General features: G+C 45.2%; 106 protein-coding genes, 10 tRNA genes, 1 rRNA gene and 3 pseudogenes (1 of these 120 running past the window's edge). 50 read left to right on the forward strand and 70 right to left on the reverse strand.

Annotated elements, in window-relative coordinates; all coding sequences use genetic code 11:
* Positions 1–40: 40 nt before the first annotated feature.
* Positions 41–157 (forward strand): 5S ribosomal RNA (gene rrf / locus BS19_RS04320).
* Between the two features lie 73 nt (positions 158–230).
* Positions 231–307, forward strand: a tRNA-Asp gene (locus BS19_RS04325).
* A gap of 422 nt (positions 308–729) precedes the next feature.
* On the opposite strand, the gene BS19_RS04335 is transcribed toward BS19_RS04325, so the two are convergent.
* Complete coding sequence (locus BS19_RS04335; protein ID WP_038173599.1) at positions 730–1,878, reverse strand: GGDEF domain-containing protein; 1,149 nt, start codon at positions 1,876–1,878, stop codon at positions 730–732.
* A 155-nt stretch (positions 1,879–2,033) separates the two neighbouring features.
* A complete protein-coding gene (locus tag BS19_RS04340) occupies positions 2,034–3,314 on the reverse strand; it encodes a cation:proton antiporter (RefSeq protein ID WP_038173967.1) in 1,281 nt (426 codons plus the stop codon).
* 169 nt (positions 3,315–3,483) lie between these two features.
* Here BS19_RS04340 and metH point away from each other — a divergent pair, with 169 nt between their 5' ends.
* Complete coding sequence (gene metH, locus BS19_RS04345) at positions 3,484–7,161, forward strand: methionine synthase (RefSeq protein WP_038173600.1); 3,678 nt, start codon at positions 3,484–3,486, stop codon at positions 7,159–7,161.
* Between the two features lie 69 nt (positions 7,162–7,230).
* On the opposite strand, the gene mgtE is transcribed toward metH, so the two are convergent.
* The 12 genes from mgtE to BS19_RS04405 all read right to left on the reverse strand — a co-directional run bounded on the left by mgtE (position 7,231) and on the right by BS19_RS04405 (position 16,402).
* Positions 7,231–8,586 carry a magnesium transporter gene (mgtE, locus tag BS19_RS04350; protein WP_038173601.1) on the reverse strand — a complete coding sequence of 452 codons (1,356 nt, stop codon included), beginning with the start codon at positions 8,584–8,586 and terminating at the stop codon, positions 7,231–7,233.
* 112 nt (positions 8,587–8,698) lie between these two features.
* On the reverse strand, positions 8,699–8,974 hold the full coding sequence (locus tag BS19_RS04355; protein ID WP_038173602.1) for an HPr family phosphocarrier protein: 276 nt from the start codon (positions 8,972–8,974) through the stop codon (positions 8,699–8,701).
* Between the two features lie 4 nt (positions 8,975–8,978).
* Positions 8,979–9,842, reverse strand: a complete 864-nt coding sequence (gene rapZ, locus BS19_RS04360) for an RNase adapter RapZ (RefSeq protein WP_038173603.1) — start codon at positions 9,840–9,842, stop codon at positions 8,979–8,981.
* Positions 9,842–10,288, reverse strand: a complete 447-nt coding sequence (gene ptsN, locus BS19_RS04365) for a PTS IIA-like nitrogen regulatory protein PtsN (protein ID WP_038173604.1) — start codon at positions 10,286–10,288, stop codon at positions 9,842–9,844. The genes rapZ and ptsN overlap by 1 nt, the downstream gene beginning before the upstream one ends.
* A 5-nt stretch (positions 10,289–10,293) precedes the next feature.
* The gene (hpf, locus tag BS19_RS04370) at positions 10,294–10,581 is read right to left on the reverse strand and encodes a ribosome hibernation promoting factor (RefSeq protein ID WP_038173605.1); all 288 of its coding nucleotides are present in this window, start codon (positions 10,579–10,581) and stop codon (positions 10,294–10,296) included.
* A gap of 24 nt (positions 10,582–10,605) precedes the next feature.
* The gene (locus BS19_RS04375; RefSeq protein WP_038173606.1) at positions 10,606–12,072 is read right to left on the reverse strand and encodes an RNA polymerase factor sigma-54; all 1,467 of its coding nucleotides are present in this window, start codon (positions 12,070–12,072) and stop codon (positions 10,606–10,608) included.
* A gap of 50 nt (positions 12,073–12,122) precedes the next feature.
* Positions 12,123–12,848: an LPS export ABC transporter ATP-binding protein gene (gene lptB / locus BS19_RS04380; protein WP_038173607.1), complete on the reverse strand. Its 726-nt coding sequence runs from the start codon at positions 12,846–12,848 to the stop codon at positions 12,123–12,125.
* Positions 12,849–12,850: 2 nt separating this feature from the next.
* On the reverse strand, positions 12,851–13,348 hold the full coding sequence (gene lptA, locus BS19_RS04385) for a lipopolysaccharide transport periplasmic protein LptA (RefSeq protein ID WP_038173609.1): 498 nt from the start codon (positions 13,346–13,348) through the stop codon (positions 12,851–12,853).
* Positions 13,329–13,892 (reverse strand): LPS export ABC transporter periplasmic protein LptC, encoded by a 564-nt coding sequence (gene lptC / locus BS19_RS04390; RefSeq protein ID WP_038173610.1) that lies wholly within the window; start codon positions 13,890–13,892, stop codon positions 13,329–13,331. Before lptC ends, lptA begins: the two co-directional genes overlap by 20 nt.
* Positions 13,889–14,446, reverse strand: a complete 558-nt coding sequence (kdsC, locus tag BS19_RS04395) for a 3-deoxy-manno-octulosonate-8-phosphatase KdsC (protein WP_038173611.1) — start codon at positions 14,444–14,446, stop codon at positions 13,889–13,891. The genes lptC and kdsC overlap by 4 nt, the downstream gene beginning before the upstream one ends.
* On the reverse strand, positions 14,446–15,411 hold the full coding sequence (locus BS19_RS04400; protein WP_038173612.1) for a KpsF/GutQ family sugar-phosphate isomerase: 966 nt from the start codon (positions 15,409–15,411) through the stop codon (positions 14,446–14,448). Before BS19_RS04400 ends, kdsC begins: the two co-directional genes overlap by 1 nt.
* Before the next feature lie 19 nt (positions 15,412–15,430).
* On the reverse strand, positions 15,431–16,402 hold the full coding sequence (locus tag BS19_RS04405; protein ID WP_038173613.1) for a calcium/sodium antiporter: 972 nt from the start codon (positions 16,400–16,402) through the stop codon (positions 15,431–15,433).
* 242 nt (positions 16,403–16,644) lie between these two features.
* Here BS19_RS04405 and mlaF point away from each other — a divergent pair, with 242 nt between their 5' ends.
* From mlaF to BS19_RS04445, 8 genes are all read left to right on the forward strand, one after another.
* Positions 16,645–17,442 (forward strand): phospholipid ABC transporter ATP-binding protein MlaF, encoded by a 798-nt coding sequence (gene mlaF, locus BS19_RS04410; protein WP_038173614.1) that lies wholly within the window; start codon positions 16,645–16,647, stop codon positions 17,440–17,442.
* Positions 17,442–18,230: a lipid asymmetry maintenance ABC transporter permease subunit MlaE gene (gene mlaE / locus BS19_RS04415; RefSeq protein ID WP_038173615.1), complete on the forward strand. Its 789-nt coding sequence runs from the start codon at positions 17,442–17,444 to the stop codon at positions 18,228–18,230. The genes mlaF and mlaE overlap by 1 nt, the downstream gene beginning before the upstream one ends.
* A 2-nt stretch (positions 18,231–18,232) precedes the next feature.
* The gene (gene mlaD, locus BS19_RS04420) at positions 18,233–18,712 is read left to right on the forward strand and encodes an outer membrane lipid asymmetry maintenance protein MlaD (protein WP_038173616.1); all 480 of its coding nucleotides are present in this window, start codon (positions 18,233–18,235) and stop codon (positions 18,710–18,712) included.
* Between the two features lie 10 nt (positions 18,713–18,722).
* The gene (mlaC, locus tag BS19_RS04425; protein WP_038173618.1) at positions 18,723–19,367 is read left to right on the forward strand and encodes a phospholipid-binding protein MlaC; all 645 of its coding nucleotides are present in this window, start codon (positions 18,723–18,725) and stop codon (positions 19,365–19,367) included.
* A complete protein-coding gene (locus BS19_RS04430; RefSeq protein WP_038173620.1) occupies positions 19,360–19,689 on the forward strand; it encodes an STAS domain-containing protein in 330 nt (109 codons plus the stop codon). The genes mlaC and BS19_RS04430 overlap by 8 nt, the downstream gene beginning before the upstream one ends.
* Positions 19,682–19,936, forward strand: a complete 255-nt coding sequence (gene ibaG, locus BS19_RS04435) for a BolA family iron metabolism protein IbaG (protein ID WP_038173622.1) — start codon at positions 19,682–19,684, stop codon at positions 19,934–19,936. Before BS19_RS04430 ends, ibaG begins: the two co-directional genes overlap by 8 nt.
* A 9-nt stretch (positions 19,937–19,945) precedes the next feature.
* Complete coding sequence (murA, locus tag BS19_RS04440) at positions 19,946–21,205, forward strand: UDP-N-acetylglucosamine 1-carboxyvinyltransferase (protein WP_038173623.1); 1,260 nt, start codon at positions 19,946–19,948, stop codon at positions 21,203–21,205.
* Positions 21,206–21,319: 114 nt separating this feature from the next.
* Entirely contained in the window at positions 21,320–22,060 is a 741-nt protein-coding gene (locus tag BS19_RS04445) for a 1-acylglycerol-3-phosphate O-acyltransferase (RefSeq protein ID WP_038173625.1), read from the forward strand.
* A gap of 273 nt (positions 22,061–22,333) precedes the next feature.
* Here the strand turns inward: BS19_RS04445 and BS19_RS04450 are convergent.
* From BS19_RS04450 to mutY, 13 genes are all read right to left on the reverse strand, one after another.
* Positions 22,334–22,409 (reverse strand) — tRNA-Asn (locus BS19_RS04450).
* Positions 22,410–22,446: 37 nt separating this feature from the next.
* Positions 22,447–22,522: transfer RNA gene (locus BS19_RS04455), tRNA-Thr, on the reverse strand.
* 10 nt (positions 22,523–22,532) lie between these two features.
* Positions 22,533–22,608, reverse strand: a tRNA-Asn gene (locus BS19_RS04460).
* An 18-nt stretch (positions 22,609–22,626) separates the two neighbouring features.
* Positions 22,627–22,702 (reverse strand) — tRNA-Thr (locus BS19_RS04465).
* Positions 22,703–22,755: 53 nt separating this feature from the next.
* Positions 22,756–22,831: transfer RNA gene (locus BS19_RS04470), tRNA-Phe, on the reverse strand.
* A gap of 221 nt (positions 22,832–23,052) precedes the next feature.
* The gene (locus BS19_RS04475; RefSeq protein ID WP_038173626.1) at positions 23,053–24,678 is read right to left on the reverse strand and encodes a methyl-accepting chemotaxis protein; all 1,626 of its coding nucleotides are present in this window, start codon (positions 24,676–24,678) and stop codon (positions 23,053–23,055) included.
* 292 nt (positions 24,679–24,970) lie between these two features.
* Positions 24,971–25,046: transfer RNA gene (locus tag BS19_RS04480), tRNA-Asn, on the reverse strand.
* 12 nt (positions 25,047–25,058) lie between these two features.
* Positions 25,059–25,134: transfer RNA gene (locus BS19_RS04485), tRNA-Phe, on the reverse strand.
* A gap of 7 nt (positions 25,135–25,141) precedes the next feature.
* Positions 25,142–25,217: transfer RNA gene (locus BS19_RS04490), tRNA-Thr, on the reverse strand.
* 56 nt (positions 25,218–25,273) lie between these two features.
* Positions 25,274–25,349, reverse strand: a tRNA-Phe gene (locus BS19_RS04495).
* Between the two features lie 106 nt (positions 25,350–25,455).
* Positions 25,456–26,589 (reverse strand): membrane-bound lytic murein transglycosylase MltC, encoded by a 1,134-nt coding sequence (gene mltC / locus BS19_RS04500; RefSeq protein ID WP_038173627.1) that lies wholly within the window; start codon positions 26,587–26,589, stop codon positions 25,456–25,458.
* Between the two features lie 71 nt (positions 26,590–26,660).
* Positions 26,661–26,933: an oxidative damage protection protein gene (locus BS19_RS04505; protein WP_038173630.1), complete on the reverse strand. Its 273-nt coding sequence runs from the start codon at positions 26,931–26,933 to the stop codon at positions 26,661–26,663.
* 18 nt (positions 26,934–26,951) lie between these two features.
* On the reverse strand, positions 26,952–28,007 hold the full coding sequence (gene mutY / locus BS19_RS04510; protein WP_038173632.1) for an A/G-specific adenine glycosylase: 1,056 nt from the start codon (positions 28,005–28,007) through the stop codon (positions 26,952–26,954).
* Between the two features lie 212 nt (positions 28,008–28,219).
* On the opposite strand from mutY, the gene trmB reads away from it, so the two are divergent.
* Together trmB and glsB are read left to right on the forward strand one after the other, a co-directional pair.
* On the forward strand, positions 28,220–28,939 hold the full coding sequence (gene trmB, locus BS19_RS04515; protein ID WP_038173633.1) for a tRNA (guanosine(46)-N7)-methyltransferase TrmB: 720 nt from the start codon (positions 28,220–28,222) through the stop codon (positions 28,937–28,939).
* Between the two features lie 139 nt (positions 28,940–29,078).
* Positions 29,079–29,999 (forward strand): glutaminase B, encoded by a 921-nt coding sequence (gene glsB, locus BS19_RS04520; protein ID WP_038173634.1) that lies wholly within the window; start codon positions 29,079–29,081, stop codon positions 29,997–29,999.
* Positions 30,000–30,056: 57 nt separating this feature from the next.
* Here the strand turns inward: glsB and hemW are convergent, their stop codons facing one another.
* From hemW to BS19_RS04555, 7 genes are all read right to left on the reverse strand, one after another.
* Positions 30,057–31,235 (reverse strand): radical SAM family heme chaperone HemW, encoded by a 1,179-nt coding sequence (gene hemW, locus BS19_RS04525; protein WP_038173636.1) that lies wholly within the window; start codon positions 31,233–31,235, stop codon positions 30,057–30,059.
* Complete coding sequence (locus tag BS19_RS04530; RefSeq protein ID WP_038173638.1) at positions 31,235–31,831, reverse strand: XTP/dITP diphosphatase; 597 nt, start codon at positions 31,829–31,831, stop codon at positions 31,235–31,237. The genes hemW and BS19_RS04530 overlap by 1 nt, the downstream gene beginning before the upstream one ends.
* A 28-nt stretch (positions 31,832–31,859) precedes the next feature.
* The gene (locus tag BS19_RS04535; protein WP_038173639.1) at positions 31,860–32,291 is read right to left on the reverse strand and encodes a DUF4426 domain-containing protein; all 432 of its coding nucleotides are present in this window, start codon (positions 32,289–32,291) and stop codon (positions 31,860–31,862) included.
* A gap of 49 nt (positions 32,292–32,340) precedes the next feature.
* Positions 32,341–32,631, reverse strand: a complete 291-nt coding sequence (gene yggU / locus BS19_RS04540; protein WP_038173640.1) for a DUF167 family protein YggU — start codon at positions 32,629–32,631, stop codon at positions 32,341–32,343.
* Positions 32,631–33,188 carry a YggT family protein gene (locus tag BS19_RS04545; protein WP_038173643.1) on the reverse strand — a complete coding sequence of 186 codons (558 nt, stop codon included), beginning with the start codon at positions 33,186–33,188 and terminating at the stop codon, positions 32,631–32,633. Before BS19_RS04545 ends, yggU begins: the two co-directional genes overlap by 1 nt.
* A gap of 38 nt (positions 33,189–33,226) precedes the next feature.
* Entirely contained in the window at positions 33,227–34,045 is an 819-nt protein-coding gene (proC, locus tag BS19_RS04550; protein ID WP_038173644.1) for a pyrroline-5-carboxylate reductase, read from the reverse strand.
* 61 nt (positions 34,046–34,106) lie between these two features.
* Positions 34,107–34,823: a YggS family pyridoxal phosphate-dependent enzyme gene (locus BS19_RS04555; protein ID WP_038173645.1), complete on the reverse strand. Its 717-nt coding sequence runs from the start codon at positions 34,821–34,823 to the stop codon at positions 34,107–34,109.
* A gap of 25 nt (positions 34,824–34,848) precedes the next feature.
* On the opposite strand from BS19_RS04555, the gene BS19_RS04560 reads away from it, so the two are divergent.
* Both BS19_RS04560 and BS19_RS04565 read left to right on the forward strand, forming a co-directional pair.
* Complete coding sequence (locus tag BS19_RS04560) at positions 34,849–35,886, forward strand: type IV pilus twitching motility protein PilT (RefSeq protein WP_038173646.1); 1,038 nt, start codon at positions 34,849–34,851, stop codon at positions 35,884–35,886.
* A gap of 11 nt (positions 35,887–35,897) precedes the next feature.
* A complete protein-coding gene (locus tag BS19_RS04565; protein ID WP_038173648.1) occupies positions 35,898–37,004 on the forward strand; it encodes a PilT/PilU family type 4a pilus ATPase in 1,107 nt (368 codons plus the stop codon).
* 88 nt (positions 37,005–37,092) lie between these two features.
* Here BS19_RS04565 and ruvX read toward each other — a convergent pair whose 3' ends face one another.
* From ruvX to metK, 7 genes are all read right to left on the reverse strand, one after another.
* A complete protein-coding gene (gene ruvX, locus BS19_RS04570; RefSeq protein ID WP_038173649.1) occupies positions 37,093–37,515 on the reverse strand; it encodes a Holliday junction resolvase RuvX in 423 nt (140 codons plus the stop codon).
* Between the two features lie 33 nt (positions 37,516–37,548).
* Positions 37,549–38,112, reverse strand: coding sequence for a YqgE/AlgH family protein (locus BS19_RS04575; protein ID WP_038173650.1), 564 nt, complete (start codon positions 38,110–38,112; stop codon positions 37,549–37,551).
* A gap of 48 nt (positions 38,113–38,160) precedes the next feature.
* Positions 38,161–39,111, reverse strand: a complete 951-nt coding sequence (gene gshB / locus BS19_RS04580; RefSeq protein ID WP_038173651.1) for a glutathione synthase — start codon at positions 39,109–39,111, stop codon at positions 38,161–38,163.
* A 16-nt stretch (positions 39,112–39,127) separates the two neighbouring features.
* Positions 39,128–39,859, reverse strand: a complete 732-nt coding sequence (rsmE, locus tag BS19_RS04585) for a 16S rRNA (uracil(1498)-N(3))-methyltransferase (RefSeq protein ID WP_038173653.1) — start codon at positions 39,857–39,859, stop codon at positions 39,128–39,130.
* A 236-nt stretch (positions 39,860–40,095) separates the two neighbouring features.
* Positions 40,096–40,593, reverse strand: coding sequence for a SprT family zinc-dependent metalloprotease (locus BS19_RS04590; RefSeq protein WP_038173969.1), 498 nt, complete (start codon positions 40,591–40,593; stop codon positions 40,096–40,098).
* Positions 40,594–40,670: 77 nt separating this feature from the next.
* Positions 40,671–41,468: a DUF2189 domain-containing protein gene (locus BS19_RS04595; RefSeq protein WP_038173655.1), complete on the reverse strand. Its 798-nt coding sequence runs from the start codon at positions 41,466–41,468 to the stop codon at positions 40,671–40,673.
* A 273-nt stretch (positions 41,469–41,741) separates the two neighbouring features.
* Positions 41,742–42,896 carry a methionine adenosyltransferase gene (gene metK / locus BS19_RS04600; protein WP_038173656.1) on the reverse strand — a complete coding sequence of 385 codons (1,155 nt, stop codon included), beginning with the start codon at positions 42,894–42,896 and terminating at the stop codon, positions 41,742–41,744.
* Between the two features lie 318 nt (positions 42,897–43,214).
* On the opposite strand from metK, the gene tkt reads away from it, so the two are divergent.
* The 5 genes from tkt to mscS all read left to right on the forward strand — a co-directional run bounded on the left by tkt (position 43,215) and on the right by mscS (position 50,099).
* The gene (tkt, locus tag BS19_RS04605) at positions 43,215–45,209 is read left to right on the forward strand and encodes a transketolase (RefSeq protein WP_038173657.1); all 1,995 of its coding nucleotides are present in this window, start codon (positions 43,215–43,217) and stop codon (positions 45,207–45,209) included.
* 121 nt (positions 45,210–45,330) lie between these two features.
* Positions 45,331–46,371 (forward strand): erythrose-4-phosphate dehydrogenase, encoded by a 1,041-nt coding sequence (gene epd, locus BS19_RS04610; protein ID WP_038173659.1) that lies wholly within the window; start codon positions 45,331–45,333, stop codon positions 46,369–46,371.
* Positions 46,372–46,525: 154 nt separating this feature from the next.
* Positions 46,526–47,686 (forward strand): phosphoglycerate kinase, encoded by a 1,161-nt coding sequence (locus tag BS19_RS04615; RefSeq protein WP_038173660.1) that lies wholly within the window; start codon positions 46,526–46,528, stop codon positions 47,684–47,686.
* A 169-nt stretch (positions 47,687–47,855) separates the two neighbouring features.
* Positions 47,856–48,932: a class II fructose-bisphosphate aldolase gene (gene fbaA / locus BS19_RS04620; protein ID WP_038173661.1), complete on the forward strand. Its 1,077-nt coding sequence runs from the start codon at positions 47,856–47,858 to the stop codon at positions 48,930–48,932.
* A gap of 303 nt (positions 48,933–49,235) precedes the next feature.
* Positions 49,236–50,099: a small-conductance mechanosensitive channel MscS gene (gene mscS / locus BS19_RS04625; RefSeq protein ID WP_038173663.1), complete on the forward strand. Its 864-nt coding sequence runs from the start codon at positions 49,236–49,238 to the stop codon at positions 50,097–50,099.
* 63 nt (positions 50,100–50,162) lie between these two features.
* On the opposite strand, the gene BS19_RS04630 is transcribed toward mscS, so the two are convergent.
* Positions 50,163–50,657: a YbaK/EbsC family protein gene (locus BS19_RS04630; protein ID WP_038173665.1), complete on the reverse strand. Its 495-nt coding sequence runs from the start codon at positions 50,655–50,657 to the stop codon at positions 50,163–50,165.
* 7 nt (positions 50,658–50,664) lie between these two features.
* On the reverse strand, positions 50,665–51,291 hold the full coding sequence (locus tag BS19_RS04635; protein WP_038173666.1) for a LysE/ArgO family amino acid transporter: 627 nt from the start codon (positions 51,289–51,291) through the stop codon (positions 50,665–50,667).
* Positions 51,292–51,405: 114 nt separating this feature from the next.
* On the opposite strand from BS19_RS04635, the gene BS19_RS04640 reads away from it, so the two are divergent.
* Positions 51,406–52,302, forward strand: coding sequence for a LysR family transcriptional regulator ArgP (locus BS19_RS04640; protein WP_038173667.1), 897 nt, complete (start codon positions 51,406–51,408; stop codon positions 52,300–52,302).
* A 109-nt stretch (positions 52,303–52,411) separates the two neighbouring features.
* The gene (locus BS19_RS04645; RefSeq protein ID WP_038173669.1) at positions 52,412–53,107 is read left to right on the forward strand and encodes an oxidative stress defense protein; all 696 of its coding nucleotides are present in this window, start codon (positions 52,412–52,414) and stop codon (positions 53,105–53,107) included.
* A 74-nt stretch (positions 53,108–53,181) separates the two neighbouring features.
* On the opposite strand, the gene pykF is transcribed toward BS19_RS04645, so the two are convergent.
* Positions 53,182–54,594, reverse strand: coding sequence for a pyruvate kinase PykF (gene pykF, locus BS19_RS04650; RefSeq protein ID WP_038173670.1), 1,413 nt, complete (start codon positions 54,592–54,594; stop codon positions 53,182–53,184).
* A 431-nt stretch (positions 54,595–55,025) separates the two neighbouring features.
* Here pykF and BS19_RS04655 point away from each other — a divergent pair, with 431 nt between their 5' ends.
* Together BS19_RS04655 and glmS are read left to right on the forward strand one after the other, a co-directional pair.
* The gene (locus BS19_RS04655) at positions 55,026–55,787 is read left to right on the forward strand and encodes a DeoR/GlpR family DNA-binding transcription regulator (RefSeq protein ID WP_038173671.1); all 762 of its coding nucleotides are present in this window, start codon (positions 55,026–55,028) and stop codon (positions 55,785–55,787) included.
* A gap of 82 nt (positions 55,788–55,869) precedes the next feature.
* A complete protein-coding gene (gene glmS / locus BS19_RS04660) occupies positions 55,870–57,702 on the forward strand; it encodes a glutamine--fructose-6-phosphate transaminase (isomerizing) (protein WP_038173672.1) in 1,833 nt (610 codons plus the stop codon).
* A 194-nt stretch (positions 57,703–57,896) separates the two neighbouring features.
* Here glmS and BS19_RS04665 read toward each other — a convergent pair.
* The 9 genes and pseudogenes from BS19_RS04665 to BS19_RS04705 form a co-directional block, all read right to left on the reverse strand.
* Positions 57,897–58,313, reverse strand: a pseudogene (locus BS19_RS04665) (DDE-type integrase/transposase/recombinase); the annotation flags it as partial.
* 222 nt (positions 58,314–58,535) lie between these two features.
* A complete protein-coding gene (locus BS19_RS04670; RefSeq protein ID WP_038173673.1) occupies positions 58,536–60,230 on the reverse strand; it encodes a sigma 54-interacting transcriptional regulator in 1,695 nt (564 codons plus the stop codon).
* A gap of 13 nt (positions 60,231–60,243) precedes the next feature.
* On the reverse strand, positions 60,244–62,049 hold the full coding sequence (locus BS19_RS04675; protein ID WP_038173675.1) for an AAA-type ATPase lid domain-containing protein: 1,806 nt from the start codon (positions 62,047–62,049) through the stop codon (positions 60,244–60,246).
* 174 nt (positions 62,050–62,223) lie between these two features.
* A complete protein-coding gene (locus tag BS19_RS04680; RefSeq protein ID WP_038173677.1) occupies positions 62,224–63,306 on the reverse strand; it encodes a glycerol dehydrogenase in 1,083 nt (360 codons plus the stop codon).
* Between the two features lie 24 nt (positions 63,307–63,330).
* The gene (locus tag BS19_RS04685; protein ID WP_038173678.1) at positions 63,331–64,968 is read right to left on the reverse strand and encodes a dihydroxyacetone kinase subunit DhaK; all 1,638 of its coding nucleotides are present in this window, start codon (positions 64,966–64,968) and stop codon (positions 63,331–63,333) included.
* Between the two features lie 2 nt (positions 64,969–64,970).
* Positions 64,971–65,150, reverse strand: a complete 180-nt coding sequence (locus tag BS19_RS04690) for a hypothetical protein (protein WP_038173679.1) — start codon at positions 65,148–65,150, stop codon at positions 64,971–64,973.
* A 100-nt stretch (positions 65,151–65,250) separates the two neighbouring features.
* Positions 65,251–66,831: an acyl CoA:acetate/3-ketoacid CoA transferase gene (locus BS19_RS04695; RefSeq protein ID WP_038173681.1), complete on the reverse strand. Its 1,581-nt coding sequence runs from the start codon at positions 66,829–66,831 to the stop codon at positions 65,251–65,253.
* A 110-nt stretch (positions 66,832–66,941) separates the two neighbouring features.
* Positions 66,942–68,090, reverse strand: coding sequence for an acyl-CoA dehydrogenase family protein (locus BS19_RS04700; RefSeq protein ID WP_038173682.1), 1,149 nt, complete (start codon positions 68,088–68,090; stop codon positions 66,942–66,944).
* A 38-nt stretch (positions 68,091–68,128) separates the two neighbouring features.
* Complete coding sequence (locus tag BS19_RS04705) at positions 68,129–69,379, reverse strand: MFS transporter (RefSeq protein ID WP_038173683.1); 1,251 nt, start codon at positions 69,377–69,379, stop codon at positions 68,129–68,131.
* Positions 69,380–69,694: 315 nt separating this feature from the next.
* On the opposite strand from BS19_RS04705, the gene BS19_RS04710 reads away from it, so the two are divergent.
* Together BS19_RS04710 and BS19_RS04715 are read left to right on the forward strand one after the other, a co-directional pair.
* Entirely contained in the window at positions 69,695–70,378 is a 684-nt protein-coding gene (locus BS19_RS04710; RefSeq protein ID WP_038173684.1) for a nitroreductase family protein, read from the forward strand.
* A gap of 249 nt (positions 70,379–70,627) precedes the next feature.
* Positions 70,628–71,554 (forward strand): DMT family transporter, encoded by a 927-nt coding sequence (locus tag BS19_RS04715; RefSeq protein WP_051686496.1) that lies wholly within the window; start codon positions 70,628–70,630, stop codon positions 71,552–71,554.
* A 236-nt stretch (positions 71,555–71,790) separates the two neighbouring features.
* Here BS19_RS04715 and BS19_RS04720 read toward each other — a convergent pair whose 3' ends face one another.
* The 5 genes from BS19_RS04720 to ispB all read right to left on the reverse strand — a co-directional run bounded on the left by BS19_RS04720 (position 71,791) and on the right by ispB (position 78,862).
* Positions 71,791–72,321, reverse strand: coding sequence for an MltR family transcriptional regulator (locus tag BS19_RS04720; RefSeq protein WP_038173688.1), 531 nt, complete (start codon positions 72,319–72,321; stop codon positions 71,791–71,793).
* Positions 72,322–72,378: 57 nt separating this feature from the next.
* The gene (locus tag BS19_RS04725; protein WP_038173689.1) at positions 72,379–73,527 is read right to left on the reverse strand and encodes a mannitol-1-phosphate 5-dehydrogenase; all 1,149 of its coding nucleotides are present in this window, start codon (positions 73,525–73,527) and stop codon (positions 72,379–72,381) included.
* A gap of 94 nt (positions 73,528–73,621) precedes the next feature.
* Positions 73,622–75,571: a PTS mannitol transporter subunit IICBA gene (locus BS19_RS04730; RefSeq protein ID WP_038173691.1), complete on the reverse strand. Its 1,950-nt coding sequence runs from the start codon at positions 75,569–75,571 to the stop codon at positions 73,622–73,624.
* A 495-nt stretch (positions 75,572–76,066) separates the two neighbouring features.
* Positions 76,067–77,143 (reverse strand): TRAP transporter substrate-binding protein, encoded by a 1,077-nt coding sequence (locus BS19_RS04735; RefSeq protein ID WP_038173692.1) that lies wholly within the window; start codon positions 77,141–77,143, stop codon positions 76,067–76,069.
* Positions 77,144–77,890: 747 nt separating this feature from the next.
* Positions 77,891–78,862, reverse strand: coding sequence for an octaprenyl diphosphate synthase (gene ispB, locus BS19_RS04740; RefSeq protein ID WP_038173695.1), 972 nt, complete (start codon positions 78,860–78,862; stop codon positions 77,891–77,893).
* Between the two features lie 268 nt (positions 78,863–79,130).
* On the opposite strand from ispB, the gene rplU reads away from it, so the two are divergent.
* The 7 genes from rplU (at position 79,131) to folA (ending at position 84,206) form a co-directional block, all read left to right on the forward strand.
* Positions 79,131–79,442: a 50S ribosomal protein L21 gene (rplU, locus tag BS19_RS04745; protein WP_038173696.1), complete on the forward strand. Its 312-nt coding sequence runs from the start codon at positions 79,131–79,133 to the stop codon at positions 79,440–79,442.
* A 20-nt stretch (positions 79,443–79,462) separates the two neighbouring features.
* Positions 79,463–79,720, forward strand: a complete 258-nt coding sequence (gene rpmA / locus BS19_RS04750; protein WP_004409945.1) for a 50S ribosomal protein L27 — start codon at positions 79,463–79,465, stop codon at positions 79,718–79,720.
* Between the two features lie 279 nt (positions 79,721–79,999).
* Positions 80,000–81,172: an Obg family GTPase CgtA gene (gene cgtA, locus BS19_RS04755; RefSeq protein ID WP_038173698.1), complete on the forward strand. Its 1,173-nt coding sequence runs from the start codon at positions 80,000–80,002 to the stop codon at positions 81,170–81,172.
* Between the two features lie 111 nt (positions 81,173–81,283).
* Entirely contained in the window at positions 81,284–82,351 is a 1,068-nt protein-coding gene (locus BS19_RS04760; protein WP_038173699.1) for an FUSC family protein, read from the forward strand.
* A 107-nt stretch (positions 82,352–82,458) separates the two neighbouring features.
* Positions 82,459–83,226, forward strand: a complete 768-nt coding sequence (locus tag BS19_RS04765) for a threonine/serine exporter family protein (protein ID WP_038173700.1) — start codon at positions 82,459–82,461, stop codon at positions 83,224–83,226.
* Positions 83,223–83,696, forward strand: coding sequence for a threonine/serine exporter family protein (locus BS19_RS04770; RefSeq protein ID WP_038173701.1), 474 nt, complete (start codon positions 83,223–83,225; stop codon positions 83,694–83,696). Before BS19_RS04765 ends, BS19_RS04770 begins: the two co-directional genes overlap by 4 nt.
* An 18-nt stretch (positions 83,697–83,714) precedes the next feature.
* Positions 83,715–84,206, forward strand: a complete 492-nt coding sequence (gene folA / locus BS19_RS04775) for a type 3 dihydrofolate reductase (protein ID WP_038173702.1) — start codon at positions 83,715–83,717, stop codon at positions 84,204–84,206.
* Positions 84,207–84,300: 94 nt separating this feature from the next.
* Here the strand turns inward: folA and apaH are convergent, their stop codons facing one another.
* From apaH to lptD, 6 genes are read right to left on the reverse strand one after another with little or no spacing between them, the layout of a single operon-like run.
* On the reverse strand, positions 84,301–85,107 hold the full coding sequence (gene apaH / locus BS19_RS04780) for a bis(5'-nucleosyl)-tetraphosphatase (symmetrical) ApaH (RefSeq protein WP_038173704.1): 807 nt from the start codon (positions 85,105–85,107) through the stop codon (positions 84,301–84,303).
* Positions 85,108–85,116: 9 nt separating this feature from the next.
* Complete coding sequence (apaG, locus tag BS19_RS04785) at positions 85,117–85,494, reverse strand: Co2+/Mg2+ efflux protein ApaG (RefSeq protein ID WP_038173705.1); 378 nt, start codon at positions 85,492–85,494, stop codon at positions 85,117–85,119.
* A 58-nt stretch (positions 85,495–85,552) separates the two neighbouring features.
* Positions 85,553–86,356, reverse strand: a complete 804-nt coding sequence (gene rsmA / locus BS19_RS04790; RefSeq protein WP_038173706.1) for a 16S rRNA (adenine(1518)-N(6)/adenine(1519)-N(6))-dimethyltransferase RsmA — start codon at positions 86,354–86,356, stop codon at positions 85,553–85,555.
* Between the two features lie 12 nt (positions 86,357–86,368).
* A complete protein-coding gene (gene pdxA, locus BS19_RS04795; RefSeq protein WP_038173708.1) occupies positions 86,369–87,361 on the reverse strand; it encodes a 4-hydroxythreonine-4-phosphate dehydrogenase PdxA in 993 nt (330 codons plus the stop codon).
* Entirely contained in the window at positions 87,351–88,643 is a 1,293-nt protein-coding gene (surA, locus tag BS19_RS04800) for a peptidylprolyl isomerase SurA (RefSeq protein ID WP_038173709.1), read from the reverse strand. The genes pdxA and surA overlap by 11 nt, the downstream gene beginning before the upstream one ends.
* 53 nt (positions 88,644–88,696) lie before the next feature.
* Complete coding sequence (gene lptD, locus BS19_RS04805) at positions 88,697–91,069, reverse strand: LPS assembly protein LptD (RefSeq protein ID WP_038173711.1); 2,373 nt, start codon at positions 91,067–91,069, stop codon at positions 88,697–88,699.
* A gap of 147 nt (positions 91,070–91,216) precedes the next feature.
* Here lptD and djlA point away from each other — a divergent pair, with 147 nt between their 5' ends.
* Entirely contained in the window at positions 91,217–92,068 is an 852-nt protein-coding gene (gene djlA / locus BS19_RS04810) for a co-chaperone DjlA (protein WP_038173712.1), read from the forward strand.
* A gap of 366 nt (positions 92,069–92,434) precedes the next feature.
* Here djlA and BS19_RS04815 read toward each other — a convergent pair whose 3' ends face one another.
* A complete protein-coding gene (locus BS19_RS04815) occupies positions 92,435–93,613 on the reverse strand; it encodes a hypothetical protein (RefSeq protein ID WP_038173714.1) in 1,179 nt (392 codons plus the stop codon).
* A gap of 639 nt (positions 93,614–94,252) precedes the next feature.
* On the opposite strand from BS19_RS04815, the gene BS19_RS20540 reads away from it, so the two are divergent.
* The 6 genes from BS19_RS20540 to BS19_RS04840 all read left to right on the forward strand — a co-directional run bounded on the left by BS19_RS20540 (position 94,253) and on the right by BS19_RS04840 (position 97,724).
* Entirely contained in the window at positions 94,253–94,378 is a 126-nt protein-coding gene (locus BS19_RS20540) for an inovirus Gp2 family protein (RefSeq protein WP_245609254.1), read from the forward strand.
* A gap of 476 nt (positions 94,379–94,854) precedes the next feature.
* Complete coding sequence (locus BS19_RS04820) at positions 94,855–95,532, forward strand: inovirus Gp2 family protein (RefSeq protein WP_038173715.1); 678 nt, start codon at positions 94,855–94,857, stop codon at positions 95,530–95,532.
* Positions 95,533–95,592: 60 nt separating this feature from the next.
* Complete coding sequence (locus BS19_RS04825) at positions 95,593–96,285, forward strand: inovirus Gp2 family protein (RefSeq protein WP_038173717.1); 693 nt, start codon at positions 95,593–95,595, stop codon at positions 96,283–96,285.
* A gap of 53 nt (positions 96,286–96,338) precedes the next feature.
* Positions 96,339–96,938 (forward strand): inovirus Gp2 family protein, encoded by a 600-nt coding sequence (locus tag BS19_RS04830; protein WP_038173718.1) that lies wholly within the window; start codon positions 96,339–96,341, stop codon positions 96,936–96,938.
* Positions 96,939–97,011: 73 nt separating this feature from the next.
* Positions 97,012–97,209, forward strand: a complete 198-nt coding sequence (locus tag BS19_RS04835) for a helix-turn-helix transcriptional regulator (protein WP_038173971.1) — start codon at positions 97,012–97,014, stop codon at positions 97,207–97,209.
* A 68-nt stretch (positions 97,210–97,277) separates the two neighbouring features.
* Entirely contained in the window at positions 97,278–97,724 is a 447-nt protein-coding gene (locus BS19_RS04840; protein ID WP_038173719.1) for a ribonuclease HI, read from the forward strand.
* A gap of 434 nt (positions 97,725–98,158) precedes the next feature.
* Here BS19_RS04840 and BS19_RS04845 read toward each other — a convergent pair whose 3' ends face one another.
* The 3 genes from BS19_RS04845 to BS19_RS04855 form a co-directional block, all read right to left on the reverse strand.
* Complete coding sequence (locus BS19_RS04845) at positions 98,159–98,863, reverse strand: cytochrome b (RefSeq protein ID WP_038173721.1); 705 nt, start codon at positions 98,861–98,863, stop codon at positions 98,159–98,161.
* Positions 98,864–99,040: 177 nt separating this feature from the next.
* Complete coding sequence (locus BS19_RS04850) at positions 99,041–101,752, reverse strand: heavy metal translocating P-type ATPase (protein ID WP_038173722.1); 2,712 nt, start codon at positions 101,750–101,752, stop codon at positions 99,041–99,043.
* Positions 101,742–102,188 carry a MerR family transcriptional regulator gene (locus tag BS19_RS04855; RefSeq protein ID WP_038173723.1) on the reverse strand — a complete coding sequence of 149 codons (447 nt, stop codon included), beginning with the start codon at positions 102,186–102,188 and terminating at the stop codon, positions 101,742–101,744. The genes BS19_RS04850 and BS19_RS04855 overlap by 11 nt, the downstream gene beginning before the upstream one ends.
* 432 nt (positions 102,189–102,620) lie before the next feature.
* On the opposite strand from BS19_RS04855, the pseudogene BS19_RS19745 reads away from it, so the two are divergent.
* Positions 102,621–102,917: pseudogene (locus BS19_RS19745) on the forward strand (helix-turn-helix domain-containing protein); the annotation flags it as partial.
* Positions 102,918–102,955: 38 nt separating this feature from the next.
* On the opposite strand, the pseudogene BS19_RS19750 reads toward BS19_RS19745, so the two are convergent.
* A pseudogene (locus BS19_RS19750) lies at positions 102,956–103,303 on the reverse strand (integrase core domain-containing protein); the annotation flags it as partial.
* 207 nt (positions 103,304–103,510) lie between these two features.
* Between BS19_RS19750 and BS19_RS04860 the strand changes: the two are divergent.
* Positions 103,511–104,479, forward strand: a complete 969-nt coding sequence (locus BS19_RS04860; protein ID WP_038173724.1) for an AraC family transcriptional regulator — start codon at positions 103,511–103,513, stop codon at positions 104,477–104,479.
* A gap of 93 nt (positions 104,480–104,572) precedes the next feature.
* Here the strand turns inward: BS19_RS04860 and BS19_RS04865 are convergent, their stop codons facing one another.
* A complete protein-coding gene (locus BS19_RS04865; protein WP_038173725.1) occupies positions 104,573–105,400 on the reverse strand; it encodes an NmrA family NAD(P)-binding protein in 828 nt (275 codons plus the stop codon).
* 465 nt (positions 105,401–105,865) lie between these two features.
* On the opposite strand from BS19_RS04865, the gene BS19_RS04870 reads away from it, so the two are divergent.
* The 8 genes from BS19_RS04870 to BS19_RS04905 all read left to right on the forward strand — a co-directional run.
* Positions 105,866–106,321: a GNAT family N-acetyltransferase gene (locus BS19_RS04870; protein ID WP_038173726.1), complete on the forward strand. Its 456-nt coding sequence runs from the start codon at positions 105,866–105,868 to the stop codon at positions 106,319–106,321.
* A 108-nt stretch (positions 106,322–106,429) separates the two neighbouring features.
* Complete coding sequence (locus BS19_RS04875; protein ID WP_038173727.1) at positions 106,430–107,512, forward strand: AarF/UbiB family protein; 1,083 nt, start codon at positions 106,430–106,432, stop codon at positions 107,510–107,512.
* A gap of 333 nt (positions 107,513–107,845) precedes the next feature.
* Positions 107,846–109,690: a methyl-accepting chemotaxis protein gene (locus tag BS19_RS04880; protein WP_281170122.1), complete on the forward strand. Its 1,845-nt coding sequence runs from the start codon at positions 107,846–107,848 to the stop codon at positions 109,688–109,690.
* 144 nt (positions 109,691–109,834) lie between these two features.
* The gene (locus BS19_RS04885; RefSeq protein ID WP_157631134.1) at positions 109,835–110,719 is read left to right on the forward strand and encodes a chemotaxis protein; all 885 of its coding nucleotides are present in this window, start codon (positions 109,835–109,837) and stop codon (positions 110,717–110,719) included.
* On the forward strand, positions 110,700–112,004 hold the full coding sequence (locus tag BS19_RS04890) for an HDOD domain-containing protein (RefSeq protein WP_245609255.1): 1,305 nt from the start codon (positions 110,700–110,702) through the stop codon (positions 112,002–112,004). The genes BS19_RS04885 and BS19_RS04890 overlap by 20 nt, the downstream gene beginning before the upstream one ends.
* A 33-nt stretch (positions 112,005–112,037) precedes the next feature.
* Complete coding sequence (locus BS19_RS04895) at positions 112,038–113,681, forward strand: EAL domain-containing protein (RefSeq protein ID WP_084185938.1); 1,644 nt, start codon at positions 112,038–112,040, stop codon at positions 113,679–113,681.
* On the forward strand, positions 113,678–113,983 hold the full coding sequence (locus tag BS19_RS04900; RefSeq protein WP_038173733.1) for a DUF2913 family protein: 306 nt from the start codon (positions 113,678–113,680) through the stop codon (positions 113,981–113,983). The genes BS19_RS04895 and BS19_RS04900 overlap by 4 nt, the downstream gene beginning before the upstream one ends.
* Positions 113,984–114,050: 67 nt before the next feature.
* On the forward strand, positions 114,051–115,343 hold the 5' portion of the coding sequence (locus BS19_RS04905; RefSeq protein ID WP_038173736.1) for a methyl-accepting chemotaxis protein. The gene runs 369 nt beyond the window's last position; only the first 1,293 of its 1,662 coding nucleotides appear in the window; it begins with the start codon at positions 114,051–114,053; its stop codon lies off the right edge, out of view.

Raw genomic sequence — 115,343 nt, forward strand, 5'->3', positions numbered from 1 at the left:
TGTGACGAACTTTTACAGCTTTCCGAATTTTAAGAATTTGCTTGGCGACCATAGCGATTTGGACCCACCTGATTTCCATGCCGAACTCAGAAGTGAAACGAATTAGCGCCGATGGTAGTGTGGGGTCTCCCCATGTGAGAGTAGGACATCGCCAGGCTTTAATTTAGTGTTTGCCTTTTATAAAGGTGAAGACAAAAAATGGACACTTGCGAATGCGAGTACGCCACTGCGGAGTGGTAGTTCAGTTGGTTAGAATACCGGCCTGTCACGCCGGGGGTCGCGGGTTCGAGTCCCGTCCACTCCGCCATTATACTAAGCCCAAGTCGAAAGACTTGGGCTTTTTTACGTCGGTATAAAATATACGGAAATGACTTAAACCATTACTTAATGGATTAAGTGCTCTGCACTCTAAGGAATCTTCTACCGAACGCTTCTGTAGGAAGTTTCTTAGCTGTATAAGTTGTGTTTTAGTAATAGTCACTTCGGACCAATCAATAATAGGTATTGCTAAAGATACCCGAAGTTTACTCTCGTAAGTATGCGGTTCAAAAACGTTGTCAGCCTGTCGACAAATCGTGGAGATGATATCAATGTCTTTAGCAATAGACATTTACTGATTTATCTTACAGTACCCTTGTGGCGATCAGTCTTTCAATCTCATGCCATCAGGTCAAAAAAAAGATTGATGCGTTCACATCAACCCTCCTTCTATTAATCACATCTGTTTATTTAGGCCATTACGACTTGGTTTCTACCACGATGCTTGGCTTGGTAGAGAGCGGCGTCCGCGTTAGTTAGGGCGTCGTCTAAGTTACCGTTAGTCAACTCTGCAATACCAAAACTCATGGTGCACCTATGGTCACTAAGGTTTTCTGCAACGCTTGATCTGAGCATTTCTGCTTCTAAGTACGCACTGTTCGGATCGCTATCGAGCAGTAGAATCATAAATTCATCGCCACCAAAGCGCACCAAAAAAACATTGTCTGACTGAGGAAGTGTGTTGATGAGGACCTGCGCTACTCGTTCTATTGTTTCATCACCGATAATATGGCCAAGTTCGTCATTAATCTGCTTAAAGTTATCAATGTCAGTCATTATCAGGCTCACTGGCTTGGCTTGAGCACTAGCCTTTAAAACAAGGTCTGGAATGACAGAGTCAAGCACTCGGCGGTTATACAAGCCTGTCAATGGGTCTTTGAGCGACAATTGATGAATGGAGCGCAGCAAACGCGCGTTATTTAGCCATAACATACTTAAGCTGAGAGTGATCAGCAGAATGAGACTAAATAGATACGTTAAGGCATGGATGAATCCTGCGTGCATGTAGTCGGTTATACGTGGTTCAGAAAGACCAACAATAGCTCGCACAAACATAAACAGCCCATAAGCCACAAATGGTATCGCCATCAACAGTAGTGGGAATTGTGCGTCATCACGTTTGCCTTTTATCAAGGCCCAAGCACTAGTGAGGCAGGTGGCGCAGATAAAGGCGCTGAGTACAATGACTCGTGCATTAATCGATGGCTCGAGATAGGTGAAGTAATAGAACAGGACACAACAGCCCACCAATGCAATAGCGAGAAGATGCAATAAACGACTAGAGTAGTCTCTTACATAGCTAATGCCGTAGAGTAAATAGAGGAAGCCGAGCATGATCAGGCTGTTCGCAATAACGATAGTTAACCAATCTGGGGCTTTACCGCGAAAGCCAAGTAATGCTGGCCCGAGCCCAATCAGAAATACACCAATTGCGAGTGTTTTTAGGCCTTCTAACTCTTTCTGTTTTGTTTGATAAAGAAAAAGCCCAACAGAATAAATGAAGGAAAAAATGATAACGGTAAAGTTAAGTGTTCTTATATCTAGGGTTAGCTCATCCATTGATATGCCTAGTCAGTACTACAACGAGTGTTGACAAAATAGTAGTTTGCTGATTGTGACTGAGGTTAGGCTGTAGGGGTATCGAAAAAATATAAAAATGCTAATAGCGTCATAACAATGGGAAATATTCGGCGTATTAGCATTAGTATCGTTGATTATAGGCGACTTGCTTCCTCTTTCTTGGCCTTTTCAATCATCGGGGTAATCGTTGAACCTTGTACTAAAATCGAGAATACCACCACTGAATAGGTCATCACCAAAATAATTTCTTTTACATCGATGAGCTTATCTTGGATTACCCAGATTCCGGAAGGAATCGAAAGTGCCATGGCTAAGGCTAAACCGCCGCGTAATCCACCCCAAGTTAATATTTTTACTGACCACGAGTTGTAACTACGGAAGCGTTTAAAACCGATGTAGGCGATAAATACGCTGAGATACCGGGCTGCGAGGACTAAGGGTACCGAGAAAGCCATTACAATCCAGTCTTCTTCGTGAAATTTAAATAGCAGCATCGACATACCGATCAAAAGAAACAGAACGCCGTTGAGAAACTCATCGACTAACTCCCAAAAATGATCGAGATGGTCTTCGCTCTCTTTCGAAAAGCCGATAAAGCGTGTCCAGTTTCCGATCATAATCCCTGAGACCACCATGGCAAGAGGCCCAGAAACATGCAACACCTCAGCGAAAGCATAACCAGCGGTTGGAATTCCTATGGTAAGTAATAATTCCATTGAGTGGTCGTCAGTTGAACTGATTAAAAAGTGAAAGAGTAAGCCAAGTGCGAATCCATAAACTATCCCCCCGAGCGCTTCCTGAATGAAGAGTAACGTCACGCTGGTAAACGTAGGTGCTTCATGACCAAAGGCAATGGTAAATAGAGTCACGAAGATCACCAGACCAAAACCATCATTAAACAGTGATTCGCCTTCAATTTGAGTTGAAATCCGTTTTGGAGCGTCGAGTTTTTTTACAATCGCAAGTACTGCGATTGGGTCGGTTGGAGAAATTAGAGCACCAAACAGTAAGCAGTAAACCAAATCAAAGTGAATGCCTACTAACTGACAAAAGCCATACAGAACAAAGCCGATGAAGAAGGTCGAGAAAAGTGTCGCTGCTAAGGCGAGTACAGTGATTTCCCACTTTTGATCCTTGAGGTTAGGCAATTTAATGCCTAGTCCGCCAGCAAAAAGTAAAAAGCCTAAGATGCCTTTTAAGAGAAAATCTTCAAAGTTAATACTGGAGACAGTCTTAGAAGCAATCTCTGTTAAATGAAACCAGTCGTTTTGACCCGCAATGAGAATCAATAGAGAGAGCATCATTGATCCTGCAGTAATCGCGATGGTGGTTTGCATTTTACCTATCTTGCTGTTTACAAAAGCAATCAGCATGGCCGCTGCGGATAAAAAGCACAGTGTGTAATAGACCGACATTAGAATCTCAGGTTGTAACAAATTGTGAATAAGGATTTTCGGATCACTATGCTCAAATAGCAAACACTTTTTTGTTATTGATTGGTCATTAATTTCATTGTTTAGACGTCTAGACTCCTGAATGAACTGTGATAGGATGGAGAGATAGTTAAAGGAATGAGGCTGTACCGTGGGAATTAATGTAAGGCAACAGATTGAAGCTCAGTTAAAGCAACGCATTTTGTTGATTGATGGTGGTATGGGCACCATGATCCAAGGATATAAATTAGAAGAGCAAGATTATCGAGGCGAACGTTTTGCAGATTGGCAGTGTGATGTCAAAGGCAACAATGACTTACTTGTTCTAACTCAGCCGCAGTTGATTAAAGATATTCATCTCGAATACTTAGCGGCAGGTGCAGATATTCTTGAGACCAACACCTTCAACTCAACCCCAATCGCTATGGCTGACTATGAAATGGAAAGCTTGAGTGAAGAGATTAACTTCGCCGCCGCCAAGCTTGCCAGAGAAGCCGCTGATGAATGGACAGCAAAGACGCCCGATAAACCACGTTTTGTTGCTGGGGTACTTGGTCCGACAAACCGAACATGTTCCATCTCACCCGACGTCAACGATCCTGGTTACCGCAACGTTAGCTTTGACGAGTTAGTGATTGCTTACTCTGAGTCAACTCGCGCTTTAATCAAAGGCGGCAGTGATTTAATTCTTATTGAAACCATTTTCGACACCTTAAACGCCAAAGCATGTGCGTTCGCGGTTGATCTCGTTTTTGAGCAGCTAGGTGTCACATTACCAGTCATGATCTCCGGTACGATTACCGATGCGTCAGGTAGAACATTATCGGGTCAGACGACAGAAGCCTTCTATAACTCTTTACGTCACGTCAAACCGATCTCTTTCGGTCTTAACTGTGCGCTTGGCCCTGATGAATTGCGTCCGTATGTAGAAGAGTTGTCACGCATCTCAGATACTTTTGTCTCTGCTCACCCCAATGCGGGCCTACCGAATGCCTTTGGTGAATATGATCTCGGTGCAGAAGAGATGGCTGATCATGTCAAAGAGTGGGCCGAAAGTGGCTTCCTTAATTTGATTGGTGGTTGTTGTGGTACTACCCCGGAACATATCCGTCAGATGGCAAATGTCGTTGAGGGCGTAAAGCCACGCGCTATCCCCGAACTTGTTGTAGCGTGTCGTCTATCTGGTCTAGAACCATTAACCATCGAAAAAGACACGTTATTTGTCAATGTGGGTGAACGAACTAATGTCACTGGCTCTGCACGTTTTAAGCGTTTAATCAAAGAAGAGCTTTACGATGAGGCGTTAGACGTTGCACGTCAGCAGGTCGAAAATGGCGCTCAGATCATCGATATCAACATGGATGAGGGGATGCTTGATGCCGAAGCGTGTATGGTCCGTTTCCTTAATCTTTGTGCATCAGAACCTGAAATATCCAAAGTGCCGATCATGGTCGACTCCTCTAAATGGGACGTGATTGAAGCGGGTCTGAAATGTATTCAAGGTAAAGGCATTGTTAACTCGATCTCTCTCAAAGAGGGTAAAGAGATCTTTGTTAACCAAGCTCAACTGATTCGTCGCTATGGCGCAGCAGTGATCGTGATGGCCTTTGACGAAATTGGCCAAGCCGATACGCGTGAGCGCAAGATCGAAATTTGTACCAAGGCTTACCGTATTTTGGTCGATGAAGTCGGCTTTCCGCCTGAAGACATTATTTTTGACCCGAATATCTTTGCGGTCGCAACGGGTATTGATGAACACAATAACTATGCCGTCGACTTTATTGACGCTGTGGCCGATATTAAGCGTGACTTACCGCACGCGATGATCTCTGGTGGTGTGTCGAATGTTTCCTTCTCGTTCCGTGGTAATAATTATGTTCGTGAAGCGATTCATGCCGTGTTCCTTTACCACTGTTTCCGCAACGGAATGGACATGGGCATTGTTAATGCGGGGCAACTAGAAATCTATGACAACGTGCCTGAAAAGCTGCGTGAGGCGGTAGAAGATGTCGTGCTCAACCGACGAGATGATGGCACAGAGCGATTGCTTGATATTGCCGCTGAATATGCCAGCAAAGGCGTGGGCAAAGAAGAGGACCCTAGTCTACTTGAGTGGCGAACTTGGCCAGTTGAAAAGCGCCTAGAGCACGCTTTGGTCAAAGGTATTACAGAGTTTATTGTTGAGGATACCGAAGAGGCTCGACTTAATGCGAGCAAACCACTAGAGGTGATTGAAGGCCCTCTTATGGATGGTATGAACGTGGTTGGTGATCTGTTTGGTGAAGGTAAGATGTTCTTGCCTCAAGTGGTCAAGTCCGCTCGAGTCATGAAACAGGCCGTTGCGCATTTAGAGCCTTATATCAACGCGCTGAAACAAGCAGGTTCAACCAATGGTAAAATTTTACTCGCGACAGTGAAAGGCGATGTGCACGATATTGGTAAGAACATTGTCGGTGTGGTACTCCAGTGCAACAACTATGAAATCATCGATCTTGGCGTCATGGTGCCGTGCGAGAAAATTCTCAAAGTCGCCAAAGAAGAGAACGTCGACATTATTGGCTTGTCGGGTCTGATTACGCCGTCATTGGACGAAATGGTCCATGTTGCTAAAGAGATGCAACGTCTCGATTTCGATTTACCTCTTTTAATTGGTGGGGCAACCACATCGAAAGCGCATACCGCGGTTAAAATTGAACAAAACTATCAACACCCAGTGGTGTATGTAAATAATGCTTCACGTGCAGTTGGCGTTTGTTCGGCGCTGCTGTCTGAGAGGCAAAAGCCTGGCTTTGTTGAGAAGCTTCAAGCTGATTATGATGTAGTACGTGATCAGCATGCCCGTAAACGTCCGCGCACTAAGCCTGTGACGTTAGAGAAAGCGCGCGCCAACAAAGTCGCGATTGATTGGGACAACTACACCCCGCCTGTGCCAGCTAAGCCAGGTGTGCATGTTTTTGATGATTTTGATGTCGCAACGCTGCGTAAATACATCGACTGGACGCCTTTCTTTATGACTTGGTCGCTGGTTGGCAAGTACCCTGCCATCTTTAAGCATGAAGAGGTCGGTGAAGAGGCACAGTCTTTATTTAAAGATGCCAATGAGTTACTTGATCGTGTTGAGCGTGAAGGCTTGCTAAAGGCGCGTGGTATTTGCGGCCTGTTTCCTGCTGCGAGTATTGGTGATGACATTGAAGTTTATACTGATGAGTCACGCAGCCAAGTTGCTCATGTATTGCATAACTTACGCCAACAAACCGAGAAACCAAAAGGATTTAACTACTGTATTTCTGACTATATTGCCCCTAAAGAATCAGGCAAGAAAGATTGGATTGGTGCCTTTGCCGTCACTGGCGGTATTGGCGAGCGCGAATTGGCGGATGCGTACAAAGCGGCTGGGGATGATTACAATGCGATCATGATACAAGCCGTTGCAGACCGCCTTGCCGAAGCATTTGCTGAATACTTACATGAGCAGGTAAGAAAAGAGATTTGGGGATATTCGGCCGACGAAGACTTGTCAAATGATGATCTTATTCGTGAGAAATACCAAGGCATACGACCTGCACCCGGTTATCCGGCGTGTCCTGAGCATACTGAGAAAGGCACGTTATGGCAGATGCTGAACGTCGAACAAGCGATCGATATGTCACTGACTTCAAGTTATGCAATGTGGCCAGGTGCTTCAGTTTCGGGGTGGTATTTCTCTCATCCTGATTCTCGCTACTTCGCCATCGCCCAGATCCAACGCGATCAAGCTGAAAGTTACGCAAAGCGTAAAGGCTGGGATAGTTTGCAAGCGGAAAAATGGTTAGGGCCAAATCTTAACTAGGCTCCCGCTCTAAATAGCAAAAAGCGCCGCTTGGTAAAAAGTGGCGCTTTTTTTGTTTTGAATTGATCGCTAAATCATGATGGTCGCAAGACCTAAAAAGACCGATAGACCAATTACATCGGTTACTGTCGTCAGGGCCATGCCTCCCGCCAGAGCAGGGTCGATATTCAATTTTTTTAAGAAGATAGGGATAGTTACCCCGGCGATACCTGCGACAAGTAAATTGGTCAGCATCGCTGCTGAAATAATCCCACCAAGCATCCAGTTGCCTTTCCAAGCGACAACAATACCACCAATGATGAAAGCCCACATAACGCCATTGACTAAGCCGATCGCGGCCTCTTTCATCAATAGCTCTCTTTTGTTTGAGTCACCAATATGACCGAGCGCTAAGCCACGGATCACCAAAGCAACGGTCTGGTTACCTGCTACGCCGCCCATCGACGGGACAATCGTCATCAACACCGCGATGGCTGCCATTTGATCAAGTGTCGCTTCAAACATGTTGGAGACCGAGGCTGCCGCTAATGCTGCTAGTACGTTGGCGCCAAGCCAGATACTCCGTTTGCGTGCTGATTTGACTACAGGTGCGAAGGTGTCCTCGTCGTCATCCATACCAGCCATGCTCATCATTGAGTGCTCGGCGTCTTCACGGATAACATCGACCACGTCATCGATGGTGATGCGACCAACAAGGTGTTGATTCTCGTCGATAACTGGTGCAGAAACCCAGTTACGACGCTCAAACAGACTAGCGATGTCAGAGTCACTCATGGTGACATCAATTGCTTCATCCGCATCTTCCATCACATCAGCGATTCTGACATCAGGCTGTGTGGTGATAAGGGTTGTGATCGGTAGCTCACCAATCAGGCGGTCTTGTTCATCAATCACATACAGTGCATCGGTTGCATCGGGAAGTTCACCTTTCATACGTAGGTAACGCAACACAACATCAACATCAACATCACCACGAATCGTAATGACGTCGGTGTTCATTAAACTACCGGCGGTGTCTTCAGGGTAAGAGAGAGCGGCCTCGACCAATAAACGCTCAGCGGAGTCCATCTGCGCCAATACTTCACGCGATATGTCATCTGGCAAGCTTCGCAGAACGTAGGCGACGTCATCGGTTTCCATGCCTTCGGTCGCTTCAGCCAACATCTCTGGTGCCATTTTTGACACTAAGGCGTCTTTGACATCCTCATTGAGTTCATCAAGGATTTCACCATAATCTTCTGGATCGGTGAGTTGCCAAAGTACTTCACGGCTTTTACGGGGTGAGGCTTCGAGTAGATGAGCAATATCTTCCGGTTCCATGTCCTGCAATTGGCGTCGGACATGAACGAAACGGCCATTCTCGAGGGCTTCAGTCACTTCTTGGAGGGCCTGGTGAGCTTGATCGAACTCTATTTGCTCTGCCATTAATTCCTCCTAACTCATCGTGGTTACAATGCTAAGCATAGTAACTTAATTTAAGAATGGATTTAATAAGTTAATGTGGCTGATGTACATTTAGTTGTGGCTAGTAAGACGATCACTCTTCTTCGTCGAATTTATCTTCAATCAGATGACAGGCGGCGTCGAGTGCTGGTTCTGCATCGCTTCCTTCTGCACTAATGGTCACGTATTCACCTTGCGCGGATTCGAGCATCAATAAGCCCATCACACTATCTGCGGTTGCTTCTTTGCCTTCATGATTTTGGATGGTGAGGATAGCTTGGAAGGATTGTGCCAGTTCAACCAGCTTTACCGCAGCGCGAGCATGAAGCCCGAGACGATTTTGAATTAACACTGTGCGGCTCTGCTGCATAACACTATTCCTTGTGGTTTTTCTCAAGTGAAGCGTGACGGATTTGGACTTGATGACCCATTTCGGCAAAGTACTCACCAATTTGTTGGGTTAAGTAAACGGAGCGATGCTTACCGCCAGTACAACCAATCGCGACGGTGAGATAACTGCGGTTGTTTTTTTCCAACAATGGCAGCCAGTTTTCAATAAACTTCTGGATTTGTTGTTTGAGTTCCATCACCTCTGGGTGACTTTCGAGGAAGGACTTGATTGGCGCATCTAGGCCAGTTAAAGGTCTCAGGTCGGGTTCCCAGTGTGGGTTCGGTAAGAAACGCACATCGAATACGTAGTCGGCATCGCTCGGTAGGCCATATTTAAACCCAAATGATTGAAAGACCATCACCAGATCTTTACGCTCACGACCCTCAACACGCATACGAACAGTTTCGCTTAATGTATGCAGTGATTGGTTACTGCTATCAATGACTAAATCAGCTCGCTCTTTAAGCGGCGATAGTATTGACCGTTCTTTCTCGATAGCTTGCTCAAGTGAGGTGTTTTCTAAACTGAGAGTCAGCGGATGAATACGACGGGTTTCACTGTAGCGCTTAAGCAAGGTCTCTTTATTGGCATCTAGAAACAGTACGCTTACGTCGGATGCTTGTTGCAACTTGAGCAGCACATCCTCAACCAAGTTTGGCTCTGTCGGCAGGTTGCGAATATCAATACTCACCGCCACGTTTTGTTTACTAGACTGAACCGATTGGACAAACACTTCGAGAAGATCAACCGGCAGGTTATCGACACAGTAGTAACCGAGATCCTCGAGTACCCTAAGGGCGACACTTTTTCCCGCTCCTGATTGACCACTGACGACGATAAGACGCATTATTGATTAACCATAATGTCGTAGAGTTCTTGGTCAGATTGAGCTTTACGTAATTGCTTCAATACTTGCTTATTGTTGAGGCGTTCGGCCATGCTAGAGAGCGTTTTAAGGTGTTCTTTGCACTGAGCGTCAGGCACAAGCAAAGCGAACAAGATATCGACCGGGCGATTATCGATAGCATCAAATTCAATTGGTGATGCGCATTGCAGCAAAACGGCCACGGCTTTATCACTGGCATGCATACGAGCATGGGGAATGGCAATCCCATTTCCAATGCCAGTACTGCCCATTTTTTCACGGCTGAGCATACACTCAAAAAGTTCGGTAGAGTTTTGCCCTGTCTGCTCGGCAACCAGTTCACTGATCATCTCAAGGGCTCGTTTTTTACTAGTACATTGAACTGCACTCTTGGCGCAGTTCAATGTTAGGATTTCGCTTAATTGCATGGTAATTAGTGGGCGTTTAGCTTTTCTTTGTGCTTATTGAGTTGTCGAGTTAATTTGTCGACAAGGGAATCAATGGCTGCATACATATTTTCATCTTCAGATGAGGCATGAATTTCAGCTTGATTTACGTGAAGGGTAGCTTCTGCGATTTGACGAACTTTTTCAACTTTTAGTACTACATGAATGCTATTTATGTGCTCAAAGAAGCGTTCTAGCTTTTGAAACTTTTCATTTACGTAGTCTTGCATTGAATCGGTGAGATCAACGTGATGTCCATTTAGATTGATTTGCATAGACTTTCCTTCTCGGTTATTGGCCTAAAGTAGGCGTTTACGCTGACTGGAAGGGGCAATACCTAATGACTCACGGTACTTTGCGATGGTCCTTCTAGCAACCTGAATCCCTTGGTCAGCGAGTAGAGCTGCAATCTTGCTATCACTGAGAGGCTTGGCACTATTTTCGGCAGCGACCAGCTTCTTAATCAGCGCGCGAATTGCAGTCGATGAGCACTCCCCACCATTGTCTGTACTGACATGGCTAGAAAAGAAGTACTTCAATTCAAAAATACCACGCGGGGTATGCATATACTTCTGTGTCGTTACCCTTGAAATGGTTGACTCATGCATTTCGACCGCGAGAGCGACATCATTGAGCACCATTGGCTTCATCGCTTCTTCCCCATACTCAAAGAAATCACGCTGATGTTCAACAATACACTTAGCAACTTTGAGCAGGGTCTCGTTTCTACTTTCTAAACTTTTAATCAGCCATTTTGCTTCTTGAACATTGTTGCGAATATATTGGCTGTCGGCACTGTTGCCTTTTCCCATCGCCGCATACTGCTGATTCACTTTCAATTTGGGTACAGAGTCTGGGTTGATCGTCACGACCCACTTACCGTGTTCTTTAAAAACGGACACGTCTGGGACGACATATTCTGCGTGTTCAGACGAGATGCGGCTCCCTGGTCTTGGATCAAGCTGCTGGATCAACTTCAGCACTTCACGCAACTCTGTCTCTTTGAGCTTAGTCTCTTTAATGATCAGTTTGTAGTCACGATTACCAAGTTGATCGATATGATGCCTCAATACAAGCTTAGCTTCATTGAGCCAAGGGGTGTCTTCAGGGTACGTCGCGAGCTGTAGCAGCAAGCAATCTTGCAGGTTTACAGAGGCAACACCAAGCGGATCAAATTGCTGCACGCGTTTACGTACCGCTTCAATCTCATCAAGCTCTATTTCTTCGTTGTTGAAACTGTCGAGGATATCTTCGGTTGTGACAGTGAGATAACCGTAGTCGTCAATGGCGTCGATTAAGGCCAGCGCAATCGTGCGATCATTGTCGCTAAAAGGGGTTAAATCCAGTTGCCATAGTAGGTAATCTTGCAATGATTGAGTGGTCTCGCCTTGGTAGACTGGCATATCGTCGTCGACGGCGATCCCCGTGCTACCCGTATTGGCACTGTAAACGTCATCCCAAGTGGTATCAATTTCAAGATCATTGCTGATTTCTGATGTTTCAATCAATTCTGAGCTGTCTTTGACTTCAGGCTCTGCCATTTCGGTCAGCTCGACCGTGGGTTCTTTTTCTTCAGTTTGGCGGTTTTCTTCTGCTGTTGGCTCATCACTGGCTTCTTCAACCTCAAGCAGAGGATTTGAATCCAAGGCTTCTTGGATCTCTTGTTGAAGATCGAGCGTCGACAATTGCAACAAGCGTATCGCCTGCTGCAACTGAGGTGTCATCGCTAATTGCTGTCCTAGCTTGAGTTGTAATGAGGGTTTCATTCAGTCTTATTTGCCTTAATGCTGGAGAATCTTAACGTTCTTTCCCTTAATCATAGACGGAATTGTTCGCCGAGATAAACTTGTTTAACTTGTTCGTTATTGAGCACTTGCTCAGGTGTACCTTCTGCAATTAGGTGACCTTGGCTAACAATATAAGCTTTTTCACACACATCCAAAGTTTCGCGTACGTTGTGGTCTGTGATCAATACTCCCAAGCCACGATCTCGTAGATGCTCGATGATCTTTTTAATATCGATCACCGAAATAGGATCAACCCCGGCAAAAGGTTCGTCTAACAAAATAAATTGAGGGTTTGCCGCTAGAGCACGGGCAATTTCAACTCGACGTCTTTCTCCACCTGATAATGCCATACCGGCACTGTAGCGAATGTGCTGAATGTGGAATTCTTCCAACAAATCTTCCAGTTTGTCTTGGCGCTCTTCGCGAGTCATTTCTTCGCGAGTTTCCAAAACGGCCATAATGTTATCTTCGACCGACAATTTACGGAAGATAGAAGCTTCTTGCGGTAAATAGCCAATTCCCATTCGAGAGCGGCTATGCATAGGCAAAATGCTGATGTCATTATCGTCGATCGTGATCGAGCCTTGGTCTCGAGCGACTAGGCCAACAATCATATAAAAAGATGTGGTTTTACCAGCACCATTAGGACCGAGTAGACCAACAATTTGACCTGATTCAACTTGCAGGCTGACATCGCTAACCACAGTACGGTTACCGTAAGTTTTTGCTAAGTGCTGCGCTTTTAGTATCGCCATAATTATTCTTGTACTGCTTGTGGCTGAAGAACGGTCGAAACGCGGTCGCCTTTCTCTTTACCATCCGCAATGAGCTTTTGAGAAGAGATTTGGTAACGAATTTTAGTACCGCGAATCACGCTGTCATCTTGAGATAGCATCGCTTGGTCGATCATGGTCAGTTGATCGTCGACCATCTTGTAGTACAGCTCTTTTGCTTCGCCATACAAAGTTTTGCCATCATCAGTGAGCTGAGAGAAGGTCGCCAGATCGCCATAACCTTCAATTTCTTGAATGGCGCCATCAGTGGCATTACGCGTAACAATGACTTTATCAGCATTGATGTTAATGCTGCCTTGTTTGAGTTTTACATCACCAAGGAAAGTCACTTTATTGCTCTGCATATCAAGCTGCTGGCTATCAGAATCGATGTAGACGGGTTGCTCTCTGTCTGTCGATAGCGCTAACGCTTGGCTAGACAGGAATAAACAAGAAATCAGACTAAGGTGTGAGAGTTTCATATCTACCTTGTACTTGGTTATATAGAGTGGCGTGATTATCAGCAAAGTTGCCCGTCATCGCCTGTCCTATTGTTTCAAATTGAGGGCCAATCATTACCACTCGGTTGTTTGCCCAAAAGTCTCTGCTATCCAATTGGATGTTCATGATATCGGTGGACAGCGTATCAAAACCTGAATCAGGTAATAAGTTGTTGGCCAATACATCGTCATAAAGCGTCAGAATGTGGTCTTGGGTCAACACGCCGCGTACAGCAGTGATTTCCCATTCTTGAATGGAGCCTTGTTTAAACACTTTCAATACTGGATTAGCAAAAATCGTATCACCGCTTTTGGCGTAGTGATCGAGCTTGACGGAGGTAATCACATAACTGCGGACACCGCTTTCGTTATATGAGGTATTGATTAACCCCTCGCCGCTAAACATCGGTAACTCGGTATCTGGCTCTACTTGGATATCATAACTCTGCTGCTGCTCGAAAAGATAGTAAGCAGACCAGCAAATAATGAAAGCCAGAATGAGATAACCAATACGAGAAAGACTCATATACTTAGACCTTTATGAACATCGAGTTCGTTTCGTGCTTGGAGGATCAGGTCACAGACTTCCCTTACTGCCCCATAGCCGCCGCGAATTGCCGTGACATAGTTGGCTCGGCGAGCCAGTAGCGGGTGTCCATCCGCTACACAAACTTTAAGTGCTACTTTTTCCATTACGGGCCAATCGATTAAGTCATCACCGATATAACCTGTATGTTGTGGTGCGATATTGAGTTTATCGCAAATATCTTGATACGCCTTTACTTTATCGTCTTGACCCTGATAAATCAGTGAAACGCCGAGTGCCCTCATGCGGTTTTCGACAATTTGCGAGCGACGACCAGTAATAATGGCGATTTCGATACCTGCGTTCATTAGGGCTTTAACGCCATAACCATCACGGGTATGGAAGGTTTTCAGCTCTTCGCCTTTATTGCCCATGTAAATAAGCCCATCGGAAAAAACCCCATCAACATCGCAAATCAATAATTTGATCTGTTGAGCAATGGCCAAGATGGCAGAGTCTACTGGCTGGTATAAAGTGTCGACCATAACGCTCATTACATCACTCCCGCTTTTAATAAATCATGCATGTTCAGTGCGCCAACAACGACGCCTTGCTGACATAAGATTAAGCCATTAATGCTTTTCTCTTGCATGAGATTTAAGCCTTCTGCCGCGAGCATGTTCGGTTCTGCCGTTGCGGGGTTAATCGTCATCACATCGCCAATCAGTGCGGTATGGATATCAATACGTTTATCGAGAATTCGACGCAAGTCGCCATCGGTAAAAATACCCACCAACTGCTGGTGGTCATCGACTACAGCTGTCATCCCTAAGCCTTTTTGGCTGATCTCAAGCAGCGCATCGCGTACCACGGTTGTTGGCGTTACCAAAGGTAAGTTCTCTCCGGTGTGCATGATATCGGCGAGCTTGAGCAGAAGTTTACGACCTAAAGCGCCACCAGGGTGGGAGAGGGCAAAGTCTTCGGCGGTAAATCCGCGTGCTTGCATCAAAGATACGGCGAGCGCATCGCCCATCACCAAGGTCGCCGTGGTGCTAGACGTCGGGGCCAGTTCCAGTGGGCACGCTTCTTGAGGAACCGTAATTTGCAGGTGAATATCTGCCAGCTTTGCCATGTTGGAGTTAGGTTTGCCCGTCATGCTGATTATCGTTATATTGCGCCGTTTGAGTACGGGAAATAAACCAAGAATTTCTGCAGATTCACCTGAGTTAGAGATGGCTAAGACGATGTCGCCAGTCGCGATCATGCCTAAGTCGCCATGGGCCGCTTCACCTGGGTGAACAAAAAATGCCGAGGTGCCTGTGCTGGCCAATGTCGCGGCGATTTTTTTGCCGATATGGCCCGATTTTCCCATCCCCATGACGGCAACTTTGCCTTCTTGATTGGTAAGAATGACCTCACAGGCGTTAATAAAGTCGTCATTAAAGTACTGGTCTAGCTGCTGTAAAGCGGCGACCTCAGTGTTGAGCACTTCAAGGGCTGTTGAACGATAATCAAACATACACAACTCCAAACTCAGATTATGCGGTCATATTCATGATCAGGTAGCCTTGATAGGCAAAAAAGCAGCACAATAGTACGCCACCTTCCAGTCGATTCACGCTGCGTGATTTGCCTAATGCCATCACCACTAGTAACAGTGATACGCCGAGCATCACCCAGAAATCGCGCCCCATAGCGTATTCACTCAAAATAGCGGGATTCAAGATGCCAGGGATGCCCATTACGGCGAGAATATTAAATACGTTAGAGCCGATAATGTTCCCTACGGCCATATCATCTTCGCCTTTCATGACTCCAGCAATTGAAGCTGCCAGTTCTGGCAAGCTGGTGCCAACGGCAATGATCGTGAGACCAATCACCAGATCACTCATACCGAAGTACTGGGCAATAATCACCGAGTTATCGACTAACATCGAAGCCGAAAAGGGCAAGATAATCAGGCCAATCACAACCCACACTGCAGCCTTAATATTGCTCACGCCATCAGGCACTTCAGATGCTTGTTCTTCAAGCATTGCATCAGCGATGCCACTGGTTTTTTCTTTGTGGCTGATGCGGAGCATTGCCAAAATAAAGGCGGCAAACAAGACAAACAACAACACGCCTTCGTAGAAGCCTAAGTGACTATCCCACAATAAGACGCCAGCCAGAATGGTCACTCCAATCATTAAAGGCAGTTCACGGCGCAGTACCGCCGAACTGATTAATAAAGGTTTAATCAGCGCAGTAATCCCTAAGATCAGCGCAATATTGGCGATATTTGAACCTAACACATTGCCTACAGCCGTGTCGGTTTTGCCTTCCAGTGCTGCTGTCGCGGAAACCATCATTTCGGGTGCAGAGGAGCCCATCGCTAGAATAGTCATACCGATAACTAAAGGAGAGATACCAATATTGCGTGCGAGTGCGGCAGCACCAAATACCAGTTTGTCAGCACTCCAAACTAAAAAGACTAATCCAATAATGAGAAACACAACGGCTTCGAGCATGATAATTCCTAATCCATATACTTCGAGAGAATTTAACCGTTAATTTTGACGGTTTGGCTATTAAAAGGGAAGCAGTTCATTCAATTAATTGTTATGCGATGATAACAAGTCAATGGAAAGCAAGTCGCTATATATTAAAGTGCTAATATTTGATTGCCTCACAATTAATTGCGCCATGCTTTAAATTCTGCATTAATGTGCTTATGATTGCCCATTGTTACTGGAACGAATAAGAGTTCAACATGGAATCTGAAGACTTAGTGACGGTAAAGCAGCTAACGTTTTCTCGCGGAGAGCGCAAAGTCTTTGATGACGTGAATTTGCGTGTGCCAAAAGGAAAAGTGACCGCGATTATGGGGCCATCAGGGATAGGAAAAACCACCCTGTTGCGTTTGATTGGTGGACAGCTTTATCCGCAGCAAGGTGAAATCTGGTTTGATGGTCATAACATTCCCTCGTTGAGTCGGCGTAAGCTCTACCAAGAACGCAAAAAAATGAGCATGTTATTTCAGTCAGGGGCGTTATTTACCGACCTGTCAGTGTTTGACAACGTTGCCTTCCCACTGCGAGAGCATACTGAGTTAGATGAAGCGTTGATCCGCACTTTAGTGCTGCTTAAACTTGAAGCTGTTGGACTACGCGGCGCGGCGCAGCTTATGCCGAGTGAGCTATCTGGCGGCATGGCAAGACGTGCTGCGTTAGCTCGCGCGATTGCCCTTGATCCCGCCCTTATTATGTTTGATGAACCTTTTGTTGGCCAAGACCCTATCACGATGGGGGTACTGGTTGAGTTGATTCATAAGTTGAATCAAGCTCTGGGGGTAACGGCTATTGTAGTGTCTCACGATGTGCCTGAGGTGATGAGTATCGCTGACTGGGTGTACATTCTAGCCAACGGAAAGGTGGTGGCGTGTGGGACGCCAGACGAGTTACGTGACAATCCCGACCCACAGGTACAACAGTTTCTTAAAGGCAACGCGGATGGACCTGTGCCATTTCGTTATCCAGCCCAGCCGCTCGCTAAGGATCTCTTTTCATAATGGTAAATTTAATTGATATCGTCGCCTCTGTTGGCCGTCGATCCATGTCAGTCTGTGAGTCCTTTGGTCGCGCCAGTTTAATGTTGTTTGGCGCTTTATCTAGTCGACCACAGCCCGTTAAAAATTTCCCGTTACTCGTAAAGCAACTGTATAGCGTTGGAGTACAGTCGTTACTTATTATTGTCTTGTCAGGGCTATTTATTGGCATGGTATTGAGCCTACAAGGTTACGTTATCCTTGTGGATTTTGGTGCCGAAGGGGCATTGGGTCAGATGGTGGCGCTGTCTTTGTTAAGAGAGCTAGGCCCGGTGGTTACGGCTTTGCTTTTCGCTGGGCGAGCTGGGTCAGCTTTGACGGCTGAAATCGGTTTGATGAAGGCCACTGAGCAGCTGTCGAGTCTGGAAATGATGGCGGTTGACCCATTGAAACGCGTGATCGCCCCGCGTTTTTGGGCTGGGATAATATCGATGCCACTGCTGGCGATGATTTTTACCGCGGTGGGCATTTGGGGAGGTCAATTGGTGGGTGTCGATTGGAAAGGCATTGACTACGGGAGCTTTTGGTCTGCGATGCAAGCCTCGGTTGAGCTCGGCCAAGATATTGGTAACAGTATGATAAAGAGCTTTGCCTTTGCCATTACGGTCACTTGGATCGCACTATTTAACGGTTATGATGCGATTCCAACCTCAGAAGGAATCAGTCGAGCAACGACGCGTACCGTCGTTCACTCGTCATTGGCAGTACTTGGTCTAGACTTCGTACTAACTGCATTGATGTTTGGGAACTAATCATGCAACAAACAAGAAAAACAGAATTATGGGTTGGTAGCTTTGTACTTGCTGGAATTTGCGCAATTCTAGTGATGATCTTTCAAGTCGCTGACGTTAAAGGGCTTGGATCTGGTGATACTTACACCCTCAATGCCGAGTTCGATAACATTGGCAGCCTAAAGGTTCGTTCTCCAGTGAAAGTCGGAGGTGTTGTTATTGGCCGTGTGACTAATATCGGACTCAATACCGAGTCACTGTTACCTGTGGTGACGATGGCAATTAGCCGTCGCTACGATCAGTTCTCAGAAACATCAAGCGTCAAGATCCTTACTTCAGGTTTGATTGGTGAACAGTATATCGGTTTGATTCCAGGCTTTGTGTTTGAAGATGAGCAGATGCTGGTCGATGGAGACTACATTGAAGATACCAAGTCGGCGTTAGTATTAGAGGACTTGATTGGACAAGTACTATATAGCGTTGGTGGCTCGGACAGTGAATAAGGAGCAATATATGTTAAAGAAGTTAGTGCTTACTCTTTTTACTTTGTTGGTGGCATTTGGTATTAGAGCGCAAGAGGTTGACAAAACGCAGCCGTACCAGATGATGACAACGGTTGCCGAGCAAGCGTTTCAACGTTTGAAGGCCGAGCAAGAACGTATCCATCAAGACCCTGAATATTTAAAGGTGATCGTAGAGCAAGAGTTGATGCCGTATGTTAACGAAAAGTACGCCTCACTTAAGCTGTTAGGTCCGAATTTAAAAGGCGCTAAGCGCGAAGATGTGATGAGATTTATTGTCGCCTTTCGCGCTTATCTAGTGACGTCCTACGCTCAGGTGTTGACTCAATATAGCGACCAGGTGATCGAGTTCGCCCCTGAACCAAAACTTGATCCAAATAAGAGTATCACAAGCATCAAGGTCGATATCATTGATGCACCTCGACCGAATATTAAGCTGGAGTTTAAACTGCGCCGTGATAAAAATACCGGTGAGTGGCAAGCGTTCGATATGATTGCGGAAGGGATTAGCCTACTGTCGAGCAAGCAATCTGAGTGGAATACTAAGTTACGTCAAGATGGAATTGTTGCCGTAGCTGATGAACTTGAACAATTGGCTAAGCAACCGATTCGTTTCGAGAAAAAGAGTGATGAGTAATTCACAATGGCAGACAAGTGGCCAGCATCGTTATCTGCTCAGTGGTGATTTAGACCGCAATAGTGTCCCTGCGTTATGGCGGATTCTTAAACAGCAAACCTTTCCCCAAGGTGAGGTCGTCGTGTCGCTGGATCAGGTAGTTCGTGTCGACTCTGCGGGTATGGTTATGCTGATTCATTTAATAGAGCATGCAAAAAAACAAAACTGTCATATAATGCTCAGTTTCGTGCCGGATGAACTGCACACATTATTTCAGTTGAGCAATGTTGAACAGTTCGTTGCTGAGCATTTAAAGAATACAACAGGGGTGAATTGTGGATAACGCAAAAGTACAACAGATTTTGAATGATGCTCTGCATCTAGCAGAGTTACATGTCAAAGGTGAAGGCAGCCATTATGAAGTAGTTGCTGTTGATGCTTGTTTCGATGGAATGAGTCGCGTTAAGAAACAACAGCTAATTTATGCACCACTGATGGAATACATCCAAAGAAATGACATTCACGCTGTTTCTATCAAAGCTTACACTCCAGATGAGTGGGCTCGTGATAAGAAGTTGATGTCACTGTAAGGTTTTAGAATGGAAAAGTTTCGAGTAATTGGCTCTAAAAAGCCTTTAGTGGGTGAAGTCACCATCTCAGGTGCAAAAAACGCCGCCCTACCTATTTTGTTTGCGTCAATATTGGCTGAGGAGCCAGTAGAAGTCGCCAACGTACCGCGTTTGCGTGACATTGACACCACGATGGAGCTGTTAAAGCGCCTTGGTGCCAAGGTTGAGCGTAATGGTTCAGTGCATGTTGATCCAAGTAGTATCAATGAATTCTGTGCGCCATACGATTTAGTCAAAACCATGCGAGCTTCTATTTGGGCTCTTGGTCCTCTTGTGGCACGTTTTGGTCAAGGTCAAGTCTCATTGCCAGGTGGTTGTGCGATTGGCGCCCGTCCGGTTGATCTGCATATTCATGGTCTAGAGCAATTAGGCGCTACGATCACACTAGAAGATGGTTATGTTAAAGCGCACGTTGATGGTCGCCTTAAAGGCGCACACATCGTGATGGACAAAGTCAGTGTTGGTGCGACGATTACAGTGATGTGCGCAGCGACGTTGGCTGAGGGGACTACGGTACTTGATAATGCAGCGCGTGAGCCTGAAATTGTTGATACCGCGGATTTCCTCAATAAACTGGGCGCGAAAGTAACGGGTGCTGGTACTGATACCATCACCATTGAAGGTGTAGAACGTTTAGGTGGTGGGCAGCATTCCGTTGTTGCTGATCGCATTGAAACCGGAACCTTTCTTGTTGCGGCTGCGGTTTCTGGTGGCAAAGTGACGTGCCGTAACACTAAGGCGCATCTACTAGAAGCGGTACTGGCAAAGTTAGAAGAAGCCGGAGCGCTGGTGGAATCTGGAGAAAACTGGATTTCGGTTGATATGACCGATCGCGAGCTAAAAGCGGTGACCATCCGCACTGCGCCTCATCCGGGTTTTCCAACGGATATGCAAGCGCAGTTTACCTTGTTGAACCTGATGGCTAAAGGTGGCGGTGTCATCACTGAAACCATCTTCGAAAACCGCTTTATGCATGTTCCTGAGCTTATGCGTATGGGAGCGAAAGCCGAGATTGAAGGCAATACCGTGATTTGTGGTGATGTTGAAGAGCTCAGTGGTGCACAAGTGATGGCAACCGATCTTCGCGCTTCAGCCAGCTTGGTTATTGCTGGCTGCATTGCTAACGGCGAAACCATTGTTGATCGTATTTATCATATCGATCGTGGTTACGATAAAATCGAAGATAAATTGTCGGCTCTTGGCGCAAAGATTGAACGTTTTCGCGATTAACGATAAAATGAGCTAACGCTTGTAAGCCGAAACGCGAGTTTCGGCTTTTTTATGACTATCCGATCAGTTAGAGTTCCGACCAACGATTGATCCTCTCTGTTCTTGGAGACCCCAATGATTGCACTATTACGTGTATTGGCTGTTGCGATTTTTGCAATTGTGATGTTTGTGTTTGGTTGCGGCTACTGTTTGTTAAGCCCCCGCAACCCTAAGCACGTTTTTACCTTTGGCCGCCTCTTTGGCAAGATGTCGCGAGTATTCGGGATTAAGCTTGAACTACGTATTCCACCAGACGCCTACCAACGCGGTCAGCATGTTTATGTTGCTAACCACCAGAATAACTGGGACCTGTTTACCGTTTCTTCTGCAGTGACACCTAAAGTGGTGACTGTGGGTAAAAAAAGCCTCGCTTGGATGCCTCTATTTGGCCAGCTTTACTGGCTAACAGGTAATATCTTAATTGATCGTGGCAATCGCTCGAAGGCAAAAGGAACGATAGACCAAGTCGTGGACAGTTTGAACAGCAGTGATGTCTCGGTGTGGATGTTCCCTGAAGGAACCCGTTCACGCGGGCGTGGCTTACTGCCATTTAAAACCGGCGCCTTCCACGCGGCGGTTGGGGCTAAACTACCGATTATTCCTATTGTATGTAGCTCGACCGCAGGGATTAAGCTCAACCGTTGGAACAATGGTCATGTTATTGTTGAAATGCTGCCACCAGTCTCTGTAGAAGGTTACAGTAAAGAGAATGTTCGCGCCCTAGCGAACCTCTGCCGTGAGCAGATGAAAGATAAGCTAGAAGCGTTAGACAAAGAAGTCGCGATGCTTAATCAACAGCAAGGTGTGAAGGCGTAGGAGGGGAGCTTTAAACTACGGCGAATACTTAGCTTATTAACACGGATTACAGCCCTAGTCGAAAGACTGGGGCTTTTTATTGCCTATTTGAGGCCATAAAGATGTGAGGTGCTACAAGTGATTGGTTGAGCGCTGTTTGCCGACTCTATTAACCGTACTCAGGATTGACTAACTGGACTTCTATTAACAGGACTTTTATTAACGGAATTAAGAGTAGGGCGATGGCAATCAGTGGATACAAAAAAGCCAAGTCCGAAGACTTGGCTTTGAATGTGGCTCCTCCTGCTGGGCTCGAACCAGCGACCTGCGGATTAACAGTCCGTCGCTCTACCAACTGAGCTAAGGAGGAATTATTCGTTTACGAGCTTTCTTCTTAAAAGAAGAAATGGTGCCGACTACCGGAGTCGAACTGGTGACCTACTGATTACAAGTCAGTTGCTCTACCTACTGAGCTAAGTCGGCACACTAAAAGTGGCTCCTCCTGCTGGGCTCGAACCAGCGACCTGCGGATTAACAGTCCGTCGCTCTACCAACTGAGCTAAGGAGGAATTGTTCTTTTTAAATAATGGTGCCGACTACCGGAATCGAACTGGTGACCTACTGATTACAAGTCAGTTGCTCTACCTACTGAGCTAAGTCGGCGCACTATTATTTTGCTATATTGTTCGTGCAAGACACCAACAATTAATAAACTGTGGTGCCCGGAGGCGGAATCGAACCACCGACACGAGGATTTTCAATCCTCTGCTCTACCGACTGAGCTATCCGGGCAACGAGGTGTATTAAAATGCTTTTCGTGTTTTAGGTCAACACTAAAATGCAAAAAAAAATATCGTTTGTTGTTTTTCTATACTTAATGGGCTGTTTTTATCCATTTTGACTAAGAAGTGTATAAAGGGCAGTAGCACTGATAACTCATCACTAAGCAAATAGTTTGCTTTGAACATCAAAAAAGCACGCGAAAAGGCGTGCTTTTGCGGCTCCAAGAGCGTCTAGTGTTTAACAGTAAATTTACTTACCCAGCTTTCCAGTTCGTTGGCGAGTTGAGTTAGGCTTTGGGTGCTATTGTGGCTCTGAGTCACCACACCACTGAGCTGGTTACCGCTCTCCTCGATTAAGTTAATACGCTGCGAAATATCGTCACTGACTTGAGTCTGTTCAGCGGCTGCAGTGGCAATTTGATGGCTCATCTGAGAAATTGATTCTAAAGCGATAACGATCTGTTGCAGTGCTTCCGAGGCGTTTTGTGATTCTACGACAGTACTTTCGCTGGTTTCGGCACAGACTTCCATTGTCTGGATGGCGTTGCGAGAGCCTTGTTGTAGATTAGTGATCATCTCTTGGATCTCTTTGGTGCTGTCTTGAGTGCGACCTGCTAGGTTGCGAACTTCGTCAGCAACTACGGCAAAGCCGCGCCCTTGCTCACCAGCGCGTGCGGCTTCGATGGCAGCGTTGAGTGCGAGTAAGTTGGTTTGCTCGGCAATACCACCAATTACATCGAGAACTTTCACTATGCTATTAACATTGTTATCGAGCTCGGCTACCGCTTTACTAGCCGCACCGAGTTGACTCGCTAGGCCTTGGATATTGTCGACGGTGTTATGAATGAGTTGTTGAGTATGCTGACTCTGTTTGTCGGCTTCATCAGTATTGCGCGCGGTGTCACCAGCTGAATCCGCCACATTGTTGGCAGAAGAGGCCATTTCGGTCATTGCCGTTGCTATCATCGCGGTGGATTGCTGTTGAGAGTCCGTTAGTTGAGAGATGCTCTTTGAGCGCTCTTCAACACTGGCAAGCTCATTACGCAGAGCGTGCATTGAGCCATCGAGGTTGTCGACCAATTGAGCTAAGGAGCGACTCATCTGCTGGACTGCCTCATAGATACTGCCTTGCGGGGCTTGATGTTCAAATGAAGTCTGTATTTTACCATTTGCCACTTCTTGTACGGCGCGACGGACATCTTGTGGTTCCCCACCAAGTAGAGCTAGCATGCGGCGAATCGACAAAATTAGAATGGCTAAAATAGCGGAAGCAATAATTAAACACAGTAATAGCTGCCATTGTGCGGTAGCCCAGAAGCGAGCATTGACTTCATTAAAGCCAATCCCTGTTCCCACCACCCAATTCCAGCGTGGTGTTTTTTGTGCAATCGAGAGTTTTTCTTCAATGCTGCCGTCGGCTTGTTTTTGCGTCCAGGTATACTCGACCACTTGCCCCGTTTTACGTCCGATAACATCTTGAATTAATTGACCGACGCTGTTGCCCTTACCATCTTTAAAATCGTGAAAGCTGGTGCCGTGTAATTGTGGGTCTAACGGTGTCGCGACAAAGGTCATGTTTTCATCGGCAACGTAAACGTACTCATTGTCTTTGTAGATATTGTTGCGCAGTAGACGAGTAGCCAGTGCTTTGGCTTGCTGCTCCTCTAAAGAACCATCCGCCGCCATTTTCTCGACTTCGGTCAAAATGCTATAGGCACTGTTAAACAGTTCGGTTACGCGTGCTTTATTATCTAAGTTACTTGCAACACGTAAGGTCCACAGACCTGTAGCCGTTAAAGCAAGTAATGCGATGAGGATAATTCCCGACAATAAATAAGCTTGTGTCTTTAGTTTCATAAAATCGCTCACAATTAGTTCACATTACACTTGATTGAGTTCTTTTTTGACTCATTTCATCTTGCTGTCATCTTAATGTAGAACCTCTCTAGTAAATAGCAAACAGGGTTTGTTTTATGATGAGGATTAAATTTTAAGGTCGAAAAAAGTATTTTTTACATTTTTCACATACGAGTAACGGCACGATCTGAGCTGGAATAAGGGCAACGAAAAGGTAAGGTCAATTAGAGTAGAGGTTCGATGACATGCTGGAAAACAAAAAAGCCAAGTCCGAAGACTTGGCTTTTGAAATTGGCTCCTCCTGCTGGGCTCGAACCAGCGACCTGCGGATTAACAGTCCGTCGCTCTACCAACTGAGCTAAGGAGGAACTATTTTTATATGGTGCCTCGAGGCGGAATCGAACCACCGACACGAGGATTTTCAATCCTCTGCTCTACCGACTGAGCTATCGAGGCAAAAGAATGGTGCCGACTACCGGAGTCGAACTGGTGACCTACTGATTACAAGTCAGTTGCTCTACCTACTGAGCTAAGTCGGCACACTAATATTCTTTGCTTATTCTGTTGCTGTCTAAAGACACCAACAATTAAATTGTGGTGCCCGGAGGCGGAATCGAACCACCGACACGAGGATTTTCAATCCTCTGCTCTACCGACTGAGCTATCCGGGCAACGGAGCGCTATTAAACGGATTTTCCTCTTTGCCGTCAACTTGTTTTTAGCAAAAAATTCAAAAAAGTGGCCAAGTGCTGATTATTTAAGCAAAATAGGTGATTATTACTTACCTGAATTGAAATCTTTTTTGAATTTGGTCACTTTTTCTAAGTAACGGCGCGCTTCTGCATTCGGGTGCTTTTGGGTTAACGCCCAATAAACCTGATTTGGCTGTAGTGAGTTAAGATCGCGCATGGCACGTTTACGGTCACTCCGGTTAAACGTATTCAGTACTCCACCAGTGCCGCCGTTGTAGGCGGAAATCATACTGTACTCCAGTGATGTTGGGTTACTGACATCCTTAAGGTAACGATTTTTCAGGATGTAAAAATAAGCGGTGCCTGTATCAATATTATTCTCTGGATTGAACAGATATTCAGGACTTGGCTGTCCAGCTCTCTTTTTCACTAACTCGAAAACATCACGCCCAGCAGTTTTCGGTACAACTTGCATCAGTCCATAGGCATTGGCCCAGCTGACGGCGTAGGGGTTGAAACTGCTCTCGGTTTTAATGATCGCGTAGATCAAATCTTCTGGTATGCCATATTTATTTGATGCACGTTGAACGATGTCGGCGTATTGGTAACTACGAATTTCGAATTGCTCAGCCACCATCGGAATTTCGACATAGTAGGCTTTCTTGAAGTCGACATCTTTCACTTTGAGTTTGTTGGCAATCAGATAGTCTGCAAAGCGGTTCGCGCGCCATGACCACTGAATTGCCTTGTTATCTTGGTCGACAACTTGACGATAGAGAAAAGGTTGGCCTTCCAAAGTAATCTCTTTCGACGAGAATAAATCGACATTAGCAGGATCGTCTGGAGTGAGTAACGTTGTGATGATGGCGTTTTTCAGGTGTGCTTTGGGATCGGTGGGAGAGACCGTCTCAATCGTGATCAAGCCCTTGTCGAAGTTAACCTCAGATCGGCTGAGATAGTTATCGATGTATTTGACGTAGTTGCTTTTACCGGCAAATTTGATCTCATTTCGCCCCCATCGCTTCTCGATATTGCCAGAAAAGCTACCGATTAATGAATCAAGAGCGGCAGTGTCTTTTTCAAACTGACCAGGCAATTGAGCCAAATTTTTAGCAAAGCGATTGGTGGGTTCGTAATCAACGCGATAAATGTTTTCAATAAACTCACGACTGCAGCCAGTCAGAGCAAACGCCATCAACAGGTACGTTAACTTTCTCATAGGTTTCCTAAAAAAATGACATCACTGCGGACAATGATGTCATTTCGGTTGTGCTTCTCTTGGACCTAACCTTACTCGCTAGGTGGTGTATAGCCTTCGATATGAACGTCTTTGCCTTCGAATAGGAAGTTGACCATTTCGGTTTCGATCAACTTACGGTGCTCAGGATCCATCATATTAAGTTTCTTTTCATTGATCAGCATAGTCTGTTTGTGTTGCCACTCAGCCCATGCTGGTTTAGAAATGTTGTCAAAAATACGTTTTCCTAGCTCACCTGGGTAGAGCTGAAAGTCGAGACCTTCGGCTTCTTTTTGTAGTCGGGTACAAAATACAGTGCGGCTCATAACGATTCCTTAAAATAATTAACGGTGAAGTTCATGGGGTAGGCTTTGCAGCAGTTGTTTTACTGGTGCAGCCAAACCGATCTCTTCTGGTTGAGATAAGTTATACCAAAGACCTTTGCTTGCTTCCATTATCACATCGGGTTGCTTTGATAGGTCTAGCAAAATAGGTGTGATATCGAGGTGGTAGTGACTGAAAGTGTGGCGAAAGGCGATCAGTTGTGTTTGACGCTTGATCGTTGCAGAGGTGACGCCACGTATTTCGAGAGGATGAGACAAATCAGCGTGCTGATTTTCGGGAAAGCAAAACAGTCCACCCCAAATCCCGGTTTGCGGTCTTTGCTCAAGCCAAACGTAGCCATTGTAGTGCAGCATAGCAAACCAAGTCTCTTTAATCGGTTTGTCTTTTTTGGGCTTTTTCCCCGGATAATCCAATGGATTGCCTTGTTTATTCGCTTGGCATAACGTTGCTACCGGACATAAGGTACATTTAGGTTTGCTGCGCGTACAGACCATGGCGCCCATATCCATCATGGCTTGGTTATATTTATCGACATCGACCTGAGGCGTATGGTTTTCTGCGTGTTGCCAGAGTTGATTTTCTACTTTCTTCTGTCCTGGCCAACCTTCAACGGCAAAGCAGCGCGCGAGGGTACGTTTGACATTGCCATCTAAAATAGCGTGTGGTTGTTTATGGACCGATGACAGAATCGCCGCCGCTGTTGAACGACCAATACCCGGTAAGGCATTCATCTGCTCGATATCGAGTGGAAACTCGCCGTGATATTGCTCAGCAACGGTCTTGGCGGCTTTGTGCAGGTTGCGCGCCCGAGCGTAATAGCCGAGTCCGGTCCACAAATGCAACACTTCGTCTTGCTCTGCATTGGCGAGATCGACCACAGTTGGGAAGCGTTCAAGAAATCGTTGATAGTACGGGATAACCGTTGTTACTTGAGTTTGCTGCAACATAATTTCCGACAGCCATACACTATAAGCGGTCTTATTATGCTGCCACGGTAGGCTTTTACGCCCATAATTTTCATACCACTGTAAAATGGCGTTAGCGAAAGGAGTCACGGTCTGCTCAACATTTTATATTTTTAGTTAGACAAAATTGCACCACAAATATTGGGTAAAGTACAACCGATAAACAGTAAGGATAAACGTAATAAAGTTTGCAAGCCAAGGCTAATAAGCGGCGAATTGCGCTAAAATACTTGCACCAATGACGATTCTTTGGATAATCACAATCCCTTTCAGGCGAGACCAATTTTTAAACAGGCAAAATCATGAGTGAAGTGACCACTAACGAATACAACGAAGACGGTAAACTGATACGCAAAATTCGCAGCTTTGTTCGACGCGAAGGTCGTCTGACCAAAGGTCAGGAAAATGCGATGAATGAATGTTGGCCGACAATGGGAATTGATTACCAAGACACGCTGCTTGATTGGCAACAAGTGTTTGGTAACGACAATCCCGTGGTGCTTGAAATTGGTTTCGGTATGGGCGCATCACTGGTTGAAATGGCGAAGAATGCGCCAGAGAAAAACTTCTTGGGTATTGAGGTCCACAGCCCAGGTGTGGGTGCGTGCCTTTCTGACGCTCGTGAAGCCGGCGTGACGAATTTACGCGTGATGTGCCACGATGCGGTTGAAGTGTTTGCTCACATGATTCCAGACAGCAGTCTTGCAACGCTGCAACTGTTTTTCCCAGACCCTTGGCACAAAAAACGTCACCACAAGCGCCGTATTGTTCAGCTCGATTTTGCCGAAATGGTGCGTCAAAAACTCATTGTTGGTGAAGGCATTTTCCATATGGCGACTGATTGGGAAAATTACGCTGAGCATATGATTGAAGTGATGAACCAAGCGCCAGGCTTCGAGAATATTGCGTCAGACGGTGACTTTGTCCCTCGCCCTGAAGAGCGCCCACTGACGAAATTCGAAGCTCGCGGGCATCGTTTAGGTCACGGTGTATGGGATATCAAATACAAGCGCGTAAAATAAACGACGCTTGTGGTAGCCGCGCCGCTGTGTTTGCAGTAACTTAGCGCTTTAAATGATGATTGCGAAAGCCAACACTTGATGTTGGCTTTTTTGACCCTAGAAGAAAATAATAATAACTAATTGATTTTTAAGGTTGATAATGAAACCAACACCAGAAATTCTTGCTGATATTCTCAACGAAGTGCGGCCGTTAATTGGTCACGGAAAAGTGGCTAATTATATTCCTGCTTTGGCGAAAGTGCCGGCGAATAAACTCGCTATCGCGGTGTTTACTAACCAAGGCCAAGTGATAAAAGCGGGCGATGCTGATGAAGCATTTTCTATTCAGTCGATCTCGAAAGCGCTCAGCCTCACTCTTGCCTTGGGCTTGTATAAGCCGGAAGAGATCTGGTCGAGAGTGGGGAAAGAGCCCTCTGGTCAAGCGTTTAACTCATTAATTCAGCTTGAGATGGAACAAGGCATCCCGCGCAATCCATTTATTAACGCCGGGGCAATTGTGGTGGCTGACTTGCTCAATAGTCGCCTTTCTGCGCCGCGTCAGCGTTTGTTAGAGTTTGTGCGCCAGCTTTCTGGTGATACTCATATTTGCTACGACAAAACCGTGGCAGCCTCAGAAATGATGCACAGTGACCGTAACGCGGCGATTGCCTATTTGATGCGCTCGTTTGGTAATTTTGAAAATGAAGTCATTCCGGTGTTGAATAATTACTTTCATGCCTGCTCGCTGAAAATGAGCTGTGTTGATCTGGCGAAAACCTTTAGTTACTTGGCCAACAAAGGAACGTCGGTACAAACGGGTAAAGCCGTGATTACCCCAACGCAAACTAAGCAGCTCAACGCCTTGCTCGCGACATGTGGCTTGTATGATGGTGCTGGTGAGTTTGCATATCGTGTCGGCATGCCGGGTAAGTCAGGCGTCGGTGGCGGTATTATTGCCATCGTTCCGGGTGAAATGACTATCGCGGTTTGGTCGCCAGAGCTTGACCCATCAGGCAACTCATTGGCGGGTACCAAAGCGTTAGAGCTATTGTCCGAACGTATCGGCCGCTCGATATTTTAGCCTGAAGAGAACGCTGCGCAGATGCTTGCGCAGCGTTATTATCTCATCATTCTGGTCTTATTCTTCTTCCGCCATAAAGGCTTCGAGCAAGTCGTTTAAAAACAGTTTACCTTTCTCGCTAATTTGCCAGTGTGTCTTGGTTTGATTGAGGTATCCCATCTCAATTGCCCAGTTAATGGTCGGCTCAATCGAGCTAAATTCAAGCCCTGTCGTGTCAAGAAAATCTTGTTTTGGGCAGGCTTCCATTAGGCGAAAGCGGTTCATAAAGAACTCGAAAGGCCTATCTTGCGTCGCAACTTCTACCTCACTATTTAGGTATGGCTTGACCATATTATCAAACGCTGCGAGGTAGCCTCTAGGGTGTTTGATTTTGGTGGTTCGTATAATGCGCCCATCAGTGAAACTCAGCTTTCCGTGCGACCCGCAACCAATGCCTAGGTAGTCACCAAAGCGCCAATAGTTGAGGTTATGCTGACATTGATAACCGGGTTTGCTGTAGCCGGATATCTCATATTGCACATAACCAGCCGCCGCCAGTTTTTGATGCCCTTGTTCAAAAATATCCCATAAGTCGTCATCATCAGGCAAAGTCGGCTGCTTGTAATAGAACAGGGTATTAGGCTCAATGGTTAACTGATACCAAGAGAGGTGCGGAGGATTGAGTGCAATCGCTTGGTCTAAATCGCTTAGCGCTTGTTCAACCGATTGATCCGGTAAACCGTGCATAAGATCGAGGTTAAAGCTGTTTAAGCCAATTTGATGGGCTAATTTGGCCGCATTGACGGCTTCTTCTTGACCGTGAATCCGACCTAGTCTGATAAGCTTTTGTTGCTCGAAGCTCTGTACACCGATAGAGATGCGTGTCACTCCAGCGCGGCGATACCCTGCAAAACGCTCTGCTTCGATGGTACCAGGGTTGGCTTCCATGGTGATTTCGATTGCGGGCTTGAACGGGATGCGCTGCTCAATGCCTTGTAGCAGATCTTCAATACCTTGAGCCGAGATAAGGCTTGGCGTTCCGCCACCAATGAAAATGGAGTGCAGTGGGCGCGAGTTCGCATTTAATTGGTAACGTTCAATGTCATTATCTAAATCTTGCAGTAACGCAGCGATGTAGGCTTGTTCTGGAATCTCCGCTTTGAGCTCGTGTGAGTTGAAATCACAATAGGGGCACTTTTGTACACACCACGGGATGTGTACATAAAGGCTCAAATCAGGGGGAGTTAGCTGGCCCATTATTGTTGCTCGGCAAGGATCGCAAACAACTGTTGTAGCACTTTACCACGGTGTGATAGCTGCTTTTTACGCGCAGGTTCGAGCTCGGCAGAAGCGCAGTTGTCTTCAGGAACATAAAACACAGGATCATAGCCAAAGCCATTTTCGCCGTGTGCCTCAGTGAGTATACGGCCTTGCCACTGACCATGGCACACAATCGGTGTCGGGTCGTTTTCGTGGCGCATCAGAACCAACACGCAGTGAAAACGCGCTGTACGTTTCTCTTCGGGTACATCTTGCATTGCTGCAAGCAACTTATTGAGGTTTTGTTGATCGGTCGCGTCTTCTCCTGCATAGCGCGCCGAGTAAATACCTGGTGCGCCATTCAGGGCGTCGACTTCAAGACCTGAGTCATCGGCAATCGCTGGCAAGCCGGTTTGCTGTGCTGCGTGGCGTGCTTTGATAATGGCATTCTCGATAAAGGTGGTGCCAGTTTCAGCGGCCTCAGAAATGTTGAACTCGCTTTGCGCCACGACATCAAAACCAAAATCGGCCAATAAGCCGGCCATTTCACGAACTTTACCTTGGTTACCAGTGGCTAAAACAATCTTGCTCATGGGGATTCATCTCCTAATGCGCGCGGCATTACTCTTCTACATAAAATTTCTGGCTGAACTTTAATCTTCCCGTGCCTTTAATGCCAGCATTAACATCAATATCAAAGGTCAGTCGTTCTTCGTCAGAGATAGGAAACTCGGCGAGGTAGTAAATCGCGTCACCTTCTTTGACTTCTTTAAAACTCAGTTGGCGAGTTTGACCAATGAGATTTTTGCTGCTGCCAGAGATGGTCGCTGTGGTTGCAGGTTTGCCTACTTGAGAGTTATCGAGCACGCTGATATTCAGAATCGCCGAGTAGCCATTGCGTTTAAGTTGATAGCTGCGGGCAACTTGGGCGGTTAAAAACGTCGAGTTGAATGCCGAGTAGTGGACTTCGACATCTTTGATTGTTTTGAATTGGCCTGCCCATGCGGGCAGCGTCAGCGTTGTGACTAGCAATAATACCAACCATTGTTTCATGGGATTTCCTTGTGTTGCGTTGCTATGGGAGATGCCAAAAGAAAAGCCATCATAGGATGGCTTTAATCTCTGCTGGAATCGTACTTGGTGAGCTAATCCTGACTTGTTTATGCCGTCCTAGCTGACCTTTTTCTATGTTGATTAACCCTTTGGCCACTTTAAATTGCTTGGCGAGGAACTTACTTAAATGAGCATTTGCTTTGCCATCTACCGGTGGTGCGGTGATGGCGACTTTGAGCTCTTCGCCATGCTCACCAACGATTTTGTCTCGGCTGGCTTTCGGTTGAATATAGAGGCGAAGTACTAAATCATCGCCATCAAACCAAGCCGCTTGAGACATTATAGTTGATGCCAAACTGGGCCGATCAAATCGCCCATTAAGAAGTTGGCAAACTGCAATACAATAAACAGCACTAGGACACTGAGGTCAAAACCGCCCATCGCCGGAAGGATGCGACGAATTGGCGCTAACATCGGTTCAGTCAGTTGATGGAAAACATACTCAACTGGGCTGCGACCTTGGCTTACCCAACTTAAAATTGCGCGCAGCAATAATACCCAGAATAGTAACCCGCCGGCGGCTTTAAGCAATGAAAGCATGCCGAGCAGTAAAAAGTCGGCACTGAATGAAACCGAACCGCTCGACGCAATCAAAATAAGGGCAACAAATTTAAGCACACACAAGACGTAAGCGAACAATACTGTGGCCAAATCGAGACTTCCCACTGATGGGATCACGCGGCGCAGCGGAGCGACCACGGGTTGTGTGACTTTGACAATGAACTGAGAAAACGGATTGTAGAAATCAGCCCGAGCCGCTTGCAGCCAGATCCGTAAGATCACCACCATGATGTAGAGATCAAACAGGGTGGATATCAGAAAACTCATTGAATTCATAGGTGACCCTTATTTTCTAGAGCAACATGCTCTGACAATTAAAATAGTTTTTCCATCTCTTCGGCGCGTGCCACTGCAGCTTGCATTGCTTTAGCGACTATATCCGAAAGTTGATGATCGTTGAATGTTCTTAGTGCTTCGGCGGTTGTTCCGCCTTTAGACGTCACGTTTTCACGCAGCGTCGACAATTCTGTCTCAGGATTCTCAACCACCATACTCGCTGCGCCAAGCGCGGCTTGTTGCACTAACTGGCGCGCCGTCGGTTGGTCAAAGCCTTGTGCAATCGCTTCAGCTTGCATTGCTTCCATAAATAAGAAGAAATACGCAGGTGCGCTGCCGGCTGCGGCAATCACATTGTTAATTCCTGATTCGTGCTCGACCCAGCACACTTTACCTACCGCTTGCATCAGTTGCGCTGCAAATGCTTTGTCTTGCTCTGCGACATGCGCCGGAGCAAACAGTCCGCTCATCCCCAAACCCAGTTGAGAAGGGGTATTTGGCATTACGCGCACCAGATTGAGCTGGCCATTCAGCATCTGATTCAATCGTTCGCAGTTGATACCCGCTGCAATTGAAATGACCAGTTTATTGCTAAAATCGATAGCTTGCAGCGGTTTGCACACATCGGCCATCATCTGCGGTTTTACGGAGAGAACCACCACATCGGCTTGTTGCGCAGCCTGTAGATTGTCGCTGGTGGTGTTAATACCAAGCTGCTGCTCAAGCGGCAAACGTCGCGTTTCAGACGGCGCCGTGGCAGTAATGAGTTCTGCTGGGTATCCATCAGAAACGAGGCCAGACACAATCGCACTAACCATATTTCCTGCACCGATAAAGGCAATCTTCTTGTGTTCCATGGGTGACTCTATCCTTAATTACTTAGGTTTTTGTTGCTCAATTCGTTCGCACCAGACTCAATTAGTTCGCGCTCGAATAGTCACGAGCACCAAAAATAGCGGTACCAATACGCACCATGGTTGAGCCCGCTTCAATCGCTGCTTGCATATCGCCACTCATCCCCATCGATAGTGTATCGATATTTTGCTCTGGGAAGTGCTGAGTCAGCTTATGTTTTAACTGTGCCAATTGATTGAATGCTGCCAGCTGCGACTGATAGTTGCCCACATTGGCAGGAATCGACATCAGTCCTCTTAACGTGAGGTTTGGCAGAGAAGAAATCAACTCTGCAAGCTGAAAGATTTCATTATCACTGATACCTGATTTCGACGTCTCACCACTGGTGTTGACTTGGATAAGCACCTGTAGTGGCGGCATCCCTTGTGGGCGTTGGTCATTTAAGCGCTGCGCTATCTTGGCGCGGTCCACGGTATGGACCCAAGCAAAGTTTTCCGCCACATGGCGTGATTTATTCGACTGAATCGGACCAATAAAGTGCCATTCTAATGCTAATTCTGGGTGGTGTTGATTGAAGTAAGCCACTTTATCGGCCCCTTCTTGGACGTAATTCTCGCCAAAGGCGCGTTGACCTGCCTGAGCGGCCTCGAGAATTGCCTCCACCGGTTTCGTCTTGCTCACCGCGAGAAGTTGCACTGTGTCTAGACTGCGTCCACACTTTTGTTGTGCGCTTTCAATCTGTGAGGTGATCTGTTCAATGTTTTGTTGAATACTAGTCATAGCAGATTTTACTTAAGGATTTTAAATGGATATCACTGAGTTACTGGATTTTAGTGTAAAGCATAATGCGTCAGATCTACATCTTTCTGCTGGAGTATCTCCTATGGTGCGGATTGATGGGGAAGTTCGCAAGCTTGGTGTACCACCTTTTAGCCATTCAGACGTGCACCGTTTAGTGTTTGATATCATGAATGATGCTCAACGTCGTGAGTTTGAAGAACGTCTTGAGGCTGACTTTTCCTTTGAACTGCCAGATGTCGGACGTTTTCGCGTCAATGCGTTCAACCAATCACGCGGCTGCGCGGCGGTGTTTCGTACTATCCCAACCGAAATTCCTACCTTAGAGCAACTGGCAACGCCACAAATTTTTGAAAATATTGCCAACATGGAGAAAGGGTTAGTGTTGGTTACGGGGCCGACAGGATCGGGTAAATCGACGACGTTAGCGGCCATGGTTGATTACATCAATCGTAACCATAATAAGCACATCCTCACCATCGAAGATCCGATTGAATTTGTCCATAGCAACAATAAATGTTTGATTAACCAACGTGAAGTACACCGAGACACGCACAGTTTCAGCAATGCATTGCGCAGTGCACTGCGTGAAGATCCGGATGTGATCCTCGTGGGTGAGTTGCGCGATCAAGAAACGATCAGTCTGGCGTTGACGGCGGCGGAAACGGGCCACTTAGTGTTTGGCACGTTGCATACCAGTTCAGCGGCGAAAACCATCGACCGAATTATTGATGTCTTCCCTGGTAGCGACAAAGAGATGGTGCGTTCAATGTTGTCTGAATCTCTTAAAGCGGTCATTGCGCAAAAGCTGATTAAACGTATTGGTGGTGGCCGGATCGCCTGTCATGAGATCATGATGGCGACCCCTGCGATTCGTAACTTGATCCGTGAAGATAAGGTCGCGCAAATGGTCTCCGTTATTCAAACGGGGGCAGCACATGGTATGCAAACGATGGAGCAAAATGCCAAAAAGTTGATCGCTCAAGGTATGGTTGAACAAACCGAAGTGGCGAAAAAAATCGATATTGAATCGAGCATGTTTTGATAGAGGCCAAGATGGATATTGATACCTGCCTGCAACGAATGAACGATGATAAAGCTTCGGATCTCTATTTAACAGTTGGAGCGCCTATTTTGTATCGTATTGATGGTGAGTTGCGCGCTGAAGGTGAAGCTCTCGATCAACCACAGCTTGAGGCGCTGCTCAACACTATGATGGATGATCAGCGTCAACATGACTACGTGACCACTCGTGAAGCTAACTTTGCCATCGTGCGTGATTACGGCCGTTACCGAGTGTCAGCCTTTTTTCAACGAGAGTTGCCCGGTGCGGTGATTCGTCGGATAGAAACCACCATTCCGACGATCGAGCAGCTTAAATTGCCACAAGTGGTCAAGGATCTTGCGCTCGCCAAGCGAGGGTTAGTGCTGGTGGTGGGCGCGACGGGGTCGGGTAAGTCAACCACGATGGCTGCTATGACGGGCTACCGTAATACAAATCGCAGCGGACACATATTGACGGTGGAAGATCCGATAGAGTTTGTTCATCCGCATCAACAGTGCATTGTGACCCAGCGAGAAGTGGGGCTTGATACCGAAAGCTATGAGGTGGCGCTAAAAAACTCATTGCGCCAAGCGCCAGATATGATTGTGATTGGTGAGATCCGTAGTCGTGAAACCATGCAGTATGCGATGATGTTTGCCGAAACTGGCCATCTCTGTTTGGCGACGTTGCATGCCAACAATGCCAACCAGGCTTTAGAGCGTATTCTCCATTTGGTGCCCAAAGAGCAAAAAGAGCAGTTTTTGTTTGATCTGTCGATGAATTTACGTGGTGTGATTGGCCAACAATTGATTCGTGATAGCCAAGGGCAAGGTCGTCACGGTGTATTTGAAGTGTTACTGAATACGCCGCGGATGGCCGATTTAATTCGTCGTGGTGATCTGCATGAGCTGAAAGCTGCGATGGCAAAATCGACCCAAAGTGGTATGCAGACTTTTGACCAAGCGCTGTATCAGCTAGTAATCGAGGGTAAGATTGACGAACAAGAGGCGATGCACAGCGCCGACTCGGCCAATGATTTGCGTATGATGATTAAGACTCAGCGCGGGACAGGTTTTTCGTCGGGGAGTTTAGCCGATGTGAAAATCGATATGGATTAGGCTATATAACAGAACGCTGCACTGCGAGACTTAATTGATGGCAAAACAGAAGGGTAGACAGTCATGTCAACCCTTCAAACATTTCTCGCTAACCGTACTGCGCCTCAAACCAGCTTTCCAGAATGACCACCGCAGATTGGCAATCAACATTACCTTTGCTGAGCGCCCTATAGCCACCCATTTCGAACAGATCAGCACGTGCCTCTGTGGTAGAGAGGCGCTCATCGTGTAGCTCTACCGACACGCCAAAGCGACCATGAAGGCGGTTGGCAAACTTTTTTGCCCTCGGCGTAATCGTCTCAAGATCGCGGCCATGTAGATCAGTGGGTAAGCCGACGACTACTAAATCAGGCTGCCACTCTTTGAGCTGTTTTTCTATTTCATCCCAGTTTGGAATGCCATCGTTGGCTTTAAATGCTTTCAGTGGCGAAGCCGTCCCAGTGATCTCTTGGCCGATGGCACTGCCGATGCTTTTTGTGCCATAGTCAAAAGCCATAATTGTTCTAGACATTGTTTTCTTTCTTGTAGTTAACGTGGCTGCTGGTTAAGCGTGACCAATTTGACTCGACAACTGTGCGACATCAATGCCGAGCATTTGCACTGCTTTTTGCCAACGTTCATTGATTGGAGTATCGAACATCACATTGGGATCCGCTTCAACGGTAAGCCAAGAGTTTTCTGACAGTTCAATCTCTAATTGACCGGGCTCCCACCCTGCATAGCCAAGCGCCACAATGTAATGGTTGGGCTCTGCTTCTGTGCCTAACACGCCCAAAATATCCTTTGAGGTGGTGACAAATATCTGGTCAGTCATTTTAATGCTCGACTCATACTCATCTTTCGGCTGGTGGAGAATAAACCCACGATCTTCAGAAACAGGACCGCCGTTCAAGACCGGTTTGTCTAAGCTCTCGGTGAGTAATTTAGGATGCGCCGATTCTACGTCGACTTTCTCTAACATTTTACCGATGGTGATATCGATGGGAGTGTTAATCATCAAACCCATAGCGCCCTCTTCATTGTGTTCACACACATAAATAACGCTACGTTGGAAGTAGGGATCTTTCATCCCTGGCATAGCCACTAAAAAATGATTGGTTAAATTCATAGAGACTCCCGCAGAAAGTAAGGGCAACTATTGACGTTGCCCTAATCATTATTTGGCTTTTAAGCGACGCTCGATGGCGTCCATTAACTTGCCAGTAATTGACACATCAAATGCAGCTTCAATCTCACGAATGCAAGTTGGGCTGGTCACATTGATTTCTGTCAGTTTGTCACCAATAACGTCGAGACCTACAAAAATGAGTCCTTTTTCTTTAAGTGTAGGCGCTACAGCCTCAGCGATCTGTTTATCTGTCTCACTTAATGGTCGCGCTTCACCTGTGCCACCAGCCGCCAGATTGCCGCGGGTTTCGCCTTTCGCTGGAATCCGCGCTAGGCAATAGGGCATAGGTTCGCCATCAACCACCAGAATACGCTTATCACCGTTACTGATATCAGGGACGAAAGTTTGCGCCATCGCGTAGTTTTGGCCGTGATTGGTTAAGGTTTCGATGATCACCGAAACGTTAGGATCGTTCTCTTTAACGCGGAAAATAGATGCGCCGCCCATGCCGTCGAGTGGTTTGAGGATCACATCACCGTGCTCTTCACGGAATGCTTTAATTTTTTCGGCTTTACGCGTCACTATGGTGGTTGGAGTGAGTTCAGGGAACCAGGCCGTGAACAGCTTTTCGTTGCAATCACGCAAACTTTGCGGCTTGTTGACGATCAACGTACCTTGTTCTTCTGCACGCTCAAGAATGTACGTGGCGTAAATATACTCGGTATCAAAAGGAGGATCTTTGCGCATTAATACTGCATCAAGTTGAGACAGTTCGATGGTTTGTTCTGATTTGAATTGATACCAGCCGTTTGGATCTTCTTTGAGCTCAACAACTTTGGTATCGGCAATCGCCACACCTTGATCAAGATGAAGATCGCTCATTTCCATGTAATGGATTTCGTAGCCGCGGCGCTGGGCTTCAAGCATCATGGCAAAGCTTGAGTCTTTCTTGATGTTAATGGACGAGATAGGGTCCATTACGATGCCTAGTTTGATCATTCTATGTGTTCTCCGTTTAGCCGAGGTCGCCGAAGCGAACTTGCAGGGCGGTAATTGCTGTCAGAGCCGCAGTTTCAGTGCGTAATACGCGTGGGCCGAGTAGCGTCTCTTCGAATTGATAGTCTTGCGTCATGTCGATCTCTTCACTGGATAATCCCCCTTCAGGACCAATCAAGAGACGAACTTTTTCAACGGGTGTCGGCAGTGTATTGATCGAATACTTGGCCCGAGGATGCAAGTTGAGCTTTAGTCCATCGAATGTTTCGCTGCACCACTCTTCGAGCGGCATGATAGGGCGAATCACGGGTACCGTGTTGCGTCCGCATTGTTCACAGGCGCTGATGGCGATCTTTTGCCATTGGATGAGTTTTTTCTCAAAGCGTTTTGGATCCAGCTTGACGCCACAGCGCTCTGAGATCAAAGGCGTAATCGTGTTTACACCAAGCTCGACCGACTTTTGAATAGTAAACTCCATTTTATCGCCGCGTGAAACCACTTGGCCTAAATGCAAATCAAGCGGAGATTCGCTGCTGCGCTCGATGCGCTCTGTGAGTTCTACTTCAAGCGACTTTTTGCTGACTTCGCTAATCACTGCTGGAAATTCTGCCCCACTGCCATCAAATAACAACACTTGTTGGCCCTCTTTCATGCGTAACGCGCGTCCGATGTGTCCGGCTGCATCATCACTGAGCATAACTTTACCCAATTGGGAGAGGATTTGTGGGTGATAAATTCGAGGGATTCGCATTGTTTTTCGATTTCCAGCAAGAGAATTGATTACCCTCTAACATGGATGCTTTGTCGTGAAAAAACAAGGGTTCAACTGCGTTTCCAGTTAAGAATTGCAAACTCTATTTGGTGTTATAACGTTAGGTCCCTTAGGGCGCCATAACGGTTGCGACTGCGTTGTGCGACAAAAGTAGGTTTTTCGTGTTCGCACACGAATTGAATGAGCAAAAATGGTCGGTTCAAAGTCAGTATGGATTAGGAGAGTTGCTTGCCAGTAAAGCTCAAGGATTGTTGGCACTGCTGGCAGTGATAACTGGCTTGATTGCGCATGACTTTATTGTGACGTCGGATCGACAATGGGTGATGGCGACAGTGACAGCGATATTCGAAGGTTTTGCCTTGTACAGAAGCCACCTCGAAGTCATGAGTGGTTTTTGCTGGTAGATTAAAAACTGTTCCCATCACGCCTTGCCACTCTTTACCGTGCGGTCTTACGCGGCCATATACTTGGTAAGTAATCAGGTGGGCGACTTCATGCGGGATCACCTCATCGAGGAATGCCGCTTGATTTTCAGTAAATAAAATGGGGTTAAGACGAATCTGATTGAGTTGCAGATACGCTTTGCCTGCAGTTTTGCCGCGTAATTTAAAATTTAGGCTAGGGACGGCAAAAGTGCGCTTAAATGTTATTTGAGCGGTTGCAATGCAGCGAGCAATCACCTTTGTTGCCCGATACTCCAGTTCTTGATCTATGGTTGGCTGCACAAAAAATCGCCCCTAATCATCGTTATCAGGGGCGAATCATATACCGGATTAAACCTCAGTGCGACTTAAGGGTGATGCTTCTTTTTAATGATTTCATGGTACGCGTGCCATGTGGCATAACCTAAAATTGGCATGGTAAATAACATGCCAATACCGTAAGTGGCAAAGCCGACCAAGATACCGCCACAGATAAGCGCAGCCCAGACAATCATGGCGGAAATATTCGATTTGACCGCATTGAAGCTTGAGAAAACCGCAGTCATCACATCAACGCGTCGTTCCATCATCAAAGGAATGGAAAAGGCTGAAATGCTGAATACGACACAAGCTAAGATGAATCCGACCAAAGAGCCAATGACTAAGAAGGGCATAAAGTCAGTCAGAGGGGCACCTTGCACCGAGGGGTATAGGGCGTGAAGCAAAGCGGCAATCCGCATCCAAAAAATCATACAGACCGCCAACATCACGGCAAAGGCCCATTGCGACGTCGAGTTACGGCCAATGGCTTTCATCGAATGCAGCAAACTTGGTTTGTGGCCTTTTTCTCTTTCCCAACTCGCATCATACAAGCCTAGTGCTAGGAAAGGCCCAATTAACATGTAAACAACCAGGCTTGGCATCACCACTAGATGGGTGCCTTGCCATTGGACTAATAAAACGATGCCGATCGCGGCTGCCATAAAGCACAAACCGTAGAAGGCACTGATGAGCGGCATACGCACAAAGTCATGCAGACCAAGTGATAGCCAATGAAACGGGGCAGAGATACTGACTTGATTACACTGAACCGTGCGAGCGTACTCTGTGTCTTTCACTTCGTCTTGCTTAGCGTCGAAATTATCTGGATTCACCGTACGAGGCATACATCCTCCTTGATCGATTCTCTAACTACACCAACGGATTTAAGTTGTCAGTGAACGAAACTCGATGCCCGGCTTGGCGACGTCATAAGCGGTGCATCAGTTAATAATTGTTTACGAATGGAAACGCAACATCGATTGCTTTCGTTAACATATTTTTAACTATTGACCGCTTGGTGAGAAAATACAAATTTCTTAATGCATTTTTGCGCAGATAAAAAAAGCGCCTGACAGGTCAGGCGCTTGGAATGTTAGTTGGCTTAGGGCTTACTGAGATTACTTAAGACCTGCGAACTCGCGTAGTTGCGCAGCTTTGTCAGTCGCTTCCCAAGGGAACTCTTCACGGCCAAAGTGACCATATGCGGCTGTTTTCTTATAGATTGGCTGAAGCAGATTCAGCATCTCTTGCAGACCATATGGACGTAGGTCGAAGTGCTGGCGCACAGCTTCGATGATGATCTCTTGAGACACTTTCTCTGTGCCAAACGTTTCAACCATGATCGACGTTGGATCAGCAACACCAATAGCGTAAGAAAGTTGAATTTCACAACGATCAGCTAGGCCAGCAGCAACGATGTTTTTCGCTACGTAACGCGCGGCGTATGCTGCTGAGCGGTCAACTTTTGATGGATCTTTACCAGAGAATGCACCACCACCGTGACGAGCTGCGCCGCCGTAGGTATCAACAATAATCTTACGACCAGTTAGACCACAGTCACCCATAGGACCACCGATTACAAAGCGACCGGTTGGGTTGATGAAGAATTTAGTCTCTTTATTGATCCACTCTGAAGGCAGTACTGGCTTGATGATCTCTTCCATTACCGCTTCACGTAGGTCTGGTGTCGAGATTGAATCACAATGCTGAGTTGAAAGTACTACTGCGTCAATGCCAACGATTTTACCTTGGTCGTATTGGAACGTAACCTGAGATTTTGCATCTGGACGTAGCCAAGGAAGGGTGCCGTTCTTACGGACTTCCGCTTGTTTTTGCACCAGGCGATGAGAGTAAGTGATTGGCGCAGGCATCAGAATTTCAGTTTCGTTGGTCGCGTAACCGAACATAATACCTTGGTCACCAGCACCTTGGTCTTTTGGATCTGCTTTATCAACACCTTGGTTGATGTCTGGTGACTGTTTACCGATAGTGTTCAGGACTGCACAAGAGTCAGCGTCGAAACCCATGTCTGAATGGACATAGCCGATGTCACGCACAGTTTGACGAGTCAATTCTTCGATATCGACCCATGCAGATGTTGTGACTTCACCACCGACCATGACCATACCGGTCTTGACGTAGGTTTCACACGCAACACGCGCTTTAGGATCTTGCTCTAAAATCGCATCAAGAACAGCATCAGAAATTTGGTCTGCAATTTTATCCGGATGACCTTCTGATACCGATTCAGAAGTAAACAGGTGCTTAGCCATGTGAGCTCCACTTTAATTTACATTAGGGTTCCGATTCGAGTTCAGAACACCGAAAAATAATACTTGAGTTTGTAGGTGTATCTACATCTAGACGTCTATTCTAAATTCGCTTGTGTGAATTACAAGCCTTTTTTGTACGCACCACATAAGTTAATCGTTTGCTTAATATTCATAAAAATATCGGCTTAATGATTAAAGTAGACGAAAATATCCGTTATACGAGGACAAATCCGATGGAAATCGTTTGCACAGCTAGCGGGGCTTTGAGAGAATTATCGTCCAATTTTTTTGATTCGCTTAACGCATTCAGGAGCTGAAATGTCTTCTCGTCAACACCTCGCTAATGCTATCCGTGCCCTAAGCATGGACGGTGTACAACAAGCTAACTCTGGCCACCCAGGCGCCCCTATGGGCATGGCTGATATCGCTGAAGTTCTTTGGCGCTCTCACCTAAATCATAACCCAGTAAACCCAGAGTGGGCGGATCGTGACCGTTTTGTACTGTCAAATGGCCACGGCTCGATGCTGATTTATTCACTGTTGCATCTTAGCGGTTACGAGCTATCAATTGACGACCTTAAAAACTTCCGTCAGCTGCACTCAAAGACTCCAGGTCACCCTGAATACGGTTACGCACCAGGTATTGAAACGACAACAGGACCGCTAGGCCAAGGCATCACTAATGCTGTTGGTATGGCACTTGCCGAGAAGACGTTAGCGGCACAATTTAATCAACCTGGCCACGACATTGTTGACCACTTCACTTATGCCTTTATGGGTGATGGCTGTCTGATGGAAGGTATTTCGCACGAAGCGTGTTCTTTAGCGGGTACACTTGGTCTGGGCAAACTGATTGCTTTTTGGGATGACAACGGCATTTCAATCGACGGTCACGTCGAAGGTTGGTTCTCTGACGATACACCTAAGCGTTTTGAAGCGTACGGCTGGCATGTTATCCCAGCTGTTGATGGTCACGATGCTGACGCAATCAACGCGGCGATTATCGCTGCTAAAGCGGATCCGCGCCCAACGCTTATCTGTACTAAAACCGTTATCGGCTTTGGGTCACCAAACAAATCAGGTTCACATGACTGTCACGGTGCACCATTAGGCGCTGATGAAATCGCCGCAACACGTAAGCAGCTTGGTTGGGAACATGGTCCATTTGAAATCCCACAAGATGTCTATGCACAGTGGAATGCGAAAGAAGCGGGCGCTGCTAAAGAAGCCGCATGGAATGAAAAACTTGCCGCTTATGAAGCCGCTCATCCAGAGCTTGCTGCCGAATTTAAACGTCGCGTAAATGGCGACCTGCCAGCGCAGTGGGAAGAGAAAGCCAATGCCATCATTGCTGATCTTCAAGCTAACCCTGCCAACATCGCTTCACGCAAAGCATCGCAAAATGCCCTAGAAGCATTCGGCGCTATGCTACCTGAATTCTTGGGCGGCTCTGCTGACCTAGCACCGTCTAACCTAACCATGTGGTCGGGCTCTAAGTCGCTAGAAGCGAATGACTTCTCTGGTAACTACATTCACTACGGTGTGCGTGAATTCGGTATGACAGCAATCATGAACGGCATCGCTCTACACGGTGGTTTTGTCCCGTATGGCGCAACCTTCCTGATGTTCATGGAATACGCGCGTAACGCCATGCGCATGGCAGCGCTGATGAAAGTTCAGAACATCCAAGTTTACACACACGACTCTATCGGCTTAGGCGAAGATGGTCCGACTCACCAACCAGTTGAGCAGATCGCTTCTTTACGTCTAACGCCAAACATGAGCACATGGCGCCCATGTGACCAAGTTGAATCAGCAGTGGCTTGGAAACTGGCTATCGAGCGTAAAGATGGCCCTACATCGCTCATCTTCTCTCGTCAAAACCTTGCTCAGCAAGAGCGTGATGCACAGCAAGTCGCTAACATCGCTAAGGGTGGTTACATCCTTAAAGATTGCGCAGGCAAGCCTGAGCTTATTCTTATCGCAACAGGCTCTGAAGTTGAACTTGCTGTTGAAGCAGCCGCACAGCTAACCGCTGAAGGTAAACAGGTACGCGTAGTCTCTATGCCTGCAACGGACGCATTCGACAAGCAAGACGCACAATACCGTGAATCGGTACTGCCATCTGATGTTACCGCGCGTATCGCAGTAGAAGCAGGCATCGCAGATTTTTGGTACAAGTACGTTGGCTTCGGTGGCAAGATCATCGGTATGACAACGTTCGGCGAATCTGCACCAGCAGGCGAGCTATTCAAGATGTTCGGCTTTACTACTGAAAACGTAGTCAAAACAGCACACGAACTGTTGGCGTAAATCATCGATTGAGTCAACCATCAAGCCGGGTCATTATGATCCGGCTTTTTATTTGTGGATGCGTCAGAGAAAGTGATCGGTTACTATCTGTGGCACGAGATAATTCTAGGGTGAAGGAAGCATGCTAAAGGTTGCGATCAATGGATTTGGCCGTATCGGCCGTAATGTGCTGCGAGCGGTGTATGAGAGTGGCAAGAACCAACAGATAAAAGTGGTTGCTGTGAATGAGCTGGCTCAACCCGATGCCATGGCTCATCTACTTCAGTACGATACCAGTCATGGTCGTTTTGCAAAAAAAATCTCACATGATCAAGAGCATATCTACATTCATCATGATGCTCCTCATCAGGGGACCGGTGAATTTGATTCGATTCGTATCCTCCATCTTGCTGACATTGAACTGCTTCCGTGGCGAGATCTTGACGTCGATTTAGTGCTCGATTGTACTGGGGTGTATGGTACCCAAGCGGATGGTCAAGAGCATATTAAAGCTGGTGCGAAGAAAGTACTGTTTTCCCATCCAGGGGCAAATGATGTCGACAATACGATTATCTATGGCGTAAATCATCAAACCCTTAAAGCTGACCATAATGTTGTGTCAAATGGCTCTTGCACCACCAACTGTATTGTTCCCATCATTAAAGCGCTCGACGACGCGTTTGAAATTGACTCTGGCACCATTACGACCATTCACTCTTCGATGAATGATCAGCAGGTTATCGACGCCTACCACTCTGACTTGCGCCGTACACGTGCTGCGAGCCAATCGATCATCCCTGTCGATACCAAATTGCATAAGGGTATTGAAAGAATATTCCCGAAATTTTCTAACAAATTTGAAGCGATTTCAGTCCGAGTGCCAACGGTTAATGTCACTGCGATGGATTTAAGTGTCACAATTAATACAAATGTGAAAGTTAATGACGTAAATCAAACCATTGTTAACGCATCTCAGTGTACATTACAGGGCATTGTTGACTATACTGAAGCGCCGCTCGTTTCCATCGACTTTAATCATGATCCCCATAGCGCGATTGTCGATGGTTCACAAACTCGAGTCAGTAATGGGCGTTTGGTAAAAATGCTGGTGTGGTGTGACAATGAATGGGGCTTTGCGAACCGTATGCTGGATACTGCGCTCGCAATGCAAGCTGCTGAATAAGCCGTAGAGCAGCAGTGGAGAAAGATTTATTTTTTACCTTGAAATAAATCTGTAACTTCTCCATATTAAGACCAGTTTGAAGAATTATTGAGCTTGGCAAGGGTTGCCGGGTGACTGAAAAACTTTACTTATTGAAAATTTGAGAGGACACATCATGTCTGTAATCAAGATGACTGACCTGGAACTAGCAGGTAAACGTGTATTTATTCGTGCTGACCTAAACGTACCAGTAAAAGAAGGCAAAGTGACTTCTGATGCACGTATTCTAGCATCTCTGCCAACTATCAAGCACTGCCTAGAAGCAGGCGCGAAAGTGATGGTTACTTCTCACCTAGGCCGTCCAACAGAGGGTGAGTACGCAGAAGAGTTCTCTCTACAACCTGTTGTAAATTACCTCAACGACGCACTAGATTGTGACGTTAAGCTGGCAAAAGAGTATCTAGACGGTCTAGAACTCAACGCTGGTGAGCTTGTTGTTCTAGAAAACGTTCGCTTTAACAAAGGCGAGAAGAAAAACGAAGAAGAACTTTCTAAGAAGTACGCAGCATTGTGTGACATCTTCGTTATGGATGCATTTGGTACGGCTCACCGTGCACAAGCCTCTACCCACGGTGTTGGCATGAACGCGCCTATCGCGTGTGCTGGTCCTCTACTTGCTGCTGAACTTGAAGCACTAGGTAAAGCAATGGATAACCCAGATCGTCCGCTAGTTGCTATCGTTGGTGGTTCTAAAGTTTCTACTAAGCTAACTGTTCTAGAGTCGCTTTCTAAAATCGCTGACCAACTTGTTGTTGGTGGTGGTATCGCCAACACATTTATCGCCGCTGAAGGCCACAACGTAGGCAAGTCTCTATACGAAGCTGACCTAGTTGAAACGGCTCAGAAGCTAATGAAAGAGTGTTCTATTCCAGTGGCGACCGATGTTGCTTGTGCGAAAGCATTCGATGAGAACGCAGAAGCTGAAATCAAACACGTTTCTGAAGTTCAAGATGACGACATGATCTTCGACCTAGGTCCAGATTCAACAGCGGTACTTGCTGACATCATCGCGAACGCAAAAACCATTCTTTGGAATGGCCCTGTTGGCGTCTTCGAATTCAAAAACTTCGAAGCGGGCACTAAAGGTATCTCTGAAGCAATCGCTAAGTCTGCAGGTTTCTCTGTAGCTGGTGGCGGTGATACGCTAGCGGCCATCGACAAGTTCGGTATCAAAGCAGATGTTTCTTACATCTCGACTGGCGGTGGTGCATTCCTTGAGTTCGTTGAAGGTAAAGTACTTCCAGCAGTAGCTATGCTTGAAGAGCGCGCTAAGTAATTAAATAAAAGCGGGAGCGAATGTCTCCCGCTTTGTCGTTTGCTGCACATCACATTTTTTTGCTAGAATAGCGCACGTTGTGAGCAATCGTTTGCCAAAATTTGAACTTAACAAGTTTTATATTTAAAACGACCCTTTTTCTAAATGACGGTTAAATAGGATTAAATCCATGTCTAAGATCTTCGATTTTGTAAAACCAGGTGTTATTTCTGGCGATGACGTACAGAAAGTTTTTGAAGTAGCAAAAGAAAATAAATTTGCTCTTCCAGCAGTTAACGTAGTTAACACTGATTCAATCAACGGTGTTCTAGAAGCGGCTTCTAAAGTTAAAGCTCCTGTTGTTGTTCAGTTCTCTAACGGCGGCGCAGCATTCTTCGCTGGTAAAGGCGTTAAACTTGAAGGTCAAGGTGCACAAATCCTTGGCGCTGTAGCTGGTGCAAAATACGTTCACGCTGTTGCAGAAGCTTACGGTGTTCCAGTTATCCTACACACTGACCACGCAGCTAAGAAACTTCTACCATGGATCGACGGTCTACTAGACGCTGGTGAGAAGTTCTTTGCTGAAACTGGTAAGCCATTATTCTCTTCTCACATGCTAGATCTTTCTGAAGAGCCGCTAGAAGAGAACATTGAAACATGTGCTAAGTACCTAGAGCGCATGGCTAAAATGGACATGACAATCGAGATCGAACTTGGTTGTACTGGTGGTGAAGAAGACGGCGTTGATAACTCTGATATGGACGCTTCTGAGCTATACACTTCTCCTGAAGATGTTGCTTACGCGTACGAGAAGCTAAGCGCAGTTAGCCCACGTTTCACTATCGCAGCGTCTTTCGGTAACGTACACGGCGTTTACAAACCAGGTAACGTTGTTCTTACTCCAACTATCCTACGTGATTCTCAAGCATACTGTGCAGAGAAGTTTGGTATTGCACCTAACGCTCTAAACTTTGTATTCCACGGTGGTTCTGGTTCTTCTGAAGCTGAAATCCAAGAGTCTATCGGTTACGGTGTGATCAAAATGAACATCGATACAGATACACAGTGGGCAACGTGGGACGGTATCCGTCAGTACGAAGCTGAAAACCATGACTACCTACAAGGTCAAATCGGTAACCCAACTGGCGAAGATGCACCAAACAAGAAGTACTACGATCCACGCGTATGGCTACGCGCTGGTCAAGCTTCAATGGTTGCACGTCTAGAGAAAGCTTTTGCTGACCTAAACGCAGTAGACGTACTATAATTCGTCGTTACATCATTGATGTTAAAGCCCGCTTATTATGAGCGGGCTTTTTTGTTTGTATCGGAAATCTGTGCGCACTAAATAAAGATAAATGTGGCGAAACCTATTCGGGTTGCTTAATCTTGGAGCTGAATAAGTCTTTATTTAACCGCTATTTGCAAAAAGTTAACTTTGAGAATAGTCAAAAGTGCGTTATCGTGCCAAAAAAGTGACATTACTGCAGTGAATGCATGAGTCATGCAGTTAGGTTGTGGTGATAAGCAGTTCGATTCATGCAGTCTTTAATAAAAAGAGGATACATTTATGTCAGGTGAGTCAGTTGGGATTGAAGCCCCTCTCGTTGATGGTTTAAGTTATGCGGAAAAATGGCTAACCAATAATTCTGATTTATTGGTTCAGTACGGTGTGAACATCATATCAGCGGTTTTGATCCTGTTTATCGGTAACATTATCGTTAAAGCAGTCGCTAACAGCGTTTCTAAAGTGTTAGAAAAGAAAAACATGGATAAGGCAGTTGTTGAGTTTATTCATGGTCTCGTTCGTTATCTGCTATTCGTTATCGTACTTATCGCCGCATTAGGTCGTGTTGGTGTTCAAACCGCATCTGTTGTTGCGGTTATTGGTGCCGCGGGCTTAGCGATTGGTTTAGCGCTACAAGGGTCATTATCAAACTTTGCGGCGGGGGTGCTGATTGTTGCTTTTCGTCCATTTAAGTCTGGTGATTATGTTGAAGTTGGTGGTGTCGCTGGTAGTGTTGAAGCGATTCAGATCTTCCAAACAGTATTAAAAACCCCTGACAACAAGATGGTGGTTGTGCCTAACTCGGGCGTAATTGGTGGCCCAATTACGAACTACTCTCGTCACGCGACTCGCCGTGTCGATCTGGTTATCGGTGTTTCTTATAAAGCGGATCTTAAGCAAACCAAACAAGTGATCCGTGAGACCTTAGAGAAGGATCCTCGCATTCTCAAAGACCCAGATATGACCATTGGTGTGCTTGCACTTGCTGACTCATCCGTGAACTTTGTCGTTCGCCCATGGGTGAAAACAGAAGATTACTGGGGAGTGTACTTTGATGCGATGCAAGGCATTAAAGAAGCGCTTGATGCGGCAGGTATTGAAATTCCATTCCCACAAATGGATGTTCATTTGAACAAGGCTGACTAACGTCGTCATTGATCGAATATAACAAGCGAGGCAGTGCCTCGCTTTTTTGTGTTTTTAGCTTTTCTATAGCGAACTTTCTATTTCAAGTAATGGGTTGCCTAAACTGGCGAGAATCGTTGGCAACTCTTTTGCCGCGACACCAAAAGTATACTCAGGCTTTGCTGGGGTATATAAGATTTCTCGATATTGGTAAAGCTTGGTATCAACAATGATGAGAATCTCGCGTGGTAAACCAAATGGGCAGAGGGCACCGGGTAGGCAGCCCGTTACTTCATTCATCTCTTGATCATTCACTATTGAAGGTCGCTTGCCTGTCAGGGCTTTGATTGCTTTACTGTCGAGCCGCGAGTCTTTATCTGTGAGCAGCAGTGCATAGCCAGCCCCTTTCAGTTTTAAAAATAGACTCTTACTGTGCGTCCCTGTCCAGCCTAATCGCTTGGCGACCAATACGTCGGTGGCAAAATCCAAAATTGGCTCATGCTGCCATTCGTTATACGACACCTTAAGTTGCGTAAGCATCTCGACATTGAACCGATAAATCTCATCTAACTTATTCATAGCTAACCTATACAAATTGAATCAACAATTGCTTAGTAAGTAACAATGCAATCACAAACATCATAACCGCAACCGCAATATCAATTCCTTGCTTTACCCGCGGTTGTGATAATGTCGGGGCCAGCTTAGCGGCGCCAATCGATAGGCTAAAGAACCACACAAAAGAGGCGCACATCGTGCCTAACGCGAATGCGATACGATCTTGGCCCGTAAATTGCCCACCAATTGAACCCAGAATGACGACAGTATCTAGATAAAGGTGAGGGTTGAGTACTGTGACTGCGAGTGCCCCGATAATCACGGCTTTGCGACCACGGAAAGTTTGGCTATTTTCTGTGGTAGATTGATCGATGTTAAAAGCGCTTTTTAGCGATAAATAACCGTAAAAACTCAAAAAAGTGATACCTCCTAACGTCACTAGTAACAACAAGTTTTGATTACTCGCCAACAGTGCGCCACCGCCAAAGATACCAATTGAGATAAAGGCAATATCTAGAATGCTACAGATGGTGGCCGTTGTCAGGTGGTGATGGCGTTTAATTCCCTGGTTGAGCACATACGCATTTTGTGCGCCGATCGGTATTATCATGCTCGCTCCGAGCCCAAAACCTTGCAGTAATAACCAGCTATTCATTGGTTTCTCCTTAACTTTTGTTTGGCTTCAAGATAAGCAGATCACAAGAATAAGTATATTTAATAATGATAATGATATATTAGTTGTTCTAATGTCGGTGTGTCGGAGAGAAGTATGCGTGGGTTAGATTACCGGTGGATTGAAGCGTTGGAAGCGGTGATTACCACGGGCGGCTTTGAGCGTGCCGCGCAGCTGCTGTTTGTGTCACAGTCAGCGGTGTCCCAGCGGATAAAGCAGCTCGAGAAGTTTCTCGCTCAGCCAGTGTTAATTCGCGAGCAACCACCAAGGCCTACGCTAATCGGCCAGAAATTACTTGGTTTTTATCAGCGTGTTCAGTTGCTTGAAAGTGATTTAATACCAGAGCTAGGTAATGAAACATTGCCACGAGTGCAAAGGGTATCAATTGCAACCAACGCCGATAGTTTAGCTACCTGGTTATTACCTGCATTGGCACCCGTCATGAAGTCACATCAAGTGGAATTCAACTTGGCGGTATTTGCTGAAGCGCGCACCTTAGATAAGCTAAAAAATGGCGAAGTCGTAGGGGCGTTAAGTCTTGAATCTAAGGCGATCGTCGGTTGTGATGCTCAATACCTTGGTCGTATGGATTACGTCTGCGTCGCCAGTCCTGAATTTGCCCAACAGCACTTTTCACAAGGTGTCAGTCGAGACGCTCTGCTTAGCGCCCCAGCTGTTTCATTTGATCAATACGATCAATTGCACCGAGACTTTCTGCAGCAGAACTTTAATATCCCGCCCGACGCTATTGCTCATCATCACGTCGCAAGCTCTGAGGCGTTTGTTAATCTGGCATTGATGAGCTGCGCATACTGTCTAATTCCCAAGCTTCAGATAGAGAAAGAGCTTGAGTCAGGGGCATTAGTCGATTTGATGCCGGGGTTTTTTATGAGCTTTAATCTCTATTGGCATCATTGGCAGTTAGAAACAGGATTGCTGAAGAAAATCACTCAGGCGATCATAAGCCATAGTCACGTATTATTACCAAAGTGATTTGCACTCAATCGTTGGGTTAATTCTCTGTCAGAAGTGTTTGTTGTGCTTGGGCTATTCTTATTCGCTGTCTATGCTGTTATGAATTGATTATCAAGAGATTCTAAATATGAAGTTTATTCCGACACTGGTTGCCACACTCTCTTTGTCTACTGTCAGTGTGGCGGTTTGGGCCAACACACCAGATTTTCCTCACTTGGTGACGGCAGGCTATGGTGAAGTCATCGCCAAACCTGATATGGCTGAATTTTCGGTTAAAGTGGTTGAATCAACCATGACGGCTGAGCAAGCTAAACAGTCAGTTGATCAAGTCGTCAAGGCATTAATTGATGCGCTTAATCAACAAGGTGTCGAGGCGCAAGATATCAGCAGTTCTAACCTTTATATCACGCCTCAGTACCATTACCCGAACAAAGGCAAGCCAGAGTTAGTTGGCTATCGTGCAACACGCAGTGTCTCTGTAACGGTCAATGATCTTGCCGATCTTAATCAGTATCTCGATTTAGCGCTAAATGCAGGGATTAATCAGGTCGACAATATTCAGCTTAAGGTTCGTGACCAAGCTCAATATCAGCAACAAGCGCGCATGGCGGCGATTCGAGATGCCAACGAAAAAGCACAGTCGCTTGCGCAAGGTTTCGGTAAAGCAGTCAAAGATGTGTGGCGTATTGATTACAATATGCAAAGTCAGCAGCCGGTCTTGATGCGTTCGATGGCGATGGATGCCAAAGTGGAATCGAATACTTATCAAGACTCAACCATCGTGATTCGTGATCGAGTGGATGTGATTTACCAGCTCGATTAAGCCATGTGCTAATCGGAGGTAAAAACAAAAAAAGAGGGCCGAAGCCCTCTTTTCTATTTCAGTATCGAGTTCGATTAAAGAACGTGTACTGATGCAGTGTTGGTTGTACCTGAAGCGACTAGAGCGCCAGAAACCATCACAACGATATCGCCTTTGTTACCTAGGCCAGATTGCAGCGCGATTTCTTTACCGTTGATGTAGAACGCGTCTGTGCTCTCGATAGAGTCAACAAGAACTGGTTTAACGCCTTTAGTCAGTACAAGCTGAGCTGCCGTTTTCTTGTTGGTTGTTAGAGCAAGGATGTTTGCCGTTGGGAAGTACTTACGTACTGAACGTGCAGACTTACCGCCTTCAGTTGCCACCACGATTAGAGGAGCCGCTAGCTTCTCTGCAGTGTCTACCGCGCCTTTACATACTGCTTCAGTGATACGTAGACGTGGGCTGTCTAGACGAGAACCTAGTTCAGCTTTAAGCGCTGAATCAGTACGGTTCGCGATTTGAGCCATGATAGTAACAGCTTCAACTGGGTACTTACCTTTAGCCGTTTCACCAGAAAGCATTACCGCATCAGTACCATCCATGATTGCGTTCGCAACGTCACCTGCTTCTGCGCGAGTAGGGCGTGGGTTGCTGATCATAGAGTCAAGCATTTGTGTCGCTGTGATAACCATCTTACGTGCACGGTTACATTTCTCGATCATCATCTTCTGCGCGAAGATTACTTCTTCAGCTGGGATTTCAACACCTAGGTCACCACGAGCAACCATGATGCCGTCAGAAGCTTCAAGGATTGAATCGAAGTTATCAACACCTTCTTGGTTTTCAATCTTAGAAATGATGTGGATGTTCTCGCCGCCGTTAGCGTTTAGAAGCTCACGGATTTCTTTAACGTCTTCTTCTTTACGGATGAAAGAAGCAGCAACGAAATCAACGCCTTGCTCACAACCAAACTTAAGGTCAGCTTTGTCTTTTTCAGATAGTGCAGGTAGTTGAACAGAAACGCCTGGAAGGTTAACACCTTTGTTTTCGCCAAGAGCACCGTTGTTAAGAACTTTACACTTAACTTCAGTTTCAGTCGTTGCGATAACTTCCATTTCGATTAGGCCATCATCAACAAGGATAGTGTTACCCACGGTTAGGTCTTTAGCGAAACCTAGGTAAGTTACTGCTACTACGTCTTTGTTACCAACAACTGTTGCGTCAGTTGTGAAAGTGAACTCTTGACCTGCTACTAGATCTACGTCGTTACCATCTTCAAGTTTGATAGTACGGATTTCTGGACCTTTAGTATCTAGAAGAATAGCAAGTTGTTCACCATTGTTTTCCATTACTTTACGGAAGTTCGCGATACGAGTGCCGTGCTCTGCGAAGTCACCGTGAGAGAAGTTAAGGCGCATTACGTTCATGCCTGCGTTTACAAGTTCAGTCAGCTTCTCTACAGATTCAGTTTTAGGGCCAATCGTACATACGATTTTGGTCTTTTTCATGGAAGAGTCTCTCCGGTCAATATAGTTACAATTTGAAAGTCGGTTATTGGTCTGAAACCAAGGCTGTCATTTCGGCATTTTGTGCCTGCCAACTTACTAAGACAGCGCTACATTCAGTTGGCTTCAGAACTGAAAGTCTTTCACAAAGTTTAGTCATTTTATGACCAACTTGTTGGGATTTCAGGCGCTATTTTTGTGATGTCACGGGAATATATTGACGTAACACACACAGTATAGCGGTCAATTCTGTAATTTATTTTCTTTTCGGATGCGAATTCTACCACCGAATCACTCTAATATCACTGCTTAAGAATTGTCTTAGAACAAGGTTTCTGCGCTATTTATTAATTTTTTGGATCGAAATAAATGGACGTAAAAGTTTCGTTTTGGCTATAATAAGTTTCACAATGAAACTTGTCGTTGAATAATTAATGTCGAAACGAAACACTCAATTGAGAAGACACGCGATTTCTAACTTAGTCAATGACAAGGGTGAAGTCAGTGTTGAAGAGTTATCCCTCCAGTTTGAAACCTCTGAAGTCACAATTAGAAAGGACTTAGCCTCCCTAGAAAAAAATGGCCAGCTACTGCGTCGTTATGGTGGTGCGATTGCATTACCCAAAGAGGTGGTCAATGACGAATTGAGTGCAAGTGTTTCGGTTCGAAAGAATGAGTTGGCTCAGGCTGCAGCCAAATTGCTTCGTGAGCACAATCGTATCGTGATCGACAGTGGCAGCACTACGGGCGCATTGATCAAGCAGTTAGATGGTATGCGTGGATTGGTGGTGATGACCAACTCCCTGAATGTTGCCAATGCACTTAATGAGCTTGAAAGCGAACCGACTTTATTGATGACAGGCGGTACTTGGGATGCGCACTCAGAGTCATTTCAAGGTCAGGTGGCTGAATCTGTTCTACGCTCATATGACTTCGATCAGCTATTCATTGGTGCGGACGGGGTGGATTTAGACCGTGGCACCACGACCTTCAATGAGTTGGTCGGTCTGAGCAAAGTGATGGCTGAAGTCTCGCGAGAAGTTATCGTCATGGTCGAATCAGAAAAGATTGGTCGCAAAATACCTAACCTAGAGTTGGCTTGGGATGCAATCGACATCTTAATTACCAATAAAGACTTAGATCCAGAGACAAAAAAAATCATCCAGTCTCATGGTATCAAAGTGGTTTGTGCATAACACAGAATATACGTTTTAATCTTAACTACTCCGAATCGGGCCTTTGCTTGCTGCCAATCGGAATGAAATATTGGAGTTACTTATGTGTGGAATCGTCGGTGCGGTAGCACAACGAGATGTGGCTGAAATTTTAGTCGAGGGATTACGCCGCTTAGAGTATCGCGGCTACGACTCAGCGGGTGTGGCAGTGGTTGATGGTCAATCAAACCTGACTCGTGTACGTCGCCTAGGGAAAGTGCAAGAACTGGCCGATGCCGTGGACTCTGCGCAGGTTATTGGTGGTACTGGTATCGCACATACTCGCTGGGCAACTCATGGCGAGCCATCTGAAGCCAATGCTCACCCACATATGTCTGGTGACATTACGGTTGTGCACAACGGCATCATCGAAAACCACGAAGAATTACGTGGTTTGCTGAAATCACGTGGTTATGTATTTGAATCGCAAACCGATACCGAAGTGATTGCTCATATGGTGGAGTGGGAACTGCGTAGCTCTGAAACGCTAGTGGAAGCTTTGCAAAAAACGGCAGCACAACTAGAAGGTGCGTACGGTACGGTAGCGTTGGATCGTAAAGATCCTTCCCGTATTGTTGTTGCCCGTTCTGGCAGCCCGATAGTGATTGGTTTTGGGGTTGGTGAAAATTTCTTGGCCTCTGATCAACTCGCACTGTTAAACGTCACTCGCCGCTTTATGTACTTAGAAGAGGGTGATGTTGCAGAGATCACTCGTCGTGAAGTGAGTGTCTTTGATGAGCAAGGTGAACGTGTTGAACGTGAGATCACTGAATCAAATGCAGAGCATGATGCCGGTGACAAAGGTCAATATCGCCACTTTATGCAAAAAGAGATTTACGAGCAGCCAACGGCGCTGATCAACACGATGGAAGGCCGTATTACAGGTGACTCTGTGGTGACAGAAGCGATCGGTGTTAACGCCACAGACATCTTGAGTAAAGTCGAGCACGTGCAAATTGTCGCGTGTGGTACCTCTTACAATGCTGGTATGACTGCGCGTTACTGGTTTGAAGATATCGCTGGTGTCAGCTGTGATGTCGAAATTGCGTCTGAGTTCCGTTATCGCAAATTTGTTACACGGCCTAATAGTTTACTGATTACCTTGTCCCAATCGGGTGAAACTGCGGACACGTTGGCAGCACTGCGTTTGGCGAAAGAAAAAGGTTATATGGCGGCAATGACTATCTGTAACGTCGCAGGATCGTCACTGGTTCGTGAGTCTGACATTGCCTTTATGACCCGAGCTGGGGTTGAAATTGGTGTTGCGTCAACCAAAGCTTTTACCACGCAGCTTGCTGCTTTATTGATGTTAGTGACGGCATTAGGTAAACAGCAAAATCGTATCAGTAAAGAGAAAGAAAAAGAGATCGTTACTGCTCTTCATGCGCTACCAAAGCAGATTGAATCAGCCTTGTCGTTTGAAAAAGACATTGAAGAGCTAGCCACTGATTTTGCCGATAAACACCATACTTTATTCCTAGGTCGTGGTGAGTTTTACCCCATTGCGATGGAGGCCTCTCTTAAGCTGAAAGAGATCTCATATATCCACGCAGAAGCATACGCGGCAGGCGAACTCAAGCATGGTCCTTTAGCGTTGATTGATGCTGACATGCCGGTGGTAGTGGTAGCACCAAACAACGAATTACTAGAAAAGTTGAAATCGAACGTTGAAGAAGTGCGTGCGCGTGGTGGTCTGCTGTATGTCTTTGCTGATGCCGATGCTGGCTTTGAAGCGGATGAAACGATGAAGATCATCACTTTACCTCACGTAAGTGAAATCACCGCGCCAATTTACTACACGATTCCGATGCAGTTGCTCTCTTACTATGTGGCTTTGATCAAAGGCACCGATGTTGACCAACCGCGTAACCTAGCCAAAGCGGTGACGGTTGAGTAGCCGATAGGGAAAAGACAAAAAAGTGTCGGCGGACAATAAAGTTTGATTAGTTACAATAAAGATTGATCGTTCTTAACCTCCTGCTAAGTTTAGCTTAGTCGGAGGTTTTTTATGTCAGATGTAGATAAGCCACTCAATAAGAAAAACCAAAAGCGTTTAGATGAAAAACGAGGCGAAGGGAAGGGATGTAGTGGTCAACTAAAATTGGCCACGGTTTTAGAGCTTTCCCAATGTAATCGTTCTGGTTCATTGGGCGTTAGGCCACCGTTATACTGATGTGGCCTTAGTTGGCAGTAATATCCGATAATATAGTTGGTGATCTCTTGTTGAGCTTAAGCGAAGCTGCGATAACCCACAGTTTGCACCCATTCCCTCTTCAGGCTTCTAAAGAAACGCTCCATTGGCGTATTATCCTAGCAATTTCCTCTGCGAGATAAACTCTGTTTTATTTGAAAACGCCACAGTAATTGGCGGTATTTACGACTGGTATAGTGACTACCTTGATCGCTATGGAACATGACACCTTTAGGCTTACCACGTGACTCATAAGCCATCGAAAGAGCTTTATCTGTTAACCGAGTATCAGGTGATAAAGACATCGACCACCCGATCCTAATTTTAATTTTTGGTGTCCTCCGACACCCGACAGTTATTCCAATCGAATCAATCTTGGATTGGACCGTAAGGGTAGCAGAAAAGCTTTAGAAAATTTCAGCTACCCTTACGTGACGTGAAGTATCCAGCCTGGCTGAAGCAGATCATAATCAACTTGGCATACTGCGTTACACCAAGCAGTGTGCAACGCAATTTTACTTATATAGCTTAGCTGCCTGTTATAGTGAGTACTTAGTAATTTTACGTCTCAGGGTTGATAAGCTTATCCCGAGTTGATTCGACACATCGACATACTGTCGATTTAGCACCACCAACGCGTTAGCAATTTCACGCTTCTCGATTTCTTCTAAAGGTTGTATTGGCGTGGCCACACAAGACATCATTTCAGCAGACGAGGCATCTAGCAGCATGCTATCACGATGTAGGAACGTGTGTTCAATCCACTTAGCTAGCTCTGAAATATTCCCCGACCAGATACGATTACACGCATACTTAAGCAGGAAGTTGAGCAAGTTCTTGTCCACCGCATCTCGTCCGCCATACAATTCGCTTAATTTATGCTCAACAATCATCGGAATGTCTTCGGTACGCTTTTGAAGATTAGGCAAAACCAACGACGCCCCTGTGAGGTAGTAATAGAGCGATGGACAGAAACGACGTTCATGCACCAAATCTTCTAACGGCTTAATTGAGCTGGTGATTAAGCGGAAGTTAAGATCGACCGACTTGTTGGTATTAATATCAAACAGCGTTTTGGTCAAAATGATGTGCGTTAGCGCCGCCTGTAGTACCCCTGGCAACAGATCAATTCTCTCGATATATAAGGTGCCGCCATTGGCTAACTCAAACTTCGATTTTGCCCCTTCGCCATCATCGGTTCCGAGTAACAACGCTGATAAATCTCCTGGTTTCACCGAGTGTAAGTTTACTGCGATAAACGGCCCTTCACTATAATGCTCACAAGAATTATGAATCGTTAAAGCTAAGCTGCGCTTACCCGTTCCCTCTTCACCTAAGATGTATATTGGTGAGGTATTTTTCACTGATTCTTTCGCTACTGAAATCACGCGCTGCATCAGCGGCGAGTCGGTGGTGTACCGATCCAGTGTTGAAATCAACCGATGGCTTTGCTCTGGTTTGTCGGTTGCTAGCTCTATCGGCGCAAAGTCCAAAATACGGTGACTATCATCGATTAGGTGAAAATTCAGCTTGTATTGCTTTAATTGCCCCGCGAAATCGAAATCAACGTTGTCACCATTGACCGCCTGATTGTCACAAATTAAAGACTTAATCTTAGGTGGAAATAGGAAGTATTCGAAAAGATTGCCGTTAATAATTTCATTCGGCGCGGTTTCAAACTGGGCAAAAAATTCAGGGCTACCATAAGTAATAAAACCGTCGTTATCGACCACTAGAAAGCAAGCTTTACGTGTTTCAATATAATGGCGATTAAATCCTTCAGCTCGTTGCTGAATACGACATCGGCTCATTTCATTCAAGCACGTAGCCATGGTCATTAAGCTAATATCAACATGACTCAACATCTCTTTGTTGAGATGAATGTACGTAACATAACCTAATATACCAAGCTCGTTATCGGTAATTGGCTGACTCTTTACATAGAGGTGCTGCTTGCTGCTAATACGCAAATCATAGACTTCTTGTATTCCCAACTTTTCTGGCGACCAATAGTGACCAACCACATACTCATGCTCTTCGAGTAAGGATTTTAAGCTCTTATTGCCGCGTTGCGATAAGCAAACAAAATCATGGCTAAACAGCAAGAACATACCTTCAACACTCATTGAAGATTGACTAACCTTTGCCATTAATTGAACAAAGTCTTTAATCAATCCTGGCGATTTTAGCCCCTCCAATCGAACATCTTGAATACCGTAATGTAATGTGCCCATGGTAATATCCTTTTTACGCTTTCGCTGTCATTAATTGGCAGGTTAAGCCATGTTTTTTCATCTTTCGCCATAGCGTAGTTCGGCTCATGCCTAATGCGTTCGCTACGCTTGCTGCTCGGCCGCCATTCTCTTGCCAAGCATTGATAATTACGTTTCGTTCCGCATCCGCTATGTTGACGATTTTTTTCTCACCCGCATTACGCTTTTTTATTCGTTCAGGCAAGGTATCCAAGGTGATAAGTCCGTTGCCACATAACTGAGTTGCATTTTCAAGTATTTGAAATAGTTCTAAAAAGTTGCCAGGCCAGTGATAATTCATCAGAGCACTCAAGGCCTCGCTTTCAAATTGAATATTGGCTCTTTCACTTAAACTCAGTTGTTCGATAGTCATATCAAGTACGCGCTGCAAGCGTGAGAGATCTTGGTTTAAAGGTCTTAACGTGAGTTCCGCTAAAGAGAGTTTCATATACAGTAAACGGTTAAGGCGTGACGTTTCCCAGTCATACACTGCCGAAGCACAGCAGATCAGCTCAATATTGAAGGTTTGATAGTGACCTGCGGCATCGCTGATGAAGCCAGTCGACAACACCTTAAGCAACGTGCTTTGCAATTCGGCGCACAGCAAATCGATGTTCTCGATACACAAAATATGGCCATTGGCATCATTCAAAACACTAAGAAATTGCTTTTTACTGATTTCCATTGCTTCTGGGTTGCCGCCATGCTCCATAAAGCCAGCCATGCAATCTATTTTAAAACGCTGCTTATGCGCTAATTGTTTGGCAATGTAGTCCACCACATAGTGCTCACCCGCACCAACGGATGATGTAATAAACAGACGTAACCCACCTTTGTTGCCTTTGGTTAAGAACCGGTCGATGTAGTTGTCTTTAGCCAAGCATTGTGACAACACAACATCACGCCAACTACCACTTACACTGGCTTGGCTAGTTAATTTCACGAAACAAATATATTTGCCTCGCACACGTTGACGGCGTATATGCCCAGTCACTTGAAGTTGCTCGACTTCAACATTGACGCTTTCTAATTCCATCTCTCCCGGTATTGCGGAGACCTCCAATACTGGCAGCCCGTCAAGATGTACCATGCCACGCTGGATGTGATGACGTGCTTTATCATTGGTGTATTGCAATTGGCGGTCGTGACCAAACACAAACACCATTTCAGACATTGAATCCAAAATATCTTCAAACAACATGACGTTGCCTAAGCTTCTCGATGGATAGTGCGTCAACGCCTCGAGGTGGTGTTTGGCAAAAAGTAGCGATTTTTCATGCGGCTTGTCATACAGAGCCATCAAAAATAAACCATGATGGTCATTGCGAACAGGCACACAAACAAATGCGATTTCGTGGAGTACCTTTTTATAGGTTTCATGACAGCCTGTCGTGGCAACGTTAAGGCTCTCTTGAGCGAGTGAAAAAGCGGTTGTGCCAATTAACGATTTGGCAAAACAAAAGCCCTCTTCAATACCTAATTCAGTCAGTGGGACTTTTAATTCTAGCGAAGTTTGAATCGCCAGCACAACCCCTTTGGGATCGAGCAAGCACCAAGCACTGCCAGCTCCTAGTACAGCAAGTAGATTGGTGCTTTGTAAGTGGTCGATATAGTTAATTGCATAAGATGCGTTGGCTAATAAGGATTTTCTTGAAGTTGATTGGGTATCCCAGTCAAAAGCACAAAGATGTTTGTCGTCTAGCCATGAGCACACCAAAGGGTCTTTAGTGCTGTCTTGGTTAGGCCAATTATTTTGAACGTGGAGTAACCACTTTTTGTACTTTTCACTGGAGGTACGCATATTTACAACTCAAAAAAATACTAACAACCTATTGTAAATTTGAGTGGTATTAACGGTATCTCTTTGATCCGATATTGAGATACGAACCCCGTTAAATACCGCTAAGTTGATTAGGGTCAAAAACCCCAGCAAGGTTACAGAGCTCTACTGAGGTTTTATCGTTTAATCAGATAATTACTGGCCCAATTGGTGCGCGGTTAAAATCGCTGCAAATACTTTTTCTGCTGTCACAGTAAAAGGCATATTGTGAATAGTTTCACCCTCTGCACATGACGCGATGGCAACATCCATTAACTTGTCATGGTTAAGCTCTTTTACACCCATGTCATGTAAGTTGGTTGGCAGACCTACGCTACGACAGAAACCGATTACGGTTTGAATTTCTTCATAGTCAGCGTTTTCCAATACCAATTGCACTAGAGTACCGAATGCTACTTTTTCACCATGCAATAGGTGGTGACACTCTTCCAGTTTGGTTAAACCGTTATGAATTGCGTGTGCACCTGCCAAGCCGCTTGATTCAAAGCCGATACCACTTAGGTAAGTGTTCGCTTCAATGATGTTTTCAACCGCTTGAGTTGATACACCGTTTTCAACCGCAGCTTTTGCTTTTAGGCCGTCAGCCAGCAGCGTTTCGTAGCACAACTTCGCCAACGCCTGTGCCGAGCGAGTTGGTGCGCCACCTGCCATCGTTGCTTTGCCTGAGATCATGTTTGCGCGAGCTTCAAACCAAGTAGACAGCGCGTCACCCATACCAGCTATAATTAGACGTGCCGGTGCTTTTGCGATGATTGCAGTGTCCATGATTACCATGTTTGGGTTCGATGGAAACAATAGGTACTCTGAGAACTCACCTTCTGGCGTGTAGATAACCGCTAGTGCAGAAGTTGGCGCGTCCGTTGATGCAATCGTCGGTACGATAACGACTGGCAACTTAGTGTAGTAAGCAATAGCTTTAGCTGTATCAAGTGTTTTACCCCCACCAATACCAATGATAACGTCAGTATCGACACCTTGGGCTAGCGTGATCAAACGTTCAATCTCAGGGCGAGAACATTGACCGTTAAAACGCTCGAAAGTCACTGGGATTCCGTCTGCAGCAAAACTCGTTGCGACGGTATCTTGTGTTAGACCCATAACGAAATCGTCAGCAATAGAAAATGGCTTACTACCAAAGGCTGACACATATTTGCCGATGTTGGCTAGCGCGCCTTCACCTTGGATATACTTGCTTGGAGAGATAATAATTTTGTCCATGATAACTACCTTATTCATTATTCGTTATGCTTGAGAAAAAGAGGCAAAAACACGTTCCACCGCGTATGCGCCTGGGTCTTTAGTGCCGTTTAAACTGTCACTGTTTAGGTAAGATGAGCGTCCCGCATTCGCTTTTAGCATTGTTGCTGTCGCTTCTGCGCCTTTTTTGGCTGCTTTGGCTGCTTGTGCTAATCCGTGTCCTGCCCATGAATCGAGAGCAGGATAAAGCGCATCAATCATGGTACGGTCACCTGGTTTTGCACCGCCGTATTGCATCATGCGAGCAAGACCATTTTGCAGCGCTGCAACTAAATCATTGCTGCTGCTTAAGTGGCGGCCTGCCGCTGTAAAGAATATCGATAGTAGAACGCCTGAAGATCCACCCATTACGGTAGTTAATTTCTCACCAACGACGTTCAGCAGTGTTGCTGGCTCATTCAGTGGTAGATTGTTGGCATTAAGTTCAACCAATACTTTGCGCGCACCTGCTGCAAACGTAGAGCCAGTATCGCCGTCACCCACAATCGCATCGAGTCGGTTTAGCTCTGGCTCTAGGTCGATCAATGTGCCACATATTTGGCGGATGGCAGTTGCTACTGCATCGTTTTGACTAGGGGTATATTCAATTTTCGCTGCGCGGTTTTCACACGCTACCACAGCCTCTTTGCTCACTTCGAAAGCACCAGGCCATGCTTCTGTGGCAGATTCAGCAAATAGTGCAGTGCGCGTAGCGTCATCAAGACGAAGCAATGAAAGTGAAAAACCTTTCATGTCGATAGCCGTCATCAGTGCTGCTGGTCCAACAAAACACTCTGTACCTTTGCCCAACTTCGATTCAACGACGGCTTTCGACACAACGTTCATTTCAATTGGTGATAATCCACCAAGGTTATTGATCAATACCGCGTGTTTTTCACTTGGACGTGCTTCTAGCAGTTTGCTCGACATAAGTTCAACGAACTCACGGCATTCAGCCACATCAATGGTTTCAATACCCGCTTCACCGTGAATGCCAAGACCTAGCTCCGCTTTACCGCGCGCAATGCGCTCTTCACCGGTTGCATCTGGCAGTGAACAGCTTGTCAGTGCGATACCAATACTGGCGGTGTTATCGATGGTGGTTTGAGCCGCCGCTTTGACTTCTTCTAATGAAGCGCCTTGTTCTGCAACATACCCCGCCACTTTATGAACAAAGAGTGTGCCTGCGATACCACGAGGTTTAGGGTTGTTTGAAATTGAGATGTCATCATTCACAATAACGAGTTCGACTTTGTATCCCATCTCTTTGGCTTTTTCACACGCCAAGCCGAAGTTTAAGCGGTCACCGGTGTAGTTTTTGATGATAACTAGGCAGCCTTTTTCACCCGTTACATGAACGATTGCATTCAGCACTGCATCAACACTTGGCGCTGCAAATAAGTCACCACAAACGGCTGCCGTTAGCATGCCTTTACCGACAAATCCTGCGTGGGCTGGCTCGTGGCCCGAACCACCACCACAAATGATCGCCACTTTATCTTTTTTCCAGTTTTTGCGAGTAATCACTTTGATGTCGTTGTTAAAATCCAACTTAACTAAATTACCCAAGCGTTGAGTATAAAGCGTGCCATCAATGGAGTCTGACACCCAAGATTCTTTCTTATTAATAATTAGTTCAGCCACAATTACACCTTTTTAAATTCTGAATAGTGTTGTTCTTTACTTTCACCAGCTTGATGAAGAATTGATTCAAATTGACCATTTGGAAACATCGAGGCTAATTGCTTTTTCGCTTCTTTCTCGCTCATGCCCAAGTGATAAATAAAAATGTCCTTCGCCATTTCATAACAACAATTGTTTTTCATACGCTAGCACCTCTATGAGCCGCTGAATGATTTCACCTCAGTTAAGAGCACTCTATCTCGTGAAGTTCCCCGGCCCTTGCGAGCCGGGTTTTGCTTGGAATTACAACTCTTCTTGGAAGAAGCGTGCATCCATCTCTTTCAATGTAGGTAGCACGATTGGTGCAAACGGAAGTTGGTCAAGGATATCTTTCTGTAGGTCTACACCCGGTGCGATTTCAGACAGAACCATGCCGTCACGAGTACGCTCAAATACACAACGCTCTGTTACGTAGATTGTTAGGCCGCCTTCTTCTGCACGGAAGTCGCCACTTGCTGAAATCTCATCCACTTTATCGACAAATTTAGGGTACATACCTTCTTGGTGGATGGTTAGCTTGCCGTTTGCAATCTCAGTTTTCAGACCGCCGCCCGAGAATGGGAAACAGAACACAGCTTTTTTCGCACTTGCTGTTAGGTTAACGAAGCCACCCACACCAATGATCTTGTCACCTGCACGGCTTACGTTTACGTTACCCGCACCATCCACTTGCATCGCGCCTACGAATGTAATGTCCAAAATGCCGCTGTCGTATAGGTCAAACTGGCTAGACGTTTCTTGGCACATTTCTGGGTTTAAAACCGCACCAAACGATAGACCACCAACAGGTGTTCCACCGATTAGACCTGCTTCAATTGTTAGATACATATTTGTCGACATACCGATTTCTTTAGCGGCATTTGGTACCAACTCAGGAACACCGATACCCAAGTTAACCACTGCGCCATCAGCCAGTTCCATCGCTGCGCGACGCGCAATAACTTTATGTAGAAGTTCACGAGGTTTCTTGCCGCTGCCCGATGTTAGGTGAGCAATGGTTTCGTGCTTTTTAGGAATATCAGCTGCAGGCATTACGAACTCACCAGTGTATGCAGGTTCGTACTTCTCGATCATGGTTTGCATTTGCTCGCCATCAACTACCACTGCATCGATGATTGCTGCTGGAAGTTTTACCGTACGAGGGTGAGATGCCGTTGCAGAAACGCGCTCTACTTGAACGATAACTTTACCGCCATTCGCTTTCGCCGCCATTGCCGTGCTGTATGGGTCTAAGTAGAACGCTTCATGTTCAAATGATACGTTACCGTTCACATCCACTGTGGTACCGCGGATGATTGCCACATCTACTTTTGGTGCTTTGTAGAACAAGAACTCTTCGCCACCGATTTCCATCAGTTCTGCTAGTGTATCGGTTGAACGATCGTTTAATGCGCCGCGACTGTTACGAGGGTCAACGAATGTTTTTAGGCCGACTTTAGTTAGGATGCCTGGTTGCTTTGCAGCAGCCGCGCGGAATGAGTGGCTGATTGGGCCATATGGTAGGTTGTAAGCTTCAATTTTGTTTTCAGCGGCAAGCTTTTTCAGCCCCAACATTTTGATGAAGTGAGAAGCAACAACGCGACGAACCATGCCTTCGTGAGAGATGGCGTCAATTAGACGACCTTCTTGAGATTCACCTAAGCCAGCACCAAAGTAGTAGCTCAGATCTCGTGGCTGGCCTTGTTCAAGGAATTTTTGGCCAAGAGCGATAGCAACTGTCTCAGGGAAACAAAGAGAACCAAAACCGTTAATTGCAACGCAATCTCTAGATTTAATTAGGTCGATTGCTTCTTTTACATCCATAATTTTGTTATTTAGTGACATGTTAAATATTCCTATTATTTAAATTTGGGTATCAATTCAGGCTAAAACTGGCTAGCTTCAGAGTTTGGTCGCTATTGAAACTAGCTATCTAATATCTGTTTAAAATGCTCTTAACGGCGTGGTAGGTATTGGCGTGCGATGCCACGTCCTACCACGATTTTTTGAATTTCAGTCGTGCCATCAACAATCTGTAGCATTTTCGCTACGGCCATTGCTTTACCGATTGGCGCATCTTTCATAAAGCCTTCTGCACCAAACAATTGAGCACACTTCACCGTGACTTCCATCGCTACGTCGGTTGCGAACAACTTGTTCATTGCTGCGATATTTGCAACTGGCTCACCGCTATCCATCACTGCTGCTGTTTTGTACAACAGGCAACGCGCAGCTTCGATTTTGGTGTTCATCTCAGCCAACTGCCATTGGATACCTTGGTTAGTCAGAATTGGCTTGCCGAACGATTCACGCTGGCCTAGATATTCAGCTACCGAATCAACCGCTTGCTGAGCAACACCGATGGCGATTGCTGGAGTAAATACGCGAGCTACGTCAATCGCTTTCAACGCTTCTTTAAAACCATTGGCAGAAAGAAGGTTGCTCTTATGTACCACACAGTTATCAAACTCTAAGCTACCCACTACAATGCCGTTACCAATCATGCGCTCACGGTTTGCGATGTAACGAAGACCAGGAACACCGTTTGGTACAAACAGCATGATCATGTTTTGGCTGTCTTTACCGTCTTTCACCATCACGTTGAAGTAATCAGCATCTTGCGCATTGGTGATCCAGTCTTTCTGCCCGCGAATGATGTATTCGTCACCAACCAGTTCCGCGTATGCGTTTGTTGCCGATGGATCGCAGCCTGATGCACTTTCAGTCAGAACAAAAGCTGTGGTTTTATTGCCATTTGCTAAGTCTGGTACAACTTTTAGTAGCTCAGGGTCGATATCTTCATAGAAGGTTGCGATTTCCATGTTGATGTTGTTTTGCAGTTGCAACAGGAATGACATGATGCCGCTGCCATGTGCTAAGCCTTCATAAACCAAAGACATTTGTAGGTAGTTGTAGCTGTGGCCACCCATTTCTTTCGGAATGCCTAAGCCATAGAAGCCTTGCTCAGCCATTTCTTTCATTTTAGCTTTTAACAACTCGCGATCGTTTTCTAGTTGAGAAGCGAAAGGAGCTAAGCATTCCAAGCTATACGCTTTTGCTTTTTCAAAAATTGCTTGATGTTCTTTCTCGAGTAGGAAGTTCATTTCACACCTTTAATTCGTAATTATTCGTTATCAGCTCATTAAGCTGGTTTCTTTTCTAATGGAGTTTCTAAGTTTTGTGTTTTCTTCTGTTCGGCTTTCCAGCCCGTTTCAGTTAAAAACATGGTTAGGACCGCGAATAGCGCTGGAGTAATACATGTTAAAGAGAGCGCTGTTTCCAAACCGTATTGAGTACCTAACCAACCGGTCGCTGCACCACCAGCGGCACCGCCAAGGCCCACAAGTGAGAAGATAAAGCCTGTTCCCATTGATACTGCACGTGGAGACATGTCTGTTTTGTAAAGCGTGGTGAACGCAAGCGGAACAAAATTGTATGCAGCGTAGCCAGCAATAAAGGTTGCAATAGATAGCAAAGGTACACTCGCCGTTAGCATCAAGCTGTAATATGCGATTGGCAGAACCACGCCTGAAGCAACGATAAGCGGTTTGTCATACCCCCATTTCTGCGCCAAGATTGGCGAGACTAAACAGGCAATGGCAGAGCCGATTGGCAAGAAGCCCAGAACCATACCCGCTTGAGCAATAGATAGATTTAAACTCTCTACCGCGTAAGTTGGCCAGAAGGTATATACCGCGATCCAAGTCAGTGATGTCATTGGCCAAGCAATGGCTAAGATCCAAGTATTCTTGTACGTTAATGCCTCTTTAAGCGGTTGTAGAACTGGTACTTTTTCGTAGTTAGACTGTGTTTCATTCTTATTTTTTGCGACGAACAACCATGCAAAAGCGAGAATTAGTGAGAATACGCCCATTACGTTCATAACTTCACGCCAGCCTGTCATCATGGCAAGGAACATTGGGAGCGCCGCAGTACCTAACATTTGACCTGCAGGGCCGGTAAACATTTCGATACCGTTAATTGAGCCCAGTTTTTCTTTAGGAAACCATTGAATTTTAAAGACAACCAGTACCGAAACGATACCCGCTGCTACACCCATTACAAATAGACGACCGATAAACAGCATAGTGACGTTAGTGGCGAAGCCTTGTAGCAACATGCCTATACCTAAGATTAAGAAAATGCCAAATAAAACAGTCTTAGGTTTTCCTTTACTAATGAAACAGATGATTGGAATCGTCAGTAGACCTTTACCAATCCAGGCGATAGCGCTGAGCCAGCCCGCTGTTTCTAAGTCAAATGCAATATCTGCACGCATATCTGGCAAAATTACACCAAAAGCGAAGTTTGATAAGTTAGCAACCATGAAAGCAAGCCAAGCTATCCATACTATCGCCCATCCCCTTGCGGGAACTTTTTCATTTTGATTCATCGTTAATTACCTTTGGTTTTGAATGTGGACTGATGAATGAATCATTATGGAAAACCAAAATTTTCAATAGAAATATGACAAAATGAAATTTTGAATCTTGATTGATTGCTCAAAAATCCAATTTGAACATTTATTTTCCATATTCAATTGTGATCAATCTCGTATTAGTCATGTTATTCGACGCCAAAAATGTCATTTTGAATATTTCATCGTTTCAAAATGTTTCATTTGTGAAACATCAAAAAATATTTCATTTTGACACTGTTATGCTGATAAATTGCACTCGTCGATTAAATTGAAATATAGGAAATATTTATGAAAGCTTTTCGCGATGTGGTTAATTACCGCCGTGCTGTACGTAAATATGATAAAGATTATGCATATGATGCAGATGTAGTGACACAAGCTCTTGAATTAGCCACTCTGGCACCTAATAGCTCCAACATGCAACTATGGGAATTCCATCGCGTAAGAAGCCCTGAGATGCTAGAGAAAATGAAAGAGTGTTGCCTTGGCCAAAACGCGGCTAAAACGGCGAATGAGCTGATTGTTTTTGTTACTGCACCACAGAAATGGCGTCAACGCGCTGAGATGAATGCGAAAGTAATTCGTAATGCTTTTGCTAGCAAACCAAATACGCCAGAACATGTATTTGCTTACTATGAGAAAGATATGCCTTTCCTATACGGCGGCGAAGGTTTGATTGAATACAAAGGCTTAGATGGCGAAGCGGGACAAGAACTGCGTCGCAATGACGTACGTGTGATTCTCAATAAAAGTGCCGCTTTAGCAGCTATGACGTTTATGTATGCACTAGCTGAAAAAGAGTACGACAGCTGCCCAATGGAAGGTTTTGAAGAAAACGAAATCAAATCAATACTTAACCTGACTAAAGAGGCTGAGGTTTGTATGGTCGTGAGTTGTGGCAAGCGCCTACCTGAAGGTGTTTATGGCCCTCGTCTACGCGTAGACTTAAGTGACGTAGTTAAAGAACACTAATAGTTAGTGTCATCAATCATCTACTGATATAACAACGTCAGTTATCTAGGCTAAACAAATATTTGTTCAGCCTAGATAATGCAATCACACAAATAATTTTATTTTCGCACAACAATATTTTCATTTGCTCCACCTCTGAAAAAAAACACTATAAATAAGTTGATTATAACTATACATGCCAGTTGTGAATAATTAAATTAAATCATTTCCATAGCTGCTTGCGTATATTAATTTAGAGCACGTCAATCTATGCACAATAATAACCACTCTGTATTTGGAGCAGGATGGATGCTAGTCGCGGGGATTTCTTTCGCTCTAGTTAATATACTAGCTCAATGGCTGAGTATCCATTATGGGCTTAGCTCAACCACCATCACTTTTGTCCAATATGCTATTGCACTTGTTGTAATCCTGCCCTGCCTAAAAGGTCTAGGCATTCGTCGTTCCTTAAGAACCCAAAAATTAGGTTGGCATATCTTTCGCGTTTTTCTATCTGTTATTGGGATTCAGCTATGGATGTGGGCCTTGGCCTATCCAGTGCCAATTTGGCAAGGTATCGCCCTACTGATGATTTCGCCTTTGTTTACTACCTTAGGTTGTGGGCTCATTCTCAAGGAACATGTTGGCTCGGCTAGATGGATAGCAACACTGACTGGGTTTATTGGTGCGATGATCATCCTTGAACCATGGAGCGATGCTTTTCGCTGGGCTGCACTTCTTCCGGTATGCGCGGCTTTCTTTTGGGCCTGCTATTCATTAATTGTCAAAAAACTCTCTAGTGACGAACCGCCATCAACAATGGTGATCTACCTGCTGATACTGATCACACCATTCAATATTGTGATCTCAATACCAGAATGGAAGATGCCACAAGGGATCGAGGTTTGGTGTTTGCTGTTTTTGGCCGGCGTCTCAACAGCTTTGGCGCAGTGGTCAATTGTAAAAGCCTATTCCATTGTCGAAGCGTCATTTCTCCAACCTTTTGATCACGCCAAACTGCCGCTCAATATTATAGCCGGATGGATGATGTTTGGTTGGGCCCCTCCAGGCAGGTTGTGGATTGGTGCGACGATCATCATTGTGTCTGTTGTGTTTATCACTCATTGGGAAGCAAAGAAAACTCAGCAAACTCAGAACCATCTAAATAAGCCTTATCTCCCTGACTCCGCTATATAGCGAGTCCCATTAACATAAGACGAGGACTTTGAATCCGTCTAGGGTATAAAAAAATTGATCAAACTTTATTGTATTTTATGTGACAGTGCCGGTCGGAACTAGTGTCATAAATGATCTAACGGTGGCATGTCTTATCGTTAGATTGTGTTTGAAAAGATAGATTTTAGATCAAACTCTATTGTGCTCCGACAAAAAAACCGAAGAGAAATCTTCGGTTTTTTTTTGCGACCTAACAATTAAAAAGGGCTCTCTTTACCCAGTTCATTGCAGATTTCAACGATGGCAAGAGAGAGACCTGATTTTATGATTTGTTGCTGGCGTTGCAGTTGTAACTGATAAAAATCGAGATCGATATCGTCATCAGGTTCGCTAACTTCAAGATTAACCATACTCATTTTCTGAACTAAATTGAGATTTTTAATCGGGCCAAGAATATTAGGATCGGTAAACTCATAGTCGGTCGCATCGCTATTGAGTTTATGTTTAAGTTTGATGATATCTTCAATGTCGTGATAGATCTGGTCAGGCAACACGCCTAATCCATAAAGCAGTTTCAAGCGGACAGAAAGATCGCCTAACGGACCTGAGTCACCAAGCAGAGGCCCGACAACAGACTGTACGGCAAAATTATCTTTGCGAAAAATTCGCTGCATGAGTGCATCAATAGAGTCGGTAAAAACATCTACGGCAGCAATAAAGAAACCTCGCACCGAAGGGGCGTTGTTTAATTGCTCTATAATCTCTGTTTCGTTAATCTTGTCTGCCATATACTGAACTAAATAATTAATTAGAAAGGGGAGCGTTGACTCCCCCTGGTTTGTTGGTTAGAGCGTATTGAAAATACGCTCTATTTCAGCCACTTCCTGGCTGTTAGTGTCAAGCCCTGTATAGTCAGATAAGGTGCTGCTAATGCCTTTTTCTGTGAGTGAACTTTGCAGTTCAACAGCTTGTGGGTCATCACTATTTTGATATTTCAGTGCGGCAGCAATGCCTTTTAAAAGGGCGCTGTTTTTAGTGCCATACTCTATTGTACCTAGTAATGGCTTGATTAATCTATCGTTTGGACCAAGTTTACGAATTGGTTGGCGGCCCACACGATCCACTTCATCAACCAGATAGGGATTGGCAAAGCGACTCAAGATCTTATCGATATAGGCGTTGTGCAACTCGCGATCAAAGCCATAGCGTCGGATTAATACTTCGCCGCTCTCATGCATTGCTTGTTTGACGTCGGCTTGAATCTCTGGATCATTAATGGCCTCGCGAATGGTACGATGCCCTTTTAAACAACCTAAGTAAGCTGTGATGCAGTGCCCTGTATTAAGGGTAAATAGTTTGCGTTCGACGAAAGCCATCAGGTTATCGGTTTTTTCCATCCCAGGAATATTAGGGATGTCTCCTTTAAACTGCTGCTCATCGACAATCCATTCACTGAAGCTTTCCACCGTGACAGCAAGAGGATCATCGTTGGCCGCTTCTGCTGGTGGAACAATCCGGTCAACTGCTGAATCGACAAAACCAACCAACTCGTCTGCTTTTGCGTGCAATGCTTGATCTAAGTGTTGATACACCTGAGTTTTCAGATGCGTAGTCCCGCGCACCATGTTTTCACACGCGATAATATTCAGCGGTGCTTTATTACCCGCCTCGAAACGTCTTGCAATGCCGGTCGCGATTGTTTTTGCAATGATGTCCAACACGTTGGGCCCAACAGCGGTCGTGACCAAGTCAGTTCTAACGATACGCTCGATTACTTCGTCGCTGGCTGAGTTGACGGCAGTTACGTAAGTCACGGTATCTGTTTGGCACTCGCTGCCTACGACTTTGACTTTGTATTCTTGTTTGTGGCTGAGTTGATCAACCAAAGGGGTATCGACATCGGCAAAAGTGACCGAAACATCGGCATCGGCTAGTAATTTGCCAATAAAGCCACGACCAATATTACCCGCACCAAAATGAACTGCATTTTTCATAATTTACCTACCAATATAAAAATAACGACTCTAGGGTGAGGTCAACCGTTATAAAGGGGGACAGCTGACCTCAGTTTTGCTCAGGAGCAAAATATTAAGCAGCTTGTGAGCGACCTAAGATGCGGAGTATCTCGTCAACATCATTGGTGCTAGTTAGCTTCTCGATTGCTTCCGGATCATCGAGTGCGTTGGTAATGGTAGTGATCACTTGAATGTGCTCATCATTTTTTGCGGCAATACCGATAACCAGTTTTGCTAGATCTTGTTGGTCATCTGTGAATTGAATCCCAGCGGGGTATTGGCAAATCACAATGCCGGTTTTTTTGACTTTATCTTTTGCTTCAATGGTGCCGTGAGGGACAGCGATAAACTCGCCTAAGTAGGTTGGGACGAGCTTTTCACGCTCAAACATAGCATCGACGTACTCTGGCTCGGCGTAACCCATTTCAACTAATTTGTTGCCAGCAAAGCGAATCGCCTGTTCTTTATTGGCAGCGCTTAATCCTAAGTGAATGTTAGCTTCGCCAATTTTGAACACTGAAGTTGGTTGAGGCTGGTAGTGATCGTCATTGGCGGCGAGAACTGACACCTTGAGTGCTTGTTCGTCATTGGCTGCGGATTTTTGCGCGGCTAATAGTTTAGTTACTAGCTGATTGTACATTTCGCTGTCTAAAAAGTTACTCAGAGAAATATGTTGTGCATTTGGAGCGTGCTGGCGCGCGCGGTCAGTTAAGTCTTTGTGCGTTATTACGAGCTCCGCGCTTTCAGTTAAACTGTTAATTGCCAGATTGGTCACATTAATATTTAGGCCTGCGCTTTGCACTTTCTTACGTAGCATACTGGCACCCATAGCACTTGAGCCCATACCAGCATCACAAGCGACAATAATGCTGTGTAGATTGGCGAGGTCAAGGTTGCTTTTACTTGCGCGGTTGACTGATGCAGAGCTTTTTGGCGCAGACTTCATCTGTTTCATTTGTGAAGTCGCTTTTTCAAGGGCCGCTTCATCGCCGTCTTCTTCACTTGATGTTTGCGTTTTCATCAGTAGCGAAGCAACCATGAATGACACACCAGTGGCTGACGCAATTGAAGCAAGCACACCAACAATCGATGCCTTAGGTGTCATCAGTAGAACGGCAAAAATAGAACCAGGAGATGCTGGTGACACTAGGCCTGCATTAAAAAGCACTAGCACGAATACGCCTGTCATACCGCCAGCAATAGCCGCCAGAATTAAACGTGGATTCATCAGAATGTATGGGAAGTAAATCTCGTGAATACCGCCAAAGAAGTGAATGATCGATGCTCCGCCTGCAGTTTGACGTGCCGTGCCCTTACCAAACACCATGTATGCCAATAGAATCCCCAAACCAGGTCCTGGGTTAGCTTCAATTAAGAAGAAGATCGATTGACCCATGTCATTGGCTTGTTGAATACCCAGTGGTGAAAAAATGCCGTGATTGATGGCATTATTGAGGAATAGAATTTTCGCTGGTTCAACAAAGATAGAGGTCAAAGGTAAAAGGTGGGCTGAAACTAGGAAATGAACGCCTGCAGCAAGACCACCGGAGAGCATTTTGACAAATGGACCGATAAAGAAGAAAGCGATAATGGCACATACCATCCCTATGATTCCGGCCGAGAAGTTGTTAACCAACATTTCAAAACCGCTTTTCACTTTCCCATCAATGTAGTGATCAAACTTTTTGATAGCCCAGCCGCCTAATGGGCCAACCATCATTGCCCCCATGAACATTGGAATGTCGGTCCCGACAATTACCCCCATGGTGGTGATTGCACCAACCACAGCGCCACGGTCACCACCAATGAGTTTACCGCCGGTATAGCCGATAAGCAGAGGAAGTAAGTAAGTAATCATAGGCCCAACCATGGCCGCTAGTGTCTCATTAGGCAGCCAGCCAGTTGGAATGAATAATGCGGTAATAAAGCCCCACGCGATGAACGCGCCAATATTTGGCATTACCATGTTTGATAGAAAACGACCAAAATTTTGTATCTTGATCTTGGTATCTGGTGATATCATCATATTTCCCCGTTTGATGTTCTGATGAATAGTGTCGTAGTACGGTTCGCCAAAACCGTTGATTGCTTAGTACCCAATCAATCTACCACACAAATTCAATTAAGAACTGACAACGGGTTTTTCGTGATCAGAACTGCATAAACTCCCACGCCAAAGTAAATTTCCGTGATCTAATTCACTTCTTGACATTGTAATTTTACAACAAAATGCATTTATCAAATATGTCAATAAATATTAATTGATAAAAATCACATATATAAAAAATCAATATAAAATTAAATTGTGATCAAGATCGTTTATTTGGTTTTAAATTAATTTATCAATGATTATTGAGTGACTTTGATCACTATTTGATTGTGGTTGATTTAAATGTTTTTCCGATGACTATCACAAATTGATTTTTCATGAAATTTAATGACAGTTTGAATGATAAGTTTACTGCGCGGCCGTATAGGGAAATAATTGGCAGAAGTCGCCTTCTGCCAATTGTGTTGACTAATTGTTTAAGTAGGCTTTTGAGGAGATATCAGTCCAAGCGCGAACTTTGGTTAAGTACTGCTTTTGCGACTCAATGATCTCTTTGGCTAAAGGATCTTGGTTCGCTTGCTCTGCGAGTAGTTCTTCAGTCGCGGTTTGCATCGCTTCGAGTACTTGTGGCGGAAAGTCTCGAACTTTGATATCTGGGTATTCTGCGCTCATGGTTGCCCAACTATTGGCGTTAGCATCAATAGCTTGAGTATACATATCAAACGCAGCGACTCTAAACGCGGTCTCTAGAATTGTTCGTAAGTCTGCGGGTAGCTTTTCCCAAGTCTTTTTATTGACCAAAAACTGCGTCTCTGACCCTGGTTCATGCCATGCGGTGTAGTAATAAGGCGCGATTTTTTGAAAGCCCATTCTTAAATCAAATGCAGGACCTACCCATTCAAGTGCATCGATAGTTCCGCGCTCTAATGAGGTATAAAGCTCTCCTGGAGCGATATTGGTCGGCGCTGCGCCAACCCGAGCCATGACTTCACCAGCAAAGCCTGGAATACGAATCTTGAGACCTTTCAAATCATCAATCGAATTGATCTCTTTTTTAAACCAGCCACCCATTTGGATATCTGAATTACCACCTGGGAATGACAACAGGTTATGCGGGGCATAGACTTTTTGCATTAACTCCATCCCACCACCACGGTAAAACCATGCGTATTGCTCGGTCGAGATCATGCCAAACGGCATTGAGGAGAAATAGAGCGTGTTGGGGACTTTACCTTTCCAGTAGTAAGAGCTTGAGTGACCAAGATCGTACTGGCCAGATTTGACCATATCAAAAATACCCAGCGGCGCTTTATGCTTATTGGCAGAATCGATGCGAATAACTAAGCGACCATTGGACATTTCTTCGGCGAGCTTCGCCATGTTTTTGCTTGCATCACCAAGAATGGGGGTATTTGGTCCCCAAGTTTCGGCCAGTTTTAAACGATAAACTTTATCGGCCGCTAACGTGGCAAAAGAACTCACTGCGAGTGATAGCGTTAATGTTGTGGCTATTATTGAGCGTAGTTGTATTTTAAAGGGCAGCATGTCTAGGTAACTTCCTTATTGTTGTGATGATATTTTCTACCTAGCATTTCTTCTGGCTATTTTTTCGTCAATCTAATTTTTCGCTACATCGAGATCGGTATTTAGCTTGTGTGACTAATATACAAGTAAACACTAGTGAATCACGCTGCTTATCTAGAGAGACCCTGAGACGAATTTGGCGAGCTATCTAGCTTAACAAGTACATAATTTTGATAGTAAAAGTGCTGAGTAGGTCACGCAGCACGAGATTGCCTTTGTGGATCAGGTGTCGTGATGCTGTTTTTGAGCTGGTCAGTCGCTTGGGCGACGTTCAGATAACGAGCCAAGGTTTTTATTGGCACTTGCCTAGCATCGACCACAATCAACCCATCGGGGCATGGTTAAATTAAGGATCAACGCTGAGTTACAGCTAGGCTGCAGTTAAATGAGAAGTGGATGACGAACGGATGACGTTAAAGTGACAGGCGCTATTTTCTCGAGAAGAATGATAGACCTAACTGCAACAATGATATTTTTATAAACTATAAAAATAGATCGCTCACAAAATATACTAATTTCACCTCTCAGAAAAAGTATTGTTGCTAACGTAGTAAATGCGGGTAACGGCGATTGGGGCTAACAGCGTTAGATTGTAGAGCCAATCGTTCGTCAAGTTGCCTTCGTTTTGCTGATCTGGGAAAGGCCTCTATTAAAGAGGTAAACGGGAACCATTTGGTTCCCGTTGTTGTATCGATTGAAGCGCTCGAATTAACTGGTGCGATTTACTGACATGTGCGCCAAGGTAACGAGAGCGTGTTTGTAGTCTGACTCTTCTAATACCGCTAACTGAGCAATAGCTTTGTCAGCTTCTTGATATGCTTTATTACGGGTATATTCTAGCGAGCCGGTTTGTTCCATCGCGGCAAGAATCTCATTTAAACGTTCCATACCGTTAGCTTTCTCAATCGCTTCTCGAATCATCGCTGCTTGTTCTGGGCTACCATGTTGCATCGCGTATAAAAGTGGCAATGTTGGTTTACCTTCGGCCAAATCGTCACCAACGTTTTTACCCATCTCTTCGCCATCGGAAGTGTAATCCATCACATCGTCGATAAGTTGGAAAGCGGTGCCAAGGTATTTGCCGTAATTTTGCAGTGCAACTTCAACCTCTGCAGGCGCCTCGGTAAGAATGGCGCCAATTTGGGTTGCTGCTTCAAACAGACGAGCCGTCTTAGAATAGATAACCTGCATGTAGCTTTCTTCGCTGGTATCTGGGTTGTTGCAGTTCATTAACTGTTGCACTTCGCCTTCGGCAATCACGTTTACAGCATCGCTCATTAGCTTAAGGATCTTTAATGATCCTAGCTCTGTCATCATCTGAAATGAACGAGTATAGATAAAGTCACCGACCAGTACGCTGGCCGCATTGCCAAATGCCGCATTAGCAGTGGCTTTACCACGGCGCATGTCTGATTCATCGACCACATCGTCGTGTAGCAAAGTGGCCGTATGAATAAATTCAATAAAAGCCGCGGCAGTGTTGTGTGCCTCACCTTGATAGCCAAGAGCGCGTGCAGAAAGCACGGCTAGAAGTGGGCGAATACGTTTACCGCCACCACTGACAATGTAAAAACCCAATTGGTTAATTAAAGAGACGTCAGAGTTGAGCTGCGCATGAATTGTTTCGTCCACTTTTGCCATGTCATCGGCAGTAAGGGCTTGGATAGCTTTAAAATCCATTGTAAATCCGGCTGAGGTTAGTACTTGTAAGGTATTCTTATCTAGTTTATTCGCTGAATAATACACTAAAAAACGTTGATTAATACATGGTTAAAGGGCATGATCTCGGCACTTTTCATTGGCGATTAGCTTTTCGCCAATTTTTTCAAAATATGGCTTGTCATAGGTGCGACCTTTCTGTAGAATCTGCGCCCTATTGATGATTAGTTTAGCGCACACCCTTAGTGCTTAGAAAGCATACGGCTGTGCGGAAAAAGCGGAGTAAGATATGTACGCTGTTTTCCAATCTGGTGGTAAACAACACCGTGTAAGCGAAGGTCAAACTCTTCGTTTAGAGAAATTAGACGTTGAAACTGGCGCAACTGTTGAATTTGATAAAGTTCTTCTTGTTGCTAACGGTGAAGAAATTAAAGTGGGTGCTCCTCTAGTAGAGGGCGGTAAAATAGTTGCTGAAGTAGTACAACACGGTCGTGGCGATAAAGTTAAAATCGTTAAGTTCCGTCGTCGTAAGCACTCTCGTAAGCAACAAGGTCACCGTCAGTGGTTCACGGAAGTGAAAATCACTGGTATCAACGCTTAATCGATTAGGAGAGTTTAACAATGGCACACAAAAAAGCTGGTGGTTCTACTCGTAACGGCCGCGATTCAGAAAGCAAACGTCTAGGTGTTAAGCGTTTCGGTGGTGAGTCTGTTCTTGCAGGCAACATCATTGTTCGTCAACGTGGTACCAAGTTCCACGCTGGTACTAACGTTGGTATCGGTAAAGACCACACTCTTTTCGCTCTTACTGAAGGTAAAGTGAAATTTGAAGTGAAAGGTCCTAAAAACCGTAAATTCGTTAGCATCGAAGCTGAGTAATTCAAGCAATTTGCTGAGTGACTAAATAGCTTTCAAGCTGAATTCAAAAGCCCTGCCGATTCGGCGGGGTTTTTTATTTAGTAATGCTGGAATAGATACTAAGGCACTTTGAAAAAAGTCCCTCATTATATATTCCTAAGTAGTAGAACGATCGAAGATCAAGGTGATCGATCTGAAAGCGGAATCTGCTAGAATTTATATCATTCACTTCACCATTGGTGGAGCTTGAGATGATATTTGCAACGCAGCTACTGAAGTAGCAATAGGGCGGAGTAAGAGATGAAATTCGTTGATGAAGCGGTAGTTAAAGTTCAAGCCGGTGATGGCGGTAACGGTGTAGTGAGTTTCTGGCGTGAGAAATTCGTTGCGAAAGGTGGCCCCGATGGTGGTGATGGTGGCGATGGCGGTGATATTTATATCCAAGCTGACGAAAACCTAAACACCCTGATTGATTATCGTTTTCAGCGCTTCTATGAAGCGGAACGTGGTGAGAATGGTCGCGGTGGTAACTGTACTGGTAAGCGTGGTAAAGACAAAGTACTACGCGTGCCGGTTGGTACTCGTGCGGTAGATATTCACACCAATGAAATTGTGGCGGAAGTTGCCGAGCACGGCAAAAAAATCATGGTGGCAAAAGGCGGGTGGCACGGTTTAGGTAACACGCGTTTTAAATCGTCAGTGAACCGGGCCCCTCGTCAAAAAACCTTAGGCACCAAAGGTGAAGTTCGTGAAATTCGTTTAGAGTTACTGCTGCTGGCCGATGTCGGTATGTTAGGTTTACCAAATGCGGGTAAATCGACCTTCATTCGTTCAGTGTCAGCTGCCAAGCCTAAAGTGGCTGATTACCCATTTACCACACTGATTCCAAGCTTGGGTGTCGTGAGTGTGGTTCCAGAGAAAAGCTTTGTCGTCGCTGATATTCCTGGACTGATTGAAGGTGCAGCGGATGGTGCCGGTTTGGGAATTCGTTTCCTCAAGCACTTAGAGCGTTGTCGTGTATTGCTGCATATGATCGATATTATGCCAGTTGATCAATCGGATCCGATTGAAAATGCGCTGACGATCATTGATGAGTTGGAGCAATACAGTGAAAAACTGGCACAAAAGCCGCGTTGGTTGATTTTCAACAAAGTGGACTTGATGCCAGAAGAAGAAGTCAATGAAGTGATTCAAGGGGTTCTGGACGCGTTAGGTTGGGAAGACGAATACTATAAAATCTCAGCGGTCAATAAACAGGGCACTAAAGAGCTTTGTTATAAACTGGCTGACTTTATGGAAAGTCTTCCGCGCGAAACTGAAGAGATCAGCGAAGAAGATAAAGTCGACTTTATGTGGGATGACTACCATAAAGACGCTATCGCTGGTAAAGACGTGATCACTGAAGACGAAGATGACGACGACGATTGGGATGATGAAGAAGATGACGGGCACGTTATCTACGTTCGTGAATAATCGACAATAATATCCATAGCCGCAATATCAATTGCGGCTTTTTTGTGTCAATGTTAAACCATAGACCCCTATTAATGATTAAATGGTTTTATTGCTAAGGCGAAGTGGCAGATGAATTTGAGTCGAACCATATCACGTGTTGATACGTTGATATTTCAGAATTATCGAATCGTTCATGGAATTAGAATTGCACTCGCTTTTGTTATAACTCTAGCCTTCACCAACTATCTACAACTGCCAGAAAGTACATGGATCTTAATTACCCTAGTGGTAGTGATGGCGCCTATCTCTTATTTAGGTAATGTACTACCTCGTGCTTGGCACCGCACGATGGGAACCTTGATCGGGGCTCTATCGGGTATTGCTGCGATTTTTATCGGTCAGTATTCTCAGGTTGCCATGTACCTATGGTGCTCGCTTATTATGTTTCTCAGTGCATATTTTGCTCTCGGAAAACGCCCTTATGTCGGACTTTTGATTGGCATAACCCTTTCTGTGACGATAGGTGGCGGCAAACATGATGTGTTTATTGCACTGTGGCGAGGCCTAGATGTCACCGTCGGTTGTATTTTAGCCGTTCTCTTTTGTTTAATTTATCCACAACGTGCCTTTATTCATTGGCGTATGACTGTGGGCAATACGTTAAACCAGATGGCAAAGATGTACCGAATCTCATGCTCTCCCAACTTGGTTGAACAGCCAGATATTTCTAAGCAGCAGCGGCGGGTGATTGGTGAGCTTGCTCGTATGGATAAGCTTAGTGCGCCATCGATAAAAGAATCGAAACTGAGTAGCGCCTTGATTACCAGTGTGGTCGCAGAGCTAAGAAACACACTCTATTCGATTGAACTTTTGCACCGTTCTTATTGGAGTGACCGAAGTACTCATTTGAATATGCTGTACTCCGACACCTTAGCGGATTGTCAGCAAAGTATTGAACAAGAGCTTGAATCGTTAGCAAATTTAATGACGAAAGGGGCTGAACATGAGTTGCCACCAACAGATAATATCAGCGAGATGCTGGCGCAACTAACTGAGCATTTACCGAATATTCCCGGTGAGCAAATGAGTGTTTATAGTTACATATGGCTTAACTGCAAATTGATGGAAGATTTAATTAACTTGCGCCGTTTGCTGATTTATTCACTCAACCTCTCCCAAAGCCAGAGTATAAAATGAGTCTGTACACTATTTGCGTTTAATCAATAGACGCTGAGATTTCTATTCATCCTAGATTTAAAAACACATAAACTAGTAAATTACTTTTCAAAATGGCTCAGATTAGAATGGAATCAAAACAACGAGCAGTCTCGCGCTTAATTGCTCAAGCGGGACAAATGTTACTAGCTCATGGTGCTGAGAGTACTTTGGTAGGGGAGCTAATGCACCGTTTTGGTATTGCAGCGGATATGGACGAAGTTGAGGTCTCGCTCTCGGCCAGTTCATTGGTCGTGACGACAGTCGCCAACGGTTTTTGCATCACAACCACTCGGCGTTGCTCGGATAAGGGCATTAATATGCGAGTGGTGACCCAAGTTCAACGGACTTGCATTCTATTAGAGCGCGGAATTATCGATTACGAAATGGCGCAGCGAAGACTAAACACCATCAGTCCTGAACGCTATAACCGTTGGCTTGTCGTGGTTATGATTGGCTTGTCCTGTGCATCATTCAGCCGGCTTGCTGGTGGAGACTGGATGATTTTTGTGATGACCTTTGTTGCCTCTGCTATTGCGATGGTGGTCCGACAAGAAATCGCGCATCGTCATTTTAACCCTTTGTTTAATTTCACGGTTACGGCTTTTGTCGCTACGTTAGTGGCATCGCAAGCCGTCAAGTATGGTATTGGTAATTCTCCCTCTTTAGTGATGGCCTCTTCCGTCCTGCTATTGGTTCCTGGCTTTCCATTGATTAACGCTGCTGCGGATATGTTAAAAGGCTATGTGAACATCGGAATATCTCGCTTTGTTATGGCGAGCTTATTGGTGTTTGCGACGAGCTTGGGAATTGTTGCAGCAATGAACCTAGCGGACGTGTGGGAGTGGGTAATATGAGTTTTTTCGATCTTTTCCTAGGTTTAATCCACGACATGTTCTTTGCTGCGATTCCTGCGGTTGGTTTTGCACTGGTTTTTAATGTGCCGCAAAAGGCTTTACTGTACTGTGCATTTGGCGGAGCATTGGGGCATGGTTCACGCTATCTTATGATGCATTTTGGTATCCCGATCGAGTGGGCGACTTTATTCGCAGCCATCATTGTGAGTATGGCTGGTGTACATTTATCTCGCCGTTTTCTGGCACACCCTAAAGTATTTACTGTCGCTTCTTTAATTCCCATGATTCCTGGGGTATTTGCTTACAAAGCGATGATTGCCTTAGTAGAGCTAAATCATGTTGGATACAGCCCAGAGTTGGTGGCGATGCTGATGGAAAACTTTTTGAAGGCGATGTTTATTATTGCAGGGCTTGCGGTTGGCTTAGCAATGCCGGGATTGTTATTCTATCGCCGTAAACCGATAGTTTAAGCCCTTAGGAGTAAAGAGATGATCATCAGTATGATCGCCGCTATGGCACAAGATCGTGTTATTGGCAAAGACAATCAGATGCCATGGCATTTGCCGGCAGATTTCGCATGGTTTAAACGCTGTACGATGGGCAAACCTGTGGTGATGGGGCGGAAAACGTACCAGTCGATTGGTCGTCCATTACCAGGACGCCAGAATATTGTCATTAGCCGAGATGCGACGCTTGAAATTGATGGCGTCACCACCGTCACGTCGATTGAGCAAGCATTACTGGCAGCCGGTGACGTTGAAGAAGTAATGATCATCGGTGGTGGCGCCATCTATCAAGCCTGTTTAGAACAAGCGAGTAAGCTGTATGTGACTTATATCGATGCTCAAATTGAGGGTGATACACAATTCCCTGAGTGGGGCGATGAGTTTACAGAGACTTATTGTGAACACTATACGGCTGATCAAAAAAACGCGTTCAATATGCGCTTTGTTGTTTTAGAGAGAATAGACACGCTTTAGCACTCACTCGTTGTCACGGATTTGGATTTCTTGGTGATGTGAAAAAGGGTTGGCGTACTACCGCCAACCCTGATACGACTCTCACCTATCGCTGCTATACCAGCGCGGGTTGAGTGAAAAAAGTTTTGTCGTCCCAACGTAGCATCGTCAGACTGCCACCCCAAACACACCCCGTATCTAGTCCAATCACATCGTTATTTTGATAACCTTCGAGCGCCGCCCAGTGACCAAAAATGACGGTTTTGGTCAGCGGTATGCGTTGCTCCACTTCAAACCAAGGTTGTAAGCCTTCATCTTTGACTTTATTTGGCGGTAGTTTACACGCCATATCTAAGCGGCCATCGGCGGCGCAAAAGCGCATTCTGGTAAAAGCATTAATGATATAGCGATAGCGTTCAATGCCTTTGAGCTTATCATGCCAACGATCAGGTTGGTTGGCGTACATGTTTTCAATTAGCCAACGCCACTCTTTACCATGCAGTATTGCTTCAACTTCTTTGGCGGCCGAACGTGCTTGGTCTAATGACCACTGCGGAGAAATCCCTGCATGACACATCACAAACTGCTCATGCTCTGCAAGTAGTGGTTGTTTACGTAGCCATTTAAGCAGCTCTTTTTTGTCCGGAGCTGACAAAATTGCTGCAGTTCGATCTTTGTCTTTGGCTTTAAACAAGCCTAAAGAGACCGCGAGCAAATGAAGATCATGGTTACCCAAGACTATTTTGACACTTTTTCCGAGCGACTTGAGGTAACGCAGTACGTCGAGTGACTTTGGTCCTCTGGCGACCAAATCCCCTGCAACCCAAAGGGTATCTTTTTTGGGCTTGAATTTGACTTTATCCAGCAGTAAGAGCAGTTCGTCCAGACAACCTTGTAGGTCGCCTACAATATATGTTGCCACGGCGTGTACCTAATTAAGAATATTGGGAATGGCGAGTCTAAAGGGATCGATCTCAGCGATGAACTCATTACCTTCACTGTCTTGCAGAATGTATTGACCTTGCATTACGCCGACAGGAGTTTCAATCACGGTACCGCTGTTGTAAGTGTATTCGTCTCCAGCGTCAATGTGAGGCTGTTGGCCGACAACCCCTTCACCTTCAACGGTCATTTGTTTGCCGTTGGCATCGGTAATTAACCAGCGGCGACTAAGCAGTTGCACGGTTTGTTGACTGAGGTTTTTTATCGTGATGATGTAAGCAAAAACGTAGCGTTTAGCGTCAGGGTGAGATTGTTCAGGGATGTATTTACTGTGTACTTGGACTTTTATGCAAGGGGTAGTTGTCATGTAAACTCCTATGAAAAGTCAAAAAAGGTGATAAGCCATCGACCTATCACCTCTCTCTTTATTGATTGGCGTCTAACCAGTTCGCCATGGCGACAAACTGTTGTAGTGTCAGGTTTTCAGGACGCATTCCAGGATCGATACCTAACTCTTCCAGTGTCTCAGCGGCAATTAAGCCTTTGTAACAGTTGCGGATCGTTTTACGGCGTTGGTTAAAGCCTTCACGACAGACACGATCGAGGCACTTGAAGTTAGTGACTGGGTGTGGAAGTACTTCATAAGGCACAAGACGTACCACCGCAGAGTCAACTTTTGGTGGTGGTATAAAGGCGGTTGGTGGCACTTCAAGCACTGGCACGACTTTACAGAAATATTGCGCCATAACCGTTAAACGGCCATACGCTTTTGTTCCCGGTCCTGCGGCTAAACGGTTGACCACCTCTTTTTGCAACATAAAGTGCATATCTTGAATGTCTTTATGAAATTCAAAAAGGTGGAACATTAGAGGGGTAGAAATATTGTACGGCAAGTTACCGAAAATACGCAGCTTGTTGTTTGGTTGAACCAATTGAGTAAAGTCGAAGAGCATGGCATCGCCTTCGTGAATCGTTAGCTTGTTGCCTAAATCTGGATGATTACGCAAGCGTTCAGCAAGATCACGGTCAAGCTCGATAACAGTAAATTTATCGACTTCTTTACCGACAGGTTCGGTAATGGCGCCAAGGCCCGGGCCAATCTCAACTAAGTTTTGACCAGGTCTTGGGTTAATTGCAGAGACAATACCATCAATGATATAAGGATCATTCAGGAAGTTTTGACCAAAGCGTTTTCTCGCCTTGTGCCCTAAGTGGACATCGTTTCTCATAATACTCTCAAGTTAATTGGTTTTCTTATCGACCAGCTCAATCGCATGAGCTAGAGCCGTTCTGAAGCTTCCTGTATCCGCATTGCCAGTCCCTGCAAGGTCGAGTGCGGTGCCGTGATCAACGGAGGTCCTAATAAATGGTAGACCCAAAGTGATATTCACAGAGCGCCCAAAACCTTTATATTTTAATACAGGAAGTACTTGATCGTGGTACATCCCGAGTACAGCGTCTGCCTCTTCAAGATATTTTTCGTTGAAGATGGTGTCGGCAGGAAGTGGGCCAATTAAATTATAGCCCTTTTGCTGACTTATTTTTTCCAGCGTTGGTGTGATGGTTTCTATCTCTTCCTTGCCTAAGCAGCCATCTTCACCTGCATGCGGATTTAACCCACACACATAAATTCTTGGTGATGGAATTGCAAACTTATCGACTAAGTCTTGATGGAGAATGTCGATGACTTTTTCAAGTCTTTCCGCCGTCACCGCTTTGGATACATAAGCCAGCGGAATATGAGTGGTCACCAAAGCGACGCGTAGCCCTTCTGTTGCTAGCATCATTACCACAAGTGGGGTATTGGACTTTTCAGCAAAAAATTCCGTGTGGCCACTAAAGGCAACCCCTGCACGGTTAATCACCCCTTTATGCACAGGGCCGGTGACAATAGCATCAAATTCACCATTCATACAGCCTAAAGCGGCTCTTTCTAGGGATTTTAATACGTAGTGACCGTTGGTTTCATCCAACTCGCCAGCAGTGACGGCAGAGGTTAGCGCAACATGATCAACAACCAGTGATCCCGCTTTTTGCGGCGTAATTGCGCTATCGGCTTGGTAATCAAGCAGTTCGACGTCAATACCCAATTGTTGGGCGCGTTGGGCAAGCAAGTTTTTATCGGCACAGACAACGATTTGATGTGTCCAATTTTCTTTTGAAAGCGCGAGGACGAGATCTGGACCAATACCTGCGGGCTCACCTGCGGTGACGATAATACGTTTAACGCTCATCTTCATCACTCACAACTTCAACGAAGGCGCTGGCACGCATTTCTTGCAACCAAGCACTCGCTTCTTCGTTAAACTTACGGTTAAACAAAATGCGATAGGCTTTGTTTTTCATGGCGGAATCGGTTCTATCGACTTCTCGGCGATCGAGTACTTCAACAATGTGCCAGCCATGGACTGTTTTAAATGGTTCGCTGATTTGCCCGACGGGTAAGGTATCAACCTGATGCTTAAATTCAGGCACGTACAGATCGGAGGTTTGGTAACCGAGTTCACCGTCTTGCGCAGCAGAGCCAGGATCTTGGCTGTATTGTTGCGCCATTTCAGCGAAGGTTGTTTCGCCTGCGCTAATGCGCGCAATGATCTCGTTGAGTTCTTTTTTGACGCCGTCGTCACTGAGAATAACCGTAGGCTTGATCAGTATATGTCGTGCATTGATCTCAGTCACCGCGACAGTTTCTAGCCCTTTAGCATCTTCAATTTTTAGAATGTGGAAGCCAACGCCGCTGCGAAATGGACCAATGATGCTGCCTTTATTTTGTAGTTTGATTTGATCTGCAAAGATGGTCGGCATCTCTTCTTTTCGCATCCAACCCCAATCACCACCTTGGAGCGCTTTGGGACCTTTCGAGTAGGTATAGGCCATAGTGCTAAAGTCTGCACCATCATTGAGTTTGCTAACTAGCTCTTGTGCTTGAGCTTGGATCGTTTCTTTATTGTCACCATCATTAACACGTAATTGGATATGGCCAATCTTGTATTGCACCGTAGCGTTGGTTTCTTGAGCCAATAAGTTGGCTAAGTTATCAACTTCGGCAGGTAAAATATTAATGCGCTGTCTGACTAAGGCATTGCGTGCTTCACTCGCCGCGATCTCTTTACGAATTTGTTCACGAAACTCAGCGTAGCTCAGCCCTTCTTGCTCAATTGAAGCGCTTAATTGCTTAACGGTTTGCTGATTATTGGTGGCGATTTCGTTTATCGCATCATTGAGACGATTGTCATCAATTCGCACGCCAATACGCTCGGCTTCCTGTTGCTGGATGGTATCGACAATCAGTTTTTCCATGACCTGCTCACGGAGTATTTCTTGCTCAGGCAAAGCTTGTCCGTTCTTTTTCGAGTTGGCCTTAAGGGTCTGAATCGATGCATTGATGTCGCTTTGTAAAACCACACCGTCATTGACGATCACTGCGATCTTATCTAGCGCTACGGGTTCAGCGTAGGCAGTGGTGAGGCCACTGAGCGCAAATAAAGCCACTAAAGTCTGTTTCCAAAATCTCATTGAGAATCCTATAAATCTATCTTACCTGCTGATATAGACAGCAAGTATCGTCATTAGTTGTTTAAGAAGAAAGGTCGGCCGTAACCTAAAGAGTTCCCGGCACCATCTAATCCTGCTAAGCCAGAACCAGCGCCAATCTGAGTACCAAAGCCAATAATACCGAAGTTAAGGCTAAAGTTATTCTCATACTGTGGTGTTGCTGTGGTGGTATTAATGTAGTCACCATTCCAACTCTGGAGCTGATTGCTGTAAGTAAAACCGATATACCAACAATCAGAGGTGTAGTTGAGACGGGCTAGCCATTCAAGGGCTTCATCTGTGGTCAGGTCATAGAAATACTGTGCGCTCGCATTCCAGTTTCTTGATATCTGGTAGCCCGCCAAAAGACCAGCCTGCGAAATCCCTTCTGGTGTAATACTGTCGATATTAAAGTCGACCGTATTATCGATGTACTCTTTAGTGACATAGCGGTAGTTACCTTGCACATAACCACCATTGAAGCGGTACTCTAAGGTGCTATTACCCAATTGGACTTCATTGCTATCAATGTCGTATTGGATACCGCCGTGGTAAAACAGGTAGTCATCGTAGTTAAAGTCAACCTCTACCGCCCACGCCGAGTAATTGGAAGGAGAGTCGCTCTGTGAGTCAATACGCTCTGTCACATCTAAGTAGATAATCTGGCCAAACGAAATGTTTAGGCGCTCTTTAAATCCGTCATCAAAGAAGCGCGTTGATGCCCCGTAGCTAAATTGGTTGGCTGCGGCAATTTCATCGACGCCACTGTATTTACGACTGCGGAATAAACCGTAGTAATCGGTCTGCAGCAAGGTGGTATCGTATTTGGCAATATTGCTTTGGTTTTGTTTCGGTACATACAGATACTGAACTTGAGGCTCTAGGGTTTGGGTATAGTTATCAAACACCACAGTATCGCGTTCTAATACAATCCCCGCATGCGAACGAAACTCTGGAATGACGCGTGAGACATTCTCTTTCAGACCATAGTATGGGTTATCGATAAGAGTGCCGGAAGAGTCAGCAACCTGCCTTGAAGAAGTATCAACGCCATCTAGTTCCTGTTGATAATAGGTACCTAGTAAACGTGCTTCTGTGGTCCATGTGCCCCAAGTGGTGCCAACAGGAACCGTCAATCCTGGCTCGATATGTACCCGAGTCGCAGAGGGCTTGCCTTTAGCGTCAGTATCAAAGCGTGAGATATGACTGACCATATCAAAGTCAAGATAGCGCATTAGCTCTGGTGCGTAGTAATTGTACTCAAGCTGAGGCAGTAAACGGTAAGGTAAGTTATTACTGCTTGTCAGTACTTGAAAGTCACGAGCAAGAATCGAAGCATCCCAGTTCGCAGAGCGGTAGGTCGCTTGCATTTCTTGCACCAGTTGACCATCTTCACGATTACCAATACTTGAGTCGACATCTGAGAAATAGCGGATATCACTGACTTTGGAATAATCGGCTTCAAATTTCCAGTTTTGTTGAAATATCCCCGAGTGTTGCCATTGAAAACCCCAACGATCGCCGAGTTCTGGGTACTTCTTATCGTCCTGTAAGTATTCGGATTTTATGTTGCCGTAACCCAAATCAGACAGATAGCGAAATTCACTATTTAACTGGGTTCCGCGCTCTTGCATATATTTGAAGGTGGTTTCTAAATCGTAGTTGGGTGCCAAGTTCCAATAAACCGGCACTTCCATTTCGAAACCATCACTGGAGCCGTAAGAGACGGTTGGGTATAGGAAGCCCGTTTTACGAGTGTCGCCAATTGGAACGGTTAAAAACGGCAAATAGAATATCGGGACATTGGCAATTTCAAAGCGTGGGTTGTAGAACGTCGCTTCTTCTTCATTCTGATCGATATCGATACTGGAAGCGCGCATACGCCATGACTTGTCACCTTCAGGACACGAGGTAATTGTACCATCTTCAATTTCATAAACGGCTTTGCCCGTTTTCGCGACATAGACGGCTTGACCGCGTCCAGGCTCGCACAAAAATTGATAGTTGGTATTCTCAAGTGTTACTTCTTCGGTATTAAGGTTGTTGGTCGCTTTGTCAGAAATGGTCTTGACTTCACCATCGCTGAACACCACATTACCTTCAGCGACAACAATGTTTTCTTGTTGATGCATGGTCACGTAATCCGCTTGCATGCGTTTTTTACCTTGCACCACCACAACATTACCGCGGTAGGTTGCCTTATCTCCATTAATCGCCTCTAGACTGTCCGCTTCGACATTGACTGGAAGTTGATTTGGGTTTTCTGGCTCAGGTTCGTTGATCAAACATTGATCTATAGCGGGCAGTTCCTGCACACTATCATCTAACATAGTTTCAGCTTGAGTCTGAGACACTAAAAATGCAGCACTGATCGAAGCGGCTAACAAGGTGCGAGGAAAAAGTGACATCGAGTTTTACTATCCTGTTGAACTTGATATATCCGGTGAATAGGTGACCGAATGAAAATAAAACGGTCCTTATCATAAAGTAATTTGTAGCTAACAGCACTATCAGACCGCGTTACGATGTAAAAATTCATAGATTGAGAGCACATAATGCATATTTTTGGCAAAATTCTTGGCGCATTTTTTGGCTTACTATTGGGTGGGCCGTTGGGTGCATTATTCGGCCTGTTTATTGGTCATCAATTCGATAAAGCACGTCGCTTGCGTCAAGCGGGTTTTAATTCTGGATTTGGTGGTGGCCCGAGCCAAACCGAGCGTCAGGAAGAGTTCTTTAAAGCAGCGTTTGCGGTGATGGGGCATGTGGCTAAAGCCAAAGGCCAAGTGACTCGTGAAGAGATTCAGCTTGCAACCATGATGATGGATCGAATGAACCTGCATGGTGAACAGCGTCGTTCCGCTCAAGAGGCTTTTCGTGAAGGGAAAGAGTCTGGTTTTCCATTGGAAACCGTGTTGGAGCGAGTACGCATTTCGTCAAGTGGTCGTTTTGACTTAATCCAGTTTTTCTTAGAACTACAGATATCAGCCGCTTTTGCTGATGGTGAGCTGCATCCGAGCGAACGCAATGTACTGCATAAGATTGCACGCGGACTGGGATTTTCATCTGATCAGTTAGAGCAGCGTTTGCGCATGCAAGAAGCCGCATTTCGTTTCCAACAGGGCGGTTTTTCTGGATCGGGGCAAGGCCAGTCTCATCAGTCGAATGGTGGTTGGCAACAGGCGACGAGTGCTGACCAGTTGAGTAATGCTTATAAATCACTTGGCATTGATAGTAGTGCGGATGCAAAAACGATTAAGCGTGCTTATCGCAAGCTTATGAATGAACACCACCCTGATAAACTGATGGCCAAAGGTCTGCCTCCAGAGATGATGAACGTCGCGAAAGAGAAAGCACAAGAAATTCAAAATGCATATGATTTGATAAAGAAAAGTAAGAACTTCTAGCATCTGTTTTGAGTAACGAATCACGAGCGTGAACGTTTTTATGTCTTGTTAGGGATAAAGATAAAATAGGGCGATGAAAGCTAAAAAGGCGCAGTAGGAGTTAACCTGCTGCGCCTTTTTAAATTTGGTGGCCCTCGCAGACTCAATTTTACATTTTAACCTGTTGTTAAATAAGTAAATTACTGTTTTTATATTTGTTTATTGGTACATTTGGTGGTACATCGTGGCGAAACCAACAGCATCGTTCTTTCAAAATCAGAGTGATTTACGAAAAATCTGGGTTAGATCACATTGCAATTAGCCTGAACCTAATAGCTCCACTGTTTTGGATGAAAGCGTAACTATGTTGTTCTGTCGCTTCATTGACTACAACAGATCAGCATATTTTCTTTCTTTAGATAAAAAACGACTTAAACGATCATCTTGCTGTTCTTGCTGTTCTTGCTGTTCTTGGTGAGTTTGAGTTGCTTGAAGATTGTCGTTAGTCTCTTGAAGTACGTCACCCTCTTTAGCATCCTTTTGATCGGCTAATTCTCTGTCGATCAACTCTTTCAATTTTGCCTTAATCTTGTTTTTTGCGTTGCTACCGGTGAGATCGATGAGTTTCGTCCAGTCCGACTCGCTGAATGTTAGGTTTTTTTCTTCTTTAGTCGTCTTTGGTGCTTTACCTTTTGCTTTGTCCCTCTTACTTCTATTGAATTTCTCAACCAATTTGTTTTCTAACTGTTTAAACGTGTCTGGATCGTTCGTCGCACAAAGTACATCGAAAATACACATGATTGTTTGCTTTTGCTTATCGATATCCTCTGTTATGGATAACCCGGTGTATGAGTATTTTCCTGTTAAATATCTGTAATACCAATTGATTAACTCAGCGTCATCTGTTTTAAAGGCTTTTCTATCTGCATTTCTGTTAACGAAAACAGTCTCATATAGGTTTTCTACATCCTCAAGTAAGCGGTATGTGCTTTTCTGTTCCCTTGGTGATCTTGAGGTGATGATGACTTCAAGTGCACTAACAAGATTCTCGTAGGTCGAGAGGTTTTTGTTTGGGCAGATTTTGGTTAGCGGCTCTAGGTAGTAGGTGTCTTTAAGTAAGTATTTTACTGCTGAAAAACTTTGTGATTTGTCTTCGAAAGAAAACTCAGTTACAGGGTAGCTAAGCTCTGTGTTGCCTGTGTCAACTATGGCACGAATGATAACAACAAAAAAGTAAAGGGCCCTTGGCTCTCTATCTAGCCATCCGATGTGATTGCTAAATTCATAACTAATCTCTCTTGATTGAGCAAAAAGCTCATCAATACAATCGCCTAGTTTATATTCTTCCCTCTCAGATAAGTGTCCGCTATCTAGGTTTTCTCTCGCAATTCTTAATTTATTACTAAGTAACTCACTTAATGTTAATTCAAGATTAGCTTTCTTGTGATTATTAAGATTAGTAATTGTTTCGCTAAATCCAAGTTCTGTTTCAATGATTCTAATATATCGTTTTAATTCATTTTCAGTTGATTTTTTTATTAATTCTAAATAGCGATATGAACTCATCCTGAATCCTTACGTAAGATTTTTGTGGGAATGTTGTAAAAAATATATAGGTTTTTTAACAGATTTACAGCGGGAATTTGTTGTTTTTTTGGTGTGGTTCTGTGGTTTTTATGTTGGTTTTTGGGGTTTCTGTGTTTTTAAAATTAGTCAATGTTTTTTTTAAAACGCAACTGGTAAGATTCGTCGTTCAAACGCTAATTTTGTTGACTTGAATATTTACCTATTGGATTAATTATTATATTACCATGGTTAAGGTTTGATGTGATATCAATATTTTAGTTTCAAGTTTGTGATTTATGATGAAAGTCATATGTGGAGAATGAAATATAGCGTGCAAGTTAATTTTGACACTATTATTGACATGTAAAACAGAGTTTATGCAATGTTCTTGGTGTGGAAGTTATTTTTAACTTATTGGTATAGGTAATATACATAACTACTAAAATTTACGTTACTCCCTGTATGTATGAGATATACACGAGTAGGGAGAACAACACCGTGATCATCAGTACATACTCAACAACTACGATCCACCTCAACTAACGAAATGAAAGCAACGATTCATTCTACCGTAAGTTTCACCTCTACAAGATTTCTCAATTGATAGAGAAAGCTTTGAAGTATCACTCTAGGCTATCCGTGTTTCCGATAGACCTACACTTACCAGAAGATTTCGATGATGCAGGTTCGCAAGTCATTACTCGATTCTTCAAATCTCTAAATGCCTGCGAATATCAAATGCAAAGAGAAAAATTGGGGCAATAGCTTGAATAACAAGACCTGCTACGCATGTGTAAAAGATCAGAATACGGCAGAGCAATAGCACAGCAATGTGGCAGTTTCTTGAATGAAAACGTCCATCATCGACTTGGTGACGCAGTGTGTTATCGAACTCTCTCTTCATTACTGAGTCCGATGCTTTGTCATTTAACTTGTAACTTACTTAAATTCGAGAGTGTGGTTCGGACATCGATTTTCTTCAGTTTAGTGCCTAGGCGTTGATGGTTGACTAGCATTTGTTCCTCCATACGGGCAGGAAATGTATACGTAAAGGTTTTTTGCATTGTCTGTCTGGTTAGTATTATTAACTATTACTGACGTATCTGTCGTATCTATCATACCAATTCACCCATTACATCGGCATATTACCCTCTACTGAGTCACCCCTAGTGACTCACAGTACACAATTAAAAATAACGACACAGACCTATCTATGAACCTAAACACAGGAGTAGATAGGGATGAATGTACGTTCTAGAAAAAACAAAAACCTCAAACTGACCACCAAGAAAACCTTTCTGGGTAGACCTATCCAGACCGAGCACGGTCCACTTTATATCGACTACTTAGAAAAAATGCACAATACGATTGATCGGGCATTAGACGAGTATCCTCGGCTAATGGCTGTTCGTGTCGATTTGAGGTTTCCTAAGCTAAGGAAAAATGAAACATGCGGTAATGTAATGACTGACTTTTTACGCTCACTACAGTCGCAGATTGAACATTCGGGAAGGCGAAAGAAAAGAGAAGGGGGGCGAGTGCATCCCTGCAAAGTACGGATTGTTTGGGTTAGAGAGCGTGCTAGCTCGATAAACGACCACTACCACCTAGTACTCATGTTCAACAAAGATAGATTTAACTGGTTAGGGAAAACTCAAACACAGCAGGAGAACTTAGGCTCTTTTATCGTCGAGGCATGGGCGAGGGTAGTTGGTGTCGACTATGAAGAAGCCAATGGACTGGTTCATTTTTCAAAGAGAAAGAATAGCGACAGTGTGGTCATTCACCGCTTGAACAGTAAATCAGAAGACTTCGATGATGCGTTTGACGAGTTCTTCAAACACATTAGCTATCTAGCAAAAGAGCGTACGAAGCACTTTGGTAGCGGTAGACGCAATTTCGGCCATAGCCGTAAGTAGCTTAAAAATTACGGTAGTTACAGTTCCTGTGGGAATCACAACAAACCACAGGAACCAATCATGATTCATCAACTCAACGTAACTCATAGTCGTTCAGATGCTCTTAACCACCACACCATCACTCATGACAGAACCTTTAATGGGAAACCTCTCTACTACTTTGAAGATGGTCTCGTCCTCGAATACCTAGAGGAGATAGACCGAGTGCTGAATGATGCACTAAACCAATACCCAAGAATCTTTGCTGCTCACATCAACCTAAACCTACCGAGTGACTTCGAGGGAGGTTATCTAGCGGTGTTTGCCCATTTCTTTCGTATTCTAGAATCGGAGACTAACGAGCTCTGTAAGGACAAATACACGGGCAGAACTTATCAAAACCCACAAACAGTCATTCGCTATATCTGGACGGAGGCGAGTGTGTCCACCAGCGATCACCACCATCATCTCATCTTGCTCTTTGATAGGGATCTCTTTCAAAACTTAGGCACTGGTCGAGAGGGTTGGGGACGTTTTCTCTACAAAAAAGTGAGGAAGACATGGGATAGGGTGGTTGAAGCTAGTTACAGCCAACCATGCTCTGGATTAGCGTATTCCCCTACCAATGAGGGCTTTGAACTATTCTCCGATACAGAATCGTTCCCGTTGCAGTTAAACGAGTTCTTCTATCGAATCAGTCGTCTTGCGAAGCCCGTCCCCAAAAGCGACGATAACCGCAACAAGAGCTTTGGTTGCAGTCACGACTCACCTTAAAAAATACAACGTGAGCAATACCTATGTCATTCACACACGAAAAGGTATTACTCATGTCGAATAGAACTTACCTCCCCAACATTACCCTTGATAGAACTTTTGAAGATTACCCGCTGTATTACAGCGACAAGGGGTTATACGAGTCAGCACTGACCTCAATGGTCGATGCCTTTGAACAGGCACTCAGTCAGTTTGACATCGCTCTCGCTACACGTTTGGACTTGTTTTTGCCAGAAGACCATCAAGATACCGACCTGAGTATCCTCAACGATTACTTTAAGCTACTTAAAGAAAAGCTTGATACGGATTCTCTGTTTTATGTATGGCGTAAGCGCGAAGACAAGGTGCCGTCCCACAACTATCGCGTGATGCTGTTTAGTGACTATAACCAGCATTTTGGCCCCGCGATTTGCTGGGAAAAACGCAATGAATTGGTTGGGCACCTTAAAGAGGCTTGGCAAGAAGCGATAGAAAAGCACTACAGCGGCAAAGCGCGCTCATTGGTGTTTTTCAATGACCGAGGCAATTATGGGGTGGGGACTCGTTGTCGTAGCAAAGACACCAACATAAAGAACACTGTCTTCCACCGCATGAGCAGTCTTGCTGAAGCATGGGAAGAGTATCGTTATAGCTTTGGCTCTAGCTTGGAGTAGACCGACTGCGTTTTTTTACAGTGGCGGCTTATGTCATGGGTATATACAGCACAGGAGATAATTCCCAATGACAATGAGATTTCTACGAATCCAAGACGTGATGTCACTAACTGGGCTAGGCCGTTCCACTATCTACAAGTTCATGGCCGATGAAGTTTTTCCAAAAACCATTCCATTGGGAGGAAGAGCAGTGGGATGGCGAGAAAGTGAAATCGAAGAATGGATGGAGCAGCGTCTAGCACTGCGAGACAACCAAGAATCTTTTCAGTAACACAAACATCAACAGGGCGCTGGCTAGGCAAAGTCATGCGCCCTTTTTCAATTAGAGAGAGATAGAAAATGAGTTATTCAATTTACGTAGACGGCGCAGCCCCAAACAATCAACACGTCTGTATGCGAGGTGGCATCGGGCTGGTGGTGATGGATGAAGACAATGAGATAGTGCATGAAGAGAGTCTCACTATTGACAGAGAGACGGATTGTGCGGAGCTGGAGTTAATGGCCTTTATCGAAGGGTTAGAGTACGCCGAAGATGGGGACGTGATTTACTCAGATAGTGATTACTGTGTAAAAGGTTTCAACATTTGGATGGACGATTGGAAAGACCGAGGTTGGCGTAAAGCGAACAAAAAGCCAGTTAAGAATCGTCAGCTTTGGAAGCAAGTCGATGAACTGCGCTCTAGAAAGTATGTCGAGGTACTTAAAGTCAAAGCGCACTCTGGCATTGAAGGAAATGAGAGAGCGGATATGTTAGCGGTAGATGCTGCGAGAAACGACATCGACTAGCACAACAATGCGGCTTGCAGGGTTGATACCTACAAGCCGCTATTGCCTGTTATTTGCGTTTTTGTAGATAACATATATCTGAAGGGATATGCGAGGTTGTTCGCTACAAGATGTGTTTGCCGTTAACAGGTGACGAATTTTGTCGGCCTAGAACGTTACTGGTACGTATGAGGTATAGTGAAGTGACGCTACCTGTATGTTCAGATAGCATCGTGATTAGGTGTGTAGCGTTGCGCACTTATCGAGAAGATCGGAGTTATGTTGTTGAAAGTTAATAAGCTCTGTAAGCAGATTTTTTGCTCAATTTTTCAATGTGTTGTGTTTGTCATGAGTCATTGCTTAGGATCTTGATGGATTTGCAGCGGGTTCAACCGCTTCCTAGGCTGAATTGATCAACAACGCTGCTTCGCATCTATCTGCTTCAAGTGGTTATATCAATGAGTTAAGCTATCATGCGGTTTATCGCCCATGCCATGTTCCTGGCTGTGAGCTTGTTCGTGCGCGCTTTCATGTGTTTGATGGTTAACTTCTTTTTTAGTGAGTATGTGCCAAGAAAATGTCAATAAAAGCATAATTGCACTTGAAAGTATTAAGTAATAAAAAGCGTTGCCTGCATTTACTAAAAACATATTTCTTAATGTATTATCTCTGTCCATAAAGTGATGTTTAGCTGCAGCTAAAATATGCAAAATCAATAATATAGTAATTGCGTTAACCAGTATGCTATGTGTTTTGCTTGCCAACTGCATGGTTAACTCGTTATCTACAAATAATTTTGGCAAATCAAATAGGCCAAAAAAGGATACATCAAATCCAGCGGCATTCGTCATAACCCATCCTGACAATGGAAGTGATAATAACAAGAAATAAAAAGTAACCTTTGTGATAGTTGCGATTAAAACTTCAACTCGCCCATGTTCAGTGGCATCCGTTGGTTTGGCTGACCTAAAAACAAACATGAGCCTTATTAAAGTTATTATTATTAGTAGCACCCCCAAGGACTTATGCCAATCATACATAGCAATCATGTTGTCAATATTATCTATGCCTTGCATGTAAAATCCACTGGCTATCAGTAGAAATATAAGTATTGCTGATATTGCGTGTGTTACTTTAATAAATTTAGAGTGTGTATTCATATTATTAACCAGGTTTATTCTGTCTTTTAGGTGTCAAAGTACTAGCCAAGATGTTTACATCTTGGCTTAATGTATTAGTTAGTAGGACTTAAAGTAGCTCTATTTTTTTACCCAGAACCACCAGACTATTAAAGCAATCGCTACGATACCCATCATATTAATCCACATTTCAGCCTCCTATTTGTTTGAGCCGGGACGATTAGGTGCATACAAACGCAAACGGTTAGCATTTGTTACAACGGTGATAGATGATAGAGACATTGCCGCCCCAGCAAGGATTGGACTAAGAAGCCACCCGGTAAACGGAAACAATAATCCAGCAGCAACCGGAATACCCAGTGTATTGTAGATAAATGCCCCCCATAGATTCTGCTTAATGTTTTGCATCGTTGCACTGCTAATCGCAATAACATCAGAAATACCATGTAAAGAGCTACGCATTAAGGTTATATCGGCACTTTCAATTGCAACATCAGTACCACTACCTATCGCAAATCCAACGTCGGATTGGGCAAGTGCCGGGGCGTCATTAATGCCATCACCCACCATACCTACAACTTTCCCTTCAGCTTGCAACGCTTTAATCCAGGATAGTTTGTCTTCAGGCATTAGCTCTGCATAAAACTCATCGATGTTTGCCAGATCTGCAACAGCTTTTGCAGTATTTTTATTGTCACCGGTAAGCATAACGACATGGATCCCTTGCCTATGAAAACGGTCAATTGCCTTTTGTGCATCTTCCCGAATAGGATCGCTAATACCGAACAACGCTTTAATACGGTCGTCAACAGCAAAATATACAACAGTATTTGCAGCTTGTTCCCATTGCTTTGCGAACTCACGTATACGCTTTGTGTCCAGGTTAAACTGCTTCATGAGCTTTTCGTTGCCAAGAAGTAACCTTTTTCCTTCGTACGAAGCTTGCACTCCCATTCCAGTTAGAGATGTGAATTCAGAAACCGTGGGATCCGCAGTGACTTGCTCTTTATGCTCTCTAGCAAAGTTCGTTAACGCTTGAGCTAATGGATGGTTAGAGCCTCTTTCAATCGCTTCAACTAGCGGTAGTATGATTTTATCTTCTGAATATCGAAGGAAGTTTGTCACCTCTGGCTTGCCTTGTGTGATGGTGCCGGTTTTATCGAGAACTACAACATCCAGCTCACTCGCCCGCTGTAAGGCTTCCCCGTTTCTAATTAAGCCTCCAAACTCAGCTGCTTTCCCTACGCCTATCATCGTTGATATTGGAGTGGCAAGCCCAAGAGCGCAGGGACAAGCGATAATAAGTACCGATGTTGATGCAACGATCATATAAACCAGTGTTGGTTGTGGCCCCACGTTATACCAGGCTAACGCTGTTATGATGGATACAATCATGACTGCTGGAACAAAAACTGCCGAAACCTTGTCTGCTAAATGACTTATAGGTGGTTTCGAGTTCTGAGCATTGGACACCATATTGATAATTTGAGCCAAAATGGTATCACTTCCCACCTTCTTGGCCTCAAAAACAAAGCTACCCTGACCATTAATTGTCCCTGCGGACACGAAACTCTCGGGATTCTTTTCAACTGGAATAGGCTCACCGGTCAACATTGATTCATCAATAGTTGTATGACCTTCGATGAGTACACCATCAACTGGAATTTTTTCTCCCGCTCTTACGCGAATCTTATCGCCTGCAACTACTTCTTCAACAGGAAGCGAAACTTCTTGGCCGCTACGAATAACCAAGGCCGTTTTCACTCTTAAGTCTAGTAGTCGTTTTATAGCCTGCGATGTTCTGCCTCTGGCTTTCAGCTCGAGTGCTTGCCCCAGGTTTATCAAGCCGATGATCATAGCGGTTGCTTCAAAGTAGAGGTGTCTGGCGCTCTCTGGTAACCATTGTGGTCCCACTACGACAGCCATTGAGTAGAGCCATGCCGTACCCGTACCAAGAGCGATAAGGGTATCCATATTGGCATTGCGATTTATAAATGCCTTCCATGCACCGGTGAAGAAGTGCTTTCCGGCTAATAGCAGAATAAAAAAAGTTAACAGGCCGACAACGAGCCACACGAATTGCTCTGAGGTGGTGTTTACGTTCATTGGACCACCTAGGAGACCATAACCCATCAAAGGGATCCCTAGTCCAAGCCCAACAATGCTTTGCTTTATTTTTGAATGATACTCTTTTGCCTCTCGCTCCGTTTTTGCATCCGCCGCAGCGTCTTCATCGACGATTTCACTTGCGTCATAACCTGCTGCCTGTATGGTTTGAATCAAAGACGGAGTTGATTCATAGGATTTTATCGCCGCGGTGCGGTTAGCAAAGTTAATATTAACGGTTTTAACCCCGGGTAATGTCATCAATGCCTTTTCAATAGTGCTGACACAGCTGGCACACGTGACCCCCACTAGTGCTAGCTTAGTTGTGGTCTCCTGGCTCTTGCTGGTTGCATGAGTAACATGTGATTTGGCGATATTAGAAGGACTATCGCTTTCTTCTGTGTCACCGTATCCTAAGTCGCGCAGAATGTTTTCGATTTCTGAGTTGGTGGCAATACTGTTTACCACTAACTCTTGATTAGCAATATCTATAGACACGTCAGCATCGGAGTCAATACTTCTAATAGCGTTCGTTATTTTATTAACGCAGTTTTGGCAGGATACGTTAAATAATGTCGTTTCGTAACGATGTTTTGCTAATAGAGCAGCAGAATATCCGACGCTGGAAATCTCTGGTACCGCTTGCTCCGGTTGCAACGAGGTAATTAAAACAGCTTTGTCTTTACTTTCATTAATCGTCACTGAGACATCAGGATCGCTCTCTCTTAAAGCATTATATATCTTGGCAACACAACTACTGCAATTAACACCAGTTAGTGCGAGAGAAAATTGTCTAGTCTTCATTTTGAATCTCCTGAGACTCTGTTTTAGAATGCTTTCCTGACCAGTCTTCGATCAGGCAGCATATCGCTTTACCATCGGGAATCATGTCGGGCTCGAGCTCCCACTCAGCATAAGTTTCTTCCATTAATTCAAGGTGCTGCTGATACTCGATGATTTTTTGTTTGGTCTCTGAGATTTTTTCGCAAAGCATCTGTCGTACTGTTGGACAAGGTGTCTTACCTTTCTGAGAATACTCAATGATCTCTTCAATTTGACCAAGGCTAAATCCGATGTTTCGTGCATGAGAAATGAAGCGCAACCTGTCCAACGCACTATTTGGATAGATCTTATAACCATTGTTTGGATCTTTTGTCGCAGATAGCAGCCCCTTTCTGGTATAAAACCTAACCGTTTCAGCAGTAACGCCAGCCGCCTTGGCGATTTCAGATGTCAGCATGTTTTAATCTCCCAATGACAATTACAACTCAATGTTTGAATATGATTTCTAATCAACCAAACAAAAAAGCTATAAAGAAAATGATCATGGCCAAAAAAACTTTTAGCAACAACTCGTATTGTACTTCTCAACGTGCAGTTCTTATGGCCTTAAGAGGATTGTAGAACCTGTGTGCAGCACATAGGTCAAGCTTTTTTGACAAATACACAAAGATAGATTTAACTGCTTAGAGAAAACTCAAACACAACAGGATAACTAGGCTCCTTTGTCGTAGATGCATGGGCGAGGGTGGCTGGTGATGACTACGAAGAAGCAAATTGATTAGTTCATTTTTCAAAGAAAAGGAATAATGTGTATGATTCATAGACATCCTTTCAACTATACTGGATGTCTATGGACAGGGAAATTCAGTAAAGACTACAGTGGGTAAAGATGTATGAGGAATGTGGTGATGCAGGCCTCGTATGTCGACGTTGTGGTATTTCCAGACCAACGTTGCGGAAGTGAACAAGTCGATACAAGTAGGATGGAATCGCTGATCTGGAAAGCCAGAGCAGACGGCCTTATTCTTCTCCCGATATCAAAATAACGGATGAAACAAGAGTATTGATCATTGAGATGCGTGTGAAACGTAATCTAGGGGCGCGGCGCTTGCAAACTGAACTAATTCGGCTTCACCAAGTACGCCTAAGCACAGCGACTATCCACAAGGTACTGTCAGAAGCTTCCGGCGTTTTTCAAGACAGTTGTCACTACTTGCGTAATTCTTAAGCGGCTTCTTTTTCTGGATTCAGCTGAACCTCTCCGACCGGCTCACAGTTCCTAATATCCCGTGACCAGCGTTCTGGTTTCTGCTTTCTATGCTCCTTCAACACTTCTGCTCGACGGCTTAATACCGCTGTATCCTGCCCGCTATGGCGTTCTGCTGGGGTCACGTAATTCAAGCGACTATGCTTGTGTTCGGTGTTGTACCAAGTAACGAAGGTCTCAACCCATATACGGCTTGCTTCAAGACTGTCAAAGCCGTTTGACGGCCAACTCGGCACATACTTTAGTGTGCGGAACAGTGACTCCACATAGGGGTTATCATCACTGACTCTTGGACGGCTGTAAGAAGGCGGTCACCCCAGCTATCCCTAAAACAATACGTTCAAACATAGATACAATCATGGTGCAATCTCCTTCTAGATTTTATGACATCATTGGATTTACTGACTAGAGCCACAAAACTGCGGCAGGCAGTGAACGTTGTTTATTAGACCAAATTGGGCGATGATTTAATTGACAGAAAGTCGCTGAACGTTTGCAGGAAGTACATATTGATGGACGATAGAAGAACACAAGCCATGGCGAAGTTTGAACAAAACAGGCGCCAGGATGAGGAAGTCAGCTCTCCGCTCAGTCAACTGAAAATGAGTAGCGTTTTTTATACTTACTCAACGTTGAAGCAACCTTGGGGGGTGAAGATCCCTGCTATTCCCTCTAGTACAATGTTTCACTTGGTGCTAGAAGGCAAAGCGTTAGTTTCTGCGTATGGTGCACGCGTAAAGCTGGGGCCTGGTGACTTTATTTTGCTACCACGAGGTACCGGCCATGACATCGTTGACGTCAATAACACACAAGCCAGTGACCTGTTTGACAATGATATCGAAAAAATCACCGAACACTATGAGCGTTTAACTACGACTGGTGAAGGTGCGTTGACGACGACTCTGTGCGGCACGGTGTTGTTTGATAATGAGGTGACGACATCCATCATTCAATCAATGCCGGATTATATTTTGGTGCCGTCACAATCCCCAGCGCACCAAACCATCGAAAGTGTGGTCCAATCGATACACAGAGAAACTGAAAATGAGGATTATGGCGCAGGACTTATTGTCTCTAAGTTGGCGGATGTATTAATCCTTCAATGTATTCGTGCTTGGGTGAATGAACTCTCTGATGAGCATCAGACTTGGCTACTGGCACATACAGATAAGCGTCTTTCTCGTGCGATGAAAAAAATACATGGAGACCCCTCTGCGCATATCGATATTGAGTCTTTAGCTGAGTTATCTGGTATGTCTCGTACCAGCTTCATTGATTATTTTAAGAAAATCGTGGGTCAGACGCCTAAGAAGTACATTACACATTGGCGCTTATCGTTAGCGCGAGAGCGCTTGTTGCATGGCAATGAGCATATTCTCAATATTGCACTCGATGTTGGCTATCAATCTGAAGCCGCGTTCAGCCGTGCATATAAGAGTAAGTATGGAGTGTCACCATCTTATTCTAAGAAAACCGGATAACACTGTTTACCGTTTTATCTAGGGAACGGCGGGCAACCCGATGTAAACTCGGGCTGCTCAATGGTGATAGTTGAATCTCCCGTCCTGAATGCTCTATCCCCAGTAACCTCCTTCAATGGTTTTGGTGACATAGTCTGAGAACTTTGTCGGTTTGGTGCCAGTGGCTTCCTCGACACCATACGCAAGGTTTGAGTTACGCCCGTCAAAGACAACAGTGAAGAGCTCATTAAGAAGCCATTGGTAATCTTCTGGTACGTTTTGCTCTTTGAGGATGTTTAGGTAGTCATCGATACTGACCGAGGTAAATTTAATCTCTTTGTTGAGCTGTTTGGAAATCTCATCAACGCAGTCCTGAAAGGTCAGTAACTCAGGACCGGTCACCTCATACAGGCGGTTGCGCTTGCTTGGGTCAACCAGAGTGGCCACCGCTACTTCTGCAATGTCATCCGTGTCAATGAAGGGCTCTGGTGTGTTTCCAGCAGGTAATATTAAGTGGCCGTTCAAGATGCCTTCTACCATAAAGCTTTCGCTAAAGTTTTGTGCAAACCAAGAAGCGCGAACCACATTCCATTCAAGGCCACTGTTGATAAGAACTTGCTCCGCTCTTTCAGCTCCGTCTTCACCACGTCCAGAAAGCAAGACAACATGCTCAACGCCCTCGGCTTTCGCCACTTCGATAAATGCGCGGATATCACTTTCTGCATTGGGTACGGCAAGGTCGGGCTGATAAGTCACGTACGCTGATTTTGCGCCTTTTAAGGCGCCAGGCCAAGTTGCTCTATTTTCCCAGTCAAAGCAAGTCGAGGTGCTGCGGGAGACTGGGCGAGTCTCAAAGCCAAGTTCAATGAGTCTTTTGTTGACACGAACACCGGTTTTTGCATTTTTTCCGATGATGACAATAGGGGTAGATGGATTGTTCATGATGGATCTCCTCGTGGGATTATGACGTGTTGTTGACGTGGTGTTCATCATGTCCTGAGAGTGCCTTTAGCGGAATGACGTTAAGTTCGTATTTGTTTGCATAAAGTTCAAAATTGGAGAAAGGGGACGATACATGGGGTTGAGGTTTTAATCACTCGAAATGAACCTTTGTACATATGTCGTCTTGATGACAAGCCTTGTGACCTCATGGAGATGACTAGTTCCAACGACAATGTCGCTATTCCTGAACGAAACGTTATAAAAAACGGACTTTCAGTCAAGTGGAGATGGAGCGGTTGAGTATGATGTATCACGGTTACGCTAGAAGTCGATGCGTAATGAACGGATTTATCATAAATACTCGGTCCCAGGCAAGGAAGTGTGACGGACTTGGGGATGTCCAAGACCATTGGATGTTAGGGAAAATAATGTTTAGTGATAAGTAAGCGCAATAGGGAGATAGCTATGGTTCGATTTCGTAACGCTCAGCAAGAAGATCTGACGTGCTTAGTGCACTTGCTCGCTGACGATCCGTTGGGTCGTGATAGAGAGGATAAGACCCAACCTTTAGATGAACGATATCAGCAAGCGTTTCAAACTATATTGAGTAATGCGCAAAATCAAATGATTGTCGCGGAACTTGACAATGAGGTTGTTGGAATGTGCCAATTGACGTTCATTCCTTATTTGACCCATAAGGGAGGATGGCGATGCTTGATTGAAGGCGTCAGAGTGAAAGCGACAGTAAGAGGGCTGGGAGTTGGAACCGCACTGATTCACTATGCGCTCGATCTCGCGAAGGCATCAAACTGCATTATGGTCCAGTTGACCAGTGATAAATCTCGCCCTGAGGCTATCGCCTTTTATCGACGCTTAGGGTTTAGAGACAGCCACGAAGGTCTCAAACTACTCATCGGATAGTCTATCGTCTACTCCGGTTTCCTACACCTCAATTTTCTGTCGCACAGATGAAGACGAATGAATTCTATTTGGTAGGCTTCAACACTCTAGGACATGAAGGAAAAGAAAATGAATGCTCGTCACGTAAAGCAACAGTTATTTGAAGAAAGTGGTCAGAATCTTATTGTGGGAAGAGTCATTGACTGTCCCATTGAGCCTGAGCGGTTAGCACAAACAACAGCTGATTCCCCTTATGTTATCGAGGCTTTTGACAGCGGTTTGACAGCGGAAGTCTACAGAGTTCGTTTTGACAATAAGGACTTTACTCTTAAGAAGAAACGTCAAAGTGCAAAGGTGCAAAACTTAGATGGTCAATTTTCTTTTCTTAATGAGGTTCAGCGGCGTCAGGACTTTCAGAAGTTAAAAGCAGAGCGTCGTACTGGTCGGTCTCTTGATGGAATTGTGAATACCGTTTATGCCGACTATCGATTAGGGATCATCTTATCTGAATGGATAGAAGGTGCGCCAATCCAAAACCTAACGACTGAAATACTCCAGCAACTGTTTTCGACTTTGATGATGTGTGAACAAAACGGATTGTTCGAATGGGACTTATGCTCTGGCAATTTGTTAGTTGACCATCATCAACAACTTAAATTGTTCGACTTTGGTTACATGTATGAGTTTGACCCTAGACGGGCATTTAATAGTAACGGAACGAACGATCCGCTATTTAACTTCTGTGAAAGGTTTGAGACGCGCTTCTTATCTGGATGGTTACTCGAGAAGGGGTATACCCAGGATAAGGCCCTCATTTTGTTTAGAGAGGTCAAAATGACCGCACTAAAAGCCATAGAGGATAAAATAACTTGGCTTGAGGGGAACGGTGGCGAGTCTTATATCATCGAATACTATCGTGGTATCCAGAGAGAGTTCAGCGAGGCCATTTCTAACCAATCAGTACTTGAGCGGTGTTTCTTAACAACCATGTTCCGCTCTCATGTGCTTGATATTGAGGACGATCTGGAAGGCAAAAGTTGCACTGGCTTAACACTCAAGCGTATTGACGTCGTTCAAGAGATTCTCAATCATCATTTTTCACTGCTTGAAAGCTACGGTGCCCTATTTTATCAGAATGAAGGAGCCTCGCAGGAAGCGTTGCGCCTTCGATATGAGCAGAAGCGGAAGCTAGCGGAAAGCTACCAGTTGTAAATAGAGCGGAAGACATCAGTCTTACCTGATCCCCTAACCGTTAAATTTATCTAATTTTCCTACGTGAGCCGAACGATTTGCAAAGTTTCTTGGACTTTTTGTCAACCGTAATATCACTTTTATTAATACTATTGTTCTTATTGTCATTAGTTTTCTTGGCTTCATTTGATCGATTTTTGAATCATTGTCTCATTAAAGCATTTGAATTTTTAATGAGATGTCGATCAACTATTCATTGAAAAAATAAACTAAGTGTAGGAATATTCCTAAAGAAAGCGCTTTCACGGAGGGGTTATGGGGCTAAATAGGAAATTATTATTGATTTTTGGGGTGATGTTTTTGGCGGTTGTCACTGCGATTAGTGGTTGGGGATACCATTCTTTTAAAGCTGAATCCACGAAGAATTATCAAGAACGTTTAGAAAGAGAAAGCATGCTAATAGGTCGTGCTCTTGAGCAGCGAATTGAACGGAACTTTGATGTGCTGAAGACGGTGTCGAGTGTTATCTCAATATCGAGTGATGGGATTTTAGACTTAGACTCTCTAATGGCACAACTGAACTCAATCGCAGAACATAATAACGTAATCAATGCTTATGTGGCCCTTTCGGATGGTTCAACATTCTCAACATCGACCAAAGGCCTGGTTCCCAACTTTAACGCAAAAGAAAAACGACGTGAGTGGTTTGTCCGAGTCTTTTCCGGTGAGGGGCGCGTTGTAACAGCGCCGTATCAAAGCGCAGAAGGAGATGCGGTGATGGCGGTCGCCGTCCCCGTCAATAGAGACGGCCGTGTGGTGGCAGCGTTAGTCACCAACATAAAAGTGAACACACTGACGTCCTTTATCTCGCGTTTAACTCCAGAGAACCAAGTTTGGGTGGCGCGCGAAGATGGCTACATTTTGGCTGCAAAATATCCGGAGTTGTTAGGGAAAGACCTGTATCAAGAGCGTCCGAGTTATGCTGCATTTCGTAATGAACCATCAAGCTCCCACTCTTACCAGTTTAACAACCGTGAGTATTACGTGGCATCACAGAAATTGAGCAGCAATGGTTGGACAGTATGGGGATGGGAGCCGTGGGAAAACATTACCGACGCTTCTGAAGGTAACTTGATGAGCAGCCTAATGATTTCCCTAGTGCTTATCCTCACGGCCCTCGTCATACTTTATCACTGCCTGAAAAAGTTTGTGTACGAACCCTTAGGCGGTGAACCACAGAACATCACTGCACTGATGGGACAGGTAGCGAGTGGTCATTTGAATGTAGGACAGCTCACCGGCGGTGAGACGGGCATTTATGCCTCGGCAATTGGCATGGCCAATAAGTTAAAAGTGATGCTTCAAGAGGTAAAAGATGTGTCGCAGCAAGTGGGTAATATCTCTGGGCAAGTTGACGCTACGGCTTCCAGTGTCAGTTTGAATGCAAATGACCAAATGCAAAACCTTGAGCAGACAGCCACAGCAATGAACGAAATGTCTTCTACCGTTGATGAAGTGGCGAGAAGTGCCGGCAACGCCTCTCAAGCGGCAGAGCAAGCTTACTTGAACGCAAGTGAAGGCATGAATTTGGTGTTAGAAGTCGATAAAGGGATTGATGCTTTAACCCGCGGGATTGCATCCGCACAACAAGCAATTTCGGCGGTTAATAGTGAATCTCAAAGTGTCGGTCAAATAGTGGACGTGATAGAAGATATTGCTGAGCAAACCAACTTACTTGCTTTAAATGCCGCGATTGAAGCCGCGAGAGCGGGAGAGCAAGGTCGAGGTTTCGCTGTTGTGGCGGATGAGGTGCGTAATTTAGCCAGTCGAACTCAAACCAGTACCGCTCAGATTCAGGAATTGATTAGCAAGTTGCAAGAGGAAGCCGCTCGCTCGGTTGAAGTGATGCAAAAGAACGAGAAAGAGTCGAACGATATCTTAGCTTTTTCTAAGCAAGCGACATCGTCACTTGAAACGATACAGTCCTCAGTGTCAGAGATCCAAGATATGAATAGCCAAATCGCGACAGCGGCAGAAGAGCAATCGGTTGTGGCTTCCCAAATTAATGAGTCTGTTTCAGACCTCAATGTGTTAGCTGGACAAACGCAGAAAGGCTCTTCTGAAAATAGAGAGTTGGCAAGTCAACTGAAAGGTAATGCTGAGCGTTTGGAGCAGCAAGTCAATCAATTTAAGTTCTAATTAAGACAGGACCTTTGGAGGCGCCACGCAGAGCCAAGGGATTATCTTTTTGCGCTCTGCGCGGCAGTGAGTACATTCTCCATAATTATAACCAAGGATGAAGTTATCTTGACCATCTTATCAGAACAGCCCCAAGGCGCGCTGATGTTTCGTCTACACGCAAAAGCCACCTTGTTTGCGTTAGGGACAATGAAAATTAAAGAGATTGTCCCTTTTCAGCGCCCAACAGTCCTTCCTGCTTGCCACACTTATGTCATAGGAGCGGTGACCATTCGTGATACCAGTCTGCCTGTGATTGATTTGTCGTTGGCCATGGGCGGGCGCGGCGTTCCTTTGTCGGAGCGAGGGGCGCAAACTTTGATTGTGGCCGATTGCATGCGCATGCAGGTGGCGTTAATGGTGGCTCAAGTCGAACACATTGTGTCGTGTGACTGGAAATCGGTCACGCCTTTACCCAAGGCGGCTGGCCAGGACACGTTTGTGCTGGGGAGTACCCATTACAATGACCAATTGGTTCAACTACTGGATGTTGAAAGGGTATTGACAGAGATTTTTCCGGCTGACATTGAAGACGCGGGCGTCCAGTTGTCACAAGAAGAAATTGCTTTACTGCAAAAACTCAACGTCTTGGTGGTGGATGACTCGATCATTGCCCGTCGGTTAATATCGGAGATATTGGACCGCTTTGGCCTAAAGTTTCAATTATGTCATAGCGGTGATGAGGCGCTCGCACTGCTGCTTGATACAGGCGGGGCTGGTGTGAAATTTGACATGGTGATTAGTGACATTGAAATGCCAGGGCTCGATGGTTATGAGTTAATTTTTGCGCTGAACGACAACCCTCGAACTCGAGCGATGTATAAGATTTTGCATACTTCATTGTCGAGTGAAATGAGCCAAGATAGGGCGCGGCAAGTGGGGGCTAATGATGCCCTGTCGAAGTTCAACGCACAGGCGTTGATGACGGCAATATCGCGGGGTGCAGAGGTGGCTTTGGCAGGTGCAGTTGATGAGTGTCATGACCGCTAATCGGACGAAAAGGCGTCAAACGAAGTCGGGTGGGAAAACGCCATCGCAAAACAACATGCGTAAAGCGATTATCACGCAACGCCGCTACAGCGAAGAGGCGAATGCCATTGCCGACAAAGTCTCGGCGGTAACACGCGCTCGACATGCCAAGTGGCTCGTAAGCAGACAGTTTGTTCTAGACCAAGATAACGTTGACAGCTCTCTTAGCGATCAGGCGCGGTATTGCGATAGTGTGATTGGAAGCGAAAGGGAGCGCATCACTCGCAATCAAAGGTTGTTACTGGAGTGTGAAAGTGCACGAGTGAAGGATAAGAGACAAAAGCAGGCGCAGCGTCAACGTGTCCATGCTGCGGTGGTACAAGAGGTGTTGGCTTTTACTAAGGCCTCAATGGAGAAGCAGTTGCTCACCATGACACCAACGCAGCTGTTTGGGCGCTTTCCGGATTTCTCTTACTTTGCTGATATCGCTTACTCGCCTTCTTTGGGGATTAGCAAACTGTCAGTTCTTACCACGAATGACGCGATGCTTAAGTCTGAAATTTTATCGCTTGTGGGGAATGCGCAGTTTTTGGCACGTCTTCATCGAGAGCCTAAGCGTGTCTCAGACCCCAATGTCGCGATAGGGACGTTGGGTATTGACAACTGCGTACGTCTTTTTCCGATATTGATGAGCAAAGCGCTGGTGAAATGGCAAGAGCCTGCGATTAAAAATATCGTGCCCAAGTTATGGCAATACATGATGGTCACTGCCAACGCCACCTGTCAGCGTCTTGAAGTCGCGGGGTGGCGTTACCCTCATCAAGGTCTTTTATTGGGAGCTCTTCATGCATTAGGCATGTTTGTTGTTGTCAATCAGTACCCTCGTTTTTTTGAAGAGGCACTAATTAACAAGATGCAAGCGTACCGTGGGCAACAAAGGCGTGATGAGTATTACGCCTGCGCTGAAGTGTCATTGGACATGAGCCTCTTGCCTGAGCTTTTAATGTCGCTGTCAAAGCCATTGACGCAGAATATTGTTGAGGCTTTGTCATGGTCAGCGAGCAGTCAACCGTTGCGGCTCGCCTTGGAAGAAGACATTAATCAAGTGCCTGTTTTAGAGCGTAGCCTGTTTGGTGTGGCCTTGGCTCAAGGCAGCGCGTTTTCGACTTATGACGCACTTGAGCGAAGCCAGGTGTTCGTCGATAAACACAAGCCATTTTGGTTTGCGAATGTGCAGTTAGCTGCCAAGGATTTAGGTGTGCTGAGTCAATCTAAAATGGGTCGACTTCAGTTATCAAGCTCGTAATAGAACGAGCAACAACGATTGATTTGTGGTGCTATGATGAAACACGTTCTTCCGACTTCGGTATTGCAATTGTTTAATACCACCAGCGAAGGCCTTTGGTTTATGACTCGCGATAATGTGGTGGCGTTTTATAATACCCCGTTTTACGAGCAATTTGATATGCCGATCGAAGACTCGACCTTAGAGAATTGGTTGGCCCTAGTGCATCCAGAAGACAGAGAGGACCTGCAAAATAAGGTGAGCGAGCACCATCAAGAGGTGCCTTTAGTACGCGTAAAAACCCGTTATCGTGTCAAAAATCGATTGGGGCACTATTTATGGATTGAGGCTACTGGGACTTTGGTTGAACAAGAAGGCGACATGGTGATGGTTGGGACACATAAGAATGTGTCGGAGGAAGTCTTCCTTAATCAGTACCTTTCACACATTGCCAACCACGACAGTGAAACGGGGCTGTATAACCGACATCAATTTCTACAAGATATGGCAAAATTTGATGAGAAAGGCTGGTTGTTCGTGTGTTGTTTCACTCAACTGCATGAAGCACAACGACGCGTAGGGCAGGAAGCAACCTCCCGCTTAATTTCGACGCTGGTGGCGGTGTTAGATGAGATTCTGTCTTTGCGCTACGGTTTGTATCGCATCAACGCCGATACCTTGGTGTTCACTGTAGAGCAATCTATGACGCCTACCCGCGCTATGACCCTAATGAAAGAGGTAGATGCGCGCTTTCTCCAGCAGGTGCGCACCTGCGAGGTTGCGTTGGCAGCAAATTTAGGGTTGGGCGCACTGCCTCGCGCGGATATGGAGTCGGCGCAAATACTCACGCAAGTGTTTAATGTGTGTGAATATGCTCGGTTAGTTGAATCGCCAGTTACCTATGTTGGTCCTTCACGCAAGAAAATTGTCCGTTATTTTCAAATAGAGGATGCGTTAGATGCTGCGATAGCTCATCGACAGATTGATATTGCGCTGCAACCGATAGTGGCTTCTGCTACGGGCGACTTGGTAAGCTACGAAGCCCTGGCTCGTTGGACTCACCCTGTCTTAGGCGTCGTGTCTCCGGGGGAGTTTATTCCTATGGCAGAAAAGTTGGGTTACATACATGCGCTTGGAATGGTCGTACTAGAGAAAGCGTGTCAGTTTTTAAGTGCTTTTGACAAAATGCATCAGTCGAGACCCAGCATTAATGTCAATGTGTCTGCCCAGCAACTGCTTAAGCCTGCCTTTGTCGACGATGTGATGGCGGTTGTTACCGACAATCAACTATCTCCGTCACGGATGGTATTGGAAATCACCGAATCGTACTTACTTGAAAACACCCAGTCATTGATGACCACCCTAAACGCCCTTCACCGGCGCGGTTTCAAGTTGTCCATTGATGATTTTGGTGCGGGCATGACCGCGATTACGGGGTTGTTTAGTTTACCACTTTATCAGGTCAAGTTAGATAGGGCGTTGGTGATGGAAGCAATGCGACTCCCGGCTTGCTTAAAGCTCGTGTCGTACTTATGCGACTATGGTCGAAGTCACGGTATTACGGTCGTCGCCGAAGGGGTGGAAACCACAGAGATGTTTGACCGATTGACGTCAACAGGCGTGCCTTACCTTCAAGGCTTTTGTTTGTATCGCCCTTGCGCTCCTGACGTATGGCTAACCAGTAGGGGCGTTACATGAGTCGCAAATGGTTAGCCAGTGAAAAAGCCCTGTATGACTTGGTTTGTCATAGTTTGTTGGCTTTGCTCATGTCAGCGTCACTCTCTCAAGGGCGAGTGACTGAGGCTCAGCGGCGTAAAGTGCTGGTGAAGTTCTATAAGCGAGCGCTGGCCAATCCGAATTACAAAACGGTGCGCCAAGATATACGGGGGTTGCTTGCTGCGAGTCGAAATGAGCGGATGAATGTTTATGCCATGCTTAAGCAGCTCAATGACGATGCCTTTAAAATTGATCCCATCAATAACCACTCGGATGTGAGTTAGGTTATTATTGATATATCTATTTTTTAAATATATTTGGACACTTTCTGAAATCGGGTAGGACACCACTATGAATCTTGCTATACGCAGCCGCCTTTATGTGCTGGCTATCTTTCCCTTGTTGAGCATCATGCTTGGTATGTTAATCGTCACGTACCTCAAAACCACTGAGTTGAATGAACATCAAGTTGAGGTGACGCGCGAGCGGATGATGGCGATGAAGCGAGAGGAACTGAAAAGCTACATTAAAATGGCGCAAAGCGCTGTGATTCCTCTGCTCAGTCAAGGCGCCACGTTGGACGAGGCGCTGCCCACCCTGAAAGCCCTAAAGTATGGGGAGGACGGCTATGTTTTCGGTTACAACACCCAAGGGGTTCGATTGCTGTTAGGGGAGAGTGAGAAAGGCATTGGTGAGAGCTTTTGGACCTTAAAGGACAAGCAGGACAACCTTTTCATACAGTCACTCATTGGTAATAGTAAAACTGGTAAGTTTACGACTTACTACTTTCCCAAGCCAGGACAAACTCAAGCGCTGCCTAAGCTCAGCTATTCGGTGTACATTCCGCAGTGGGACTTGGTACTCGGCACGGGGTTTTATACCGATGACATTGATGCGGTCATTGCTGACTTAGAAGAGGCGACGGCGATCGCACTCACTAACACGTTAACCACCATTGTACTTTTCTGTTTGGTGTTATCTGGCCTCGTCGCGGTGTTTGCCGTGGCGATTAACCGCTCAATCATGAAACCCCTGACCCTCTTTGATGATTCCATTCGCGCATTTGCCCACGGTGAAGGGGATTTAACCGCTCGTATGGAGGCGTTCACGGTGCCAGAGTTCGCGAGGCTGAGTGATAATTTTAATGCCTTTGTGACGAGCCTACAAACCATCATTAAAAGTGTCAGTGGGGTAGGTCAGCAAGTCGTGACTGAAACACAAAGCATGGCACAACGGGCCACTCAAGTTGACGCGCTGGCAGCCGGTCAACGTGAGGAAACCGAGCAAGTCGCGACCGCCATGACGGAAATGACCACGACCGCGACGGAAATATCGAGCAATGCGAGTCAAGCGGCGGAGTCGGCGAAACAAGCGGATGACAACGCCAAGCAAGCGCAATCTATTGTCGATACGGCGGCGGAGTCCGTAGAGGTCTTAGCCAAAGAAGTCTCGCACGCGAGTGGCGTCATCACCCGGTTGGAAGGCGATGTACAGAATATTTCGGCAGCGTTGGGTGTCATTCAAGATATTGCTGAGCAAACCAACTTATTGGCTTTAAACGCCGCAATTGAAGCGGCGAGAGCGGGAGAGCAGGGTCGAGGTTTTGCCGTGGTGGCAGATGAAGTCAGAAAGCTGGCCAGTCGC

Source organism: Vibrio pacinii DSM 19139, assembly GCF_000711795.1.
GTDB lineage: Bacteria > Pseudomonadota > Gammaproteobacteria > Enterobacterales > Vibrionaceae > Vibrio > Vibrio pacinii.

Bases quoted from the DNA above. Each gene is read 5' to 3' on its own strand.
- BS19_RS04335 (WP_038173599.1), bottom strand. From the start codon at position 1,878: ATGGATGAGCTAACCCTAGATATAAGAACACTTAACTTTACCGTTATC.
- BS19_RS04340 (WP_038173967.1), bottom strand. From the start codon at position 3,314: ATGTCGGTCTATTACACACTGTGCTTTTTATCCGCAGCGGCCATGCTG.
- mgtE (WP_038173601.1), bottom strand. From the start codon at position 8,586: ATGGCAGAGCAAATAGAGTTCGATCAAGCTCACCAGGCCCTCCAAGAA.
- BS19_RS04355 (WP_038173602.1), bottom strand. From the start codon at position 8,974: ATGCAGCAGAGCCGCACAGTGTTAATTCAAAATCGTCTCGGGCTTCAT.
- rapZ (WP_038173603.1), bottom strand. From the start codon at position 9,842: ATGCGTCTTATCGTCGTCAGTGGTCAATCAGGAGCGGGAAAAAGTGTC.
- ptsN (WP_038173604.1), bottom strand. From the start codon at position 10,288: ATGCAATTAAGCGAAATCCTAACATTGAACTGCGCCAAGAGTGCAGTT.
- hpf (WP_038173605.1), bottom strand. From the start codon at position 10,581: ATGCAAATCAATCTAAATGGACATCACGTTGATCTCACCGATTCAATG.
- BS19_RS04375 (WP_038173606.1), bottom strand. From the start codon at position 12,072: ATGAAACCCTCATTACAACTCAAGCTAGGACAGCAATTAGCGATGACA.
- lptB (WP_038173607.1), bottom strand. From the start codon at position 12,848: ATGGCGATACTAAAAGCGCAGCACTTAGCAAAAACTTACGGTAACCGT.
- lptA (WP_038173609.1), bottom strand. From the start codon at position 13,348: ATGAAACTCTCACACCTTAGTCTGATTTCTTGTTTATTCCTGTCTAGC.
- lptC (WP_038173610.1), bottom strand. From the start codon at position 13,892: ATGAGTCTTTCTCGTATTGGTTATCTCATTCTGGCTTTCATTATTTGC.
- kdsC (WP_038173611.1), bottom strand. From the start codon at position 14,446: ATGAGCGTTATGGTCGACACTTTATACCAGCCAGTAGACTCTGCCATC.
- BS19_RS04400 (WP_038173612.1), bottom strand. From the start codon at position 15,411: ATGTTTGATTATCGTTCAACAGCCCTTGAAGTGCTCAACACTGAGGTC.
- BS19_RS04405 (WP_038173613.1), bottom strand. From the start codon at position 16,402: ATGCTCGAAGCCGTTGTGTTTCTCATTATTGGATTAGTCTTTTTAGTT.
- mlaF (WP_038173614.1), top strand. From the start codon at position 16,645: ATGGAATCTGAAGACTTAGTGACGGTAAAGCAGCTAACGTTTTCTCGC.
- mlaE (WP_038173615.1), top strand. From the start codon at position 17,442: ATGGTAAATTTAATTGATATCGTCGCCTCTGTTGGCCGTCGATCCATG.
- mlaD (WP_038173616.1), top strand. From the start codon at position 18,233: ATGCAACAAACAAGAAAAACAGAATTATGGGTTGGTAGCTTTGTACTT.
- mlaC (WP_038173618.1), top strand. From the start codon at position 18,723: ATGTTAAAGAAGTTAGTGCTTACTCTTTTTACTTTGTTGGTGGCATTT.
- BS19_RS04430 (WP_038173620.1), top strand. From the start codon at position 19,360: ATGAGTAATTCACAATGGCAGACAAGTGGCCAGCATCGTTATCTGCTC.
- murA (WP_038173623.1), top strand. From the start codon at position 19,946: ATGGAAAAGTTTCGAGTAATTGGCTCTAAAAAGCCTTTAGTGGGTGAA.
- BS19_RS04445 (WP_038173625.1), top strand. From the start codon at position 21,320: ATGATTGCACTATTACGTGTATTGGCTGTTGCGATTTTTGCAATTGTG.
- BS19_RS04475 (WP_038173626.1), bottom strand. From the start codon at position 24,678: ATGAAACTAAAGACACAAGCTTATTTATTGTCGGGAATTATCCTCATC.
- mltC (WP_038173627.1), bottom strand. From the start codon at position 26,589: ATGAGAAAGTTAACGTACCTGTTGATGGCGTTTGCTCTGACTGGCTGC.
- BS19_RS04505 (WP_038173630.1), bottom strand. From the start codon at position 26,933: ATGAGCCGCACTGTATTTTGTACCCGACTACAAAAAGAAGCCGAAGGT.
- trmB (WP_038173633.1), top strand. From the start codon at position 28,220: ATGAGTGAAGTGACCACTAACGAATACAACGAAGACGGTAAACTGATA.
- glsB (WP_038173634.1), top strand. From the start codon at position 29,079: ATGAAACCAACACCAGAAATTCTTGCTGATATTCTCAACGAAGTGCGG.
- hemW (WP_038173636.1), bottom strand. From the start codon at position 31,235: ATGGGCCAGCTAACTCCCCCTGATTTGAGCCTTTATGTACACATCCCG.
- BS19_RS04530 (WP_038173638.1), bottom strand. From the start codon at position 31,831: ATGAGCAAGATTGTTTTAGCCACTGGTAACCAAGGTAAAGTTCGTGAA.
- BS19_RS04535 (WP_038173639.1), bottom strand. From the start codon at position 32,291: ATGAAACAATGGTTGGTATTATTGCTAGTCACAACGCTGACGCTGCCC.
- yggU (WP_038173640.1), bottom strand. From the start codon at position 32,631: ATGTCTCAAGCGGCTTGGTTTGATGGCGATGATTTAGTACTTCGCCTC.
- BS19_RS04545 (WP_038173643.1), bottom strand. From the start codon at position 33,188: ATGAATTCAATGAGTTTTCTGATATCCACCCTGTTTGATCTCTACATC.
- proC (WP_038173644.1), bottom strand. From the start codon at position 34,045: ATGGAACACAAGAAGATTGCCTTTATCGGTGCAGGAAATATGGTTAGT.
- BS19_RS04555 (WP_038173645.1), bottom strand. From the start codon at position 34,823: ATGACTAGTATTCAACAAAACATTGAACAGATCACCTCACAGATTGAA.
- BS19_RS04560 (WP_038173646.1), top strand. From the start codon at position 34,849: ATGGATATCACTGAGTTACTGGATTTTAGTGTAAAGCATAATGCGTCA.
- BS19_RS04565 (WP_038173648.1), top strand. From the start codon at position 35,898: ATGGATATTGATACCTGCCTGCAACGAATGAACGATGATAAAGCTTCG.
- ruvX (WP_038173649.1), bottom strand. From the start codon at position 37,515: ATGTCTAGAACAATTATGGCTTTTGACTATGGCACAAAAAGCATCGGC.
- BS19_RS04575 (WP_038173650.1), bottom strand. From the start codon at position 38,112: ATGAATTTAACCAATCATTTTTTAGTGGCTATGCCAGGGATGAAAGAT.
- gshB (WP_038173651.1), bottom strand. From the start codon at position 39,111: ATGATCAAACTAGGCATCGTAATGGACCCTATCTCGTCCATTAACATC.
- rsmE (WP_038173653.1), bottom strand. From the start codon at position 39,859: ATGCGAATCCCTCGAATTTATCACCCACAAATCCTCTCCCAATTGGGT.
- BS19_RS04595 (WP_038173655.1), bottom strand. From the start codon at position 41,468: ATGCCTCGTACGGTGAATCCAGATAATTTCGACGCTAAGCAAGACGAA.
- metK (WP_038173656.1), bottom strand. From the start codon at position 42,896: ATGGCTAAGCACCTGTTTACTTCTGAATCGGTATCAGAAGGTCATCCG.
- tkt (WP_038173657.1), top strand. From the start codon at position 43,215: ATGTCTTCTCGTCAACACCTCGCTAATGCTATCCGTGCCCTAAGCATG.
- epd (WP_038173659.1), top strand. From the start codon at position 45,331: ATGCTAAAGGTTGCGATCAATGGATTTGGCCGTATCGGCCGTAATGTG.
- BS19_RS04615 (WP_038173660.1), top strand. From the start codon at position 46,526: ATGTCTGTAATCAAGATGACTGACCTGGAACTAGCAGGTAAACGTGTA.
- fbaA (WP_038173661.1), top strand. From the start codon at position 47,856: ATGTCTAAGATCTTCGATTTTGTAAAACCAGGTGTTATTTCTGGCGAT.
- mscS (WP_038173663.1), top strand. From the start codon at position 49,236: ATGTCAGGTGAGTCAGTTGGGATTGAAGCCCCTCTCGTTGATGGTTTA.
- BS19_RS04630 (WP_038173665.1), bottom strand. From the start codon at position 50,657: ATGAATAAGTTAGATGAGATTTATCGGTTCAATGTCGAGATGCTTACG.
- BS19_RS04635 (WP_038173666.1), bottom strand. From the start codon at position 51,291: ATGAATAGCTGGTTATTACTGCAAGGTTTTGGGCTCGGAGCGAGCATG.
- BS19_RS04640 (WP_038173667.1), top strand. From the start codon at position 51,406: ATGCGTGGGTTAGATTACCGGTGGATTGAAGCGTTGGAAGCGGTGATT.
- BS19_RS04645 (WP_038173669.1), top strand. From the start codon at position 52,412: ATGAAGTTTATTCCGACACTGGTTGCCACACTCTCTTTGTCTACTGTC.
- pykF (WP_038173670.1), bottom strand. From the start codon at position 54,594: ATGAAAAAGACCAAAATCGTATGTACGATTGGCCCTAAAACTGAATCT.
- BS19_RS04655 (WP_038173671.1), top strand. From the start codon at position 55,026: ATGTCGAAACGAAACACTCAATTGAGAAGACACGCGATTTCTAACTTA.
- glmS (WP_038173672.1), top strand. From the start codon at position 55,870: ATGTGTGGAATCGTCGGTGCGGTAGCACAACGAGATGTGGCTGAAATT.
- BS19_RS04670 (WP_038173673.1), bottom strand. From the start codon at position 60,230: ATGGGCACATTACATTACGGTATTCAAGATGTTCGATTGGAGGGGCTA.
- BS19_RS04675 (WP_038173675.1), bottom strand. From the start codon at position 62,049: ATGCGTACCTCCAGTGAAAAGTACAAAAAGTGGTTACTCCACGTTCAA.
- BS19_RS04680 (WP_038173677.1), bottom strand. From the start codon at position 63,306: ATGGACAAAATTATTATCTCTCCAAGCAAGTATATCCAAGGTGAAGGC.
- BS19_RS04690 (WP_038173679.1), bottom strand. From the start codon at position 65,150: ATGAAAAACAATTGTTGTTATGAAATGGCGAAGGACATTTTTATTTAT.
- BS19_RS04695 (WP_038173681.1), bottom strand. From the start codon at position 66,831: ATGTCACTAAATAACAAAATTATGGATGTAAAAGAAGCAATCGACCTA.
- BS19_RS04700 (WP_038173682.1), bottom strand. From the start codon at position 68,090: ATGAACTTCCTACTCGAGAAAGAACATCAAGCAATTTTTGAAAAAGCA.
- BS19_RS04705 (WP_038173683.1), bottom strand. From the start codon at position 69,379: ATGAATCAAAATGAAAAAGTTCCCGCAAGGGGATGGGCGATAGTATGG.
- BS19_RS04710 (WP_038173684.1), top strand. From the start codon at position 69,695: ATGAAAGCTTTTCGCGATGTGGTTAATTACCGCCGTGCTGTACGTAAA.
- BS19_RS04715 (WP_051686496.1), top strand. From the start codon at position 70,628: ATGCACAATAATAACCACTCTGTATTTGGAGCAGGATGGATGCTAGTC.
- BS19_RS04720 (WP_038173688.1), bottom strand. From the start codon at position 72,321: ATGGCAGACAAGATTAACGAAACAGAGATTATAGAGCAATTAAACAAC.
- BS19_RS04725 (WP_038173689.1), bottom strand. From the start codon at position 73,527: ATGAAAAATGCAGTTCATTTTGGTGCGGGTAATATTGGTCGTGGCTTT.
- BS19_RS04730 (WP_038173691.1), bottom strand. From the start codon at position 75,571: ATGATATCACCAGATACCAAGATCAAGATACAAAATTTTGGTCGTTTT.
- BS19_RS04735 (WP_038173692.1), bottom strand. From the start codon at position 77,143: ATGCTGCCCTTTAAAATACAACTACGCTCAATAATAGCCACAACATTA.
- ispB (WP_038173695.1), bottom strand. From the start codon at position 78,862: ATGGATTTTAAAGCTATCCAAGCCCTTACTGCCGATGACATGGCAAAA.
- rplU (WP_038173696.1), top strand. From the start codon at position 79,131: ATGTACGCTGTTTTCCAATCTGGTGGTAAACAACACCGTGTAAGCGAA.
- rpmA (WP_004409945.1), top strand. From the start codon at position 79,463: ATGGCACACAAAAAAGCTGGTGGTTCTACTCGTAACGGCCGCGATTCA.
- cgtA (WP_038173698.1), top strand. From the start codon at position 80,000: ATGAAATTCGTTGATGAAGCGGTAGTTAAAGTTCAAGCCGGTGATGGC.
- BS19_RS04760 (WP_038173699.1), top strand. From the start codon at position 81,284: ATGAATTTGAGTCGAACCATATCACGTGTTGATACGTTGATATTTCAG.
- BS19_RS04765 (WP_038173700.1), top strand. From the start codon at position 82,459: ATGGAATCAAAACAACGAGCAGTCTCGCGCTTAATTGCTCAAGCGGGA.
- BS19_RS04770 (WP_038173701.1), top strand. From the start codon at position 83,223: ATGAGTTTTTTCGATCTTTTCCTAGGTTTAATCCACGACATGTTCTTT.
- folA (WP_038173702.1), top strand. From the start codon at position 83,715: ATGATCATCAGTATGATCGCCGCTATGGCACAAGATCGTGTTATTGGC.
- apaG (WP_038173705.1), bottom strand. From the start codon at position 85,494: ATGACAACTACCCCTTGCATAAAAGTCCAAGTACACAGTAAATACATC.
- rsmA (WP_038173706.1), bottom strand. From the start codon at position 86,356: ATGAGAAACGATGTCCACTTAGGGCACAAGGCGAGAAAACGCTTTGGT.
- pdxA (WP_038173708.1), bottom strand. From the start codon at position 87,361: ATGAGCGTTAAACGTATTATCGTCACCGCAGGTGAGCCCGCAGGTATT.
- surA (WP_038173709.1), bottom strand. From the start codon at position 88,643: ATGAGATTTTGGAAACAGACTTTAGTGGCTTTATTTGCGCTCAGTGGC.
- lptD (WP_038173711.1), bottom strand. From the start codon at position 91,069: ATGTCACTTTTTCCTCGCACCTTGTTAGCCGCTTCGATCAGTGCTGCA.
- djlA (WP_038173712.1), top strand. From the start codon at position 91,217: ATGCATATTTTTGGCAAAATTCTTGGCGCATTTTTTGGCTTACTATTG.
- BS19_RS04815 (WP_038173714.1), bottom strand. From the start codon at position 93,613: ATGAGTTCATATCGCTATTTAGAATTAATAAAAAAATCAACTGAAAAT.
- BS19_RS04820 (WP_038173715.1), top strand. From the start codon at position 94,855: ATGAATGTACGTTCTAGAAAAAACAAAAACCTCAAACTGACCACCAAG.
- BS19_RS04825 (WP_038173717.1), top strand. From the start codon at position 95,593: ATGATTCATCAACTCAACGTAACTCATAGTCGTTCAGATGCTCTTAAC.
- BS19_RS04830 (WP_038173718.1), top strand. From the start codon at position 96,339: ATGTCGAATAGAACTTACCTCCCCAACATTACCCTTGATAGAACTTTT.
- BS19_RS04835 (WP_038173971.1), top strand. From the start codon at position 97,012: ATGAGATTTCTACGAATCCAAGACGTGATGTCACTAACTGGGCTAGGC.
- BS19_RS04840 (WP_038173719.1), top strand. From the start codon at position 97,278: ATGAGTTATTCAATTTACGTAGACGGCGCAGCCCCAAACAATCAACAC.
- BS19_RS04845 (WP_038173721.1), bottom strand. From the start codon at position 98,863: ATGAATACACACTCTAAATTTATTAAAGTAACACACGCAATATCAGCA.
- BS19_RS04850 (WP_038173722.1), bottom strand. From the start codon at position 101,752: ATGAAGACTAGACAATTTTCTCTCGCACTAACTGGTGTTAATTGCAGT.
- BS19_RS04855 (WP_038173723.1), bottom strand. From the start codon at position 102,188: ATGCTGACATCTGAAATCGCCAAGGCGGCTGGCGTTACTGCTGAAACG.
- BS19_RS04860 (WP_038173724.1), top strand. From the start codon at position 103,511: ATGGACGATAGAAGAACACAAGCCATGGCGAAGTTTGAACAAAACAGG.
- BS19_RS04865 (WP_038173725.1), bottom strand. From the start codon at position 105,400: ATGAACAATCCATCTACCCCTATTGTCATCATCGGAAAAAATGCAAAA.
- BS19_RS04870 (WP_038173726.1), top strand. From the start codon at position 105,866: ATGGTTCGATTTCGTAACGCTCAGCAAGAAGATCTGACGTGCTTAGTG.
- BS19_RS04875 (WP_038173727.1), top strand. From the start codon at position 106,430: ATGAATGCTCGTCACGTAAAGCAACAGTTATTTGAAGAAAGTGGTCAG.
- BS19_RS04880 (WP_281170122.1), top strand. From the start codon at position 107,846: ATGTTTTTGGCGGTTGTCACTGCGATTAGTGGTTGGGGATACCATTCT.
- BS19_RS04885 (WP_157631134.1), top strand. From the start codon at position 109,835: ATGTTTCGTCTACACGCAAAAGCCACCTTGTTTGCGTTAGGGACAATG.
- BS19_RS04890 (WP_245609255.1), top strand. From the start codon at position 110,700: ATGAGTGTCATGACCGCTAATCGGACGAAAAGGCGTCAAACGAAGTCG.
- BS19_RS04895 (WP_084185938.1), top strand. From the start codon at position 112,038: ATGATGAAACACGTTCTTCCGACTTCGGTATTGCAATTGTTTAATACC.
- BS19_RS04900 (WP_038173733.1), top strand. From the start codon at position 113,678: ATGAGTCGCAAATGGTTAGCCAGTGAAAAAGCCCTGTATGACTTGGTT.